Genomic DNA, 115343 nt, shown 5'->3' on the forward strand with positions numbered 1-115343 from the left:
GAAAAAGAGTTTCAAGCGTGCCATTACCGCATTGCTTGGATTGGCGATTGCACTGCCTTCTATGGCGAGTGACACGCCCAACATCGATAAAATCAATGAGCGCGGTACATTGCACGTTGGTATGTCAACATTTGTCCCTTGGGCTATGCGCAACACTCAAGGTGAATTGATTGGCTTTGAAATCGATGTTGCCAAGCGCCTTGCCGCAGACTCTGGCTGGAAAGTCGAGTTCGTACCTACTGCGTGGGATGGCATTATTCCCGCTCTATTGGCACAGAAGTTCGATGTCATTATCGGCGGAATGAGCGTCACGCCAGAGCGTTCAAAAAGCGTGTTGTTTTCGACGCCATACTCGCACTCAGGGGTTCAAGTAGCCGCGAACACAGAACTCGCAGCCGGATTTACAGAGTTCAGTGACTTCGACTCTCGCCGCGTAAAAATAGCCGCCAGACGCGGGGCATTTACCGTTCAAGTGGCTAGAGAAACGTTCCCGAAAGCAAAAATCCTTCAATTTGATGACGACGCACAAGCATTCCAAGAAGTCCTCAATGGCAACGCACACGCGGTGATCGCCTCGAGTCCGAAACCAGAGCATGAAGCGGTCAAACATGCCGATAAACTGTTTATTCCTTTCTCAGAGCGTTTGTCTAAAGGCAATGAAGCCTTTGCAGTTCGTTTAGGGGAAGAGGATAAAAAAGCCTTTTTCGATGAGTGGATCAACGCCAGAACTCAAGATGGTTGGTTAAACGAGCGCTATGAGTACTGGTTCTCCACACTAGATTGGCAAAACCAAGTCGCAAACGGTCAATAAACATAACGAAGTGGTAGTAAAGTGAGTAATGTACAATCCGCATCTGCACCCGTTGTTGCAGCAAGCAAATTCAAGTTCAATAAGCTAGACGTCACTCTATTGTTTGGCTTAGCGCTTCTTGTTGGCTGGCTCTACTACCGCTCTTCAATTGGCGTTAACTACCATTGGCGATGGCAACAAGCCTTTGACCTCATTTTTACCGCTCGGTCCGATGGCTCACTGCCCTACTTTTTTCAAGGTTTGGTCGCGACACTGCGCCTAAGTATTTGGGGAGGTGTACTCGCCTTCACCCTAGGGACATTACTTGGTATCGGTAGGCAATCGCGGTTTACCCTCATCCGTCAGCCTATCAATATTTTCATCCAGTTAGTTCGCAACATTCCGCCATTGGTGTTTGTGTTTATTTTCTATTTCTTTATCTCAAACCAATTAATCCCTTTATTAGGTCTAGGAGAAATACTCAGAAACCATTCCGGTGACATTACCTCACTGCAATCTCTGTTGTTTGGTCCCGCAGCGCTGTGGGAAAACTTGCTTTCTGGCGTGCTTTGCATTGGTATTCTGTCTTCGGCTTACGTAGCAGAGATCGTCCGCTCAGGTTTAGCCAGCGTTGAAAAAGGTCAATGGGAGGCCGCAGAATCACTGGGTTTATCCACTTGGGTGAAGTATCGCTATGTGATTGCGCCGCAAGTGCTTGTCACGATAACGCCAGCATTGGCAGGACAGGCGATTTCGCTGATTAAAGACACGTCGATTGTGTCCCTAATTTCGATTCAAGAAATGACGTTTGTCGGCACCGAGATGGCGAACTCGTCTGGGTTAATTTTTGAAATTTGGTTGATTGTCGGCCTAACGTATTTGACGATTTGCTTAGCCCTTTCCATGCTCTTTAAAAAGCTAGAAAGTCATATTCTGCGCCATCAGCGCAAGTAAGCAGGGTAACGAAAGCCCATGTAACAAAGATAAGTAAGGCTACCAATCGTGACACCACTGATATTGATCGCCAAGTCACTGTAAGAAAACTGTCGAAGCGGGAAATACATCTGCGAAAACTCATCGATCGTGACAGCTATAAGCAGCAACCCGACCCAAGGTGAGATTGGAACGCTTGAGTATTGATAGAAGCTTTTGGGGGTTGCCCAAGATGCAAAAAAACCCAGCGTTGTGGCTACGATAAGGTGCATTGCCCAATCGCCGCCCACCAGTGTTTCCATACCAGCAACAATGTGACCGTAAATATCAAACGATTTAGCCAAGGATGCAGAGCCACCGATAGCGACTAACGCTACCCACAATAGCAATCTTTTCCCAAACAAATCTGACAACGACAACATAGATTTCAACTCAACTCCTATAAGGGCTGCAAAGATTAACCTATGTTGTACCGTGTGAACAGTCAGTTAGGTTAAATAATGGTCAAATAACAGTAAGACAAACAGTGCCATTAAATGGTAGATCGAGAATTTGAAAGTTTCGATAGCTGAACCTTCATTCGGGTTAAATTTTAGTTTCCAAGCGTAACCAATAAACCCTAGGCTAAGAAATACCGATCCTATCCAGTAAATCGTGCCGCTCATTCCTACCAAGGCAGGCATCAAACAGACCAACGCCAGAAGAATGGTATACAGCAAGATAGACGTTTTCGTGTACTCCACACCATGTGTGACTGGCAGCATTGGAATGTCGGCTTTTGCATAGTCCTCTTTGCGGTGCACAGCGAGCGCCCAAAAGTGAGGAGGAGTCCAAATGAAAATAATCATCACAAGTAACCACGCGTGAGCATGTAACTCTCCGGTGACGGCAGTCCAGCCCAATAGTGGAGGCATCGCACCGGCAATACCTGCGATGACAATATTTTGTGGCGTCGCTCTTTTTAGGTACATGGTATAGATCACCGCATAGCCAACCAAACTGGCGAACGTTAGCCAAGCGGTCAGTGGATTGACCAACGCATAAAGAATCACGAAGCCAATCAAGCCAATACTGGTCGCAAACATCATCACATGACTGGCTTTGATGTCACCAGACGGCAGCGGGCGCTTATAGGTCCGTGCCATGATTGAGTCGATTCGTCGGTCGATGAGATGATTATAGGCGGCCGCTGACCCCGCCATCAACGCAATTCCGATCAGTCCAAATGAGGCTTGTTGAAAAGGCAACGCGTCCGGCACCGCGAGGCACATTCCAACCAATGCTGTCAGAAGCATGAGTGCAACCACTTTGGGCTTAGTTAGAGTAAGATACACATGCCAGTTGGCGCGAGACGGCGCTCGTGTGTAGTTAATCGTTTTACTCATCGTACACCTTCCTTATCTAACAATTCAGAGTGGGTTACTCGACTGGTCGAACGGTCAAACAACACATAGTTGGCTCTGAGTACTGCAACCAGCAGCAGTGCCGCCCCCAAGTTGTGCGCAACAGCCACGACCAACGGCAGGCTAAACACCACGTTGCTAATGCCAAGAAGCAGTTGCAGCGTAAGCAATGCCACCAGCCAAACTGCAGTTCTAACCAATACTTTGCTTTTTGCTGAGAGCAGTTGAAACGCCAAGGCAATCACCACAAGCGTCGTCAGTATTGCGCCAAATCTATGGGTCACATGAATTGTCATTCTGGCTCCGTAATCAAGAGTGCCAAACTCGTAGCTTTCGTGTTGGGGTTGAATCAGCTCAAACGCGGTAGAGAAATCGAGATAGCTTGTCCAATCCCCCTGACAAATCGGCAAGCTCGTACACATCAAGGCGGCATAATTTGACGACGTCCACCCTCCCAAGGCAATTTGCAAAACCACAACGACTAGGGCGAGTGCTGCCAGTCCCTTCGCGCCTTTCGGGATAGACAAAACCGCTGTCGACGGCGTCGATTTATCTTTGAGTCGCCAATAGAGTATCGCCAGCAAACAAAATAACGAGAACCCGCCAAGCAAGTGCCCCATCACAACAATGGGCATCAACTTCATCGTCACTGTCCACATACCGAGCAATGCCTGAAATACCACGACCAACGAGAGCGTCAGTGGCAAGCCAATCCCTAAACTCTTTTCTCGAATACACCGAAACGAAATAAGGAAAATGATCAACCCGAGCGTGCCTGCAAAATAGCGGTGAATCATCTCAAGCCAAGCCTTGTTTGCTTCAATGGTCAGTGAAGGGTACAAAGTTTTAGCCAATGCGATCTCATGGTGCTCATTCGGCACAGTCAGGTGACCATAGCAACCGGGCCAATCCGGACAGCCCAATCCAGCATCTGCGAGTCTTGTATAGGCGCCAAGCATAATCACGACAAAGGTTAACGCCAAACTAAGCCGCACTAAATTCATCAATTTCATCAACGTGCTCCCTGTCTTAAATCGTTTGAACGCTTACCCTACTCGCGATAGTTTGAGCAGCTTGCGTAAATCGGCCAACACATCCTTGCTTTGTTGGACCAAGTCACTTTCTGCTTTCACTTTTGGATAACGCATGACTAATTGCCCTAGAGGGTCAACAATCACATACTCAAATCCTGAGACCAAGTGGTCCAAATTACCGCTTACATTAACCACGCTAAATTGCTCGGCGACCTCTGGCATCACCTCATTGTCCGAGCGAACCAGCAATACCGGAGAAACCCGACCTTGGTACTTGCCAAGCGCGGTATGACTTTGCCCCAATAGATAGAGTTGCTGCTGGCAAAATGCCTCACAGCGACTCGGCATCACATAGGCCAACTGCCACTGACTTCCAGCATAGGGGTTATCGATGCCGAGAGTTTGGTAACTGACACTTGGCTCAATCAACACGCCTCGATTGGTCACCCCAGACTGATACCAATGATTGGTTAACACTGTCTTGGCCAAAATTGCAGGCAATGCGAACATCAGCACTAATGTGAGAAATATGATTCTTCCTCGCCACACTGGATTACTCATGCGCCACTCCTTTATTTATCGCTCTCACGAACACCCAACCACTTAACCCAAGCAGTGCCGCTGCCATCGCAAACCACTGCACTGCATAGCCAATGTGCTTTGATGATGTCATTGGTACGGGCTGCCATGGTTGAGGATACGTCCAATCTTCAACTTGGGGCTGAAATACATAAGGCTCTAACGGCTGCTGCCACTCTTCGGCCAATCGTTCCAAGTTGAGATTTTGAATCCTGACCACTGGTCCTGGCTCAGCAAGCAGCTGGTCACTCAAAGGGTTGTTCGAACGTTGATACAAGCGTCCTGTCACCTCGATGGGTTGATTTAACCACTCAACCCTAGGCAACACTGAGCGGCTCTCCGCTGCTGGTACAAATCCTCGTTCGAGTAACACTCCTTTCCCCTGCTCATTTATCATCAACTGCATCGCCAGATAGCCAACTTGTCCCTGATAGGTTTGGTTATCCAGTAGCAGATACTTCCCGCTCACTGGCGTAAGACGAGCCTTGACCTTAATGCCAGTCAAATACCCCTTCGTCTGGGATTCCAACTCACTCATCGATATCGGCTGAGAAAATTCTCGGCTGCTAAGGTATTGCTCCATCGCCAGTTTCTCGTCTGCGCGCCCTAACTGCCACAAACCCAAGTTGATCAATAGCGAAAAGACAACCAAAGTTAATATCAAAGCTAACCAAAAAGTTGGTCTCTTTACTAAAAAGCCTAAGGACAACCTCATGGTATTTCTTTTCAAATTGCTGCTTGTGGTGTTATTGCTGTTCATTATTTTCAACCTAGCTCGCGCAATGATCGAGATGGTCAAAGGACCACAACAAGACGACGAAGATACTCAGCAACCCGACAAACCAATGAGCTTCTACCTTGGTCGTCGTGTGTTTCTTTCTGCATTGGCCGTCGTCCTTATGGTTGCCGCATTGCTTAGCGGTTTTATCGACCCAAACGTGCGCCCCTACTAGCGGTCTAGAGCACGTAAACAAAGACAAACAGGCATAACCAAACCACATCAACAAAGTGCCAGTACCAGCTGCCCGCTTGGAACGCAAAGTGATCTTTCGGCGTAAAGTGGTCTTTCGCAATCCGAGCAAGTAAAACAATTAGGAAGGTGGTACCAAGCAGCACGTGCATGCCATGGAAACCCGTCAGCAAGAAAAAGGTATTACCGTAGATCCCCGATTGAAGCGTGAGACCTAGATCTTGATAGGCATGAGCATATTCGACGCCTTGGTAATACAAAAAGAAGCACGCCAACACTATGGTGATCTCAAGCCACACAATCAGCGCCATCCGTTTATTTTGCTCCAAGTTGGTATGCGCAAGGTGCAGGGTTATCGAAGAAGTCAGCAGAATTAGCGTATTAATAAGAGGGATCCCTTGCCAGCCCATGGCCTGCGTTTCAGTGCCCCCTGGCGTTGTCGTCAAAGGCCAAAGCGCTTCAAAGGTTGGCCAAAGCACTTCATGGGTCATCGCATTGTTACTGGCACCACCTAACCACGGGACGGCTATCACGCGGGCATACAACAAAGCACCAAAAAATGCGCCAAAGAACATGATCTCAGAGAAAATAAACCAGCTCATGCCTTGTCGAAATGAGCGCGAGATTTGCTCTGAGTATTGACCGCTCATCGATTCGGTAATCACATTACTAAACCAACCCGCAAACATGTACAGCAAGAAAAGAAATCCCGCCAACAAGATAAGTTTGCCAAACACGCTGCCATCGCCACCCTCGGCCATGTTTTGCACCGTTAGCCCTGCCCCGACCGCGATCAGAAACAGGGCAACCGCGCCGACAATGGGCCAACTACTCTGAGCGGGAACATAGTAAGGTTGATGTTTTGAGCTCATTGGGCTGCTCCTTGCTTTGGTCTTGAGGATATTGAGGACGTGGCAGTTAATGACGCCACTTCTAACGAAGCGTCTACAGACTGAGTAATGTCATACAAGGTATAAGAGAGAGTAAGCGTGTGGATCGAATCGGGAATATCAGGCTCGATATAAAAGATCAGTGGCATTTCGGCGCTGTCTTGACTCGCCAATGGTTGCTGATTAAAACAAAAACACTCGATCTTATTGAAATAGGTTGCGCCTAATCCTGGGGACACGGAAGGCACCGCTTGGCCAACAATCTCTTTCGCGGCGAGATTTTTTGCCACAAACGCTGTTTGTATGACTTCACCAGGGTGGACATCCATATAGGCTTGCTTTGGCCCAAACTGCCATGGGATCCCTTGATTTAAATGAGCCATAAACTCCACGCGAACCACGCGGGAGGTATCCGCGACCATCCCTTGAGGCTGAAGAACAGATTCTGTGTTGGTTTTGCCGTTGATGCCAAGCGCATCACACATCACATCATAAAGAGGCACCAGCGCAAAGCCGAAGCCAAACATCGCCATGGTTGCCACTAGCAGCTTCAGCGACAGTTTTTGATTCGACTTCGCTTGGCTCATAACGCCCCCTAATCCACTTTTGGTGGCGTATCAAAGGTATGATGAGGCGCAGGGCTCGGCACGGTCCACTCAAGTCCTTCCGCCCTTTCCCACACTTTGGCTGGCGCTTTTTCTCCGCCGCGAATGCATTTGATCACCAACCAGAGGAAAATCAGCTGTGATAGACCAAAAGCAAAACCGCCGATGGAGACAATCTGGTTTACGTCAGCAAACTGAATCGCATAGTCTGGAATTCGGCGTGGCATGCCCGCCAAACCCAAGAAGTGCATCGGGAAAAACAGCACATTGACCGAAATAACCGAGCACCAGAAATGCCACAAACTCAACTTATGGTCATACATGTGTCCCGTCCACTTTGGCAACCAGTAGTAAGCGGCCGCCATAATCGAGAATACGGCCCCAGAGACCAACACATAATGGAAATGGGCCACCACAAAATAGGTATCGTGGTATTGGAAGTCCGCAGGGACAATCGCCAACATAAGCCCAGAGAATCCACCGATGGTAAACAAGATAATGAACGCAATGGCAAATAGCATCGGGGTCTCAAACGTCATTGCACCTCGCCACATGGTGGCTACCCAGTTAAACACTTTCACGCCTGTCGGCACCGCAATCAACATGGTGCAATACATAAAGAACAGCTCTGCAAACACCGGCATACCCGTGGTAAACATATGGTGCGCCCAGACCAAGAATGAGAGCAGCGCGATGCTGCAAGTCGCATAGACCATCGAATGATAGCCAAACAGTTTTTTACCACTAAATGCAGGAATAATCGCGGAGATAATGCCAAACGATGGCAAGATCATGATGTACACCTCTGGATGGCCAAAGAACCAGAAAATGTGCTGGAACATCACAGGGTCGCCCCCACCAGCCGCATCAAAAAACGAAGTGCCGAAGTATTTGTCAGTCAACACCATGGTCACCGCCCCAGCGAGCACGGGCATCACAGCGATAAGCAAAAACGCGGTGATCAACCAAGTCCAAACGAACATTGGCATTTTGAACCAAGTCATCCCAGGGGCGCGCATGTTGACGATGGTAACAATCACATTGATCGCTCCCATGATCGAGCTAATCCCCATGATATGTACCGAGAATACAAACAGGGCTGTGCTGTCTGGACCATACGTGGTGGACAGTGGCGCATAGAAAGTCCAACCAAAATCAGGGCCTCCGCCTTCGGTAAACAGCGACGCAATAAGAATCAAAAACGCAAAGGGAAGAATCCAAAAACTGAGGTTGTTCATGCGAGGCAAAGCCATATCTGGCGCCCCTATCATCATTGGAATCATCCAGTTTGCCAAACCAGTAAAGGCCGGCATAACGGCACCAAATACCATGATCAAGCCGTGAACGGTCGTCATTTGGTTGAAGAACTGAGGATCCACCAATTGCAAGCCTGGCTGGAACAATTCGGCACGAATGATCATCGCCATCGCGCCTCCGGTCAAAAACATGATGAAGCTAAACCACAGGTAAAGCGTCCCGATGTCTTTGTGGTTTGTGGAATAGAGCCAACGCGTTATCCCTTTAGCAGGCCCATGATGATCGTGCTCTTCAACGACAATCGCACTGTTCGCTCGGCTGATCTCCGCGTCGGCTGCTGGAGCAGATTTGATCTGTTCTGATAACTCAGGTTTGGGCGTTTTCATTGTGCCTCCTCAGATGCGCCAGATTGCGCCGCTTTGAATGCGTTCACGTCAGCAGCTTGTACCACATCACCCGCGTTGTTACCCAAACCGTTTCTTTGGTAGGTGACAACCGCAGCGATTTCTTTATCTGTCAACTGATTGGCAAACGCCTGCATCGCCGTGCCTGCGCGGCCATTAACAATCACATCAATGTGTTCGCTGATGTCTCCAGTTGCGACTGCACTGCCGGTAATCGCAGGGAATGCACCCGGAATACCCGCACCATTTGCTTGGTGACACACAGCACAACGGTCAACATAGACTTGCATACCAATGTCGATCAGTTCTTGCTTTGAGAGCGTCGCAGTCAATGACGCCGCAGCCTCTTGCTTCGCTTGTTCGATTTCCGCTTTCTTATCCGCAAGCCATTGGTCGTACTGCGTTTCTTCCATAGCGTGCACCACGATAGGCATAAAGCCATGTGCTCGACCACAAAGCTCTGCGCACTGGCCTCGATAAATGCCGGGCTCATCAATTCGCGTCCATGCTTCATTAATAAAACCGGGAATGGTGTCTTTTTTGACTGCGAAATCGGGCACCCACCAAGAATGAATAACATCGTCCGACGTCATCAAAAAACGGACTTTACGATTGATGGGGAGGACTAAGGGGTTATCGACTTCCAGAAGGTAATGGGCTCCCTTCTCTTCGAGTCCGTCGATGGACTTTTGACTGGTTGCCAACAGGCTAAAAAATTCGACATCTTCATTGAAGTAACTGTAATGCCACTTCCATTGTGAGCCGGTAATCTTCACCGTAAGGTCCGATTGCGAGGTATCTTCCATTGCAACGAGAGTCTTCGTTGCGGGGATCGCCATCAGGACCAAAATGATGATCGGAATCACCGTCCAAATCACTTCCACCTTGGTGCTTTCATGGAAATTAGCCGCCACCGCCCCTTTCGATTTACGATGGTGATACATGGAATAGAACATAATGCCAAACACAACGACGGCAATCGCAACGCAGATGTAAAAAATCAGCATATGCAAATCGTAAACTTGGCCGCTAATGTCCGTCACACCTTGCGTCATGTTGAAGGTGTTTTCTTCAGCCAGGGTCGTTGCCACGAAGCTCATGTATGTAGCAAGGCCAATACAGACCGATTTGAACAATCGCCACACTGTAACCTGTATTCCTTTCAAAAGACCTCTCCTCTGCCTTAACCACCCGTTAGATGGCTGCTTTGAGGCTCCGTAGCAAAAAAGTCCAACTGAGCCTGCGGGCTTTGAAAATTCCGTTTAAACAGCAAAATTGACGTAATTTGTTATATTTATGTTAATAAAAGCTAGTTGGCGTTTTTCGATTGTGCAAGAAAGTGCTAATCCCTTTTAATAGGACTTCTGTGCAGTTTAGCGATTGCGCTATCACAAATGATAATCGTTATCACTCATAATCTCCCAAATGTCATACACTTGGGATAACGATTAAGAAAGGTAAAGAAACTATGATGGAACAAGTCACGCATTGGTTAGAAAAAGATCCTGATCCTCGTACCCGAGAAGAGCTTCAACACCTGATTGATGAAAAGCAGTTTGATGAGCTTGATGATCGCTTCAGCCAACGTTTAGAGTTCGGAACGGCAGGTCTACGCGGCAAAGTCGGGTGTGGGCCTAATCGGATGAACCGCTTAGTCATTCAAGAAACTGCAACCGGACTTGGTCATTACTTGATTGAACAAGTTGAGAATGCAAAAGAGCGCGGCGTTGTGATCGGTTACGACGGTCGCCCTGACTCAAAACAGTTTTCTCATGATACCGCTGCCGTTTTGACCTCGCTAGGTATCAAGGTTTACTTGACTCACGATGTTGCCGCCACCCCTATCGTTGCGTTCGGCGTTCGTCACTTTAACGCGGCAGCGGCCGTGGTGGTAACGGCCAGTCACAACCCACCTGAGTACAACGGTTTTAAGGTATACTGGGAAAATGGCGCGCAGATTATTCCGCCTCACGATTCTGGTATCGCAAAAGAGATTGATATTGCCGCAACAAAACCCGTGCCTCTAATGTGTCTTGACGATGCACAAGCGCATCAACGGCTCGTTTGGCTCAAAGAGGATTACTACCAAACCTATCGCCAGACCATGAACAGCAATGCACTGCTGTCTAACCACAATGCCCCTGAAGCGGTCGGCATCGCTTATACTGCGATGCATGGCGTCGGTGCTGAGATGGCAGAAACATTGCTCGCTGATGCAGGCTTCACCAAGGTTTACAGTGTAAAAGAGCAACGTGAACCAGACGGTTCTTTCCCAACGGTCAACTTCCCTAACCCAGAAGAAGCCGGTGCAATGGACATGGTTGTCGCGCTGGCAAAAGCCAACGATGCCGATATTGCCTGCGCCAACGACCCTGATGCGGACCGCTTTGCTGTCTCGGTGAAAAAGCCAAATGGCGAGTATCAAATGCTGACAGGCGATCAAGTCGGTTCACTGTTCGGCCACTACTTGCTGTCTAAAACAGAGGCAAGCGGGCAACTGGTGGGCAACACGATTGTTTCATCAACACTTTTGCAAAAGATCGCTCACTCTTTTGGCGCCGAATACTATCAAACGTTAACTGGCTTTAAATGGCTGACCAATATCGCGATGCAAAAGCAAACACAAGACAAGCAGTTCTTGTTCGCCTATGAGGAAGCATTGGGCTATACCGTGGGTAACAAGGTCTGGGATAAAGATGGTCTTTCTGCTTTAGTGGCGTTTGCTCAACTGACAGCGGAACTAAAAGCGCAAGGCAAAACGATTTGGGATCAGCTAGAGTCGATTTATCGTCAACACGGTATGGTCATCAATGCCCAGCACAGCACCGCTTTGGATCCGAAAGCGCCACCAGTGGGCGACAAACTGCGCGCCAATCAACCGACTCAAATTGCCGGTCGACAGGTCGAAGTATTAGAAGATCTTAAAACACTAACCCGCACTCACGTGAGCGGCACGGTTGAGAGCATCGATTTACCTGCCAGTGACGTGCTTATCTACCATCTTTCTGGCGGTGCTCGAGTGATTGTTCGACCTTCAGGAACCGAGCCAAAACTCAAGTGTTACTACGAAGTGGTGGAAGAGTTCTCGAGCCAAGAGTCTTTTGAGCAAGCCTACGAAAAAGCAGACCTTGCGATGGACATGCTTATCGCCGAGCACCAACACACGCTCTAAATAAACCAAGCCTCCCATCTCGGGAGGCTTTTTACTATTGGTGAAACATCACTCTCGCCAACAAACCGGGCGGCGTCGTAATGCCTGTGGTCATTGATACCACTTGCCCATTTTTGACGATTGCGATAGTGGGCGTTACCGATATTCCCCAACTGCGGAAAATGTCACTTTTTGGATCATTAAGATTATCAAATTGATATTCTCTGTGAGCCATGTAGCGTTGAACACGCCCATCAGCACCTGAGGCTCCAGACACAGCCACAACCGGATAGTACTCACTAAGCCAATCAATCGTCGGTGTGACAAATCGACAAGCGCCACACCATGTCGCCCAAAAATAGACCACAACAGGCTGCTGATGACTTTGGGCAACCACATCAAAGTATTCTCCACTGATCAGCTCTCCGGTAATGTTCGGGGCATTGTCTCTTGGCAAATCTTTGGTGCGATACCAATCAACAGAAACAGCAATCACAATAGCCAGCGCTCCATAGATAGCGAGGTCTTTACTCCAACCCATTAGGCGTTTTTTCATTACTGTACTCCTTTGCTTGCCATGTTCATCGCATCCATGACCACTTGCTCGGTCAAGATAACAGGCAGTGGAATACCATCGGGAGCGTAAGGGCCATAAACGATATTAAATGGCACTCCGTAGCGACCATTGGCGCGTAAATAGTCCGTCACTGCACTGTCTGGATGAGTCCAATCGCCTTGAATGGCGACCATATTGTCCGCCAGCAGCGTTGAGTAGACAGGATCTTGCAAGATGACACCAATTTTGTTGGCTTGACAGGTAATACACCAATCTGCAGTAACGTTGACGAACACGGTTTTACCCTGTGCAACCGACTGTTCAATCAGGCGATTAGAAAGCGGCTTCCAGTTTGGGTCTTGCGGTAATGGTGTAGCCCAATGCTCCGTCGTCACACTGGCAACCAGCAGCGAGCCCGCAAGTGAAAACAGCAAAATACCGCCGGAGAACGCCATGGCTTTGTCTCCATATACGCGTTTGATGCGTGCGAGCAACACCACGATGGCAGTCACTGCCAATAAGATAATCCAGAATATGGGTAAATGGTTGGCAAGTAAGTAGAGTAACCAACAACTCGTCGCCAGTAGCATAAGCCCAAACAGCGTTCTGACTTTATTCATCCAGCGGCCCGGCTTTGGCAGCGCTCGAGCGAGGTTTGGCCACATTGCGACCAAAAGCCAAGGCATCGCCATACCCGCCGCCAACGCGGTAAATATCACCAATAGTTCCACGTTGCTGGCTGCTAAGGCGAAAGCCACGGCTGTCCCCAAAAAAGGCGCAGAGCACGGGGTTGCCAGTAAGGTTGCAAACGCACCTTGGCTAAAGTGCCCCCAGTAACGACCGCCTCCTCTGGTCGCAAGCCAAGTGCTGGTATTGGCGGAAAGACGAATCTCAAATAAGCCCAACATATTGCTACCAAACAGCATAGTCACCAATGCCATCAAGCCGATAAACCATGGACTCTGAAATTGAATGCCCCACCCGACCACACTGCCTGTCAGTTTCAACCCCACTAACATCGCAGCCAATAGCCAAAATGAAACCAAGATCCCCGCAGAAGAAGCTAAGAATTGGCGCCTTACCTCGCGACGCTGCAAACCTTGAGTGGACAATACGCTACTCAACTTCATACCAAGCACTGGTAACACGCAAGGCATGATATTGAATATCAAGCCACCTAAAAACGCAAAGCCGAGCATCGCAACGACTGAGGCACTTTGTTCAACCCGCCCGCTCCTGGCGATGACCGACTGCTCGGCTAAAAAATGCTCGTCTTTAATGGAGATATGTAACTCGCGACCATCAAGATGTACCTCCCCCAACCAGCTTTTTACCGCAAAGGTTGCAACCGCCGTATTCTGCTCGACAACCAAACCAAGAGGTTTAAATCCGTACTCTTGAGATGACTCAGTCGCCCCATCTACGACCATCTCAGGCAGATGCCAACCTAACGACTTTGCAACTCGAACTTCCAATCGCTGCTGATCTCGGTCCCAAATGGCTTGAGTGCTTTGAATCAATGGAGAGGCTTTAGGTACCCTACTGATGGCTTGCGCGTACTGATACACCGCGTCTTCGGACAAAGTGAGCTGATCTGGGCGAAAGGAAAGCTCGAATGGATAGTCGGTCAATACACAAATAGTGGTGCAGGAAGAGAGCCGTAGAGTCGCCTTAAGGTTTACAGGTTGCGACCAATCCTGAACCGTCAAGGTCATCGGAATCTCAGCGTCCCCTTGGTAACCCAGGGTATGGATGCCAAGTAGATCAAATTGCTGAGGGTAAGGCCAATGCCAATCAACGTTACCTAAGTTCTCTGAATCATGCCAGTCAATACTGGGGGCAATGCCTCCTTCACCAGGGCTGCGCCAATAGGTTTTCCAACCATCACTCAGCGCGACGTCAAGGAATCCTTCAACCTGTTGTTTGGTTTCATCGACCTGTCCTGTGATCACAAACCGAGTACGCACGGGGGGATGTTCTGGGCTGCTCATCCAGCCAGTTTCGACGCTTGCCTGAACTGAGAAGCTCAGTAAAGCGCTTAACATCGTCAATGCAAACAGCATCAGGTAGGCGTAGGTTGATTGAATTCGGTCTCTCATTACTTTTCTCAAGTTATTGCACGTGCTCGGCACTATCCATAGCAAGGTCATTGGATAGCTTGATTCAGGGCACTGGTCATTTATTGGCCCCATTATCATAGAGTTACACCGATAAGCGCTAGTGATGTTCTCAAGATCCACCCGCTTCGTTTGTAAGATTCTATTAACATTTCTTAAACCAAAAAATGCATGCCATCCTGTATATAACGGTAAATCCCTTGCCAACCCGCGAAACCAAAGGCGCTTTTCTCCTTAAGCCGTCATGGTGCCTGTTTTTCATAAGCGATTAAGATTAAATAATAACAATTCTCATTTGCATCTTTTCTAATTCAACGATTAAATCCCCGTCGAAGTTAAGCGGTGAACAACGTGCTCATCGTAACATCACGTTTTTTGCCGTTCGTTAATCTATAAGGAGATAGGGTGTGGCCTTCATACGCAACCATGTAACTGCCATTTTGCAATCTAAGCCCCAAACCACAAAACTTGCCACTTGTATTGCTGCAGCCTTAGTCAGTCCTTGGCTAAGCGCGAACACCGGACAACATGACCAAGCTTCCGACTCAGTCACCACACTCGATACCATCGTGGTGATCGGTGAGAAAACGGAGCGCAGCATTTATGAGACCGCCTCCAGCGTAAAAGTATTCGACGAGTCGACCATCGAATCGACACCAGGGGCCACTGAAGTCGCTGACCTGATCAAGCTCGCGCCAAACGTTGTCGACTCTGGTGTCGGAAACAGCATGCCTTCTGTACGTGGTATTGATGGCTCCGGCCCTTCAGTGGGCGCATTGGCGAGCTTTGCTGGCACATCAACTCGATTGAATCTATCCATTGACGGTCGCTCACTCACTTACTCTGAAATCGCCTTTGGCCCGCGATCGCTTTGGGATGTAGACCAAGTCGAGGTTCACCTTGGCCCACAAAGCTATATTCAAGGCCAGAATGCTTCTGCGGGTGCGATTGTGATCAAAACCATGGATCCAAGCCACGATTTTGAGGTCAAAGCACGCGCGGGGTACGGTCAGCATGACTACACGCAAACCTCAGCAATGATCAATGCACCGATAATCAGCGACCAACTGGCATTTCGCCTCAGCGTTGATCATCAAAGTCGCAATAGCCACTTGGATCTAGAAAGCTACAATCCTGCCGGAGACAGTCGCGAGTTTCGTACCACTACCGCGCGAGCAAAACTGCTGTTAGAGCCAAGTGCCATCGCCGATTTTAAAACCATGCTGACTTTTGATTCTAGCGACACCCATGCCCCACAATCTGAAAATGAAATCGGCGCTTCTTTCCCGGCAAAACGTCCGGTGTATGAAACAGGATCACGCAATGTCATTTGGGATATCGACTGGCAGTTCGCCGATGCTTGGACGTTTGAAAACAGCGTCGTCTACAGTCAATCGAAAGCGGAGCGCATCACTGATCCTGAGGGGTGGCGTGCTGACTTCATCACCGAAGGCACAGAAATGCACATCGAGCCTTTGCTGCGTTACCACGCCGCAGACAATCGACTCACCGCGCTATTTGGTGCGCGTTACTATCGCTCAAAGCAAGATGATCTGTTCACCAATGTGCGCGGAGAAAGCCCAATGGACGGAAAATCCGAGACCAAATCTGCTTTTGCGGAAGCAACCTATGCGATTATTCCCGAAGTCGAAGTGACACTTGCAGGTCGATTTGAGCGCGAGAACAAGCAACGTGAAGTTGACATGCTCAAGCTGGACTATGATGAAACCGAAACCGTGTTCTTGCCAAAGTTTGATATCGCCTTTAGACCGGATTCCAGCCAAACCTATGGTTTCAACGTTGCCAAAGGTTATAACAATGGCGGTGCTGGCGTCAGTTTCCACTCTGAACGTCAAGGACCAATGAAACCTTACGCCTTTGAAACGGAAAGTGTCTGGAACTATGAGCTCTACACCCGCCACGGCTTAAATGAAGGTAAGGTCGAGCTGACGTCTAACGTATTCTACAACGACTACGAAGACATGCAGATTCAACAAAACCTTGCTGACGGCTATGTTGCAATTCAAAACCTAGATTCAGCCTCCACCTACGGTGCGGAGCTCGGCGCACGTTGGTTGCCAAGTTACCAATTGGAGCTGTTTACCAACCTAGGTTTACTAAAGACTCGCTATAAGCAAACCAAGGCCGCAGGTGGTGATAACAAAGAGCTGCCTCGCGCTCCTGCACTGACCGCAAACATGGGCGCCTTGTATGCGATTACCGACAATTTGGAAATCTCAGGCAACGCGCAGTACACAGGCAAATACTACTCCGATTTGAAGAACAGTGACGACCAAGAGATCAAACCGTATTGGACAGCTAATATGCAGCTCTCCTACTTGTTTGAAAATGGTCGAGCCAGCCTTTACGCCACGAACCTGTTTGACTCTGATAAACGAACGTTAGTTAGCCACCATACGGCAGTTGACCAGCCAATCAGACAAGCTCCTCGTACAATTGGCGCAAACCTTGAACTCTTCTTCTAACTTCAATGCGAAGCCCTAGTGGCTTCGCTTTTTGACATGGTAGTCGTAATGAAATTTCTCACCACACTTCTTACTCTTACACTAAGCTGGGCGATGCCAGCACACGCAACATCAGTGACGATCACACACGCACTTGGCGAAACCACCTTAGAGAAAAACCCGCAACGAGTGGTTGTTCTTGGTGTGGGCGCTCTCGATATGTTGACGGCCTTTGGCATTAACCCTATCGCCACTTCTCAAGACTATCTTCCTGAGTACCTCGAGAAGTACACTCAAGCGCCTTACGCCTCAGCAGGGACAATTTTCGAACCTGACTTTGAAGGCATTTATACACTCAAGCCTGACGTCATATTCATTGGACCTCGAGCTGCAAAAGGCTATAAAGATTTATCAAAGATCGCGCCGACCATCGTCATTTCTCCCTCAGATACGGGCAGTTACTGGAAAAGCACTCAGCAGCAATGGCGTAACCTAGCGGCTATTTTCGAAATTTCAGACCGTGTAGAAACGACGATTCAGCGTTTGGATAAGGAGTTCAAAGCCATTCATCAATTCACCCAAACTCACCCATCGAGCGCGCTCACAGTGATGAGTGCCGGCGGTGTGGTGACGGCATTTTCCGAGGATTCTCGCTTTGGCTCATCGATATACATGGATTTTGGTTTCACTCAAGCAGCACCGGGACTGAAAACAAAACGACATGGAGACGCCATTTCGTTCGAGTTCATCAATAAGGTCAACCCAGAACATCTCATCATCCTTGACGCGGATAAACTACGAAACCAATTTTCTAGCCGCACGAAAGAGGAGTTCAGCAATCCTCTGATTGAAGCCACCCTGTCATACAAAAACGACAACATCCTATACGTTGATATGAACGCTTGGTATCTGGCAATGGGCGGCGTGGTCGCAACAGAGCGTATGCTTAAAGAAATCAAACAACTGATTGACGCACCACACGAGGGATAAGCTATGTGTGACCGCAAACCTATTGTCATCGGCATGGCGCTCGCAATGAGTTGGTTGACTCGCTCAGCGTGGCGAAGAGAAGAGAGTGAGGTCGAGAACTTATTCGATTTAGAACACTATGTCACGCTCGCGCAGCAAGCGGAACAAGCCAAACTCGATTTCCTTTTCGCGCCCGACACCTTGTTTCTGGCTAAGGAAGCCCTCGCCCATGAAGCGGGATTTACGGGTTTCGATCCAACAACGCTGATCGCGGCCATGGCATCACATACCCATCGTATCGGTCTGGTTTCTACCGTATCCACCACCTTTACTCCACCCTACATTGCCGCGCGTCAGTTGCAATCATTGAACTGGTTAACCAAAGGGCGTGCAGGTTGGAATATTGTGACCGCGCTAGGCGGGAACGAAAACTTCGGCTTAGAGACCATGCCTTCTTCGCAGCAGCGCTACGCCAAAGCGCACGAGTTTGTTGAGGTGGTCAACCGACTGTGGCAAAGCTACCCGCACACAGCAATCAAAGCGGATAGAGCCAGTGGGCAGTTCGCTAACGTAGACGACATTGAAGAAATACACCACCATGGCGAGTTCTTTGATGTCCTTGGACCATTGAACATTCCCACCCACCCATCTGGGCGAATGCCATTCTTCCAAGCGGGCGCTTCCGATGCGGGAAGAAACTTTGCAGCGCACGTCGCCGACGTAATGTTTGCAGCCACGCCCGATATAGAATCAGGCATTGCGCTCAAACAAGATCTTGCTTCGCGTTGCCAGCAAATCGGGCGTTCGCCCTCTGCGCTCAAAGTACTTCCGGGAGTGGCTCTCTATTTGGCGAAGTCAGAGCAAGAAGCGCACGACTTGTTTACTGAGACGCACAAAGCGATTGACCCTGCCAAGCATTTTGCACATTTGCACAAAGCGTTGGGAATCGATTTTTCCAACCACAACCTTGATGACGTAGTAGAAGTTAACTCACTTGCAAAAGGATTTATCCCATATAGCCAAACCCATACAGACTTACTCCTTACCTATATCCAGCGCGAATCGCCTACGCTGCGCCAACTACTGGCAAGGCCCGAAGTGATCGGCTCTTCTCACTGGTTGATTATTGGTACAGTACAGCAAGCGTATGACGACATCGTCCAACGCTTGGAACAAGGCGCTGCTGACGGGTTTATCGCAGTTCCGGGTGGGTCAAAAGAGTCGATGCGACTCTTCTTTGAGTCACTGATTCCAATGCTGCAACAAAATGGCTGGTTTAAGTCTGAGTACATCGGTGACACACTCGCCACACATCTAACTGAGCAAGCGCTATAAACTAAAAACCCGATAAACTGAGTTTATCGGGTTTTGCTCTTACGTGACTTTGGTAATACCTCAGTCCGTACACTTCACCTTGAACTTGGCTGCAAATTTCTGATGGCTGAGATAGTTGAGTGTTTCAGTAAACGAAACTTCTGCGTTCTCATCAATGCTCGACTTCAACCTATCAAGCACCTTGGGCTGTGTTTGCAGATCGGCGATAAAGTCATGCGCTTGGCTACTCGGGTTAGCACAGAATACGACATCAATCGGATCGCTTGGTTTGATCTCAAGTTGACCAACAAAGCATTCCGTCTCATTGTCGGGTTTTAGACCTTTGATATTAAACGCCATACTCGAGGGAGCAGAGCATGACAACGCCACCGTTTGTTCACTAACCGTTGTCTGTGTACAAGCAGCCAAAGGCAGTATCATTAATAGTGCACGCTTCATTTTGCTTCTACACCGTACTTCACTAACTCATCACGGGTCATGTAATGCATATCTTGAGGCTTCGCTGCGTCCAACGTAAACCAATAGAAGTCGGTATCAATACCCAAGGTTTCGTAATACTTGAGGTAACGTTGATGTTCTTGATGATCACGTGGTAGCGTCGACCCATCCATGCCATCTGTTGACGCCCAGGAGTGAACACCAATTTTTGCGCCCGGTTCAACCGTACGTTTTAAGCCTGCTAAAAACAGGTCCGTTCCGCCAGAGGCGATGTGTCCGTTTTTGCCAATGACACTGTTCATACCCGCATCACGAACCATATAACCGAGTTCGGTGTTTGCCTCATCGTCTGCTGAACCATTAATGTTTTTAAAGACGAGTGTATTCACTTGAGGTGAGCCCTCAAGCATATCTTCAAAAGTATCAGGAGAACCACTACATACCACGCCCGAAAGAGTGGCAACGTTACCTTTCACGTAAAAAGTGAGCGCTTTATCGCCATCAAGCGACATGTCACATTTGGACGTGTAAATATTGTCGTAATTGTTTGCATTACAGCCCACTACAACCAAAGTCGCTAACAGTGCCAGTTTTTTCATCGCGATACCCTCTGTTGGCTCAACCGGTCTACACCCAGTCAATCGGAAACAAAATTACTGGAAGTGCCCATGACACCTCCCTTGATGGCACCGAAGATTAGCATAGCGACATTGGTTGCAGTGTAAGCGATTGTAATGGTATCGACTTGGCTCTATACGCTCTCAACTATGCAACAGCAATCTGCTTTTGAAGGAAAATCTTGTCGACCCCTGCGGTCGGAAAACCGGTGTAGCGCCCCACTTCTTTAAAACCTAACTTGGCATAAAAGCCTGGCGCCTGAAACGTATAGGTATCTAAATAAAGATGAGTCACGCCGTGTGCTTTCGCTTGCTCTTCTAGAGTTTCCATTAATTTACGTCCCATTCCTACAGAGCGGTGCTGGTCATCGAGCCATAAAAACTCGACAAACAGGGTATTGGTGAAAATCTCCCCCGTCAGGCCACCGAGAAAACGCCCTTTCTCATCTTCAGCAATGCACGCCAGCGATTGAATGTCCTCATCCGGAAAGTGCTTTAGGTTAAACGCTTTCAAACCTTCATAAATGCGTTCTTTGATATTTTTCGGCGGGTTGAACATGAAATGCACGTGCATAAGATTCCTTCCTTTAGATAGCAAAAAGGCCGGCAACTGCCGACCTTTTGTTAGGGATAACTGATCGTTAGCTCGCAAATGAGCTTAACATCCAAATAGCGAGAAGAACAAAGATTGCGCCCATAAATTTGTGTTGATAGGTACGAAACTTTGCGTTTTCTAATAGAGGTTTACCTAGGGTTCCCACTAACGCGACCAATAACAAATTAAACGCGAGTCCAAGCACGTTAAGCAGCAGTCCTAACGCAAGCATCTGCTCCCCAGATGTGGCTGAGATGTTGCTCGAAACAAACTGAGGCAGGAACATAACAAAGAACACCAAAGCCTTCGGGTTGAGCAAATTACTCACCAAGGCGCGTTGATAAAACGTGGTCGCCATCGTACGTTCGCCATTTAGCTCTGGTGCGTCTGCGGCGCTTGCACGCAAACAATCCCAGCCCATTTTAAGTAGGTAGGCACCACCTAAAAGGTGAAGCGCCTTAAGGGCAATAGGACTCATCGCAATTAATGCTGATACCCCCAAGGCCGCTAACAAGGTCAGAATAATGCCCGAGGTCGCATTACCCAAACTGGCAAACACGCCCACCTTGCGCCCATAGCTCATACTTGAGCTCGCAATCAACAGCATATCGGGACCAGGAAGCAGTAAAAGTGCAACAACAGCCGTGAGATACACCGGCAGCACAGAAATATCGATCATTTTTTAGTATTACATAGACAGCAAAGCGCGGAATTTTATACCAACATTAACTCCTCATCCATAGTAAACATATAACTTATTTACTCAATTTCAGCACAATGAAATTCACTTAGTTATATTAATCTTAGTGAGCAAAAAGCAATTTTGTACAAAAGTTCCAAATATCGATAGGCTAAACTGTCCGCATCACAATCAATAGGGATGATGAATGACAGCGCAAAAGGGAAAAGAGTCGGCTCATTTTCAGCTCGCCAGTGAACTGGGGGGCCTTGAATTGTTAGACGCCAAGTACACAAACCAGAACTTTTCTCGACACAGCCACGAAGGCTATACCATCGGTGTCATTGAAAAAGGGGCGCAGCGCTTCTATCGCACTGGCGGTAATCATATCGCGCCGCAAGACAGTATTATTTTGGTCAACGCTGATGAAGTGCACAACGGTCAAACCGCCACCGAGGGCGGCTGGGAATACAAAGCGATGTATCCTCTGCCAGAGCAGTTTGCTCAAATGACCGACGGGCTCAATCCAGCGTCGTCAGTCCCCTACTTTCCTGAGCCTGTCGTCTACGATCCTGAACTTGCTCAGCAGTTAAGGCTTGTGTTCGATACCTTGGCACAATCAGACAATCGCCTACTTCGCGAAACCTTGGTCTACGGCACCTTAGTGAAACTGGCCGCGAAACACAGTAAAACTCGCGCGATGTGGGAGCCCACGACGCGAAGCCAACGTCAATTACTGCTGGTCAAAGAGTTTCTCGATGACTTTCCGCAAGCCGATGTTAGCCTTGAAGATCTCTCTAAACTGGCTGGGCTCAGCCCTTACTATCTCGCGCGCAGCTTTCAAAAAGAGTTCGGCTTGCCACCGCACGCCTATCAGATTCAATCTCGACTGCGGGTAGCGAAGCGACTGCTGCGCCAAGGGGTACGTATTTCCGATGTCGCGCAAGAGTGTGGTTTCCATGATCAAAGCCATCTTCACCGACACTTTAAGCGCGCTCTAGGCGTTACCCCGAAGCAATACGTGAGCGGCAAATAAGCGCAATTTTGTACAATTTTATCCTCGCTGTTTGTGACGTAATGATGACTCACTCCAACAAGCAGAGGCGATAGCCAATAATGATGAGTAGTATAAGTTTGACTTCAATTGATAAAGCCAGCAATGGCAAGCTGTTTATGCAAGGCACACTTGCAATGGTTCCCTTGAGCATTGCCGTCATCCCTTGGGGCCTATTGGCGGGTTCGTTCGCCATTGAAGCGGGACTTACCGTGTGGGAAAGCCAAGCGCTTTCAGCCATTTTGTTCGCAGGCTCAGCGCAACTTGTTGCCACAGGTATGCTAAAGGCAGGGGCATCCCTCGCGACCATGCTATTGGCGACCTTCTTTATCACCTCTCGCCATCTACTTTACAGCGTATCCATGCGCTCAAAAGTGAGCCCGCTACCATTAAAATGGCGATTGGCATTAGGCTTTTTGCTTACCGATGAATTGTTTGCAATTTGTGGCCAACAGTCTGATAAGCAATTTAATCGATGGTATGCGCTAGGGGCAGGATTGAGTTTCTATTTATGTTGGAACCTTGCCACACTGGTCGGCATTGTGGCGGGCAGTTATATCCCCGCGATGAACGAGTTAGGATTAGAGTTTGCCGTCGCTGCGACCTTTATCGCCATCGTCATCCCCAACGTTAAAAACGCCCCTATTCTGATTGCCGTATTGGTTTCGTTGACGCTGTCCGTCTTATGTAGCTACTTAAACGTCGAGTCAGGACTCATGATCGCCAGCATTGGTGGCATGCTCGCAGGGTATGCCTCGGAAACACTTAAAGGAGGCAAGTAATGGTGATGCTCTCAATTTTGGCCATGACGCTACTGGTTTTTGTTAGCCGCTACCTGTTTTTGGAGCCGAAACTGCCTCTCAGACTAAACCCACAAGCGCAGCGTCTACTGAGTTACTCGAGCCCCGCCGTGCTGACCGCAATTTGGGCACCCATCGTATTTATGCCGGAAAACGAACTTTGGCTTTCACACAGTAACCCTTATTTAATCGGTGCTGTGATTGCTGCCATCATTGCTTGGAAAACCGGTAACGTTCTGTTGACGACCATTGTCAGCATGGTGATTTTCTTAGCGTTAAAACTGCTCTAGCCAAAAAGAGCAGCGATAAGCAGCAGAGCGATGGCAATGATTAACGTCACCTTAACCAGCAAGCCCAATTGAGACGTTCCACCGCGTGGCGATTGGTTACAGCAGCCCATAAAAAACCTCTGATTGTTAACTACAATCAGAGGTTAAACCTTAACCTTGGGTGAATGTAAAGCCCTACGTCCGATTGATTACTGCGCGACCCATTCAATCTCAATTAAAGTGGATTCGCGCGACTTCAAGCGGGCAAGAAAGACATCTCCGCTATGGACTTCTCCTACTCCTTTGGGCGTTCCTGTCATCACGACATCGCCATCACACAGCGTCGTGTAGGATTTAAGCTCATTGAGAATCACTCTCGGTGAATAGATCATTTGCGATACGTCGCCTTTTTGTACTCGAACGCAGTTGATAAACAGTTCTATCTCAAGCGAGTCCATCTCCAGCCCCGCAACAGGAATAAAGCGACTGAACACCGCAGAACCATCAAACGCCTTCGCGCGCTCCCACGGTAAGCCCTTATCCTTGAGCTGTCCTTGCAACGCACGTTTGGTGAGATCAAGACCAAGGCCAACCGCTTGATACTTGCCATCTTTGATCAAAAAGCAGATCTCCGCTTCGTAGTGCAAACGCTCGTGGTGAAAGGAGTTCAACACAGATGTTATGGAAGTGGAGGGTTTATTAAACACCACCATTTCGTCGGGAATGGCGTTGTCTAACTCATGGATATGCTCTAAATAGTTGCGCCCAATACAGAGTACTTTTGATGGACGAATCAATTCATCGCCAAGCTTTACCGAATACATAATGTCTTCCCTGAACGTTTACATAAGCGCATAATTTTAATTCAATCTCGGTGCAATGAAACGACTGATAGAGCAAAAACAGGATCTAATGCTCATTATTTACTCATTCGTCACTTAGCTCAAATCCTCGCCAAAACAGACATCAACGTGGCCTCGGCTCACGCATTTTTTACCGCTAGAATTATCCTCATGATTTTAGATCTACTCGGTCACACATTTTAGGCTGAGAGCCTCATCCTTTCGCGATCGAACTCCTCCTCTGCGCCTCATCCACCGCTTAGTTCAACGTGACCAAGCACACTGTGTCATACAAAAATTCCCCTACACAACGTGACTTTCATTTAAACCATCAATTATTTATCGAGCAAAATTAACTTTAATTATTCAACTCACAGCGTGCTGACTTTTGCTAACTCTATGATTTTCTGCGTCCAATAACCTACGTATGGAAACAAAAAACAATGAACACTCTTAAATTATCTCCGCTTGCCAAAGCGCTGATACCTATCTTGTCGGCCAGTGTGCTAATGGCCTGCAATGACAATAGCTCTGATACCAAACCTGTAACCGAAATTCGCGACAACAAAGTCGTCATCTCGCCAAGCGATATGCCAACAGAACCTACCGTCGCGGCTGATGAAATCATGGTCAGTTACATTGAAGAAACTACGAGCAACAGTGCGCGCTCTCTGTCACTTGGCGTAAACTGGCTGCTTACCTGCGGCGACGATGAGTACAGCGCAAAAGGCAGCGACAAATTTGGCCCATACTGGGTGCTGCCGAAATCCAGCACTCTTGGCGCGTGCACAATTGCCAAAGGGGAAGAAACACTGGCGAGCGTTACTTTGGATGCCACCAGCGGCAGCAGCTTAGGAGTAACAACGAAAGGTGAAGTGATCCAAGGCTCGCGTACCGACACTTACCTTACCTCTATTGGTTTCGATCAATCAGGCACAGATGTAAAACTGAAACAAGTCGAGGCGCCAACTGAGCTAGCCAATCCACCAAGTGGCCACTTTGCCATTCAGTTTTATGACCCACTTGGCGATTACAAAGAAGAAGGCGCAGATAAGTTAGGCTATGGTAAATTCAACCTTCACCTTTGGAACAACGCCGATTGTAATGCGGGCGATCCAGATGGATTTAACGATGGCTGGGACGATGTCACCATCACCCCAAATGATGCCGATGAGTTTGGCCCAGTCTGGTACATTCCTGTCACAGAGGATGCGACGCAATGTTTCAACGTCATCATCCGCAATAGCAACAAAGACAAGGTGATCAACGCTGATTTAAAAGTCGATATTTCAGGTAAGGCCGACAACCCTAGCGCAACCTATATGCCAGGAAAAACGCGCGCTTACGCCAGCCGACTTGAAGCCTACACCACTGATGGCCCATCTAGCGAGTTTACCATCGACACCATTGGCGCCATTTTGCTTGATGATGAAACCTTGGTTTGGAAAGCAGCAAACAATGCCGACTTGGTTCAGTTGATGTTCTCAGAAGATGGTCAATATCACGTAGGACAAGATGGCGTTGTAAGTGGCTCGTCACTGAAACTCAAAGCCACCAAACTGAATGACGCACAAAAGTCGAAATTCCCACATTTAGCTGACTATCCAGCATTTGAGCTGCCTAACGTGGCGTTGAACGAGCTGCTTAAATCAAGCCTTATTGCCATTGCTTCAAATGATGTTCAAGGTGAGAACTTTGGTGAGCTTCGCGCCTCAACCGCGGTGCAATACGCCGGCGCGTTGGATGCTATTTTCGCCGAAGAAGCGACAGAGCTTGAGTATGGTCCAATCTATGGCGACAACGGCGTTACGTTCCGTCTTTGGGCACCGACCGCTCAAGAAGTCAAACTCGTGGTGTATAACGCAGACAAATCAGTCGCGGGCACCCATGAACTGCAAGAAGATAGCGAATCGGGCAGTTGGAGCGTAGAACTCGATAAAGAGACGGTGGATGGAAAATTCTACCGTTATGCGATGAAAGTGTTCCAGCCAAGAGGACAAAAAGCCGCGGAATATGAAGTGACTGACCCATATTCAGTCAGCTTGTCGATGAACTCCATTTACAGCCAAGCGATCGACCTTGATGACGACACGCTAAAACCTGCGGGTTGGGACGCCCTATCGGCACCTCACTCTCAGCTTGAAAGTGACGGCAGCTTATCCGATATGGTGATTTACGAATCTCATGTTCGTGATTTTTCAGCTCTTGATAACAGTACCGAGCCGAATCACCGCGGTAAATATCTGGCCTTCACTGAAAATGGCACCGCGCCAGTGAACCACCTCAAAGAGCTCAGTGAAGCGGGCATGACACACCTTCATTTAATGCCAGTGTTTGACATTGCCACCATCAATGAAGACCCAGATAAAGTCGCCAACATTGATCAACCATTTAGTAAGCTGTGTGACCTCAATACCGCAGTGAAAAGTGACGCAGAGTTCAGCCAATACTGCTCGGGTAACCAAACCATCGCAGACGTATTCGAGACCATCTTACCCGACGACAGACTGCAAAACCCAGTGGTGCAAAGGCTGAACGACTATGTGCGCTCCGTCGACAGCTACAACTGGGGCTACGACCCGTTCCACTACACCGTTCCAGAAGGTTCATACGCGACTGATGCCGAAGGCAGCCAACGCATTCTCGAATTCCGCCAGATGGTGCAATCGGTTAAGCAAGACATTGGTATGAATGTCGTGGTCGACGTGGTGTACAACCATACAAACGCATCTGGACTAAACGATAAATCGGTTCTTGATAAAGTGGTTCCGCTCTACTACCACCGCCTAAGCCCAGATACAGGCAATGTTGAAACATCAACCTGTTGTGAAAACACAGCGCCAGAGCACGCGATGTTCGCCAAGTTGATCGATGACTCAGTCAAAACCTGGGTAGAGGCGTACAAAATTGATGCATTCCGCTGGGATCTGATGGGCCACCACCCACTGGCGCAAATTCAAGGCACCTTGAATGCCGCACGTGAAGCAAACCCAGAAGTGTACTTCTATGGTGAGGGCTGGAACTTTGGCGAAGTGCAAAACAACAAACGTTTTGTTCAAGCCACACAGCCAAACCTTGGCGGCACAGGCATTGGATCATTTTCCGATCGTCTGCGTGATGCAGTACGCGGCGGTAGCCCATTCGACAGCGGTGACGCACTGCGTAAAACGCAAGGTTTTGCCACAGGTGCAGGCGTTCAGCCTAACGAAATGAACAAGCAGTCTGATGGTTCAGTGAGTGAAGCGGAAATGACGCGCGCACTTGAGCAAATCGATCTGACTCGTCTTGGTATGGCTGGCAACCTCAAACAGTTCAAGATGATTGACCACACTGGCACGACTATCTTGGGCAAGGATGTCGATTACAACGGTCAAGCGGCTGGGTACGCAGAACAACCTTGGGAAATCCAAAACTACGTGTCAAAGCATGACAACCAGACGTTCTGGGACATCAACATGTACAAGGCTCCGCAAGAAGCCGCCTCAGAGGAGCGTACCAAAATGCAAACCGTGGGCATTGCTACGGTTCTGCTAGGTCAAGCGATGCCATTTAACCACATGGGCGGTGAACTGCTGCGTTCTAAATCGATGCAGCGCGACTCCTATGATTATGGTGACTGGTATAACGTCGTGGACTTCACGCGCCAAGCGCAAAACTGGGACAAAGGGCTACCAACGAAAGACAAAGATCTGAGTAACTACGAGCAGATCGAGCGTGCAACCTCGGATGTTCACTCTCAAGCAACACCGTCAAACATCGATACCATGTTTGAAAACTACAAGGCAATGCTCAAACTCAGAACATCAACGCCATTGATGACGCTTCCGAGCGCACAAGAGATCCTTAATCGCGTTGATTTCCGAAACACGGGTAAAGATCAAACACCGGGATTGATCGTCATGACCATCGACAATGGCTCAACGCAACCGACCGATCTTGATGAAAAACTCGATGCCGTGGTTGTGGTGATCAATGCCAGCCCTGACAATCAAACGATTGGGGACTTCTTCGATCATCAAAGCAAGAAGATTGACCTGGCTGGCTTCGAGCTTGCTCAAGATGCAAATGGGATTGCAAACGGCGCGACCTTTGCTGATGGCCAGTTCAAGGTCCCTTCTTGGTCAGTTGCGGTATTCATTCAACCTCGTGGTGACGCGCGTGGATTGGGTTTACCTGTCAGCGAAAAATCCGATGATTTGCCTCCGTTTAAAGCGGTGCATGTGGCGGGCGCATTTAACGGCTGGAGCCATATCACCAAAGCGACCTACGCCAATCAAGGGCTGTATAAAGCGCGAGTCGGTTTATCTGAATCGAGTGAATACAAGTTCACAGCAGGTAATTGGGATACGGCTTGGGGCTGTGGTGCATCGGGGGCAGACAACTGCGTTGCCACCTTCACTGAACTCGGCATGTATGAGCTCACGCTCGATGCGTCCGCCCCTGAGAAGCCAGTTGTCTTAGATGCTAAATTGGTCGAAAGTTACGAAGGTAGAACTTGGTACATTCCTGGCAGCATCTCTGGTGGCTGGGGCCATGATGGTGCTCAGATGATGGTGTCAGGTGACAATAATACCGTCACGTTTGAAACGGGTGAATTGCCAAGCGGTGAAACCGTCGAGTTTAAGTTTACCTGTGGAGGTTGGGGAGAATGTGAACATGGCGCAGCCGATGTTATCCCTGCAACAAACTCCTTGCCAATTGGCGGTGACGGCAATATTAGCTTCACGCCAACAGAGACGGGCTCCTATCGAGTGAGCTTTAACATCTTGAGCAAAGAAATTACGATAGCGAAGATGTCGTGATATAGAAAATCACGCTTGAGATAAACCACCATACAGGGAGGCGCTATGCCTCCCTGATTCCATAAGCCTCACAGATTAAGTTCACAAAAATAAAATCCTGTTCAACAACCAAATTAGTCAATTCAGCGCAAAGCGCACCGACAAGCTCTCTGATATAGCCTTTGCCTATACCACTAACACGCTAATCAATTTCAATCTCCGCCACTGCGCAACTAAAATTAGACCTATTCCATCAATCATTTTGTGACGTCATTAAGCGAGTGCCCAAAAGGGATGAAGTAACAAGTTGGAGCACAACACACGCTCTTATTCTATGGCGCATTACACAAGCGAATTTGAGAAAATAACATGAACAACCTACCCAATTTATATCTAAAAGGGACTTTCAACGGTTGGGGGTTAGACACACCTTTCACCCAACTGTCAGCTGAACAATATTCAGCGTGCGTGGTCTTCTCGGCAGACCAACATCGCTTCAAAATTACCGATATGGATGGCTCTGAGCAGTGGACTCTTTCTGGCCATGAGATAGACCCTACCACCGCCGAGTTAAACCAAACGACACCGCTTATCACGACTCACGGCATTGGTAATGACTTGCTGTTTACGCCAAACGCCACAGGTCGATTTACCCTTCTGCTGGATCTATCCGATGGCGCGCCAAGTCTGACCATCCAAACGGGTGGAGACAACCAGCAGACCCTATCTAAACGCGATCGCCTTTGTGCTCGACTAAACAGTGTGAGCGCACCTGCATCCGATATCCTCTGTGCAGAGGGCGCCCTTGAACCCTCCACTCTTTTCGATGCGCTTGCGATTGAAAACGATAACAGTTTTCCGTTCGTCTTCGGCGACAACGTCGATGGCTACTACGAAGGGCGAACTCACCAATTTGTCTCTGCGGGTCGCTATCGTCATCATCAAGGTTGGTACTTAGGCGGTTTCGCCTCTTGGGTCGATGGCGAGCTCAATATCAAACCTTCCGCGCTCAAAGCTCGCCTGCTTCCTTATGGAATAGAGCACCAGTTCCACAACGCTAAAGACTTACTCAGCCTTCACCAAGCGAAGCGAATGGCGTCGCTCACTGTCAGCACAAACGAAGCAAAAACGTTGAGCGTACTTCCAGAGCTCAATGTAGGCGTGAATGATGTCAGCGTGGAAATAGAGGGCGATGTGATCGTGTTAGCGATCAACGCCGAACTGTGCCCAGAAGGTAGCCCAAGATACATCGCCATCAGTGCCAATCAACCTGTAACCATCGAGGAAGTGTCATCAAAGCAGTTCCCAGACCTGGAACAGCACTTATTCCTGTCTGGTTCACACTGCCAGATCATGATCACCAGTGTTCAACCAAGCGTTGAACTCACGGCGTATCTCTGTTTTGAACACAGCAAAGCTAAAGCGATTGAACATTGCCGCCAAGCGGCCCAGCACAATGCGCTTCAACAGCATAAAACGAGAATCTACCAGTTTCTCACCCACAACTATCTTTGGACAGACGACCTTGAATACAACCGCGCCGTGATGTGGGCTCGTTTGTCGAGTCGTGTCTTCGTCAGCCATGAGTTTGGCACAGGCATATGGGCGGGTTTGCCTTGGTTTAAAGATTGTTGGGGAAGAGACACCTTCATCGCGCTCTCTGGCACAAGCTTAGTCAATGGCGAGTTTGAGGAAGCGAAATCCATCATCGAAAACTTTGCCTCAATGCAACAGTTGGACACTCAATCTGTCAACTATGGTCGCATCCCAAACCGAGTTACCAGCAAAACCAATATCATCTACAACACCACGGACGGCACACCTTGGATGATGCGAGAGATCCTTGAGTACATTAACTACAGTGGCGACAGAGCATTTGCCAAGCGGATTTACCCTGTCATTCAACGTTTCATTTCTGGCGTTGAGACGCATTATCTCGATGCTGATGGTTTGATGAAGCATCGTCATCCGGATACGTGGATGGACGCCAAGATCAACGGCCAAATTCCGTGGTCGCCACGAGGGCCAAAAGCCAACGACATCCAAGCCCTGTGGTTTGAAAGCCTCAACGTCGCAAAACAAGTCGCACTTCTCAACAACGACCAAACATTTTCCGAGCATGTCGATACGCTCGCCAAACATGCCAAACAAAGCTTTATCGATAAGTTTTGGGATGAGGAACACCTGCAATTAGCTGATCGTCTAGAAGAGAATGATCGTCCTGACTTCAGTGTCAGACCGAATCAGTTGATGGCGATGACTATCCCACAACAAGAGAGTCTTATCGCCCCTAGCATTGGCCAGCATATGGTGAAAAACTGCGTCGATAACCTGCTGTTCCCTTGGGGGATTTGTTCTCTCAATCAGCAACATGCCGATTTTCACCCTTACCATGACAATCGCAGCGAGTATCACAAAGACGCCGCCTACCACAATGGCACCATTTGGGGGTGGAATGCAGGGTTTACTGTCTCAGCGTTAAGCCGTTACCACCAACAAGACTTTGCATATCAATTGAGTAAAAACCTCGCGAGACAGATTTTGCAGCAGGGTCATCGTGGCACCATGAGTGAAAACTTAGATGCCTTTCAAAGTCATCCGGATCAACTGGTTGAAACGGGCACCTATGCCCAAGCGTGGTCAGTGTCCGAGTTCGCCCGCAACGCTCAGCAAAACTATCTGGGCTTTAAGCCACGCCTCATCGACAATAGCATCGAACTTGCGCCCAAAATCCCATCGCAATGGCAGAGCTTTAAAGCAAGGCTGCCATTTGGAGAAAACAACGCACTCCAATTTGAGTATCAGCGAGACGCACATGGATACCGCTTCCAATTAACCCCTGTGGTATTGAAAGCGGATATTCAACTTGATTTCAAATTCCTCGTTGGTAACAGCGTGATTGCGGTAACAAGCGACTTGTCTTCGCCGCTGACACTGCACATAGATCTCTCGGGCAACTGCACCTACATCTCTTCACCCGCTAACGTGAAGCAGATAGAAAATGAGTACCGCTGGGAGCTGGAAAAGCTAACGTTTGCGTCCCCGGACAACTCGGTACATTTTGCTTCGTTGAATGAGCGCGATTATCTCTTCAACAAACGAAAAACTGAGGGGCTACAGCAAGATAGAGACGCCATCTAAATACTAACGCTAGATAGCAAAAGAGCTCCAAACAAGGAGCTCTTTTTTATTATCAGTGTTTAGATGCCTACTTTGCGTTCACCGCTTTGACGAACACTTCCTGAGCGCCTTTGATATTGAGTGCTTTCGCTTCATCAAGCAGGCTTAATGCCTTGGGAATATCACCCGATGCTACCGCAGTCTCAATCGCATTGTAGTAGTAGGTTTGCGTGTCTGGCTGCGCTTGAATCACCGGTTTTGTGACCACCTTTTCCGTGGTCACGACAGCGGCACTCGCCGCGTCCGCACGAAATGGACGCAGCTTCAGGGTTTCCACCTCTAGCTCAATGTCCCCTCCCAATTGGTAGGTGTATACAGGGTCAGTCACCATCGGCATAACTTCGCCAAATTCTTGCGCACGAACTTTCGCTGGGTGGTCAATTTTGACGCTTTTACCCAAGGTGTCGGCTGGCGTATAAATAACAAAATAAGGCGTTTTCTCAGCGTTAGCTCGGAACTTAGCGACATAGCGAGTGCGGGTAAACGCATTTGACGCTAACACTTGGAAGTCATCTAAGGTCAACGTTTTTACGACCTTGAAATTGCTGTCTAGAAGTTGGACTTGAGGCGAGAATACCGAGTCATCAATCATTAAACTCGATACCGTTACCTGCACTTGTCCAGAGCGTTCACTAAAACGGAACGCTTCAAAATAGCTGTTGCCTTCAGCAAATTGTCCGACTGGGGAAGAAGGATTAATTTCGAATGAAAGCGATTCTTTGTCGCCCAGTTGAGCGAATGGGAACTTAGAGTAGTCACTGCAACAAACTTCAGCGTTGGTTGGCGCAGCCACTTGTTTATCAATCGGGGTATTCGATGCACAACCCGCTAGCAAAGCACCTAGCACAACGGCTAAAAAAGAGTGTTTATTGTTCATCATTATCTCTCACTAAAGGTTGTTTTATTAAAATGACAAAAGGCAGCCAATTGGCTGCCTTGCAGTTTATCTGGCTTAGAACCAGATTTCTGTGTGGATACCGACAATAACTTCTTTGCCGTCAGTGCCACCTAGACCGATACCACCTGCACTTTCTTCTTCAGTGTTGTAGTAAGTCACGTAAGGCTTGATTTGTGGACGACCGAAGTAGTCTGCGTTAACCGTTACTGGAAGCGCGGCTTCTAGCATGTAGTACATGTTGTCGTCTTGACGACCCCATGCTGCGCCATCAGCAATTGTTTCTTTAGATACACTACCTGTCATTTCAAAACGTAGGTTGTCGTTGATCTTGTAAGAAGGACGCGCTGCTACAAGGATACGAGTCAAATCTTCTTGACCGAACATTTCGTTAGTGATGAAGGCTGTAACTTCTGTACCTAGCTGCCAAGCGTCAGACAGGTTCGCAACACCGTAAGAAGTTAGGAAGATGCTGTTTGAATCATCGCTAAAGCCGTTGTCACCGCTCCACGCACCGAAGTTCACACCGCGGTTTGCTGCTGCGCCGTAACCGTAAGCAATACCTGTTTGGCTCCAACCATCAAAGCCGTAGTAGTCGCGGTTATAGGTAATCGCTGCGCCAACGCCGTTGTCTGCTGCTGGATCCGTTTTGTTCGCACGAGTGATGTATTTCACATCAAAGTTGAAGCTGCCGCCAAGCGCTTGAACGCCGTGGTAGTAAGCGTTGTACGCTACGTTTGTTTCGCGGTCGCTGTTAGTAGCGTTATTGATGTCATCATTAGTGTCTGCAGCAATCACTGCGAAACCTGCTGTGTTACCGCCAAGTTTGGTTTGGAAACCCGCACCTAGACCAGAAGATTGGTTCCAGAATTCGCCAGAAAGTAGACCCGCTGAACGGTTGAAGTATCTGTGACCACTCCAGATAGACGAATCATCACCCAAGAAAGAGATGCCACCTAGTTCAACGTACGCTTCTTTAATCTCAAATTGCGCTTTGTCGTTCGCTTTTTGGCTACCCTCTGAAGAGTAAGCGAATGAGTTTCCGTTACCGAACTCTGAACGAACAACGAAATCAGACCAAACACCGTTGTTGTGCTCTGTGTGTTTCTTGATCGTGAACTCAACTTGGTTTGTGCTTTGACCTGAAGTACCTGCACTGTGGTAATCTGGCTTACCGAACTCAGAATCGATCGTCTCGCCATCTTTCATGCGGAAGTTTGCTGACATGTAACCATGCACTTCCCAGCCATCAGAAATCACTTCTGTTGGGTTTGCTACTTCCACTTCCATCGCTGAATCGCCTGATGTTACGTCTAACGCAACGTCTGTTTCAGCCATGACAAATCCCGATGTTAAGGCAGTCGCCACTGCAGCCGCTAACACGCTTACTTTTTTCATTATATAACTCCGTTTAGGGTTTCTTATTCTTATGCCTCGTATTTCGATACATCCTGAAAGGCAGCAACAGGCCGCGAAAAATAGAGGTAAGACAGAACTCAGCTTCAAGTGAAACCTTGTCCTCATTTGTTTCAACTGTGGCCAGATTACAGGGGGAGTAGAGGGTCGACTTCATCCGAAATAAATTAATTTTGGGGGGATGAGAAAGGAGGAGAAAACTAACCGTATGATATATTAGTGCCCTAAATCACACTATCTAGGAGGAGGATACCTCGTAGGAGAAACTATTCTTAGAACAAAATGCCAACTTGCTCACTAATTGAATTAAATTCGCCACAAATTTGAAATAAAATTACATTTACAAATTTTATCCAAGGCGCTTGACCAATGTCTTACAACACTATTTACTTAAGTTTCGCTATATAGAACACAATATTTGTAAGTAATGATCATGCAGTGCTCTCATCCATATCCGTTAGGCGCAACACCCCATGAACACGGGTGTAATTTTTCTATTTACGCGCCCGATGCAGACTCGATTCAATTAGCTATCTTCGACCAAACCGGTGACTTTAAAACGTTTCAACTCGATAGCGAATACGCGGGAATAAAATTCACCTTTGTACCTGGCATTCTGCCTGGCGCTCAGTATGGCTATATTGTCGAGCACAATGGCGAGCCGCATTTAATATCAGACCCGTACGCAAAAGCGCTGGCAAAACCTTTGCATTACACGCTGCCTTTTAATTCAGAGAAGAGCTTTGAGTTAGCGCGCTGCGTGGTTGTCTCCGACGAGTTTGACTGGCAAGGGGTTCAGCGACCAAACCGTCCTCGTGATGAGATGGTGCTGTTTGAAACACACGTCAAAGGGCTGACTAAGCTCCACCCAGACTTGCCAATTGAGTCTCAAGGACGCTATTTAGGGCTGGTTAGTGACGCCATGCTTGAGTTCTATAAAGAGCAAAACATTAACACGCTCCAACTGCTGCCAGTGGCTGCCTGCATGCATGAGCCTCACCTGTTAAAGATGGAAAAGGTAAACTATTGGGGCTACAACCCCTACTTGTTTATGGTGCCTGATCCAAGATACGCCGACAAAGATGCCGTCAACGAGCTAAAAACCGCTATTCGCGAACTGCACCGCAACGGCATTGAGGTGATATTAGATGTTGTTTACAACCATACGGCGGAAGGCGGCAGTGATGGACCGGTATTCAACCTAAAGGCGCTCGACAAACGTTACTACCTGAAACACGGCGAGCACTACGCCAACTACACCGGATGTGGCAATACCGTCGATCTTTCTTATCAGCCAAGCTTGAATCTGGTGATGGATACGCTCCGTTACTGGGTTAATGAATATCAGATTGATGGGTTCCGTTTCGATCTCGCGGCCACACTGGGCCGTCATGGAGAGCACTTTAGCCCAGACGCAGGTTTCTTCAAGGCTGTGGCTCAAGACCCGGTATTACAGCAAATTAAACTGATTGCAGAACCTTGGGATATTGGCCCCAACGGTTATCAAGTCGGCAACTTCCCATTCGGCTGGAACGAGTGTAACGATCGACTGCGCGATATCACCCGTAGCTTCTGGCGCGGCGATCAAGGGTTTCTCAAAGAGTTTGCGACACGCCTTATGGGCTCCCGTGACTTGTACAGTGCCGCGAACTGGCCTTATAAACTGACGGTCAACTACATCACCTACCATGACGGTTTCTGCATGCAAGATCTTGTCTCTTACAAGCACAAACATAATGAAGCCAATGGGGAGCACAACCGTGATGGTCACGGCGACAACCGCTCTGACAACTATGGCGTAGAAGGCCCAACGGAAAACCTCACCATCGTAGAAAAACGTGAAAAACAAAAACGCAACTTCATGGCCAGTTTGCTATTTGCGTTTGGTATTCCACATATTCTTACCGCGGATGTGCTTTCTCATACGCAACGAGGGAACAACAACGCCTATTGCCAAGACAATGAACTGAGTTGGTTAGACTGGCAGATGGATGAGCGTAAAACGCGTTTCAAACAATGGCTCGCGGAGATGATCCAAGCTCGCCAGCATTATATGGTGCCTTTTATTCGTGCGTTCAGCGGCGAAAACCGCAACGACAACCGAATATTCTGGCGCAGACTCGATGGTTCGTTTATGGAGCATGAAGACTGGAACCGACTCAGCTCGATGGCTCTCCACTTGGGTATCGGCGAAGAAGGATCAGAGCTGTTTTACTGCATCAACCAAACCAACGCACCCGCCAGATTTACCTTGCCAGAAAGAAAAAGCGCTGAATGGACCATGATCTGTAATACCGACTCACACGATCTTCATCAATCAATAGATCACAAACAGGTATTGGTCGCCCCCGCGTCCATAGCGATCTTCCACTCAAAATAGAGACGCAAAATGAGCGATATGGTGATATATCGCTCAATTCTATAAAGCCATGCAGTTATAGACTGGATTAATATGCATTGATGTGCTTGCTAATACCGTTTAGTATACCGGGCATAATTACTATATATTCCGTATCAATCAGTTGGCACACATGGCGTTACCAAAAATACTTATTCGAACGCTGAGACCGTATATCATTCTTCTTGTTTTAGGGATGATTTATGCGGCTTATCATCAGCTCAATCAATCCGAAAAGAGTGCCTATCAGCAATCTTTTGGCAACTTAAAAACCGCATTTCATCTTATTTCCTCTCAAGTCGAAGCGGCCACAAGCAAACTCTATCTCCTCAATGATACCGACTCACTCAAGGACTTTGATTCAACCGCAAAACGCATCTTGGAGCATTCACCTGCTTACCTAGATATCATCACCGTCGATCATCAAACTGGACAATATCGTTCGGTGTTACTTAATCCAACTCTAGCCGAGCAAAACACCGCGATGGTGTGGAGTCCGCTAAATAAAGTTGACCCTAGATTTACCGTTTCTTCTGTTTATGAAAAGCAGCCAGATCAATGGGTGTTTGCCGTCAAATATCAACAAAGCAACCTCAATGAAATCTGGATTGAGTTTGACCTCAAGTACACCACACAAAGCCTTCGTGGCTTAAGAACCCTCTCCGATGGCTATGTCTTTGTCGTTGATAGTTCAACGGGCAGGCTTGTCTTTCACCCAGATCCGCAACGAATCGGCACCCCTTCTGTCAGCTACCATGCGGGCATCAGTGAAATGATCACTAACGGCTTGCGTTTTGGTCGGCACGAGTATTACTACAAAGGTCAATTTAAACTCTCTGTATTCGACAGTGATAACCCATACCAATGGGTATTTATCTCTGGGACAGATAGGTCTGATGTTTTGTCCTCTTCGTATCAGTTTTCGCTAACGGCGATAGTGATTGCGTCCCTGTTGTTGCTTGCCGTCGCATTTAACTATCTGACCTATCAACTTAACCAATCTCTGGCCGATCTGAACAACAAGCACGACCTGCCAGATTTTAAGCACCATCTGCGCGCTATCTTGGATCGCTTCTGCCATCATAAGGGGATCCAACTCTGTTTTTATGACTCTGATTACGGTTACTTCAGCACTATCGATTACCATGGAAACAGTCACATCGTTCTGAAAGACAAAGATCTCGCCAATCGATTTTCACCCAGCTCACTACGCTATACCGCCAAGCGCTACGCCGATCCTTTGGCCAAAAAACTAAAGATCGATGGCCGGCATTACACCATCCCCTTGTTCGATAAAGGCAGCTTAATTGCGGTGATTTACATGACGGCAACCTTCCCCACTTACCGAAGTATTTTGCGCATGATTCGTGACTACTCAGAAGTGGCGCTGTCCAATCTATTACTGCACAAAAAGCTGCGCAGTAAAGATGTGATGACTCACCTAGATAACAAGCTAACGATCCGTGAAAAAATTGATTCAAACTTGGATAAAGAAGGCATCTACCTAGCGATTCTCGATATCGATCACTTCAAGCGTATCAACGACGTGCACGGGCACCAATGCGGTGATCATGTCATCCTCCATACGGCTGAGTTGATGAAGAAATGTTTCCCTAAACCTGGGGCAATGAGTCTGGCTCGCTATGGCGGCGAAGAGTTTTGTGTGTTGTTTTACGCGAACGATGAAAACGATGCCTATGAACAGTGCGAGCTGTTTAGGCAAGTGGTAGAACAAACCGAGTTAGGCTATGAAGAGATTGAGGTAAGGTACACGGTAAGCATCGGTATTACCTCAGCGCAAGATAGCCAACACACGACGATTGGCCGCGCCGACAAAGCCCTCTATCAAGCGAAAGGACTTGGTCGGAATCAGGTGGTGCTCAATACGTTTCGTGCATAATAGAAAGGGGAAGTGGCTAAGCACTTCCCTTCTTCGTTTAGTTCACACTGTCAATATCAATCACCATAAAACGAATCTCAGTGCTGGATGTCGCTTCATAAATCACACCAATATCTTCGTTTCCTGAAGCCCCTTTGTCTTGAAGCTGAATGAGATCAGAGTAGGCACTATAGCCATCTCTAAACTGAGTTCTCTGAGTAAAGTTATAGTTGCCAGCACCATCATCTACCGCACTCCAAATCGCAAGGTCGTTTCGGTCAGAACTCACGGCTGAATTTCCTTGAGGGCCTGACATTAAGACGCGATTATCTCCATAGCGCAGTAACCCAATATCCACTTGATCTAATTTGAAAAACAAAGCGCCATTTGTCGAGTAACGTTCCTCTTCAATCATCGTCCAGTTAACGCCTCGGTCTGAACTCACAAAGTGATAGCGGTTGAAGTTGCCAGTACCCGTGACCCCATCATTGCGCGCGGACATCAAAAGCCTACCGTCATTTAGCTCAACCATATCTGCTTCACTTGGCTCAAGTGCATACGTTGGTGTTTGATTCCCAGCGTGCCAAGTCACGCCATGATCATCACTGTAAATAGACACGACCGACAACTGAGTAAACGCATCTAATATAATGGCAGGGAAGATCAGTCTACCATTAGTTAACTGAATACCCTGACCTGGCCCAGCATTAATACTCTTCCACCCCGGATCACCACGACCATTTCGTGCACTGGTTTTCGTCCAGCCTTGTTCAGCAGGGTGTTTAATAATGGTTCCGTTGACTCGCTCCATTAAGCTCGCATCAAAATAGAACTGCTGATTGTCTGCAATGGAAAAATCTATCGTGTGATAAGCAGAGGCACCTTTGGTCGATGAACATCCATTCCCCCACGTCACTGTTTTACTAGAATGGCTTTGACCAGACCAATTTGTCGCTACGAGAGTTCCATCGACATAGAAACTAGCCGTGCTACCTTGACCGACAATTTTATAATCGTGGTAGGCGGAGATATCGAAGTCCATTGGAAACTCAAGATTGGCACCGTCAGAGTACAACACGGCTTTTACTGATTTATCAGCATTGACCTGAAGGTCCGCTAAGAAACGTTTACTGCCATTACCGTAGTACTGCACGTTACAAGAACCATCTGCAACACGGGAATTCCAACTCAAACTCCAACCATCACTATTCGCTTGATCGATCTGGGCTTGTGACGGTGTCGCAGACCAAGTTGCACGTCCATCAATACTGTTGGTCCCATTCGCCATCCAGTTAACATCTTTCACTTGATCTAACACATCAATCGCTGCGGACCATGTCTGTCCGTTGTCATCACTGGTTCGATAAAACAATTTGTGTTTAGGATCATCAAACGGAACACAATTTCCGTTTTGGGCACAGTTGTTATCCCACTTAGTGTAGAAAACAAACATTCTCCCAGTCGTCTTATCAACAAATGGGCGAGGATCCGAATAGGCTTCATTAGCCACTTCATGGATAACGGCATAATCACTCCAAGTCACGCCATTGTCAGTGGAACGTCGACTTTTAATGCTAGTCGGATAGCCACTACCGGGATCTTTATTTGAAGCACGGCCCTCAGCAAAAGCAACTAAAGACCCATCTTGAGCAACAACGATTGATGGTATGCGATAGTGGCTACTTCCACCTTCACCACCTTTGAATACCACTACATCTCGCAAATTAGGTGCAACTGCATGGGCACTCATTGGGGCGATAGCCATCCCAAGCGTTAGTAGTCCTACCGCCAAAAGTCCCTTCTTTTGAAATTGTTCCATTACTGAATGTCCTCTTACTATTTGGTGTTCGACCTGCAAGCCAAAGACAAATAAAGGGTGTAAAAAGCCTCTACACCATTGGAATATGATGCAGAGGAGAATCGTTTGGTCTTTGACTATTCTTTGTGGCGAGAGCGTTATCTATAGGGGGAGGTAACTTATCGCCAAGTTAGTGCGTAACAACTTGATAGAGCTTGTCCTTTACTTCCTTCACCTCCTAATATGTACATTTTATTGTTGCTTGATATCGACACACCATAAGCAACACCTTCAGGTATCGAGGTCGCTTGGTGCCACTTGTTGCCATCGAATCGCCATACTTGATTGTTGTAGTGTTTGGTCAATCCTTGATGGCTGTACCACTGCCCTTTCAGGAAATTTCGTTGACTGCCGATGAAGAACGCTCCACCGGCTGCAATAATCTGGTTATTCACCGTGCCGCAGAAGTGACCGGCTAAGCCTTCATGATTGTTAGTGACTTGATCTATTGAGGGCAATTTCGTTGAGCTGAGGCTATGAGGTAATTGAAACTCAAATCGCTTGGTTTCTAAGCTTCTCAGCCCTGGTTTAATTTCACCTTCAATAAGCGTAATGCAGTTACCCTGACGCACGATCCCTGCACCACAGTTAGCTGGAAAAATATTGTCCGCGACGATCGACCACTTCTGCAGAGTCGTTTCAAACCGCCAGATGTCTTGATTCCACCCGTAAGCTTCAATCGGACGAGACATAAATTCCGTTAGCATAGCGCGATGTTTTTCTGGTTCAGCCTTCGGATCAATCTGTGAAATTGCCGCGAGAAACGTATCAAATGTCTCTTTACAGTAACCACCGAAAAACACCAACCGACCCGGCTCTAACTCGCATACTGAAGCGCCTAAGAAGCCCACTGGTGTTTGGGTGGTCAGTTTGTCCCATTTATCGATTATCGGGTCATAGACATAACCATCATCAAGCACCACAGGCGGCTGTTCTGCACTTAAACATCCAGCTCCAGAGAAAACATACAGTCTGTCATTACTCACTGTGTAAGCCGCATCATTTCGAGCCACTCCAGGAAACTCTGATGCGCTTTGCCAGCCATGTTCAGGGCAATCTAAATCATAAAAAAATAGGCGCTTCCCTGCGCTCCCTAAACCAGCATAGAGTGTGTTGCCGATAACACCTCCTACCCCGTTTTTCACCCCAAATGGCAAGGGTGGAAAGTCTTCAATGAGTAACGACATTTTATGAGCTCCTTAATCGTTAAGGTCTACTGATGAGCCATTCCACGACAGCATATAGACCTTGTTGCTTGCACTGCGATCGCTCTTTTCACCACCTGCAATCAATACCCCTTTCGACGCATTGAATGACGCGCCATAAGCAAGGCCCTCTGGCAGGTTATTCACTTGTTTCCACAAGCCTTCTTTTTGCACATAAATCTCTGGGTTGAATGCTTTGCTGAATCCGTCATGAGCAAACATTTTGCCGCTTTCAAAAGCAGATTTGGCGCCATGGAAGTTGGCTCCACCAGCAACAATCACCACGCCATTACTCTCACCTGCAAACGCTCCTGCTACCCCTTCTTGCACATCTAAAGACTTAGGAGCAGGCAGCGCATGTAAGCTTTGCCACGGTTGCTGTTGGCCAAATTGGTAGGTCTTAACCTCTGCAGTTCTTAGGCCGGGCTTTATTTCCCCGCTAATCAAAAGCGCCTGTTCACCCTTAGCGACTAGCGCACTACCACAATTTGGCAGGTAGGGTGACTGGCCAAGATCACTCCACTTGCCTGTAGCAGGTTGGTAGCTTAAAACTTTGCGATTCCATTTATAATCTGTCGGTTTCATTCCCATGTAGTCATCGACGATTTTCTGCCAAGCTTCTGGCTCTGCTTTTTTATCCGTCGTCAGTACGTCATGAAGGTATTGGTCAAAGTAAGCTTTGTTGTATCCACCGAAAAAGACCACTTGTTTGCCATCTGGCGAATAGGACGCGGCGCCTAGTAGACCCACGGGAGAAGTCGTATTCACTTGCGCCCAAGAGTCTGACCCAACATCATATCGATATACGCTATCAAACAAGATTGGCGCGACATCAGACGAGTTGATTTTGCCCGAGCCACCAAAGACATAAATTTCGTTGCCAATCACAGATGCCGTTGCCCCATTGCGGGCAGGGCCACTAAAGTCAGCTCGTTTTTGCCAACCTTGAGATAGGTTATTTAGATCAAGCATGTAAAAGTCTTGTCCCGCCGAACCGAGTCCAACAAAGACTTTATTGCCCGCTTGGGCGCTCACGCCACTTTTAATGCCTACAGGAAGATCAGGCCACTCATTGGCAGCCAGCGCGTTAACACTCAACACCAGAGAAGCAGCAAGCAAAGGTGTATGAAGTATTGAGTTTTTGATAGTCATTATTGTTATTTCCTTATTGGGTGACCCTACCACTCATTCGGTCATGGATTGGCGCAGTCATTTTTAATTACGCCTTTGTACAAAATTCATACTAATTATTGATCAATGAAAAAATATTTCTTTGATCAACTTAACAATAAAAAATATTTTCACCATTAAATGAAATAAAAGCCCATCATTTTGATGAGCTTTTAATAATGGCTTTTAAATCAATAAAATAGAGTTACTTCATTAATGGCAGAACCACTTCCGCCGTCTCCATTACTGATTCACTATATTCTGGATAGCTGTCTAACAAGGTGTTGATCAGAGCATCAACCAATAATAACGCACCAACTTTGGAAGCAAATGCACCGCCAGTCAATGGACCTTCTGGCCTTGCTGCGACCAAGAGTTCATCGGAAATGGCCGATAGCGGGCTGTGACTAATATTCGTCAATGAGACTACCGGAACACCGCGTCGATGGGCTTGTGTCGCCGCGTGGATAACCTCTTTAGTCGAACCTGAGCTCGACACAGAAAACCACATATCACCACTGTCACTGCGGCCTGCACTCATTGCAGCCAAGTGCGTGTCCTCGTACATAATGGCTTTTTTGCCAATACGCACTAAACGGTAAGCTAAGTAGCGCCCAACAATACTTGATGCACCAACACCGACGCAGCCGATGAAACGAGAGTTATGAACCAACTCGCAGATACGTGCCAATGATTTACGGTCAATCAGCTTAGCCGTATCTTGCAGGCTATCTACGGCGCTTTGCGCAGAGATATCGCAAATATCACCTTCAACTGGGGTTTGGTTCTGTGAGGCCGTCTGACTTAAATCAACCGCCAGTGCCATTCTGAAATCAGAATAACCTTTGTAGCCCATATCGCGACATAAACGCACCACCGTGGCTTCACTCGTTTGAGTATTACGAGCAAGATCGGTAATAGTTTGGAACTGAACGTCATGAGCGTTTTCTAGCACGTAGTCAGCAACTAGTCTTAGTTTTTTGCTCAACGGCTCAATATTAGAACGCAATCGAACTAATAGATTTTTAGGCGAATTCACTAGGGCCTCTTTACATTTATTTGGCTGAGCTAAAAGTATCAAACTCAGTCTGTTTTGAACACCAGCATAGGCTTGATAATCACATAAAGTTATTGAAACTAAAAGTTTCAATCATCTTGTTAATCTTGCTTTTACCTTCACTATCTAGCCCAAGGAATGGCGCTCTACATTCACCATAGTCGATACCAAGTTCTCCCATCGCATACTTAATGCCTTGGTAAACACCAACATCGAGCAAAACTTCCGTCACTCGATTGACCTGCTTTTGCTTTTCTAGTGCTCTGTCTAAATCACCTTCAAGAACCGCTTGGTAAAGTTCAACGTATTGCTTTGACATCAAGTTATAGGTACTGCCGATCCCGCCACTCGCGCCCATCTGTAGACCACTAATGAGCATGGTATCTTCACCGTGGAAGATAATACTTTCCGGTTTTGCCTGACGTAATCTCTCGATAAAAAACATATCTGTAGTGGTATGTTTGATACCAATTACGTTCTCTAACTCTGACAGTTCGAGGAGTTCTTTGTGATCAAAGTTAACACCTGTCGTACCCGGAATATTGTAGAGCAACAAAGGAATCGGCGAGTATTGAGCAAGACTCTTGTAGTAATGAATCACTTCAGCCTTGCTAAAACCATAGTAGAAAGGTGGCGTGGCCGAAATGGCATCATAGCCTGCTGCAACTGCACTTTCGACTAGCTGTAAAGACTCATGCAATGCAATAGCGCCAACATGCGCAATCAGTGGTACACGTCCATTATTGACTGATGAAACCGCATTGAGCACCTGTTGTCGCTCATCAATACTCATCAGAAAACATTCCGATGAGCTACCGCCGATATAAAATCCATGTACACCTTGCTTGATATGGTGCTCGACCATCGCGGGAATTTTATCAAGTTGCAGCAAACCATTAGATGAAAATGGTGTCATCAAGGGAAGGTAAATGCCCTGCATATAAACCTCTGAGAATTAGAAGCATCAAAGTGAGGGAGGCAAACCTCCCCCTTTAGCTTAATTAGAGAAAGTTTGCGTCGCGCAGTTTCGCCAACACATCGGCTTTTTGGTTTGCGCTTAGTGCACGGATTGGTTGGCGTGGGTCACCAGCATCAATGCCGTGTAATTGCATCGCCACTTTACCTGCGGCAACACCGCCATACTCAACCAACACACGGATAATCGCGATGACTTTGTCCATTAATGCAGCCACTTCATCATGCTTACCTTGATTAAACGCTTCAATGATCTGCAAATAAAGCGGCGCGGCATAGTTATAGGTACTACCAACCGCACCAACGGCGCCTACTGCAAGGCCTGCTGGCAGAAACTCATCGACACCGAAAGGAATATCAAACTTGCCGCCAGAGACGCGCACGCATCGTTGGTACTCATACAGATCAGCATTATTGAACTTAGCACCAGAAAGGTTTGGAATACGCTGTTCACCTTTGATCAAGAACTGCTCAAGATCGAGGTTTACCCCAGACATTCCAGAGTGGTAGTAGTAGAAACCTTTCGATGGTGCGGCAGCCGCAACCTGCGCGCAATATTCGACAAGATCATCGACGCTACCTGGCTTAAAGAAACATGGCCCGATGGCTGACGTCGCTAGAATATCGAGGGTTTCTGCGTGCTCAGTTAAGTTCAGCGTATCAACAATACTCAGAGCGCCAGTGTGTAGGATCAAATCAAGCTTGCCATCTGCCGCTTTCACCCAGCGCTCGGCTATCGCTTTACGTTCATCGACTGAACAATGAATCCCTTCTCCGGTTGTGCCACATACATACGCCCCCTTTACGCCTTGCTCAATCAGTAGCTCGGCAATTTGGTCGATTGCCGCAAAGTTGACTTTGTTGTTTGCGTCAAACGGGGTGTGGGGAGCGGCAATTAGGCCAGTTAACTTATTCATTTTTAATACCTTTAATAATTTCGTTTCTACTGTCCGTAGCCCAAGAAGATTTCAGGAAGCAACAGAGTGAATTGAGGGAAAACGGCAACGAGTGCAAGCACGATAAATAGCGGCACAAGCAATGGAATCACGCCGCGCGTTAACACATGGAATGGAATGTCACCCACACGTGATACGACGTATAACGCCATGCCCATCGGCGGAGTTAAGATACCGATCATCAGGTTCAAGATAGCCATTACACCAAAGTGAACTGGGTCGATGCCCACCGCACCCGCTACAGGTACTAGGAAAGGAACCAGCAGCAGCAATAGCGCCAATGATTCAATAAAGGTTCCCAAGAACAGTAGCAGTAAGTTGATAAGTAGTAGTAAAACGAGTGGGTTCTCACTGATGGATAGGAAGTAATCAGCAAGCATTTGTGGCAGCTGTTCACGCGCAACAATCCAACCAAATACCGTTACACCCATCACCATTAACGCCACCACAGCCGTGGTGTTAACCGTTTCTCTTAAAATTTCAACAAAGCCGCTTAGCGTAAGTTGCTTGTACACGACTGTACCTAAGAACAAAGCGTATAGAGAAGAAACGACCGCCGCTTCCGTTGGCGTGAACTTACCTGAGAAGATACCGCCAATAATGATCACTGGCGTCAGCAAAGATAGGAAAGCTTCTTTAAAAGATTTTAACTGCGCTTTACGTGATGCACGCGGCAATGTCATATAGCCACGCTTCTTACAGATAAAGTAGCTCATCGTCATCAGAGCGGCACAACACAATAGTCCAGGGATCGCACCTGCCAAGAACAAAGCACCGATGGAAGTATTAGAAACCACACCATAGATGACCAAAGGAATTGAAGGGGGGACTAATGGACCAATAATGCAAGAAGCTGCCGTCAAACCACCGGCGAAATCATCGTCATATTTAGCATCACGCATCGACTTAATTTCGAGTTGTCCTAAACCACCCGCATCAGCCAGTGCCGAACCTGACATACCAGAAAACAATAAGCTCGCCATGATGTTTACGTGGCCCAAACTGCCCGTAATATGACCAACCATAGATTTAGCAAAGTTAAAGATTCGCTCTGTGATGCCTGCACTATTCATCAAGTGACCAGTCAAAACAAAAAACGGAACCGCTAACAATGTGAAGTTGTCGATACCACCCAGCATTTGTTGAGCAGCAAAGTTAATACCTGTGCTATTGGTAACAAGCAAGAACACCAATGCAACGAAAATCAGCGAAAAGCCTACCGGCATACCTGCAAACAGTAGCCCTAGCCAGCCAAAAATTGAACCTGCCATAAGGATTCCCTACCTCTGTGCCATTTGCGAGTTAGATGCCTGAGCATCTTTAGTGCAACCAAACAGTTGCTTTGAAAGTCCAAACATTTTCTCAAGCTGTCTGAACACCATAAATAGTCCACCTAAAGGCAAGCTATAGTTCATCCAACTGCTTGATACCCCTAAAGTAATCAACTCGAAGAACGCAGTACGCTGAACGTGTTGGTAGCCTAAATAGATGATGGCGATGATAGAAAACAGCACCGCAACTTCTAATGACAGCACTAATGCCAAGCGGGCTTTTTCAGGCAATTTATCTGAGAAAAAAGTGATGTTGACGTGTGTATTGCGCTTAATCGCAATCGCACAGCCAATTAACGACATATACATAAACAGAACTCGGGCGAGTTCTTCACTCCAAAGAGAAGGATCATTGAGTAACCAACGGGTACCAATCTGCCAGGTCAGAACAACCAAAAGCACCACCATTAAAGGTACAGTTATGATCTCTTCAATATTTTCAATTATCTTCTTAAACATCTTGAGCTCCATGGCTGGCCAAGAGCGGCCAGCCTGAATAGTCGAAATAAACTGTCTCGTTTATTTCCTTACATAGCTGCGAGTTTCTTAACGACAGGCTCGCCGATCTTTTCTTCAAACTCAGCGTACAACGGCTGCATTGCTTTACGGAATGGCGCTAAGTCTGGGTAAGTGACATTCACGCCTTGTTTTTCAAAGAATGAAATCAGTTCTGCTTCTTGCTGTTTCACAGATGCAGTGTGCGCAGCACCCGCTTTAGCCACGGCTTTATTAACGATCTCTTTTTCTTCCGCTGAAAGCTTTTGCCACGTCGGCTCAGAAATGATCACCATCTGGTCATTAACGATGTGGTTAGTCATCGCCAAGTTGCCTTGAACTTCGTAGAACTTCATGGTTTTGATGGTAGGTAACGGGTTCTCTTGGCCATCAACAGCGTTAGTTTGCAGTGCTAGGTAAACTTCAGAGAAAGCCATCGGTGTTGGAGATGCACCTGACAGTTTTGCGTAGTTCAGATTTGGCTTAGCGTTTGGCACACGTAATTTAAGACCTTTAAAGTCTTCAATGTTATTTAGAGGGCGGTTAGAAGTGGTTTCACGCGTACCATTGTACCAAGTATCTAGCGCACGCCAGTTAAACTTAGTAAGCATTTCTTCACGAACACCTTGACCAAATTCCGAATCAAACATACGACGTAAGTGATCATAATCGCGGGCAACATAAGGCAGTGTTACCGCTTCGGCACGTGGGATCCAAAGACCCATTCGACCAAACTCAGCGTAAGTGATATCCAAATCACCCATACTTAGTTGTTGAAGCATTGCTCGATCATCACCTAGCTGGGCACTTGGGTACAGTGCTAGCTTCAACTCGCCATTACTCATCTCTTCGATTGTGTCCGCTAGAAGCTTCGCCGACGTGTATTCGACAGAACCAACAGAAGCTTGCATACCCATTTTTAGGGTCGTTTCAGCGTTAACGGAAACGGCACAACCAAGAGCCAGCATAGCGATAGTAAGTTTGTTGATGGCTTTCATATTATTCCCTTTTATTCGATTTTTACCTTGTTTCACCAATTTCAAAAAAAACTTTTATTTTATTTGAAAAAAATCTTCGTTATGGATTATTATTGCCGTGAAGATTATTTTCAAACCAACTTTTTGCAAAATGTGATCGCGGACAAAAATTCGCCAACGTTATCAATTGGCAGACTGATTAGACGAATTGTGATGGATCGTTTTCTTCTCATCACTCCGCAATACAACGCTTAATTTATGAGGCCCGTCGTGAGAACAAAAAATCTAAATATCAATGAGTTAAAATCATCTTTGCTAGGTCAAACTGTGGTTTCTATTCAACCAGTCGTTGGTAGTCCATTAGAAAAAACAGAATTTATCGTCGCGATGGCGCTAGCTGCAGAACAAGCTGGAGCGAAAGCTCTTCGTATTGAAGGTGTCGAAAATGTCGCCGCTGTGGCTGCAGTGGTCAGTGTACCAATTATTGGAATTGTGAAACGTGACTTGCAGGACAGTCCTGTTCGCATCACACCTTTTGCCCGTGATGTTGATAACCTTGCGAATGCAGGAGCCACCATCATTGCTTTTGATGCCACTGATCGTGAGCGTCCCGAAAGCCGCGAACACATTGCTCAAGCGATCAAAAACTCGGGGTGCTTTGCCATGGCAGACAGCTCTTGTTTTGAAGATGGCGAATGGGCCAACTCGCAGGGAGTTGAAATTATTGGCTCAACGCTATCGGGATACGTCGACGATGTAGAGCCCACAGAACCAGATCTGCAATTGGTGAAACAGTTTTCTCAAGCGGGATTCTTTACAATGGCAGAAGGTCGCTACAACACACCCGAACTAGCAGCTCAAGCGATACAAGCAGGCGCAGTGGCGGTTACTGTCGGTTCTGCGATAACTCGCCTAGAAGTGGTCACCAACTGGTTTAATGCAGCGACACAAGCGGTAGGGGAAAAACAATGCACACACTAGCCATCGACATTGGCGGCACCAAGATAGCCTTAGGCTTAGTCAGAAATGGTCAACTAATTGAACGCACCCAGCTCCCGACACCTAAAGCGCAAAATGCAGAGCAGTTTGCGCAAGTGATTCTCGCGCACGCCGATAAGTGGCTGCCAGAGATAAACAAAATCGGGGTTTCAACAACGGGCTTAGTCACCAAAGACGGTATTTCAGCCATCAACCCAGATACCTTAGCTTTTCCAAGCCCTTTCCCACTTGCCCAAGCGCTGGAATCACTGACCAATAAGCCAGTCGCGATGCTCAACGATGCCCAAGCAGCTGCATGGTATGAATTCAAAGCTCTCGGGAGCACAATAGACAACATGGCGTTTATTACCGTTTCAACGGGCGTGGGAGGCGGGGTTGTCATTAATCGCCAATTGCATCAAGGAAATGCAGGTCTAGCAGGCCACATTGGACATACCGTTGTTGAACTTGATGGTCCCAAATGCGGTTGTGGTCAAACAGGTTGTGTTGAAGCTATCGCGTCAGGAACCGCAATTAAAAGGGCCAGTGATGACTATTTCTTCCCGCATATTTCGAACATTGAACTGTTCTCCCTTGCAAGTAAAAATCAGCATGCAGAGGCCATTATTGCTCGAAGTGCCAACGCTATTGCAGCGCTTTGTTGTAATCTCAAAGCCACATTAGATCTCGACATTATTGTCTTAGGCGGAGGTATCGGCTTGGCAACAGGTTACCTTGACCGAGTCAATAAAGCGATAGCCTCTAGACCAGGAGCATTTCAGGTCTCAGTGGTGGCAGCCAAAGGTGACTACGACGCGTGTCTACTGGGCGCAGCCTATCAATTCAAGGAATAATCTTATGATACTCAACGCCATTTCCGCTCCGCGTATCTTTGATGGACGTCAGTACCACAGCAACTCTGCTCTATTATGGCGCGATAACCATATTGAAGCCATTGTTCCACTCGAAGAGCTTTCGAGTGAGATACCTGTTCAGCACTTTAGTGACTCAATAATCTGCCCCGGGTTTATCGATATTCAAGTTAATGGTGGCGGAGGGGTGATGTTCAACAACGACACTACGCCAGCGACCATGCAAACCATCACCGAAGCGCACAGGAAGCACGGCACAGCCTACTTGCTGCCAACACTGATAAGTGCGACACCAACCAAAATTTCAGAGGCTTTGTTGGCTTGCCAGCAGGCACTCAATGATCGATTACCAGGAGTGCTGGGCATACACTTGGAGGGGCCATGGCTAAATCCGGCCAAAAAAGGCGCGCATGACTCTGCCTTATTCTATTCACCTAGCCTAGAGTCTTTGCAGCAGTTACCCTGGCCAGACAAAGGACAGCTCTTAATCACTTGTGCCACTGAACGCGTCGATGTTGGTGCCCTGTCTTGGCTAGAAGCACAGGGCGCGACGATTTCATGCGGGCACTCAAACGCTACTTTTGAGCAACTGCCTGCGGAAAAACTTAAACACATTGATGGGTTTACTCATTTGTTTAACGCTATGTCACCACTCGAAGGGAGAGCTCCTGGGGCTGTCGGAACAGCGCTGCTCACCGATCATGCTTGGTGTTCCATCATCACTGATGGCATCCATGTGCACCCTCAAAGTGTCTTGCTAGCGCATAGAATAAAACCGAAAGGCAAATTGTTGATAGTCACCGATGCGATGGGCTCGGTGGGCAGTGCCAATGATCAGTTTGAGCTTGATGGTGAGGTTATCTCAGTGGTTAATGGCAAACTCGTCAATCAAGAAGGTGCACTCGCTGGAGCCCACATAGGGATGGATGAATCCGTGGCCAATGCGATTCAATGGGGAATAGATGAAGCAGAGGTTTTAAAAATGGCTTCAACCTACCCTGCTCAGGCGCTCAAATGTGAGCAGCTTGGTTATCTCAGACCGGGTTTTAAAGCTGCTGCAACTGTCCTATCTAATGAATATCAGTCTCGAGCGGTACTCGTCGATGGTAAACTCTATTAACTCAACCAAGGCGTTGCAATAAACGCCTTTTACTATCGAAAAATCAGCCACTTGACCCTAGTGCGTTTTCCTTCAACAATGATTGTAAGATCAAGGAGCGCACTATGTCAGACAAACTATCCACTACCGCCCTCGCCAAATTGCGTCAACAAGATGCGAAGGAACTCTTTACCGAGTTAAAAAATGCTGGCTATATCAACAGAGGTGACGAAGGTTGGGTGCTCACCGAGATTGGGGCTAAGTTTGGCGGTGAGTACATCACGCACGCCAAATTTGGAAAGTTTATTGTTTGGCCACAAAACCTCCTCATCGATCATGCTGCGACCAGTGGTAATACACTCTCTGCTACTCAAATAGGCCAGCGCTTTTCTCTGCCAGCGAAGAAAATCAATCAACTCCTGCAAGAGCTGGGCTGGCTTAGTCGCACAGAACAAGGTTGGCTGGTAACTCAATCCGGTCTTACTGTTGGTGGCCATCAACGGGAAGATAAAGAGACCGGTGCGCAATTTGTGGTTTGGCACGATACCATCATTCGTAATAAGCGCTTGAAGCAGTCGGTCGTCGAATTTTCCGGACAAGACGCCGAAACACACACGACAGACAAATCTTTGTCCAGCTTTAGGCAAAAGTTTGAAGCCAAACATCGCACCCTCGATGGCCACTATGTGCGCTCTAAAGGTGAGCTTATCATCGACAACTGGCTTTACATGAATGGCATCGTTCATGCCTATGATCGCCAATTACCTATCGAACAGGACGTATTGAGTGACTTTTACTTGCCGGCAGGAAAAGTGTATCTCCAATATTGGGGAAGTGATTCTGGTGAAATCGATGCAAAGCAACGAGATAAAATAATAGCGTTATACCAAGAGCATGGGTTTGCCCTTATCGAAGTGACTCCTGATGACATAGAGCACCTTGATGAGCGATTGCCAAGTAAATTGCGAGAGTTTGGGATTAAAGCCTACTAACGCCCCGTTGCTCATAAAATTAACCAAGCGATCAAGAGCATTCGTGATAGCGGCACTTACGACAAAATCGCTGCGAAGTACTTCTCATTTGATATTTATGGAGAAGAGCTAAGCAAATAGCCTTCGAGCCGCAAACAAAAAGCCCTCAATAATCTAGTATTGAGGGCTTTTTCTGTTCATGCCTTTACTTAGAGTAACGCGCCATTGCCGCTTGCTCTTTAGGCACTACGGTTTTACCAATCGGCGCCAGTGAAATGTAGGCGAGCTTCAAATGCTGAAGTGCGAATGGTATACCGATAATGGTAATAAAACACGCTACTGCCGACATGATATGACCAATCGCCAACCAAATACCTGCCAACAAGAACCAGATCACGTTACCTATTGTGCCTAACGGGCTGGTGCCTATGTCCATCTCTTTAGTGAGCTCATCTCGTCCTATCACTTCTTGTCCGAACGGGAAGAAAGAGAAGTTCCCCATCACGAAACACGCTCGTCCCCACGGAATACCAATAATGCTGATGAAACACAACAAGCCGACTAGCCACCAAGCAAGTCCCATGATGACGCCACCACACAAAAACCAAATAATATTACCCAGTACTCTTAACACTTGTTTCTCCTTTGTAGAAAACCTTAGCCGTAGACCTTTTCAAAGTGTTCTACGGTTGGGAAGGGATCATAAAAATGATGTAAAAGTGCCTTCCATTCCTGATATTGCGCGGATTGTCTAAATCCTTGCTCGTGGTCTTCTATTGTTTGCCAGTTCACCAACAAAATATAGCGGCTTGGGTTTTCAACACACCGTTGCAGTTGGTGTGAAATATAGCCCTTCATCGACGCTATGATCGTCTGCGCTTTGGCAAAGTTTTGCTCAAACTCAGACTCCAAATTCGGCTTCACATCTAATATTGCGACTTCCAGTATCATGTTTTTTCCTTAACCTAAGATGAACAGCGCCCGTTTTATTGAATTAATCCCTGCCATACCGCCGTTGCACCACTGACCGTACACAAAGCGAGTGCGCCCAAGCGTATCTTCTCTTTGGGTAACGAATGCGTGGTTAACTGCGCCAGTTTATAACCGACCCAAGAAGCAGGAATCAATGGAATTGAAATCCAAAGATGATGCCAAGTGAGAAACCCAGCGGGCATTTGAATGATCAGCGAGATGATGGAACTAAAGACAAAAAACGCCGACAGATTTCCCCGAAGCTGATTCGCCTCTTGGTGCTGTAAAAGCAGTGCCATTGGCGGGCCACCGATGGCTGAGCTGGTTCCAAAAAAGCCAGAGAAGAACCCTGCGATACCCATCCTCGCCGGTGTGGGCTCGATTCGAAATGGCAGTAAGCTGACTGCAACCGCAAACAGCACCAGTAAACCAAGCCATAGCGCCAGTAAGTCGGTGGAGACTAGAACAAGCAGCACCCCACCCGCAACAGAGCCGGGAACTCGCCCTATCAAGGCCATTTTTAAGCCACCGATTTCGACACTTGCGCGGTGTTTTAAGGCATTGAGAATCGAGATGAATAGCGCCACCAAGCAAATCGGCGCGGGAACGTAATCTGGGGACACCAAAATCAGCAAAGGCGCTGCGACAATCGCCAGCCCAAATCCGATCGCTGTTTGCACAAACGATCCTAAGAAGATCAAAAACGCGGCAATCAGAGCCTCTGGCGTTATCCATTCAGCGTACATATTCATCATTTACTACGAGTCAGTGAGAAACTTCATAATAATCTAACGCGATGAAAATGCGACCGTTTTAAATGATTAAAATCTCACTGTTTTTCCGCTGTGTTTTGCCATCGGCGAGTAAAAGATGAATCGGGGTCATAAAGCTCGGCTTGCTTGGCCAAATTAAATCGCCTTGAAGGATTGGGATCAGCGCCAACACCGGCTAGATACTGCCAATTTCCCCAGTTTGACGTCACATCATAGTCAATCAATTGAGTTTCAAAATAAGCCGCTCCACGTCGCCAATCCAAACCCAACTCATGAATCAAACAACTCGCCACCAATTGACGCCCACGGTTAGACATAAAACCTGTCTCTTTGAGCTGATTCATGCACGCATTGACGATAGCAAACTCTGTCTCACCTTTTACCCAGCGTTGAAACGCCTCATCATCAAAAGGCTTAGGTGCTTGTTTCGATGTCAGTCCAGAAAAATAGAATACCCTTTGCTGATGCTTGCGCCCGTACCAATAGAAGTACTCGCGCCATAACAGCTCAAATATAATCCAGTAGGTCGACTGATTGGCACCATTGCGTTGCTCATATTGGCGTAACAAAGCGACAATTTGTGCAGGAGAAATGCACCCGAGAGCGAGCCAAGGGGAAAAGTGCGTCGAGCTCGATTCTCCCTCTAAATGGTTGCGAGTCTCTTTGTAGCTACTGGCAAAAGGTTGGGAAAAGTACCAAGCCGCGTGTTGGATCGCCGCGCGCTCGCCACCAACAAACCCCGTGGGAATGGCAATCTCTCCGAGACGATACAAAGCGTCTTTAGAAGGATAAAGATGCTCAAAAATGGGCTCTACTTGTTTGCGAAACTGAGTAAAGGTTGCCGGAAGCTCATCAAGTGGAAACGGCAACTGATCTAAGTGAAAAAGCGTGGTGTTGTCAGACTGAATCACCTCTAGCGTCGGAAATTTCTGCTTGATGACATTGATCATGACGGTCTCATCAAATCCCGCAACCTCGCTGACGTAAAGGTGGCTAACGCCTCGTTGCTCGATTATCTCTGCCACGGCTTTTGTTGTGCCTTGCTCAGCGATATTGAGTTCGACGCCCAACGCCGCGAGGCTCTCTGAAAGGTCCTCAACGGACTGGTGTATAAACCGCTCTCTGTGAGTTCCGAGGTTGTGCTCGCCGGAGAAAGCCGCTAGGAACTCGGTCACATGAGGTAGGCAATAGACGGCGACTAACTCGTCAACCTCGTTGAACGCGCGGTCGAGTAATGAATTGTTTAAGCGTCTTAAATCGTTGGTAAACCAGTATAAGCCAACCATTGTTTGCACAGTAATGCCTCCTCTACGTTGCACGATTATTCGATACGTAGAACAGAGGCATTTAGTTTACCCAGTTATGCCGCTGCTAATCGCTGCACTGGTCTATCGTTAATTGGCAAGTGGATTAGAGCTGCGGCAAACGCCAGAACCACAGTTGACCACCAGATTGGGTCGTACGAGCCGTAGTAATCGTAAATACGTCCGCCTGCCCATGCACCTAAAAAGCTGCCAACTTGGTGAGTGAAAAACACCAAACCATACAGAGTTGACAGGTACTTGGCACCGAAAATCTGTCTGACTAAGCCTGATGTTAATGGCACCGTACCGAGCCAACAGAAACCAATCGCACCGCCAAAAATCGCCGCCGTGTGCTCCGTGACAGGTAAGGTAACAAAAGCACCAATCACAGCCGTACGCATCAAATACAACGCTGACATCACGTGGCGCTTGCTGTACTTATCGCCCATCACGCCCCAAAAATAAGAGCCAAAGATGTTGAAAATACCAACATACGCGAGTGCCATTGCCGCGGTTTGTGCCGACAAGTTCTTATCCGCTAAGTAGCTTGGTAAATGGGTGGCAATAAACATAACGTGGAAGCCACAAACAAAGAAGCCCGCATGGATTAACCAGTATCCTTTATGGCTAAATGCCTCTTTTAACGCCTGCTTAAGCGTTTGTTGTTGCTCTTTGGTTTGGTCAGCATTGGCAGATGGCTTAGGCGCACGCATAAATAGCGCAAAGGCGATCATAGTAGAGCAAAGAATCGCAAAGCCCTGCAATGCGCCTTGCCAGCCAAACTCAGATAGCATAGTTTGCGCGCCTGGGATCATCGCGAACATACCAAATGATCCAGCAGCAGTTGTCAAACCGAACGCTTTTGCCGCGTGCTCTGCCGGAACCACTTTCGCCACTGCACCTAACACAATTACATAGCTTGTGGCACTTAAACCAAGACCAACTAATACACCTAGCGACAGGTAAAGCATGCTTGGCTCTACCGCAATTGACGTTAGGTACAAACCTGAACCATACGCGATAGCGCCTAAAATGATGACGCGTTTCGCGCCAAACCGGTCTGCAGCCATACCAACAAAAGGCTGAAACACACCGAACAACAGGTTTTGCAGGGCAATCGCAAAGCTGAAAAACTCGCGCCCAATTTGAAAGTGTTCTGATATTGGCATCATAAAAATGCCAAAAGATTGTCTGATACCCAGACAGGTAATTAAGATGGCGATCCCTAGCCAAACAATGATTGGAAATCGAAAAATGCTCATCGCATAACCTTAGTGATGATGGTGGTGAGAATGGTCATGACCTTCACCTGTTGTCTGGTGACAGCCGCTATTAATCGCTTGCTGAGCCAATAACGCCAGTAGTTTGGGAGAGTTATGGACAGCAACAAGAGAAAGCACTAGCAGTAAAGTCATTCTCATTAGCTGAGCAAAAAGTGATTGAGAAAACATAGTTCTAAATCTCAGCATGGGTTTCAAAAGAGCGCGAAGTGTAGAGATCCCCGCGCAATGACTCAAATGACATTTAAACAAGGAGACTATGCATTTTGTGCATACAGTGACTTCGCCAGCTCAAATCCTTCATCGAGCCAACCTGTCACGCCACCAATCATTTTCTTTACGGGTCGACCTAATTTGGCCAAACGAATGGCGGCTTTCTCGGTGCCATTGCAATGTGGACCTGCGCAGTAGACGACAAACAAGGTCTCCTGCGGGAAATCAGCTAATCGCTTTTCATTGAGCCGCGGGTGAGGAATATTAATTGCTCCGTGAATGTACCCCTCTTCATACAGCGCTTCACCTCGTACATCAACCAGCACAAAGTCTTGCAACCCATTGGTTAGCGCGTGGTGCACATCCCAACAATCGGTTTCAAACTTTAGTAGTGCTTCAAAATGTGCCAATGCCTCTTCACTGCCTGCCGCTGCGACGCGCGATACTGCACTTGCCATGTTCTTTCTCCCTGTTTGTTTGAACGCTTACCATTATGCGAACAAAACTGAGCCACAAAAATTGGCTTATAAGACAAGGTTCGTTAATATTAAGCCAAACCATTTGTTCACCAAGGATTGGAAAATGAATCGTGTTGCCATACTTGCCCACTCGCATGTCACCTTATTTGAGATGTCCTGCGCCATTGAGTTATTTGCTTTACCACGACCTGAGTTCGACGCTTGGTACCAGACTGATGTAATTAATCTCGAAGGGACAAGCATCAATACCACAGGCGGCGTAGCCTTAACCGCTCAGCACTCAGAAGATTTAACCCGCTACGACACCCTGATTATTCCTGGTTGGCCGACTTGGGATTTCACCATTCCTACGATTATTGAGCAGCAAGTGAGCCTGTTTGCTCAGCAAGGGAAACGCATTTTGACCCTCTGCTCCGGCGCATTTCTATTGGCGAAACTTGGACTTCTCGACGGGAAAAAAGCAACCACGCATTGGATGTATGAGCAAAAGTTTCGTACTCAGTTTCCAAACGTCGACTATCAGCCAGACGTTTTGTATGTGTTTGACGGCAATCTCGGCTGCTCAGCGGGCAGTGCGGCTGCGTTAGATTTAGGGCTAGCTGTCATTCGCCACGACTTTGGCTACACAGTCGCGAACCAAGTGGCGAAAAGGTTGGTGGTTTCAGGGCATCGCTCTGGCGGCCAAGCTCAGTTTGTCGAAACGCCTTTGCTTGAAGTCCCCAACCAGTTTTCCCAGACCTTGGATTGGGCGAAAAGTAACTTAGATAAAGTGATTCAAATCGACACCCTAGCCAGTAAAGCCAATATGTCGCGCAGAACCTTTGATCGCAAATTTCGTAGCAGCTTCAATATGTCACCAAAAGAGTGGTTAACCCAGCAGCGAATTGAAAGGGCAAAAGCATTATTGGAACAAGAATCGACCTCGGTTGAGCAATTGGCTATTCTGGCAGGCTTCGACAATGCCACAACCATGCGGCACCACTTTCGCCGTTTGGTCGGCGTTTCACCGCAGCAATATCGCTCACAATTCAATGCTGGCTAATATTTCACTTGATGCAAATCAACCGTATAGCGTTTATACCCATTAGTGCGATGTGAAAATGACATCCGCTTGATAGCATGCTCGCACCCAAGACCAAACGGATCACACGCGAATGCATCAACACATGAGCCAAGTGCTGCTTGATATCGCCCTCAACCTTACTTCGAATCAAAATAGCGACGCACAATATCAGCATTTGATCGATGGCATCGATCAAGTTTTTCCTTGCGATGCGAGCGCATTGTTCATCTTTGATCAAGATGGTTTCTTAGTACCTGTCGCTGTAAAAGGACTCGCGAACAGTGTTCTTGGGCGTCGTTTCTTCCCTAAGGCGCACCCTCGTTTAGAAGCGATTATGCAAAGCAAACAGCCGGTGCGTTTTGATGCAAACTGCCCCCTACCCGATCCGTTTAGTGGCGTATTGCTGAGCGAAGAAGCTGAGCTTAATGTCCATGACTGTTTGGGTCGTAGTTTGCATGTTGATGGGCAACTCGTTGGCTTACTCACCTTAGATTCAATGACAGTCGGCGCCTTTGATGCCATTGAGTCAGTTACTATTGAAACGTTCGCCGCCCTTGCCGCGGCAACCCTGCGTAATATTGGCCAAATCAAAGCACTCAAAGCGCAAAACAAGAAACAAAAGCACGTCACCGAAACCTTAATCCAGCAGGCGCGATCCAAAGAGGGGGAACTGGTCGGATTAAGCCCTCAGATCAATCAATTACGCAGCAACATCGCGACGGTAGCCCAATCAGACTATGCCGTGCTGATCACCGGAGAAACTGGCGTGGGCAAAGAACTTGTTGCTCACAGTGTGCATGCCCAATCTCATCGCAGCACCAAGCCGATGATCTACGTCAACTGCGCCGCATTACCAGAAGGTTTGGCAGAGAGCGAGCTGTTTGGTCATGTGAAAGGCGCATTTACTGGAGCAAACCATTCGCGAGCAGGTAAATTTGAACTGGCTGATGGGGGCACCATTTTCTTAGATGAGCTAGGCGAGCTACCTTTGCTGCTACAAGCCAAGCTATTACGAGTGATTCAGCAAGGTGAACTGCAACGAGTTGGCAGCGATAAGCATTTGTTGGTCAACGTTCGAATCATCGCGGCAACCAACCGAAATCTAGAACAAGAAGTCGCGGCAGGTCAATTCCGAGCCGATTTATACCACCGCCTCAATGTCTTTCCGATTTCAGTGCCACCACTGCGTAAACGCGAGGGAGACATTCCTGTCCTGTCAGGCTATCTGTTAGAAAAGGTTCGCAACCAGTTCAACATTCCTAACCTGCACCTTCACCCAAAAGCCCTCGCCCAACTAGAGCGTCAGCCTTGGCCGGGTAATGTGCGTGAGTTAGAACATACTCTGACACGCTCAGCGTTACGGGCGATTCAACAGGACGAGACCATCATTCAGCCGCGGCATTTCGATAGTGATTTACGCCCTTCTGACGCCCAAAGCACATCAAAGTATTTCCCACAACAAAGCGCTGGTCTTCGTTCTTTGGTGGAAGAGTATCAACGAGATCTGATTGTTCATGCTTATGAAAAATCCGAGCAAACATGGTCAAAAACCGCAGAATTTTTGCAAATGGACCGCGGTAATTTGTACCGAATGGCGAAAAAACTCAAGGTGGTGGGCTAAGTTACTCTTTATCGAAACTGTCGACCACGATGGCGCCCATAGATGCTGGCATGGTGATAACGATCACCCGTCTCAACGAAAGTAATGGATCGCTAAACAGCGGAAGTTTGTCGATGCAAAGCAGTACCAAGGCAACCACCATCGCCGCCATCAAATAGGCAGACACAATCCGGAATACAAATACAGCTTTGCGCTGTTTAATATCGCGTTGAAAAACACTCTCGTAGGTGAACAAGGTCAGAAAAACCGTGGAGAGTACGACCAACATAAAGATGTTCAGAGCAGGAAGTGTTTCCCCCAACTTCCATGCCTCCTCGGAAAAAGAGATAGGCACCGCGAGTGCAAACGCCCCCACGAATATTTGCCCTGCATCTTCGATATTAAAATTGAGCTTCATTTATTCCGCCTTAATCTCCGCTTCTTGCGCTGAAGGTTCCGTCTTCTTTGCCACAATCTTGGTTACGCCCTTTTGCAAGATTAGACTATTTGGGTAAGTGATGATGTTCCCGCTAGCATGACGCAACATTACGTGGAACATAGTAATATCAATGATCACACCACTAATATCGTCATCTTTGTCAGAGACTTTTACTTCATCGCCAATTCGGTAAGGAAAGACAAAGAAGATCAAAACGCTGGCCGTCAAATTACTCAGCATCGACCATTGCGCTACCAATGCCACGCCAAGTACCGCAAAAATAGAAGAGAGGAACAAAGAGATATCACCAAAGCCGAGATCCAACAAAATAGTGAACACCGAAGCGAAAATGATAAAGGTACCGAAACCAAAGGCTTTGCCAATAAATTTTTCTCTCTCCAATGAGACCTGCTTACGCCGCGCGATCGAACTGATCGCTCGATTCCCTAGCTTTCTTAACAACAAGTACCCGGCCAGCAAAAGAACGCCCAGCAACACCTGTTGAACCAATGGCGAAATTAATATTGATTGATCCACGCTATAACATCTCAAACATAGGCGACTCCCCAGCATTAGCGGCACGATTCATCATGAGCCGTAAATTCACGCGTTGGGCGGGGACGCCCTTTAAAAACAGGCGTTCATTAAACCACAACACAGCCAAACATAGATACAAAGAGCGCCACTCATTTTGTTTCGCTGCGGCGCAATGGCTGTTCTTGTTGTCATTTTTACATCTCCTGAAGATCTGTCGATATAACATGCGGTTTTAACTCGATTTGTTGTTTTTTACGCCACACTTCAAGGGAAAATCTAAATCACCCACCGAAGTTTCGTTGTCATTAACACAACACCACTTATGTCTTAATGACAACAAACTCGTAAAAGTGGCAATATAAAACATTAATAATCAATAACTTAAACATTGGCACACTCCCTGCTCTAACAACGCATATCAAGGCGAACCGCCAACATCTAACAATTGCAATTGGAGACGCGCAATGTTTTGTATTCAATGTGAACAGACTATTCAAACCCCAACCGTGAAAGGCTGTTCTTTCGCTCAGGGTATGTGTGGAAAAACATCAGAAGTTTCTGACCTACAAGACGTATTGGTTTACACCCTTCAAGGTGTCTCATACTGGGCTGAGCAAGCAAAAAAATTCGCAATCATCGACAACGAAGTCAATCAATGGGCACCGCGCGCATTCTTTTCTACGCTTACCAACGTTAACTTCGATCCAGCACGCATTCTTGAGCTCGCTTCGCAAGCTGCAACATTCAAAGCCCGCTTGAAAGAGCAAACCCTAGCGGCAGCAAAACTCGCAGACACCGCACTAGAAAGCGCACCTGCTGTGGCTGATTTTGAGCTACCAGCAAGCGCAGAAGAGATCTTAGCATTCGCCCCCCAAGTGGCGGTGAACCGCGGCTACCAAACCATCAGTGAAGATGTGATTGGTCTTCGCCTGCTTTGCTTATATGGTCTAAAAGGCGCGGCAGCGTACATGGAACATGCGCGCGTATTAGAGCAAACCAGTGATGACATCTATGCGGAATACCACCAAATCATGGCATGGTTAGGGACTGACCCAGAAGATCTTAATGCGCTTCTTGAATGTTCAATGCAAATCGGCCTTATGAACTACAAAGTGATGGAGATGCTCGATCACGGTGAAACGAAAACCTTTGGTCATCCAGAGCCTACTGCCGTCAACGTTAAGCCAGTCAAAGGTAAAGCAATCCTAGTTTCGGGTCACGACCTACACGACCTAGAGAAAATCCTTCAACAAACTGAAGGCAAAGGCATCAACGTCTACACCAACGGTGAAATGCTTCCAGCGCACGGCTATCCAGAGCTGAAGAAATACTCTCACCTTGTGGGTAACTACGGCAGTGCGTGGCAAAACCAGCAGAAGGAGTTCGCTAACTTCCCTGGTGCTATTGTCATGACATCAAACTGCCTGCTTAACCCGAACGTCGGTCAATATGCCGATCGCCTCTTTACGCGTAGCATTGTCGGCTGGCCGGGTGTGGCTCACATCGAAGGAGATGATTTTAGCCAAGTGATTGAGTGCGCTCTGGCACAAGATGGCTTCCAGCATGATGAAATTGAGCACATGATTACGGTCGGTTTTGGTCGCAATGCCTTAATGCAAGCAGCGCCTGCGGTGGTTGAAGAAGTCAAAGCTGGCAACATCAAACACTTCTTCCTTGTTGGTGGTTGTGACGGTGACAAGTCCGAGCGTAGTTACTACACCGACTTTACGGCTGCGGCGCCTGAAGACAGCGTAATTCTGACCCTTGCCTGTGGTAAGTTCCGTTTTAACAAGAATCAGTTTGGTGACATTAACGGTATTCCTCGCCTACTCGATGTGGGTCAATGTAACGATGCCTACTCTGCTATTCAGCTAGCGCTGGCGCTTTCAAAAGAGTTCGATTGTGGCATCAATGAGTTACCTCTGACTCTTGTCCTCTCTTGGTTTGAGCAAAAAGCGATTGTCATCTTGCTTACGCTGTTTGCGCTTGGCGTGAAAGGGATCTACACCGGCCCAACTGCGCCGGCATTCTTAACCGATAACTTATTGGCCATCATCCAAGAGAAATTCGACATGCGCAGTATTGGCAATGTTGAAGACGATCTAAAAACCATCTTAGCGGCTTAATCATTTGCTAAACCCCAGCAGAAAGCGTTTCGCGAGCTGTTGGGGTTCACTTCTAAGAGAAACCAGATGTTTATTGAATGGCAAAATAATCAAGCTGCGACAATGCGTTGCAGTGACAAATGGCAAGAGACTGACGATGCTGTCAGCATAACGCTCGTTGCGGCCGACGCGAGCCATCTTCATTTCAGCAACTTCAAACCCGGTCAGTTTGTGTCACTTGGGTTTGAACTCAACGGAAAGATTGAATACAGAGCGTATTCGATTGCTTCTACGCCCGGCGATGCTCACCTAAAACTGACCGTAAAAAGAGTCGACGGCGGTTTAGTATCAAGCCACATTGTCGATCATTTTAACTGTGGGGATACAGTGGCGGTGCTTGCGCCAACGGGACCATTTAACAGTATTGATTGTCCTCCAAAACAAAAGGTCACGCTGATCAGCGCCGGATGCGGTATTACCCCAGTCATGTCGATGGCTTCCACTTGGCTGCGAGATAAAGCCGACATTGATATCGTCTTTATCCATATGGCAAAGAGTGTCGCCCAGACGATCTACTTTGACCAACTTGAATCGATGGCTGCGGCTCACTCTCACTTCCACCTAAAGCTACTCCTCAAAGACAATGCAGGAACGAGGCACCCACAGGGGCGATTAGACAAAGCGTGGTTGAACACATTGTGCCCTGATCTTGCCGAGCGCACTGTCTACTTATGCGGGCCAACGCAGTTTATGCAAGACATGGAATCGCACTGCCGCGCTCTAGGGGTCGAAGATGGGCATTTCCACCAAGAGAGTTTTACACCGATGGAATCCAAGCAAAACGAAACATCGTCTGCCGCAGTACAGGTAGAGGTTCCCGCATTTGGTGTCACGGCAGAGGTCGCTCAAGGCTCGACGTTAGCCGATGTATTGGAGGAAAACGGCGTACCTATCATCATCGCCTGTCGCAGTGGCATGTGTGGTTCTTGTAAATGCAAGGTAACCAAAGGGACGGTATCGCGCACCAGTACCGAAACCTTGTCAGAGGAAGATCTCGCCAACGGCTATACTCTTGCCTGCTCTAGCCAAATAGAAAGCGATGTCGAAGTTGAACTGGTATAACCTGCCGAAAGCGAGACAGGCTCTCGCTTTCATTGCTCTTTACTGCGGCTTAGCCACGAGTTAGGTGCTTACGTCAGCGAACTTGTAGACAAAATTCCCCAGTTTGATGATCGTAACGCGGTGAAATCAGTAACAATGTAAAGACTGATAAATAAGGATGACCGCAATGAAAACGACATGGATTTTGTTGGCTACACCTCTGGCTTTAACATGGAGTCTGGCCGCTCAGTCTGCCAGTTGCCCCGAGTTGCTTAATTCAAAGCAAAGGCTGCTCAACTCGAATCAAACCATCGACCTCTGTGAGGAGTTCAAAGGCAAAACCTTGCTGGTCGTCAACACCGCGAGCCAATGCGGGTTTACCTCTCAATATGCTCAACTCGAACAGCTTCATCAGACTTATAAAGACAGCAACTTTGCGGTGATAGGGTTTCCATCAAATGATTTCAAACAAGACCGTGGCAGTGAAGAGAATACCGCCAAAGTGTGTTACCTCGATTATGGCGTGACATTTCCAATGATGGCGAGAAGTTCAATAAAAGGGGCATCGGCTAACCACGTGTTTACCAAGATAAGCGAGCAAGCGGGCGTTGAGCCTCGTTGGAACTTCTACAAATACTTGATCGATGCAAAAGGTGATGTCGTGGCAACATTCCCGAGCTCAACACTGCCAATGAGCCCTGCTCTCACTCAAACCATAGAAAAGCATCTTTAATCGGGCTCAGTTTGCTAAGCCCTTCCCGATTAGTGAATAGCTTTGAACTGGAGCTCCACCAGCCTTTGGTAGAGCTCACAGCTTTGCATCAAATCATTATGACGACCAATATCGACAAGGCGACCTTGATCCAATACGGCAATTTGATCGGCGTGTTGGATGGTGGAGAGTCGGTGAGCAATAATAATGGTCGTGCGCCCTTTCATTAACTGCTCAAGCGCTTGTTGAACGTGGTGTTCACTTTCACTATCAAGAGCACTGGTTGCCTCATCGAGAAGCAAAATCGCCGGATCCTTTAAGATTGCACGAGCAATGGCAATCCGCTGTTTTTGCCCTCCCGAAAGACGAACGCCGCGCTCGCCGAGAAAACTGGCGTAACCTTCCGGTAGCTTGATAATAAAGTCATGAGCGTGAGCTTTTTTCGCCGCTTCGATCACCTGCTCATCTGTCGCATCTGGGTTGCCGTAACGTATATTGTGCATCACATCGTGGCTAAACAAGGCAGGTTGTTGAGGCACCAACGCCATCTGTTGGCGAAGTGCACTCGGGTCAAAACAGCGCACATCCACACCGCCTAGCGTCACTTTCCCCTCGCTAGGGTCATAAAACCGCTGCAACAACTCAAATAGGGTGGTTTTCCCTGCTCCTGACGGTCCAACCAAGGCCAACACTTTGCCCTCATTGGCAACAAGGTTGAGTTGCTCAATCGCTGGGTGTTGCGGTCTTGATGGATAGTGAAACGTCACATTCTCAAAAGTCACTTGGCTCGATAAGCCTTCGATGTCGTGTACCTGACCGTTTGGCGGCGCGATATGGCTTTCAACGTGCAAGATTTCGATCAAGCGTTCTGTCGCTCCTGCGGCGCGTTGCAACTCGCCAAGAACCTCAGAAATCGTCGCCACCGACGAGGCAACCATAATGGCATAGAACACAAACGCCCCCAGATCCCCTGCCGACATCGTTCCTTCAATCACGTCGTTGCCCCCAACCCAGAGCATTCCAGCAATCGCACTAAACACGATGACAATAACGCCCGATATCAATATCGCACGTTGTTTTACTCGACGTCGGCCAATATCGTAAGCACGCTCTACTTCTTTGGAAAACGCCCGCTGTTCGTGGTTTTCGTAACTGTAACTTTGCACCGTCTTAATGTGCTCTATGGCTTCACCAGCGTAACTGCCAACATCAGACATGGAATCTTGGCTCTGACGCGACAACGCCCGCACACGACGACCATAAAAAAGAATCGGGACCAATACGAAAGGAACGGATGCCAAAACAATCAAGGTCAACTTGACGTTGGTGGCAAACAACATGATCACCGCGCCAATACACATCAAAGCGCTGCGCATCGCCATTGAAAACGACGACCCAATGATGCTCTGCAACAAGGTGGTATCCGTGGTTAAGCGCGACATAATGTCGCCGCTGCCGTTGGTTTCAAAATAACTCGGATGAAGACCAATCACATGATTGAACACTGCCAAGCGAATGTCTGCGCTCACTCGCTCCCCAACCGATGAGACCAAGTAGAAGCGAAAAAAGGTGCCAATCGAGATGAGTATTGTGATGGTCAAGATAAACTGAATCGCCCCTGTTAGCTCCTGCGTTGACTGCTGGGCAAATCCTTGGTCAATCAAGATACGAACGCCATAGCCGACCGACAAGGTGAGTGACGCGGTAAAAATCAACGCCAAAAGCGCCACCGCCACTTTGAGTTTGTAGGGTTTGATGAAGGTGACCAATTCGAGGAGAATCGCCAGGTTTTTGGACTTTCCATCAACAGCAGCGGACTCTGCTGGCAAGGAAGAGGATGGGGTTTGGCTCTGCACAGGATTCAACCTCTTAGTTGTTCGGAGCTTGTTCTTTACTCAGCTTATCACTTGGCATCACATATCAACAAACCTTGCGAGTGACACCACACGATATCCGCTACAAGCGTATAGTTTACTTCACCTCAGCTTGCCGTATCATAGCCAACTTAATTGAGAAATTTGAGAATAAGAATGCCTACTACATTCACTCCAGTTATCCCTGTCGGGGTTCGCTTCATGCTGTTGTCTGCACTGGGTTTTGCCCTGATGTCAGCCTGCGTGAAATACGTTAGCGTGCATGGCATTCCTCTGTTTGAAATTGTCGCTGCAAGGGCATTGGTTTCTCTCGTCATTAGCTACATCGATATTAAACGTAAGCGACTATCCGTTTGGGGCAACAATAAGCCTTTGCTGTTCTTGCGTGGCGCCGTGGGCACGCTGGCGTTGATGTGCGTTTATTACTCTGTGACCACGTTACCCTTAGCAGAAGCGACCATATTGCAGTATGTTCACCCTGTATTTACGGCGCTACTTGGGCTCTTATTCCTCAAAGAACGGATTCAAATCGCGACACTTATCTGCATTGCGCTCTGCTTGGCAGGATTAGGTTTAATGGTACAACCCAGTATGGCCAATAACGCAACGCAAGAGTTACCGTTGTTCAGCGTGATGATGGCGTTGCTAGGTGCGCTGGGAAGCTCGATCGCCTATGTGGTGGTTCGAAAACTGAGCCAAACAGAAGACAGCTCTGTCATCATTTTCTACTTCCCTATGGTGGCGTTGCCCACCTCCATCGCACTGATGTGGAATGACTTTGTCATGCCAAGCCTGTTCATCACAATGATGCTGGTACTGGTTGGGGTCTTTACCCAAATTGGTCAATACGGTTTAACCAAAGCGATGCAGACTCAAGCCGCAGGACAAGCGTCTGCCTACTCCTATGTGCAAATCGTCTTTTCAACCTTGATCGGCGTAACGCTGTTTAACGAAATTCCATCGATTTGGACCTATATGGGAGGTGGATTGATTGTAACGGGCGCGCTGATCAATGTCTTTGGTAAACAGCTTCTCCCTGTGCGCCCGCGTTAATCAGAGCGAAACTAGAGTCTAGTCATCTTAGTCTGAGTTATGGCAGACTAACCTTGTATCAGCCACAACGATAAGTCGAAACTCATGGAAGAGCACGAAACGACCATCGCAAAGCTCAGAGACCGTATTGCTGAGCTTGAAGAAAACAACCGCCGCCTAGAAGAGAAGCTCAATGCCGCCTTAGATGGCACCGGATTGTGCCTTTGGGAACAGCATGTTCCGACGGGGCAACTGCGCATCTTTAATATGGAATGGGGCAAGATGCTCGGTTACCAGCCACATGAGCTAGAAGCGACCGTTGAAGTATGGAAAAGCAAACTGCACCCAGATGACTACGATCTTGCCGTTGGCGCTTTCGAAGCCCATTTAAGGGGAGAGGCGGACGCTTATCAAGTCGTGCACCGCATGCTTCACAAAGACGGTACCCACAGTTGGGTATCGGATCGGGGCCGAATCGTTGAATACGATGACAACGGCTCCCCACTTCGGATCATGGGCACACACATCGACATCACTAATGAAAAGCGTTACGAAGAAGAACTGGCTCGATTGGCTTCTGAAGATCCACTCACTGGGCTATTCAATCGCCAAGCGTTGACATCGCATTTTGCCGACTACGCAAAGCGATACCCACACCGCCCTTCTGCGCTGATTTTTATTGATTTGGATGATTTCAAAACCGTTAATGACAATTTAGGTCACAAAGCGGGCGATTTGGTTCTTATGCAAATCAGCGCTTGGTTAAAAGATTTTGCACCGAAAGACGCCTTCATTGCTCGTCTTGGTGGTGATGAGTTTGTCTTACTTTGCCATGAAGATTCTCCCCAGAGCATCGACCGCTTTACTGACGACTTGCTAAGCCAATCTCAACAACCAATTCAACTGGATAATGGCTCAGCAAAAGTAGGGTTCAGCATTGGTATTTGTCATTTCACCCCACAATCTTACGACTTTGAAGCGCTCTATGTCGCCTCTGACCAAGCGATGTACAGCATCAAACAAAATGGCAAGAATGGCGTTGCACGAATACACCTGTGAACGCCATACAGGCAATCTAACGAAGGTTGTGGTTCATTCTAAGTCGCTCAATCGCCTTTACCCATTTGGGAATGAAGGCGCACAATACATTCGCAAACACAATCAAGCCTAGACCAAGCAACTGAATCGACTCATAGCTTTCATCAAAAAACAGCCACTGCCAAAGCGCAGTAAACAATAAATTGGTGTAGATGAGCGGCGCGAGCTGAGAGTTCGACTCCGCCAATTTGTATGCTTTGGAACGAAACACTTGGGTATTGATGATAAGTGCAGCTAAGGCAAACAATACCGCAACCAACAACATCAGACTGCTCGAGTCACTCACTATCCACTCTGGCTGTTGCAGCGCACTCACTCCAACAAACGGCAAAAGCACGACCGAGGCAAAAAGGAAGGTCCAGAAGTTGATTTCAAATGGATTGAGATCGGTTTTGCTCGACCGATACAAAGCCAACTGCGATCCAGCATTAAAAAACCCAGCGGCTAATCCGACCAACAATTCTATTCGCAGCGATAAGTTGGATACATCACCCGCCAGCAACAGCACACCGATAAACGTTATCACTAACCCCAAAATGCTAAGGGGGCGCACTCGAGTCGAAAAGATTAATTTTTCTAACAGTGGAATGAACATGGGGCCGGTGCTAAACAAGACCACACTTTCTACCAAAGAAAGGTGCTTTAGTGAGTAGATAAAACAGATCTGACAAAGACCAATACAGACCGCGCGTAGCCAAAATGGCTTCATCAAGCGACGCTCCGGAATGCGAATTTTGGGCAACGCGACAAACACTAAAAGTAAACTCATTGGCAGAAAAAATCGCAAGAAACCAAGCAGACTTGGCTCTAACTGCTGACTAAGAAATTTGGAAAACAGCCCAGTTAATGACAAACTGAACGTTGATAACAACATAAATACTATTGGGTACAACTGATTAGACATAACTCCTCCCGATTGGCGCTCAGTGTATGTCTGATCAGAGGTAATAAAAATCGCGTAATAATTACATTATCGGTAAGAAAAACTAACAGATGAAAAAATACGCCCCACTCAAATCTCTTTACTCGTTTGTCGCTGTTGCTGAGTCAGGCAGCATGACCGAAGCCGCCCAAGCTCTTAGCGTAAGCCACTCTGCCGTGAGCCAAGCGATCAAATCCCTCGAGAGCCAACTTGGTCAGTCGCTGTTTCAACGGGTGGGCAGAAATGTGGTGCTAAACGCCAGTGGACGCAAATATTATAAGCAGATAGCGCCAGCTCTTGAGCAAATCGTCAACGCGACTCAAGAGATGATCGCAGACAAACAAAGCCATCGCTTAACACTCAATATGGTCAACTCGCTCGCTATGCATTGGTGGATACCGCGAGTAGGTCGTCTCAATGAGTTTGCGCCCCAACTCGACATTCGTATTTCTACCTTAACGGGCAGCTTTGCCATGGAATATGAAGGGGTCGATGTAGCGATCATCCACGGTAAAACCGATGAATGGCAAGACTATTACTGTGAGAAGCTAGCAGAAGATGAGCTCGTTATGGTCGCGAGCCCTGAACTACTCGAAAAAGCCTCGACGCCGCAAGCGCTGCTCGCTCACTACCCTGCGATCATCGCCGCAAATGAACGACGCAAACATGACTGGCAAGTCTGGTGTGAGCATCACCAACTGCCTATTCCAGATAGCACTTACAATCTTAGCTTCACTGCCTCGGTACAAGCCGTGCAAGCGACGATTCGACGTCTCGGAGTGTTCGTCACCCATAGGCAGTTCATTCGCGATGATGTCGAGCATGGATCGCTTGTCGAGGTAGGAGAACCCGTACTCAACCCGCATCAAGATTTCTACTTTGCTTGCTCGCCAGACAAACTGAAAAATGAACACGTGCTCCTACTCAGACGTTGGTTGCGAGACGAGTTTTCCTTGTAGCGGGACATCTGGTCAGGGTTAACGCTCGCTTAACCCGAACAAATCCAGCGGAGCAGCCTGATAGCTCGCTAACGAACGGCCCTGACGCCAGTAAACATGAGCGTCATCGCCACCAATAACTGAACAACAAAGCAGACCACAAACAACCACTCAACGCCCACAGCGGATGCAATGTACCCCGAACTGGCTAATCCAATAGGCATCAACAGCTTAAACAGCGAGCCAGTTAACCCCGTTACGCGGCCAAGGTATTGCTCATCAAAAGCTTCTTGGCGGTAACTCCATATACAGATACTGCTGTACAAACCAATTGCTGAAATCCAAAAGAAAGAGATTGCCAAGCTCACCACATTCGGCAAAAAGAGCGGGATGACAAAACCTATTGCTTCTAGCGCTATCGACGCAATTAACAACCAGCCCAAGCCCAATCGCTGCCTAACTTTATCGGCGCTAAATGAACCGACTAGCCCACCGATTCCGGATGCAGCAATCAAGTAACTCACTTCCACCGCATTCAGTGCAAGATCTGCTTTGGCATAGTAAATCGCTTGAATCCAAAATACAGCACCCGTGGTATTGATCACCATCACGGCCAACGTAATGGTCCACATATTTTTCTCTGCTCTTAGGATTTTCCAGCCCTCTTTTAGCGCTGAAAACACCGGTTGGTGATGGACTGAAGATGACGCAGAGTAGTCCAATCTTTCTAATTGCCAATAGGCGATCAGCAGCATCACCCCGACACCAATAAAGACATTATGGATCGCTGACATCAACATTAAAGCGCCAGATAGGACAGGTCCTACCGTCTCCATAAAGCTATTGAGTGAGCTCATTCTCGCTATGGCCGTATTTTGTGTTTCTGGAGCCAACGCTCTTTTCATCATCGACATGCGTGCGTTGTGGTAACCGTAGTTAAACGCCATCATAAAAAACGCCGACGGGAACAGGATCCAAAGAGGATTGGCCATCCATTCCACCGCCAAGTAAGACGTCAACACCATCGCGGCTTGACCAAACAGCATCACTTGAGACCACTTCTTCTTGTTGACCCTATCCACCCAAACGCCAATAAATAGAGCCAACACCAGATTTGGCATAAACTCGACCGCGCGCATCCAACCCATCACTTCAGATGATTGAGTAAGCTCATACACTAAAAGCGGCATCGCGAGATTGTAGACCTGCGCACTAAACGCGACAAACAGCGTGCTGGCAAAGAGAATTTGAAATGAGCGATTGCGCCAAATAGACCCGCGTTGTGCTGCAGTTAACGTATCCATGTTTCGTTCCTTTTTTCTTCAACTGACTGCGCTATTATTTGCCGAGAAAAGATGAAGAAAAATAGAAATATCTAAACAGGATTTCACCTTTATGCGCTATTGGAAGGCTCTCGCTTTTTGTCAGGAACACCTGTCTCAAACAGATTGGAACCCCGTCTCGCTCGATCATTTTAGTCAAGCAATGGGATGCACTCGCCGCAACGCCCAGCTCCTAATTAAACGACTGATTAAAGAGGAGATCATTGAATGGAAACCTGGCATCGGCAGAGGTAACTTACCTGTTTCACGCCGACTAAAAATGCTTGAGGAGCGGCTAACTCGTCACGCATTACATTTGATTGAGCAAGGTAAAGTGGAAGACGCGTTGACGCTGGTGAGCCTAGCGAAACGAAATCAGTTTCTGAGTGAGTACCTAGAACGCTATCAAACCGTCCAATCAGACCATCATGTGCTCAAGATTCCGTTTTATCGCGGAACACACGATTTGGATCCCATTGGAATAAACCGCCGCACCGAGCAGCACATCGCCGATCACCTTTATGCCACGTTACTTAAAGCCAGCGACACTGAAGGCAGCTATCAAGGCGATCTTGCTCATTCGTGGACATTGGACGGCAACTCCCTACGTATTACCCTGCGTAAAGGGCTCTGTTTTCATGATGGCAGTCCCTTGTTAGCACAAGACATCAAAGCCCACTATGATCGTTTGATGGCGTCAGACTCCATCTCGAAACAGATGTACCGCTTCATCGATCGTGTTTCGGTGACTGGTCCATATTCACTGACATTTGTTAGCCTTTCTCTTCCTTCATTGTTACCTAAGCTGCTTGCCAAAGGTGCCATGGGTATCTGTAAACAAGAGCAAGGACGCCTGATCGGAAGTGGACCGTTTATCCTCACGCAGCAAACAAAATGGCTGACAAGCCTCAAAGCCAACCCTCGCTACCATGGATATCGCCCTTGGATTGATGGGATCGAAATTTGGAACGTCGGTGACAAGGCCACAGATTTTGAGCTAAACAGCGACGTCGTTCATGGCAGCCACCTGAAAAAGAGCCGCCACGGTTTTACTCAGCACCACCAATGGGAGCGAGGCTGTGTACACGCCATGCTCAACCCTTACCGACACCCTTGGATGTTGCGCCGCCAACACCGTCAATGGTTGCAGTCCATTCTTGTGACGATGAGCCCACCAAACGACGAACAGTGCGAAGAAATTGCCCAAGCACGGGGCATGCTTTCACAACCAAGCGAACAAACGACACACCGCGAAGACAAGGTTCAGCATTGGAATGCCCCACTACCAAGCAAGCCACTGATTATCATGACTTACCAACTCGCGACACACATCGCTGTGAGTAAACAAGTGGTAAAAACGTTCGAATCTTTTGGTCTCAGATGTGAATTAAAGATATTGGAATATCCAGAGTTTAACTGTGAAAAAACGCTCGCTGATGCGGATATTCTTATTACTGGTGAAGTATTCGGCGAAGACTTCGAGATGTCTTGGTTGGGTTGGATACTCTCAACGAACTCTAACGAGGCGTGTCTCAACCAGAAAGACAAGGCATGGCGCGATAAGCAGGTGGTGCAGATCATGTCTCGCCCTACGCTCCGCGGGCGACTGAGTGGCTTTGCCGCCTTAGAGAAAAAACTCATCACACGGGGCATTTATCAACCTCTCTATCATGTGAAGCAAGAGCTCAACATCTCTGACACCGTTAGCGCGCCGGAGCTGTTAGCCAACGGCTGGATAGACTTTAACCAAGTCACTATGTGATTACAGAGTGGATAGAATGGGCTATTGGGAGCGCTGTTGGTAACGAGCCATTACTTCACTGTCGGGTTGGTATTGTGCAATCAACTTTTCTCTTACCCCAGCGCTTCTTAGCTTTTGGTAACTGTTTTTCAGCGCACTGACGACGGCTGGTGATGTTTTATTGCCCGTCACCAACCAAAGCTCTTTGCATAACTGGCGCACTTTCATGACCTCAACAAAGTCGTCTGGGTTGAGTCCATACTGCGCCATTCGGTATGGGTAACTCACGGTGACTAGGGGCGCAAAGTCGACTCTATTCGCCCTAAGTAAACGAAGCACATCTTTGCCCTGTCCAACTTGGATGGTGTTGGTTATGTTGAACTTATCCAAAAGCTCTTCAAAAGAGCTCTCAGCTTGAACACCAAAGCGAAAATTACGCAGCTCTTCAAGCGTATTAGGTGCCACGTTGGGGCCATCTTTGTAGCGATACAACGCCACTTCATAGGGCGACACCTCACCAATCCATTGATACTCATGCTCACGCTCCGAAGTGCGAGATATTGAGAAAAAGAGATTGTTTTCATACATTTGTGTCATACGAATCGCCCGCTTCCAAGGCATAAAATGGACTTGTGCAATCTGCATTGGGATTGATTGAGAAGCGTCACGGACGAGGGCTTGTACAAAATTGGTCACGTACCCCTCAGGGCGGCCTTGTACCTTAACTTGTAGAGGAGGGAATTCTTGTGTGTAGAGGTTCAAATGAACAGGATCTGCAAACGCAGAAGCACTGAGTAAAGTCGCACTTAACAGCATGCTTATTTGAAAAAATAGAGAGCGAACCAAACCAAACATAAGCCAACATAATTTATAAGATTATTATCATTATGTTTACACTATAAAGGAGCAAATTAAGTATGCCAATTATCAATAGGTCTAACCACTTCAACGATTTGAAGTCGAGCTGTTGGTGATTTTTAGCTAGGTCGCTTTGACTAAAACGGCAATTCAATTTGCATCATTACATCGCCATCATATTTGTCATGCCAGCGGTAATCGAGCCGCATTCTTGGCTCTCCTGCACTCTTTTTGCCAAACCCGACACTAAGAAGCAGACCGTGGCTCAATATCCACTCTTCGGTATCCATGGCGTGCAAGCGATTTTCGAGCTCAGTCGGTACCCAAACACCGACACCCACGTAGTTTGAGGAAAGGGCGCGCGTGAGAATCGGATTGGTTTCGCTTTTTAACACCCAATCGTCCCAATAGGTGTCATAGCCTTTATCATCATCGAAATCGACAATATCTAAAAAATCGTCAAATTTATTGGCTGTATACTCAATCCCTTCAAGGAGTGAAAAACACACGCCAGAGGGAGAATGAAACATGACCGACTCCTCGAACTGTTTCGTCTCATACATCTCGCATGCCTGTGCAGAGGCAGTCAGCAAACTTACCAGACCAATCGCTCTTACCGCATTCATTCACACCTCAAATATATCGTATAACAGCCCTAATAATACCCAGATTCGGCCAACTTTTGCCACACTCTCTTAGTGGTCAATGACGAAATATCCTCTCCCGCCTTAATGCCGTCACGAATGTCCGTGCTTCGCACTTTTACCTTTTCGGGGCATGCCATTACTGTCCAGCGACTGAGTATTTTGTCAGCATTGTAGAACTTAGCAAAATTCAAAAGATTGTCAGGCCCCATGACAAAAGTTAGCTCGCAATTTTCGTACCTTTTTTCAAGTGCCTCTAAAACTGCAAAGGTAGTCACGCTTTTTCCCGGTAGGAATAACTGCTCTTCGATGTCGGAACGTTCAACATTCTCTAGCGCTAAATCCTCAATAAACGCATCCACCAACTCACAGCGTATGGCGTAATCCAACATCTCTTTTCCCCAAGCATGGGCAATACTCGGCAGTAACAGCACTTTGTCGAAGTGGGCTAATGACTCGATAACACTTTTGTGACCTAAACTTGGTGGATTAAACGCACTGCCAAAAACTGCGATTTTGCTCATTTTTTCCCTTATTTTATGCTGAAAACTGTGATCACAGTTTTCTATTAGTTGTATTTAGGTATCATGTCAGTCTGTCATCTTACGAGATTACTTTATCAAAAAGTTCATCTCTTAAGATGACTCAGTATGATGACAAATTTTAACTTTATTGCTTGCAGGAAGGAAACAGAATGGAACAGTTGATTCGCGACGAGATGCGCGTACTGCCATCGATTGACCCTCAATTTGAAATTACGCGTCGTGTCGACTTTATCAAACGCAAATTGCAGGAAGCAGGATGCAAATCCCTTGTCCTTGGTATCAGCGGTGGCGTTGACTCTACTACATGTGGTCGTCTGGCGCAGCTTGCGGTCAACCAACTCAATGAAGAAACCGACGGTGGCTACCAGTTCATCGCTGTTCGTCTCCCATACGGTGAACAAAAAGATGAAGACGAAGCGCAGTTGGCGTTAGGCTTCATTCAGCCAACACATTCCGTGTCGGTAAACATCAAACAAGGCGTTGATGGCATTCACGCAGCAACCAATACTGCGCTTGAAGGCACAGGCCTAGTTCCTGAAGATGCTGCCAAAATAGACTTTGTAAAAGGGAACGTAAAAGCGCGCGCTCGCATGGTCGCGCAATACGAAATCGCTGGGTACGTCGGCGGATTGGTACTGGGCACGGACCACTCAGCGGAAAACATTACGGGTTTTTACACTAAGTTTGGTGACGGCGCGTGCGATTTGGCCCCGCTTTTTGGCTTAAGTAAGCGTCAAGTACGTGAAGTGGCAGCAACATTGGGGGCGCCTGAGTTACTGGTTAAGAAAGTACCAACCGCTGACCTTGAAGAGCTAGCCCCTCAAAAAGCGGATGAGGATGCGTTAAATCTTACTTACGATCAAATCGATGACTTCCTTGAAGGAAAGCCGGTTTCTGAAGAAGTGACGCAGCGCTTGGTTCATATCTACAAAGTGACTCAACACAAACGTCAGCCTATCCCGACAATTTACGACTAAACAACACGGGCAAACTTGCATGGTGAGTTTGCCCTGTCTCCTCCCCCACACCAACGTCACGTTAAGCCGCCCACAAACTAACCATATGCTGACGTTTATCTCTAGCTACTTTTATTCGTTTTATCTAAAATACGCCGTATGAGCCTAGCTCAGTGTCAATTCGTCCCTGAAACTAAAATAACCTTGCTGCCATAACGCTTGGCTGCGTCATCTTGTTTTTGACAGTAATAAGTGTGTTGATTTATGGATCAAGATAAGTTCACGAATATCTATCGATTGCCAACGGCGATTCAAATTCGAATCGGCAAATGGCAACAAACGTTCAACGGCACCTCAGACTTGGTCATGCACCAAGCTATCGACGTGCGCAACAAACAGTTTCGTAAACCCGACTACTTCCCCAGTGGCTGGTGCGTCAAATTGTTCGACAAAGATGATATTTCCATTACTCACCACGGTAAGTACATCCAAACTGCCATGCGCACAATGATCGATCGTAAGATCTCTTATAAACGCATCTATTTATCTAGATTGCCGCTAGAGGTTGCTGAACCTGGCTTAGTTGCTTTTAAGCAAGAGTGGATTGCCAAACACAATCGCGTGGCAAAGAAATACAATCAAATTAAGAAAAAGCAGTTCATTCGCTTAGCACTGGAAGAGCAAGAAACCCTCTACCCTTCTTTGGAAAAGGGCGAGTTTGACCGAGCGCTATGGAACAAACTGGTGACGTCTGAATTGGGCAATCCAAAGAAATTCGATAATCCTTACTTCGTCAAGAAGGCAAAAGTATAGTTAACCAGAGCAGCCAAGTGCTGCTCTTTTAGTATTTTGCCAATATCTCTTCATAAAGGGTCATCCCTGATTCGCCTTGCGTTGACTTCAACAAATCTAGCCCTCGTTGCAGTTTCTCAACCACATCGGTAGATGTCGATTTGTTAAACGCGAAGTAAACCTCTCCCTCTCGAACGATATAAACTGGCTGAAACATTTCAGGATCGACATTTACCTGTCGTGACCACCAGAATGCTGCTCTTTGCGAGTAAACCAAGAGATCGATGCGCTTTTTCATTAATTGCTCAGCTAAAACCGTCACGTAAGAAGCCTCTTGCATCGAGTCACGAGGAATTCCCATTGCCAACAGACTTTGCTCACCAATATCGTCACGGATCACGCCAATTCGGTAACTGGCCATGTCCATTGGTTTTTCTATCTCTATGCCAGAATCTTTGCGCGCTAAAACAACTACCTTGATGTCAGCGATTGGGCCAGCCCACTGGAACAGGTTTTCTCTGTGTTCGGATCGCGTGGTCGAAAACAGTACCGAGTTTTCCTGAGTAAGCACTCGCCGATAGGAACGTGCCCAAGGCTGCAAAGTCAATTGATTCATCTCGATCGGTTCGCCAACAAGGCGGCTCGCCTCAAGTAAAATGTCGACCGCATAACCGGTTATGCTGTCATTAACGAGAAAGTTAGCAGGCGGATAGGATTCCGTAAAAAACGATAAGTTTCTAAGATCGTCTTTGTCTTGGCTCCAAGCCGAAATCGGTATCCATAATAGCACCGCGAATAAGAGTTGACGGTAAGCTCGCAGATTGACCATAACCCATTCTCCTTTGACACGCCTGTTATAAACGTAGCTCAGAAGAAGCGAGTACAAAAGAAAGTGTGATGAATATCTCTCAATTGAGTTATTGAATTGAAGAACTACTCAGCACGAAACCACCAGAGGGCAAAGTAGATTAAGTCGCTAACAGTCCATTTTTTGATAGCGCTCGTTTGACGCTGCTGCACATTTTTCCAAACCGTCGTATTTCATCGAAATGAGGTGTGATGCCACGGGCCATAGCCGATTCCCAATACGTCAGCTCAGAGTCGACCATTTCCAGGAGTTTTTTCGGACACCCCTGACAGCTTCCCTTCAATCCACAAATAAAGGTTTCCGGCTCGTAGAGTGGAAGCGTTGACTTTACTTGTTCAATAATGGAACGCATCGCAGTAATTCGGTCAGGCTTTGGGGTGGTCGCGCTCAAACTTCACGTTGTTTGGTGAGAATCAAAAACGCGCATTATAGGTATTGGCCAGCCAAAGCCAATACCTATTGTGAGTAGATTGTGCAGATTAGTAGTATTCGATTCCTTCGCCTTGCGTGACTAACGTACCCGCCTGCTTGTTGATCACCTTATCTAGCTCAAACAACGAACCAATCGCCGCTTCACCGCGACCTGATTCGACAAATTTACATACAGCATCGACTTTTGGTCCCATTGACCCTGCCGGGAACGTAAACTCAGACAAGCCTTTCGGCGTTGCGACCTTCATCTCTGCTTGGTCTTCTTTGCCGTAGTTGCGGTAAATAGAACCGTCGGTGAGGATGACAAACAGGTCCGCATTGATTTTTTCAGCAAGAAGTTCAGCGGTGAGATCTTTATCGATGACGCACTCTACACCAACGCTATGCCCCTCTTCGATGGAGACAGGCACGCCACCACCACCACAGGCGATCACAACGTTGCCTGAATTGAGCAAGGTTTCAATCTGTTCGACTTCCACAATATCTTGTGGCATTGGCGAAGGCACGACGCGTCGGTAGTATTCGCCGTCTGCTTTAAACTGTTTGTCGCTTGCTGCCATGATCTCTTGTGCTTTGGCTTCGCTGTAGACAGGGCCAACAAACTTAGTCGGGTTGGCAAACGCTGGGTCTTGCTTGCTCACTTGAGTTTGTGTCAGCAAGGTCGCAATACGTAAACTCGTATCACAGTTGCGCAGTTCTTGCTGAAGCATATACCCCACCATGCCACAAGTCTGAGAGCCAAGAACATCCATTGGGTAAGGGGTTGTCTGTGGAGAATACTCTTGGTAAGCCGCGTTTTGCTCCATCAATAACCCCACTTGAGGGCCGTTACCATGCACAATAACAACTTGGTGTTCGCCAGCAATATCCGAGATATTTTTCGCTGCTTTTTGAATATTCTCACGCTGGTTTTCTGCTGTTAATGCTTGACCACGAGCAAGCAGAGCATTGCCCCCTAACGCTAATACGATACGCATAAACCTACCCTCCAGAGTCGGCAAAAATGATTGGAAAATTAATAATTTTGTTCGGAGGAGAGATTAAATAAATACGACCAAATAAATCGTGATAATTATCGACAATATTTAGAATGAATAAACTAGGATATTAATCCAAACAATTAACCAATGAATATATTTTCTTTTTTAAATCTATTTACGACGATTTCCTTGTTAAATAGCCCTATCTAATGAATAGTTAGTTGACTGAAACTGCGTCGAGGGCGCAGTTTTTTATTCGGGTTCTTAAACTAAGTCACATTATGGTTTATCGTTAAGTTTGCTCAGCAATAATTATCCGACAGTTATTCAGTATGGGAGACAATATGGACACAGCAACAAGCCCAGAGATCGTGCTCAAGTTCTGGTTTGAAGAACTCGAACCGAAAGATTGGTTTATGAGTAACGACGAGGTTGACCAGATGATTACTGATCGATTCGAACCATTGCTCAAAAGCGCTGCTCAATCAGAGCTTTACCCGTGGAGAGCGACAGCAGCAGGAAGGCTGGCCGAGATCATCGTCCTCGATCAGTTTTCACGCAACGTGTACCGCAACACGCCTCAAGCGTTCTCTCAAGATCCACTTGCCTTAGCACTTGCACAAGAAGCGATTGGATTAAAACTTGATGACGAGCTATCGATAACTGAAAAGTCATTTTTGTACATGCCTTTTATGCACAGTGAATCAAAGATTATTCACCAAAAAGCCGTCGAACTGTTCAGCCAAGATGGATTAGAGAATAATTATGACTTTGAAATAAAACACAAAGTGATCATCGACAAGTTTGGTCGTTACCCGCATAGGAATGCTATTTTAGGCAGAGAAAGTACGGCTGAAGAAATAGAATTTTTAAAACAACCAAACTCCAGTTTTTAATATAATACGTCAGTTGAAAATAAGGACAGCCCATTGAAAATCGCAATTTTAGACGATTACCAAGACCAAGTACGGCACCTCAGTAACTTCACAATGCTTAAGGAGCATGATGTTACGGTGTTTACTGATACGCTAAATGATATCGACGCACTCGTAGACAGGCTCGAAGCGTTTGATGCCATCATCTTGATTCGTGAACGCACCGTCATCACGGATGAACTTCTATCGCGTCTGCCCAATCTAAAGCTCATCAGTCAAACCGGGAAAATCAGTAACCACCTCAATCTAGACGATTGCACTCGCCATCGCGTTGCGGTCGCAGAGGGCGTAGGCTCCCCTATTGCGCCTTCTGAACTCGCATGGGCACTGATCATGGCAACCGCTCGGCGCTTACCCAACTACATAGGTAACTTTAAGCGCGGACAGTGGCAGCAATCCGGCGAACTTGGGCTAGGTACGACCTTAAACGGCAAAACGATGGGCATTTGGGGATTTGGCAAGATTGGCCAACGACTCGCTAAGTACGCCCACGCGTTTGAGATGGACGTTGTAGTTTGGGGTAGCGAAGCATCAAGGGAAAAGGCGGTTAAATCCGGTTATCGCGCCGCAGAAAGCAAGCAGGCGTTTTTTAGCCAATGCGATGTCATTTCACTGAACCTAAGACTGAATGAGGCGACTCGGCATATTGTCACTCAGCTTGATCTTGACGCTATGAGGGCGGACTCTATGCTCGTCAACATCAGTCGAGCGGAGCTTATCGCCCCCAATGCGCTCTATCAAACCTTGGTGAAGCACCCGACAAAGCTGGCGGCAATCGATGTGTTTGAACAAGAACCCGCCAATGAGCACAGTGAGCCGCTGCTAACCCTACCTAATGTGGTGGCAACGCCCCATCTCGGATATGTAGAGAGAAATAGCTACGAGCTTTATTTTCAATGGGCATTTGAAAACGTCGTGAAATTCTCGGCAGGCACCCCGGAAAATATCGCCAATCCGAAAGCTCTAAACTAAGAGCAAGCCACTGGGGAGTCTGAAAAGGGGCTAAGCGCCCCTTTGTGGTCAGTTAGCCGGTATGGATAGACACTTAAGCGTTGGAGACTTTTTTGTGCCCATCTTGTAGATGAACAAAATCCACGAGATCATCGCCTGAAACTTGGTACGCTTGACCAAATCCTTTTACAAACAAGCCTTGCTCTGGCTTCATGTTAAACAGTACAAAATCTTGCAGTTGGCTTAAGCCATCAATGATTTCACCGAACCGTTGTTGCATCTGTTTGATCACTTGTTGCCACTGCTGTGAATCTCGTTCAACAACGCTAGCAACGGCATCAAATGTGAGACGTTTACGAGCAAAGAGTTGCTTTGAGCTCTCTTCATCCTCAATCATCATAATGGAAACGCTTGGGTTAACTTGTAAGTTGCGCGCATGACGGGCAATTTCCGAAATCAGCACAAAATATCCATCCTGATTTTGAACAAAAGGGGCATAGCTGACATTTGGTCGACCCTGTTCATCAACGGTCGCTAGTTGTAGGGTACGACGCTCTTGGCGAAACTCCTGAATTTCTGGCCCCAGTCGACCTTGCAGACGCTCTTGTTTTACTTGTTGATCCATTATTGACTCCTGACTTCTTTCTACTGAGAGAGATGGCTCTCGCCTCAGCTGTTTTTAATAATAATATGACTATTTTCTTAGCGCTTGTTGCCACTGCTTAAACTGCTCAACTTGCTCAGTGATCAGTTCGCGTTTTTCATTGCGCCCTAGGTAAATTTTGAAAATATTGTTTCCTTGAGAGCAAAAGAACCCAAAGTAGTGACTTTCTCGCCCCATGAATGGCTTGCTGACTAGCGCGATATTTTTCACGTTGTCCAGTTTGAGATGGCCATGCAACTCACCTTCACGTCCCATCAAGTTGTAATAGCCGCGTGCAACCTTTCCTTTTGGAAATGGCGCTTTGACTTCAAAAATAGACCCGAAAGAGTGAACGATCGTTGTCACTGGTCCAAAACCGACCAGTTGCTCAAGTATGGTTTGAGCTTGCTCCCCTGGCGCCAACGCCACCATTTCGTCAGGTAGCGCCTCAACGGCTTGGTATTCAGAGATGACTAAACGCTCAGCAATCGCAGCTGGGAGCAGTGTTGGCTCTTGCTCAATCAGTTGAGCCACTTGTTGTTTGATTGTTTCCATAATATCCACTTATAACGATACTGCGGGTTGTAAAGCAGTCTGTTCTTGGTAAGTTTTCTGTAATACTTGAATACTTGCTTGAGCGAGAGAGACCGCCCAAAAGCGGCCTGCAAGAGTCAATACCAAGTATTGTTCATCGACCGTAACAAGGCCGCGCTGCTGCCAAACCTCAAAAAGTGGTAACAGCAGATCAAAACTTGATTGACCAATAAATGCTGGCAGAGCATCTCGGCGCACTACGCCATGATCAAATCCGGACTTCAGTGCTGAAAACAGCGGCTCTAATGCGTGCTGCTTGGTCATCATGGCAACGGTTGAATCACCGGACTTCATGGCACTCATATACGTTTCGAGTGTGCGGTGGTTCATCATCCCGTACCCGCCAATATTGCCTCCAGCACCACAGCCAATTGGCAGCACTTCTGCATACGTTTTCGCGAGACTGTTGTATTGGCTTCGCTCTCTGTTATCCCGAGCCCAATGATTCACACTGAGTCGACGAAGGTGGTGTTGATCCATAAATTGGCTGCCCAACTCATACATACTCGCTTTTTCGATCGTGGTCGCTGGAGCCGGAATCTTGCCTTTATCGACCAAGTTGATCATCGGCGCGCCTCCACCTACAACCAACTGATACAAATCAAGCCCATGAGCGCCAGTCGCCATAAAGTCGATAAGATCTTGCTCGAAAACTTCCGCCGTTTGATAGGGCAAGCCATACAGCAGATCGACAATGATCGGCGCTTGCTGCGTCGCACTTAAAGACGCGACGCGCTCCATAACATCTTCTCGGTCGTCTAAACGTTTGGCACTTCGACGGACTTGCGTATTGAAGCTTTGAATACCAAAAGAGAAGCGGTTAAAACCACCTTCAAGGGCGCGTTCAAACATTTCATCGCTAAATCGATTGATACGCCCTTCTAGCGTGATTTCACAGTCGGTCGATAACGGAAAAGAACGCTGAATCGCTTTCCCTAAACGCTCAACCTGCTGAGGAGAAAGGTCAGTTGGCGTCCCGCCTCCAATATAGACAGCATGAAACACGCCGGTCTGAGTCCATGGTTGAGCGGCTTTTTGGTCAATCTCGACCATCAGAGCCTCAAAATAGTCATCGACCAGTTTTCGACTGGCCGCATTTTGAAAAAAGTTGCAGAACGTACAACGCACTCGACAAAAAGGAATGTGGATGTACAAGCAGCGCTTTTGATGCTTGGAACCGGGTTGTTGCAACAGGCGATTTAGAGTGTGCGCTTTTTGCTCAGGAGGAATTGGCGCCGCCATACCACCGGCATGTGCCGATGTTTTTTGAGGGAACGCATAACGGAGAGGATCAGGAGAGTTCACCCCCGTGATTGATTCGTCAAATTTATCAATATCTAACATCTAATAACTCTCTCAACGCTTGTCGTCCCTAGCTTCGCGTCGATGTTGTAAAAAACTGCGTGCAATCTTAAATTGGCGATAATGATAATGCAATTGATAATTGATCTTATTTGCGTTGTAAGTAATAATCCTGTTCCATTTTATGAGAACAACATGATGTGAGGGCAAGGTGAATCTGAAGCGATACTCGATAGCAGGAGGCGTATCATTAGCAATACATGCGGCGTTCCTGTTTGTCGCCCATGAATCAAAATCATTTGCGATGCCAACGGGATCAGATACACCCACTGTGTCTTTAAAATTTGCGCCGACACCTAGCCCTAAAGTCGAACAAGCTGCACCGTCTGAGCCTCAAGAAATGCCTCCTGTCGAAAAGGCTGTTGAGCCTCCGCCGCCTGTCGAACCTCCGCCAGTAAAGAAAGCGGTAGAGAAGGCACCAATCGAAAAGCCTAAAAAGGCGGTTAAAAAAGAAAAACCTAAACCGGTCAAAAAGAAGCCTGAAGTTAAAAAAGCGCCGCCTAAAAAGCCGACGCCGGTGAAAAAAGACACACCGAAAAAAGAACAGCCGAAACCGGTTGTTGAAGAAAAGGTGGCGAAGAAGGTTGAAGAGAACAAGCCAGCAAGCAAAGAAGTCAAGAGTGACGCGGCTTCTCGACCTGGTGCAACAGAAAACCCCGTTTTGATAGAGCGCCCTTCATTTTTGACGAAACCACGCGCACCCAAATACCCGCGCATTGCTCAAAAGCGCGGCATTGAGGGGGTCGCTAAGTACGAGATTTGGCTCGATGAAAATGGCAACCAAGTAAAACAAGTTCTTATTTCTTCATCGGGCGCAACCATACTCGATAAAGCAGCACTCGATGCAATCAAGAAGTGGAAATTTTCTCCTCATACTGTGGGCGGAAAAACGGTGGCACATCGAGTAGAAATCCCAGTACGTTTTAAGTTGGATTAACCATGGAACAATTACACACAATACAACAACTTGGCTTGATGGCATGGCCACTGATTATTTGTTCAGCACTTACTGTGATGATCATTACCGAGCGCCTCTTTCAAGTCATCATCAGTTTGGGCGTAGGCAAACGAGCGATACGCTCCGAACTTAAAACGATTTCACCGACCAACGGACAGGAGATCGAAAAGCTCGCAGAAAAACTCTCGCCAAGACGACCTCTGCTCTACAAAGGCGTGGCGATGCTTCTTGCTCACCACTCGTTTTCTAAATCTCTTCGTGAAGATGCGGCAGGTATGTGGTTGCAAGAGAAACGCCACCAGCTCAACTCTGGATTACGTCTGCTGACCTTGATCGGTGTGATCAGTCCACTCATCGGTCTGTTGGGCACGGTATTGGGCTTGATTGAGATGTTTAAAGGCGTAGCCGCATCCACTGGGAACATCACGCCTAATGATTTAGCCGATGGTTTAGGCTTGGCGATGCGTACTACTGCCGCAGGTTTGTTGATTGCTCTACCTGCCATCGCTGGCGCTCAGTTACTTGGCCTTTGGGCAGACAAAGTCATGGCGAAACTCGAACATACGCTCAATTACGTCAACCTTTGGCTTGAAGGCATTAGCTTGCAACATGTCTCCCCTGAGCGCGCCATTCATAATATTGAGAGTGCGCCTAAACAGATCCAGCCATCTGAGGCGAAAGCATGATTAAGGTCAAACAGGATGAAAACCGCTTCGGTCTCACCCCAGATCTGACCCCGTTGCTCGACATCATTTTCATTGTGATGGTGTTTTTGATGCTGACGGCCGCAGTGAAGTTGGATTCATTGGAAGTTGACTTACCCACGACCGACTCACAAGCCGTGTCTGAGGTGGATAGCAAATCTATTACAGTCAATTTGCTGGCTGAAGAACCGTACTGGGCAATCGACAGCAAAGAGTACATCGATTGGGAGAACTTCAAACTCGCGCTGCTCGAGCAATACAAATCAGATAAAAAACCAATCGTAATCGGTGCAGAGAAAACCGCCGATGTTCAGCATTTGGTCAAGTTGCTCGCCTTCCTGCAAGAGAATGGCATTCAAGCCACACAGTTATTGACAGAACAACCTGAAAACTGAGTTCATTATGAAAAAAAATATTCTTAAAACCGTCGCGGCTCTGAGCCTTACCTTTTGTGCGACCTATACGAACGCCAGTGAACGAATTATCAGCGCAGGCAGTGCGGTGACTGAAATCATTTTTGCTCTAGAGCAGCAAGACAAGTTGGTCGCAGTAGATGTTACCAGCGCACTACCTAAGGACCTTGAGCTGCCGAAAATTGGCTACCATCGCCGCTTATCGGCTGAGGGTCTGCTCGCTCTTGGCGCTAATCGATTGATTGGTTCTGATGAAATGGGGCCAGACACAACTCTAGCACAACTAAAATCGGCGGGCGTAAAAGTCGATGTGGTCAACACGAAAGCGACACCAACGGGTTTATTGGAACGCATTGATGAAATCGCACTCATTACTGGTGCCGAGCAACAAGCAGAAAAATTGAAGCGTCAAGTTAACCAGCAGATTGAAACGCTCGAGGCGAATCAACCTGAAGTGGGCGAAAAAGTTCTCTTCTTGCTGATCCACGAAGGTCGTCCGGCAAATGTGGCAGGCAAGGATACGACGCCCAATGCGATTATTGAGCTCGCAGGTGGCATCAATCCAGCCGCAGAGCAGCTCACCTCATACAAACCAATGTCGACGGAAGCCATGGTCGAGATGCAGCCTGATGTCATTTTAGTTAGCGGTCGTAGCTACGACAAAATGGGTGGCGCAGAGCAAATTCTTAGCAAGATGCCCCTCTTAGCAGCGACACCCGCAGGTAAAAACAAACGCATTATCAAAGTAGATGGACACGCGCTTGTCGGTGGACTAGGGCTCAAAAGTCTCTCTGAGGCAGAACGCTTAAGCAAGCTACTCAACTAGAGTCAATCGGATATGTTGTTACGTCGTCTTCCTCTTTCCGCTAGTCTGCTTATTTTTGCGCTTGCGCTCGGTATCACTGCTGTTAGTTCCGTTTCCGTCGGCCCGATGTCGATCAGCTTTATGGACAGTATGCGTGGTTTACTCAACCAAACCAACGAGTTAGCCCCGCACATCAACTTAGTTATTCACGAAATTCGTTTCCCAAGAACGCTACTCTGTATGTTAGTCGGGGCTATTCTCGCGGTCTGCGGCACCGTGATGCAAGGGCTGTTTCGCAACCCACTGGCTGAGCCGGGAATCATTGGGGTTTCAGCGGGGGCGTCGCTTGGCGCGGCCTTCGCTATCGTGATGTTTGCCGAACTTGCCTCTCAATACCCTCAGTTTATGACGTTGGCTGCGGTTCCGTTATTTGCATTTCTTGGCGGATCTATCACGACCTTGTTGGTGTACAAACTTGGAACGAGCAAAATGGGCACCTCGGTCACGATTATGTTACTGGCTGGGGTTGCGATCAGTGCGCTCTCTGGGGCGGGTATTGGCTACATGAACTTTATCGCCAGCGACCAGATGCTGCGCGATCTGAGCCTTTGGTCAATGGGCTCATTAGCGGGTGCAAACTGGAACAGTATCATCTTGTGTGCGGTGACACTCATCGCCCTGATGATCATATTTATGCGTAAATCGATGGCGCTCAATGCGTTGTTGCTCGGCGAAGCAGAAGCCAATCATTTGGGCATCCCTGTTCAGTCACTAAAGCGCCAACTGATTCTCTTGACGGCTATTGGCGTCGGTGTAACGGTGAGTGTCTCAGGTATGATCGGCTTCATTGGCCTTGTCATTCCTCACCTTGGCCGCATGCTATCAGGTCCAGACCATCGCTCTTTACTGCCGATTTCGGCGTTAATGGGCGCTCTGCTGTTAACTCTCGCCGATATGTATTCGCGTGTGGCGGTTGCGCCTGCAGAACTCCCTGTCGGCATTGTCACTGCGATCATTGGTGCTCCCTTCTTTATGTTCCTGCTATTTAAACAAAAAGGAAGAATCCTTTGATGAAAAACGTCGTTTTGTCTGGCCGTCATATCTCGATGAAGTTTGGCCAGCATTCCGTGCTTGACGATATTAATATTGATATTCATGCAGGAGAGGTGACTGCGCTCCTTGGCCCCAACGGCGCGGGGAAAAGTACGCTGCTGAAGCTGTTATGCGGCGAAATTCCTTCTACAAACCATATTGAGTACTTTGGTGAGCACAAGCAAGGTTGGGAACCAAAACAGCTTGCACGTCATTTAGGGATGCTGCCTCAGCATAGTACCTTGAGCTTCCCGTTCTTAGCTCACGAGGTTGTCGAGCTGGGTGCAATTCCACTGGATGTACCCAATCAGGAATGTAAGACCCTTGCTCAAAGATACATGCAAATGACGGAAGTGGCACACCTCGCTGACCGACTCTACCCTTCGTTGTCGGGTGGAGAAAAGCAGCGTTTGCACCTTGCGCGTGTCTTGGTTCAATTGGACAAGTCAGAAGGACAGAAGATTCTCATGCTGGATGAGCCGACGTCTGCTCTGGATCTCGCTCATCAACACAACACCTTGAAGATCGCCCGTGACTTGGCCGATAAAGAGCAGACTGCGGTAGTCGTGGTATTGCATGATCTTAATCTTGCCGCTCAATACTCCGACCGTATCGTTCTGCTTCACAAGGGAAAATTAGTCACTGATGCGGCGCCATGGCAAGCGCTGACTCCAGAAAATATAGAAAAAGTCTACGGATACCGTTCGATAGTTGCTAAACACCCATCGCTGAACTTCCCAGTGGTCTATCCCGCTCATTAACTCGCGGTCATCTAAAGTTGGTGGACGCCGTACCGCCCTTGTCTATACTCAAACAGGAGACAGAGCAAGGGAGTTGTTCAGAATGAAAAATGGTTGGCTGCAAAGCTGGGTTGTGATGTTACTTGGGTTTGCTTTCCAGGCACACGCTAACTTAGATGGCGAGCATCCGACACTTCAAGTGTGTGGTGACGCCATTGACTGGCCACCTTACACCTACATTGATGGTGACGTCGTAAAAGGAAGGGATATCGACATACTCGACGAACTGCTTTCGGAACTAGGGTATGGTTTCGATATCACCATGACGTCTTGGAGTCGCTGCCTCAAAGGAACAAAAGATGGCGACTATCAAATTGCTGTCAGCGCTTCCTACAGTGAGGAACGGGCACAAGACTATCTCTACACAACTTGGTATTACGATATTACACCTTACTATCTGTACTCGACCAAACGCTTCCCGAATGGCTTGGATATCACATCTGTGTACGACTTAGAGCCATACATCGTGTGCGGCATTCACGGTTACAACTACTCTGATTTTAAACTCGACAATGTGAATCAATTCTCGGTCAGTATTTTTGAGGCCGTTACCGAACTCCACAATCTCAACTGCGATGTGTTTATCTCATGGCACGAAATTCTTGATGGCATGAATAACGTGTGGGGCATCAACTATGTTCAGGAGGACATTGTTGCAATGCCGATCCCAGATATGGAAAAACATAAGTTCTACATGCTGATATCCAAACATTTTCCCGATGCGGTGGCACTTCAAGAAGCCCTCAGCCGAGCCATGGTCAGATATCAGTAAGTTTCAATCACAGCAGTCGGCGACGTAGTCCTGCTTTTTCTAAGATTCGCGTCGAGATCTCCTCCACCGAAAGTGAACTGGTGTTGATGTAGGGGATCGCTTCTCTGCGAAACAGCGCTTCGACACTCGCCAGCTCAGTTAAGCATTGCTCCGTACTCGCATAATCACTGCCCGCCAAACGGTTCTCTCGGATCTCAGTGAGGCGCTCTGGATTGATGGTTAAACCAAAAAGCTTATGGCGATGAATTTCGAACTCAGGAAGCAAGCGTAAGCGCTTTATGTCTTCCTCGATAAATGGGTAGTTCACGACACGCAAGCCAAACTGCATCGCCATGTACAAACTGGTGGGTGTTTTGCCACTGCGCGACACCCCAAGCAGAATGATATCGGCTTGCTCCAAGCCTTTGAGCGTGATTCCATCATCGTGCGCCAAGGTGTATTCAATGGCGGCAATTCGGTCAAAGTAGGTGTCCGAGTCTTTGCCTACACTTCGCGAACGCTGCAATTTGGGCTTAGGTTTGAGCTGAATGTCGTCTTGCACTTTTTGAACGATGCTTTCGAGTACGTCATAACAGTATGCAGGCGCATCCAACAGTGATTGACGAATCTCAGGAATCACAATAGAGAAAAACACCAACGGCTTCACGCCGTTTTGACGGTAGGAAATGTCGATCTCTTTAAGTAAGTCCGACAATTTGTCTTCACTTTCTACGAATGGAAAGGTTTTTTCATTCGCTCTAAACGGAAATTGTCCCAGAACAACATGCCCTAAGGTTTCACATGTTATGGCCGTTCCATCAGAAACATAGAACACATCACGACTTTGACTATCAATTTGCATGTTTTATTTAAACTTTAAAATTCTTTTGAGTAGGATGGTAACCATAATATCGATAATAAAACCCGGCTGACTATTATGTTCCCCACAGCTTTGAAAATTTGTTAAGAATTTTTTTAAGCCAATACGTAATCGTTTGCCTCTTCCCTACAAGCTGCAATGTTTCTGGAGAAAGACATGCAAAAGAACACCCTCTGGTTCAATAGCCTATCCATGGATGATGTTGATAAGGTCGGCGGTAAGAACGCTTCACTTGGTGAGATGGTCTCTAATCTTTCCAATGCTGGTGTATCAGTACCCAACGGCTTTGCAACCACATCGTTCGCTTTCAATCAATTCCTTGATTATGAAGGCTTGGATGAGCGTATCCATCAATTACTTGATGAATTGGACGTTGATGATGTTGAAGCCCTGCGCAAGACAGGTGCCACCATTCGTCAATGGGTTTTAGAAGCCCCCTTCCCTGCGGATCTCGAACAAGACATCCGTGATAACTATCAAGAGCTGACCGACAACCACCCTGAGGTGTCTGTTGCCGTCCGCTCATCAGCGACCGCCGAAGACCTTCCAGACGCATCGTTTGCTGGTCAACAGGAAACCTTCCTCAACGTAAAAGGCATCGATGCTGTTTTGGAAGCAACCAAACACGTCTATGCGTCGTTGTTCAACGACCGTGCAATCTCATATCGAGTACACCAAGGGTTTGACCACCGTGGCATCGCACTGTCTGCGGGCATTCAGCGTATGGTTCGTTCAGATAAAGCGTCATCGGGCGTCATGTTCACACTCGATACAGAGTCTGGCTTCGACCAAGTGGTGTTCATCACCTCTTCTTGGGGCTTAGGTGAAATGGTGGTTCAAGGTGCAGTTAACCCTGATGAATTCTACGTTCACAAGCCAATGCTAGAAGCAGGTCAACACCCAATTGTTAAAAAGACTTTCGGCTCTAAGCAGATCAAAATGATCTACTCAAACAGCCAAGAGATCGGCAAACAAGTGGAAATCATCGACACCTCGGTTGAAGAGCGCAACGCCTTCTCTCTAAACGATGACGAGATCAAAGAGCTAGCAAAACAAGCGATGATCATCGAGAAGCATTACCAGCGTCCGATGGATATTGAGTGGGCGAAAGATGGCATTGACGGTAACCTCTACATCGTACAGGCACGCCCAGAGACAGTCTGCTCTCAAAGCGAGCAAAACGTGATTGAGCGTTACGAGCTCAGCAACAAAGCGGATGTACTGGTCGAAGGCCGTGCAATCGGTCAACGCATTGGTAAAGGTCCAGTGCGTTTGGTGGATTCTCTGGACCAAATGTCACTGGTTCAAGATGGTGACGTGCTAGTCACAGATATGACTGACCCAGACTGGGAGCCGGTCATGAAAAAAGCGTCTGCGATTGTTACTAACCGTGGCGGGCGTACTTGTCACGCAGCAATCATCGCACGTGAGCTTGGCATTCCTGCAATCGTAGGTTGTGGTGACGCCACCAGCAAGCTAACCGACGGTGAAACCGTGACCGTTTCATGTTCTGAAGGTGAAACAGGCTACGTTTACCAAGGCGAGCTGGATTTCGAAATCAAACGCTCTGCGGTCGATGAGCTTCCCCTGCTACCAACCAAAGTGATGATGAACGTGGGTAACCCAGACCGCGCATTCGACTTCGCTCAGATTCCAAATGAAGGTGTCGGTCTTGCGCGTCTTGAATTCATTATCAACAAGATGATTGGTATTCATCCGAAAGCTTTGCTTAACTTCGATGCGCAAAGTGATGAGCTAAAAGCTGAAATCACCGAGCGTATTCGTGGTTACAAAGATCCAATCGATTTCTACGTGAGCAAGCTAACCGAAGGCATTGCGACCATCGCGTCTGCTTTCTGGCCAAAACGCGTTATCGTGCGTATGTCTGATTTTAAATCCAACGAGTACAGCAACTTGGTCGGCGGTCAAGATTACGAACCACATGAAGAGAACCCTATGCTGGGCTTCCGTGGTGCCTCTCGCTACATTTCACCTGTGTTTGAAGACTGTTTCGAACTAGAAACTCAGGCAATCAAACGCGTACGAAATGAAATGGGGCTGAAGAACGTTGAAGTGATGATCCCATTCGTGCGTACACCAAGCGAAGCAGCATCGGTTATCGACCTTCTGGCAAAATTCGATCTGCGCCGTGGCGATCAAGGTCTTAAAGTCATCATGATGTGTGAACTGCCTTCAAACGCGGTGCTTGCTGATGAGTTCTTGAAGTACTTTGATGGTTTCTCAATCGGTTCGAATGACATGACGCAGCTGACGCTGGGTCTTGATCGCGACTCTGGTGACGTTGCCCATCTCTTTGATGAGCGCAACCCAGCCGTAAAAGCGATGCTTAAAATGGCGATTGATGCTGCGACAAAAGCAGGAAAGTACGTGGGTATCTGTGGTCAAGGGCCATCGGACCATGAAGACCTTGCCGAGTGGTTAATGGCGCAAGGAATCAGCTCGGTATCTCTCAATCCAGATACAGTGATCGACACTTGGCTCAAACTGGGTAAAGTCAGCCAGTAGTGACCACTAAAAAGTAGAAAGGCGGCTAACATAGCCGCCTTTTTTCTGTCTCTCAATTAACCCGCTTGGTTAGAATCGCTTACGTTGGCAAGCGATCTTTCTTGCTCTTTGAGCATGGCATTTAGCTCATCACGACGCTGTTTAAAGGCTGCCATTTCTTTCTTGGGTACAGAGCTCGCCATCGGAATGTTTGCCTTCATCGCGTTAACTGCTCGCCCGCGATCAAGCAATTCATAGTGTATATGCGGTCCCGTCACTCGCCCTGTCGCACCTGACAGCCCAATGCGTTGACCTCGAGACACTTTCTGCCCTTTACGAACAAGAATCTTACTCAAATGCAAATAACGTGTTTTGTATCGGCTGCCATGTTGAATCACAACATAATTACCCGCGTAGGGGTGCTTGCGAGTCATGATGACCACACCATCCCCTGTCGACACAATTGGTGTTCCGGTTGGCGTTGCCCAGTCGGTACCATTGTGCGGCGAGACGCGCCCAGTAACCGGATGTTTACGATGCGGATTGAAATGCGAGCTCAAACGGTATCGGCCATTGACAGGCTTACGTTGAAACGCGCGCTGCAAACTTTCTCCGTTTTTGTCGTAATACTGTCCATCAGTGTGGAGATAAGCCGTCAGCTCTCTGCCGCGATTCACAATCTTCACCGCTTGAAGCTCACGATTACCGGTAAAGACGCCATCGACAAACTGTTTTGATTGAACCACTTCGAACTTGTCACCCGCACGCAGATCTCTTGAGAAGTTAATTTTCTCTTTTAGCAGGCTTACCACCTGATTGATCTCATTGCTACTCAACCCCAGCGAATAGGCAGACTGGGAAAAACTGCCTTTAATGTCACCAACTAGGGCGAATGAGCCCCACTGTCCTGGAATTTTGACATCTTCAAAACTGTAACTGCCGTCGTCAAGGCGTGTATAAACGGCGCTCTCAACCAGGCTAAACTCTAGTTCCATTTTCTCGAGGATGGAATCATGCTCCCCTTTCCAAAAACGCAACACGTTGCCAGGCTTTAAAGTGTCTAACGCGAGATAGTTCAAGTCGGTCGCCATCACATTCATCAACTGGCTATAGCCAAAACCGAGTTGGTCAAAAATCGTGCTTAAGTTGTCGCCTGGCTGAACGGTGTATTCATAGTCAGGAAGGTCGACAATCTCTTGCTCGGTTTGAAGAATATCGGAAACAATTTGCGACTCTGGAATGGAAAGATCAATTGTACGAGTGAGTGAGTTGCTGTCATTGAATGAAGATGCAACGACAATAGCCAAAATTGGCAGACTGAGAAGTGACCACTTCTTTCTTTTCGAAAGCTCACTTAGGCGAGTATTAATTATTTTCGCACTCACAACTGTACCCTTTGCTACTCTATGAAAGCGCTAAGAGTACGAATTTATGCGTGCCTTGTCACCCATCGAATGTCAAAGTTAGATCAATAAGAGGTGCTCGAAAGCACCTCTTTACGTTGTTTCACTGTTTAGGCTACTGATAAGTGGTAATTAAGCCGTTATCCTCACCAAATCCATTGGGCTTATATTGATCAGCATGGGGGTCATTCACCCATTTCTCGTTATCAACGAGATAGCGAAATTCAAACTCGCTGCCCTTTGGTAGCCGAGTCTTAAATTTGTATGACTTCGACTTGACGACTTTTTTCATTTCAGCAGGTTGCCAGCCGAGAAAATCGGCAACAATCGATGCCGTCTTGCCTACCTCTGAAGCGGGCAACTCAAAGGTCACTTCCACTTCATCCTTGGTTTTAAAATAGCGCTTATTGATCATCTTTCACTCCCTTAACAACAAACAATAAAATAAAGGCTATTTCAAACAATAAGCAACCTTGGTCATATTTACAACTTGATTTAATCCGCTGGCTGAAATTTACCTTTATTTGATAAGGCAAAAACTCGATGGTTTGACGCTGTTGGCACTTGAGCCATCGACTGATCGACGCCGTGAGATAAGTACTCAAAACGTATGTTTTCTTGCTCAAGTGTGATGGATTGAAGCACCACTCGATCCCCCAACAGTTCACTATCTCTAAGGACCATACGCTTTAGCGTTCTGTCGTAGTAGAAGTACGCGGCATACGTGAACACCCCGCTCCCTTGATTCGAAACCGTCAAAGCAGATACATAATCGGTTGCAGAAAGTTGAGTTAACCATTGAATGTTTATTGAAACCGAGCCACGCTCCGCCCCTGCATCGTAATTTCCCGAAGCAACTTGATTGGCCTCATCGTACTGGTTGATAAAACTAAACGCATGGGTATTTGGCACCTCAACCGTCCATGGATTTGGCGTAGACAAGTCAAAAATGGCTTTTAGGATCGGATCCGCCGCTTGCTGCTGGCTTGGAAACTTAGCCAAAATCTCTTCATCGCTCAAACTGAAGCGATAGATGCCCGCAACAGCCACAATGATAAGCATAACGATAGGTATCAATAAGATAAGTGGAATGGGGAGACGTCGCTTTTTCATTTTGCTCTCTTTCAGCTCTTAAAGGTGAGTCATGTTACATTACGCGCCCTTCACATTTGACTGATTCTCACTAACTAACCTAAAAATAGTGACATGAGTAGTAGAAACTGGCGGGGATTGGAGAATTCATGAAGAGCGACAAAGTGATTCGAACCGCAGAATGCAGCTGTGGACAAGTTTTTCTCACCTGTAATGGCGACCCAGAAAGAACATCCATTTGTCACTGCTTCGAATGCCAAAAGCGAACAGGTAGCGTATTCGGTGTTCAAGCTCGCTTTAAGAAGGGGCAATTGAAATACAGTGGAGAAATGGCGAGCTATGTGCGTATCGCCGATTCGGGCAATCAGGTTCACTACTACTTCTGTCCGAAGTGCAGTACCACCATGTTGCTCACATTGTCGTCATGTCCGGATGATTGGGTAGTGCCTGTTGGTGTTTTTCATCAGCAGGATTTACCTTTACCCAGTTTTTCAGTTTATGAGGAACGACAACATCAGTGGGTAAAATTTGACTGCCAGATGGAACACTGCCAATAGCGTTTGGTTTTAAGCCGATATGTTGTGCAAGATCAATGGATACTGCTGTTGCTGACTGCCACGTAGATCTATAATCAGCGCCTAGTTTCAAGAGGCAGAACTGTGATATCTAAGTTACCAAAATGGGTAGAATATGGAGCATTTCTACTTGCACTACTCGCTGGTGTTGTCAATGCAATAGGATTGCTCGGATTCCAACACCAAGCCGTCTCCCATATTTCTGGAACGGTAACACTACTCGGTACCAGTATCGAGGCGTTTGACAGCCAAACGTTTCACCTGTTTATGGTCCTGTTTAGCTTTCTACTTGGCGCGACGCTTAGCGGACTTTTCATAGAGTCGACCGCACTCAAACTCGGACGTCGCTATGGCGTCGCACTCTGCATAGAAAGCGCGCTACTACTCATCGCCTACTGGATGCTAAAAGAAGGTCACATTAGCGGCCAATACTTTGCCTCTGCCGCATGTGGATTACAAAATGCAATGATTACCACCTTCAGTGGTGCTGTGGTCCGTACCACACACATGACTGGAATCATTACCGACCTCGGCATTATGATCGGCGCACGTTTACGCGGCGAGTATTTTGACTATCGCAAAGCTAAGCTGTTCTTGTTTATCTTTTCGGGCTTCCTGTCCGGGGGCATAGTAGGGGCCAAACTCTTTTCCGTATATGCGATATCGGCGCTACTGGCCCCGATCGCTTTCGCGCTACTTCTCGCGTTTAGCTACTGGGGTTACTTGTGGTTAAAACGCACACAAGAAGATCGAAATCACAAATAACATCAAAAACCAAATTTATTAACAATAACATTACAAAAATCCATTATCATGCTCCATAGCAAAACTATAAGTTGAATATTTAACGATGATTAATGAATAGTATTGCAAGGAAAATAAAAAGGCGCTAACCTTGCGCCTAATTGACCGAATATGGATGTTTAGTGAATATATATGCCAGATTGACTGGCTATACTATTGACTAGTAGTAACTCGAGAAATGTAATGTCAGATAATACTCAAACCATTAATCAGCCTAAACCTAAAGGCAACTTTTGGATGTTTTTCATCCCTTCAATCATTGGCTTATTCCTGTTCATGGCGCCTATTAGCTACCAAGGGGATATCACTATCCCGGTCGCAGTATTGGCAAAGAGCATTCAAGCCCTATTTGGAGACTACCTTGTTGGGATGATCACAAGCATCATCGTCTTCATGGCAACGGCATCCTTGCTATGCCGCATCAAAAATCCATCATTCATCGCTAACAACACATTTTTAAACGGCTTGTTTAACCCATCTCCACTTTGGCTAGCGGTTCGAGTGATTGGTGGCCTAGCAGTTGCGATGACTTACTTCCAGTTTGGTCCTAAAGCCATTTGGGAGGAAAACACTGGCGGCTTGGTGTTAGAGGGGCTCCTTCCAACGTTATTTTCAGTCTTTATTTTCGCAGGCCTATTGCTTCCTCTATTGCTCAACTTCGGTCTGTTGGAGCTGTTTGGTACGCTCCTCAGCAAGGTAATGCGACCACTTTTCAACTTGCCAGGACGTAGCGCTATTGACTGTATGGCTTCTTGGCTGGGCGATGGCTCTGTGGGTATTCTACTTACCAGTAAGCAGTATGAAGGCAAGTTTTACACGCAGCGTGAAGCCGCTGTTGTGGGTACAACTTTCTCTGCCGTATCAATTACGTTTAGCTTGGTTGTGATCGCGCAGGTAGAACTGGAACACCTATTCTTACCGTTTTACGGCGCTATTTGTTTAGCGGGTTTTGTTGCAGCTGTAATTATCCCAAGGCTGCCGCCACTGAGCCGCAAGAAAGATACATTTATTGATGGCACGAGACCCAACGCTGAAGCAGATGCGATTCCTGAAGGTCACTCGACATTTTCTTGGGGTATGGAACTCGCGCTGAAAAAATCTAGCCAAGTAACATCCGTGAAAAGTGTTTTCGGCGAAGGTGTGCGTAATGCCGTTGATATGGTGTTTGGCGTGCTTCCAGTCGTGATGGGCTTGGGTACTATTGCACTTGTCATTGCCGAATACACATCCGTATTCGCTTTCTTAGGCCAACCATTCGTTCCGTTTTTAGAGCTGTTACAAATCCCGGAAGCCGCAGCTGCATCTGAAACGATTGTAGTCGGTTTTGCGGATATGTTTATCCCTGCCATTTTGGCAGCCTCTATCGACAACGAGATGACACGCTTCGTGATTGCGGCAATGTCTGTTACCCAGTTAATTTACATGTCTGAAGTGGGTGCACTGCTTCTGGGCAGTAAGATCCCAGTGAACATTTTCGAACTGTTTGCGATCTTTATTCTCCGCACGCTGATTACTCTCCCAGTTATCGCGGGCGTCGCCCACCTCATTTTCTAACATGAGCGAATCACCTTCGATTAGCCCCTCCTTGTGAGGGGCTCTTTGTAGCAAAATCAAAACAGATTTCATTCTGTCTAGGTAACATTGGATTTGTACTACAAACTAGAAAAAGCGAAGCGACCACTATTAACTCGACTTATACTTAATGATATAACGGTTAATTAAGGACAATCTCACCCGGAGGGACTATGGCGAAGCTGTTTGGCTTATTTTTTCTCATTGCTAGCTTTCAAGTTATGGGCTCTCAACTTGTTATTCGCGTTCCAGAGAAAAGCCCCGTCACTCTTACTCATCAGCAAATTGAATCTAATTTTGAGCCGGTTACGTTCCAGACTAAACTCCCGTGGTTCGAAGGTAGTAGGTCGTTTACGGGCTTCAAGATCACTTCGCTGTTGGACTACCTACGCATCACCGATGCGTTTTCTTTGTCGTTTATCGCCCTGAATGACTATGCTGCCTCATCTCGAGTTGAAGACATTCTGCAATATGATCCCATCATTGCCTATGAGATGAACGGCAAGAAAATGAAAGTAAGGAATAAAGGCCCTTACTGGCTGATCTTCAACCTATCTCGCCATCCAGAAATCGATAACGCCTCTTTCCATTCGCAGATGGTGTGGCAAATCGATGAAATCATGATACATAGACGAACTCATGATCAATAACCCGAGCAGCACGCACATATCTCCCCTACTTTCTCGAGCCAAGTTTTTGTTGCTCGTACTATCCGTTGTTTTGATTGTTGCCAATCTCTATCTACTCACCGCAACTCGGCATTTGGCAGATTCGTACTCTGCAAGGCAAAATCAAGCAACCTGGTTTTTGTTTCAGCTCACCAAAGAGTTTTCTGAACTGAGTGCAATCACGCCATTTTCACCACAAAGCCCAGAGTATCAAAACCAGACCTTATTGAAATATGAGCTGACTTGGAGTCGCTTCGATTTGCTCCTCAACAGCAAAGAAGCCGATAGCTTTATTCGCCTACCAGGAGCGAAAAGTTTCTTTGAAACGCTATTTACTAACTTTAAACAGCTTGAGCCAGAGCTGGATCTGATTGATCACCCATACTACGCAGACAAGGTTGGCCAACGTATTTCAAATTTGTACATGTCGATGATCCAATACATCAACACAAACTTCCGGATTCAGAGCCCACTTTATCAAGAACAAATGAAGCAAGCGGAAATGCTGCACCATGCTCAAGTCGCACTCCTGATATTGCTGATTATCTCTGCCACTCTCGCAGGTTACATTATCCATTTAGAGGCTAAGCATCATCGCGCGCTTTCTCTTACAGATTCGTTAACAAAAATAAGAAATAGGCTCGCACTGTTTAATGACCTCAACAAACATTTATTAGAACAAAAACGCTTTACCATTTATCTGTTGGACCTCAATGGATTCAAACAAGTCAACGATAAACACGGTCATCAAGCGGGAGATAAAGTATTAAGAGAAGTAGCGGGACGTTTACAACAGCTCAGATTACCTTGCTATCGAATTGGAGGAGACGAGTTCGCTTTACTCGACTTCAGTGGTACGAAGAGTGATATTTTGCTTGCTCGGATACACAGCTGTTTTGGGCAGAAAATATCCATTGATCGCGATAAAGAAGCGTTGTTAACAACAAGTATAGGTATCGCAACCTATCCACAAGACGCGATACAAATCAACCAATTGATCTCTATCGCAGACAGCGAGATGTATCGGATGAAATTTGAGGAAAAGCAAGCATTGTAAGATCGATATGATTAGTCAAACCAACGCTTATTTACTCAACCGTTTAGACCAACTTAGACATGCCTTTTCCAACAGCTCGTAACTTTGTCTGAATGCGTCTATGTCCTTACCGATGGGATCTTCTATCTCGCCGGCACCAATCCATTGGCCTAACAGCAAAGCCTTAGCTCGAGCGCCACGACCTAATTGAGCCACTTGTTCCAAATGCTCATGTGTCATCACCAATATCAGGTCGCAGTCGTCAATAAGCTCACTTGTCAGCTGTTTTGCCTTATGATTTGAGAGGTCCAGCCCGTTCTCTTTCGCGACTACTCGAGAATTGTTAACGGCAGGGTGAGCGGACAAATCATGGTGATCCACAAGAACGCCAGCTGAATCAATAGAAATATTGGGTAACAGACGACTGAGCAATACCTGAGCTAAAGGAGAACGGCAGATATTCCCCGAACAGACAACAAGCACTCGTTTAAACATCAGGTGACACCTTCACTTTGTTGGTGTATTTGGAAGAGTCTGTCACTTTAACTGGCAGACTTCCAACCGCGGGCAACACTGCCGTAGCATTGGCGAGGAAAAGAACGAGAATAAAAGTCGCTGCATTTGCCATTGGCTGCAAGTTGAAATCAACACTTATATGAATCAACATACCGATAATTGCCATCATACAACCGAGAGCCACTCCCTTCATCGTTTTACTATGCCTACTCCGGATGGTATTGAAAGTTCGCCACAACGAATACAGCACAATTGAACCCAAAAGCAAAGTGGCGGGAATCCCCGCTTCTACCATAAATTGAACATAATCATTATGGGCATGATCGTAAAAGCCGATATCTGCTCTAGAGTACATTGGAAATATCGTATAAAAGCTAGCCATACCTGTTCCGGTAAACGGAAAGTCTCGGATAATATCCAATGACCATATGACGACCTGATCACGCGACTCAGAATCGAGTGAAGTTTCAACTAATCGTTGCTTCACTTTATCTAAACCAAACAAAGCACCAACGACGATTGTATCGATAGCAATCACGCTCCCTACCAGAGCAACAAGAGCTTTGGGTTTATGCTTATAGAACAGCAAAGCAATCATTCCGCCAATTGTTGTGGCAGCAAAAAAGGCAGTATTTCCCATTCGAGAGCGTGTCATCACCAAAGCGATAACCATTATAACAAGGCACAAACGAAGCAGCATTTTATCGCTAAGTAAGCCTTCAATAAGACGCTTAACAAAGACAAACTTTGAACCGGATTCAGTAGTATGAAGCTGTGAGATGATCAGCCCTAATCCTAGGCAGAGAGACATCATCAAATAGTTTGCTAGATGATTCTTATAGACAAACGAGCCTGTGGCGATTCCATTTTGGCGATAACCAAAGACTGGGCTTTCAACCACGTTAAGTAAAACCATCATTGCAGCATAAAACGCTTGTATGGTGCCACTAATCACTATAGCAACAACAACTGTTTTTAACCTTCGACTCGAGTTAACCAAAAAAATGGCATTGAACACCAACAATGTGTAGGTAAGGCCTTTAAACAAAGAGACGAGTGACATTCTCGAATCTAACGAAATGAAGCCTGTTGGAGCCTCAACCAATTGGTATATCTCGGAACTTTTGGGCGAAACTAAACTAAGAATTGACCAATCTAAAGGAACAGTTTGAAGGAAGACCCAGAATTGAAAAGCGACTAAGCCACACACTAGAAGCCCGTAGTGTTTTATATGCTCAAATGGCAAATTTCCTTTGTAGGAGGCAATTAATAGTAGGGATTGTAGTGCGACCCACATTTCGGCAATAGCCCATGCCCAATCGCGATTACTGCCTAAGGGGATAGGTAGCCAAACAATCAATGCGATAAGAGAATAAAAAGTAAACTTCTCAAGTTTATTCATTTAATGGGGATCCGGAAACGTACTAATGGTGGAAAAGCAGTAGAAGAATAGTGAGACAAAAATTAAAGCCCAGCGGGCGCTGGGCTTTATGGAATACTAGTTAGGAGAGACTACACCCTCACCACCGCCTCCATTACTACCAACAGCAGGTGCTGAAGGAGGAGCAATAGTTGTGATAGTCTCAGCTGCATTCGTAGCAGCGGTCTCAATACCTGCTGCTGTTGCCTCTGCGATCTGAGTCGGGTCAATACCAGATAGAAGTGCCGCAGTAGTAATGATCTCGTTACTAATACCAGCGTCACGAGCAAACTGAGCTATTTCTTCTGCACGATCTGGAGCGACAGCAAAAGCGGCTTCAATCGCAACTTGAGGATCCACATTTTCGCTATTTAGCAACAAAGCTAAAATATTGAGCACAAAATCTGGGTTTTCTTGATAAACAGACTGCATAACTTCGCTGCTTGGCGTCTCGCCTAGTTGAGCTTCAATTGTCTTCAATGGTTGAGCTGTTTCAGCTAATACACCTGATGACCATAGCAAGGCAGTTAAGCTGAAAATAGTAATAGGAGTTTTCATGAGTCTTCCTTGGGTCCTCTAACCCTGTGATCTTTAGATGGATTAAACCGATTATATACACACATGGTAACAAAAACGTTCTCATTTATGAGAAATATCGTCGTTTTTTGCAAGCGAAAAGTAAAGAAACAATTCCTAAACAGCAGGGGGGATTACAGAGAAGGGGGACACTCGCTGATATTAACATCATTGAACACTAATATATTACAAATGCGCTGTTTTCCACGAGAGTTGTGAATCATTTTATCTAACTGAGAACGATAGCCCCAATTATTAGTCAACTCCAATAGCTGTCTTGCAGCATCAATCTGCTCCTTTCTCGAACGCTCATCCCAACTGGAAAAAACATAGTTTACATTTAGCATTTTGGTTGGAGGATAACTTGGTCCAAACTTGTTTGCTAATAATCTGTATTTTTCGAAATATACATTGTCTTTATTAAACATGTATATTTTTGATAACTCTACATAAGAGTTTGGCCACGTAGGGCGAATTGATATACTAAGCTTAAAATACCTCTCGCTAGTTTCATATAACTCTCCTTTAGGGTTAATATACTGCTGCCAAAGCGAAGCTAAACCAGCTAATTCTAATTCGTATCCACTATTTCTTTTCTTGGCTAATACACTATCGAGCATTAATAAAGCATTGTTCAGGTCAGTAGTAGATGGCTGATCATAATTAGCCAATCGTTCTATTATGGTTCTAGAACTATTCAACTTTAAGCTAGTAGATATTTCAATTGAAGAATTTACAATCAATAATAATGAACAAGCTAGAAAAAAAAAAGTAATAGAAACTTTGTATTTTACTTTCATTCAATTATTACCAAGTGGAAAAATCTCATTTTGTTCACTCAATAAGCCTCCGATTATACGAATAGTCATTTTCGTTCTTTATGATACACATCAATAAAAATGGAATGATTGAATATCCTGCCACACCACCTAGGAAAGAAGATTCAGGAATAGAAGTGACCAATATGTAAACTGTAAAACTAATGGCTAATTTATTCGGTTTTTTAACTAAAAAATTAAATATTAGAAGTAAAACACACATCCCCCCACCTATAAGCCCCAAACTGAAAGTTGCTTGTAAAACTAGGTTATGAGCATGAGCAGGTGTATAACCAATAGCATAACTAAGCTCTGGTAGCGCTATAGAAGTGACACCCAAACCATAACCGAATAATGGCTGATCCAATATTTTTTCTATAACTGCTGGCCATATAAAAGTTCGGCCAGTAAATGTCAAAATCTCGTTAGGATCACCATGTCGAGAGACCGCAGTCAGAAACATATCGGTTTCAAACAATGCAAATACGGCCACCAAAAGGAATAACGTAATTGAGATAACTGTGGATATTGTCTTAAGTTTGGATGAAGGTAATAAAAAATACCCAGCAATAACCAATGAAGCCATGGCAGTCTTACTATCGCTTTTAACTAGACAGAAAATAGCAAGAACAGCTGTTACTGATAATAATTTCCTATTATCTAAATCATTTATCCATAAATAGCCAATAAGAAGCAAAAATACAGTGCTAAATCCTCCCATGGCATTCGAGGTAGAGAAAACACCGCTCATTCTTGGACTGACATACAATATATCATTGAGCCAATAAATATGTCTGCCCAGAGATGGAATTGAGTAATAGATCAGTATTGAAGAAATTATACAAAAACTGAAACTAAATCTGATTATTTTTAGAGTCTCAACATGACCGTTTCGGATATATATGGACTTTAGAATTATATAAAATGCAATATAAGATACAATATTAACTAAGCTTCTTAAAGGAATCATAGAAAAAGGTATTAATACTGTACCTAGGAGAAAGAAACTAATAAGCAACTTTTCGTGGCGGTTAAAATAACATCCTTCATTTTTAATCGTGTAAAACCCAAAGAAAAACGCCATTAACCAACTGGTAGCTCTGAATACAATTTGAAAATCTAATACATCTGAACCATAATCCCTAATTCTAAAAACAAAAATAGATAAAATTATGAATATGAGAAAAGTGTATTTATCAAATTTCGTTGAATCTTTCATCTTTATATTTAATATTCGATATAATCAGAAAAAGTAACACTGTCATCCATGATAACAATATCATTACAGATGGTTGTATTGGTAACTCCCCATCTAAAATAAGCAATAATATAAGAAACATTACCTGAATCCCGCCTCCTAAGAAATAAGACTTATTCACGCTAGTTAGTCGGTCCAACTTGACAAGTCGAATTTCTTGCGTTCGACAGACAGATAAACAAATAAAAATCACAAGCCATACATACAATGTATCGTTAGGAGGAAGAACCTCAGGACTATAATAAAGAGTCAAAAGAGCACCACCTAAAAGCAAACATATCAAACCGAGAAACAATGAAACGAAGCTGTACTTAGCTGACATTTTTGCGAGCCATACTTTCGATTTGACCATATGATTGTTCATTGACCGCTGATCAATTTGCTCAATTGACTTGATCACAATTTGTACTGGTTGATATATAGATCTAGCTATAAATAGAGAACTAACTAAAGCAGTTGAAAAGAATAAAGGAGCAGCTAAAAATGGGGCATGGACTACAAACATCTGAGATATCGATTGAGAAAGACGATAGAAAATTTTCTGATTGTCAGAGAAAAAAGCGCAAGAAATTTTTGAAATAGAAACCTTATTACAAAATCGGAAAAATATCGCGAGGTCTATGAGTAAACAAGTGAACAATAATACACTCAACGCATTAAATGAGAATCTATCGAAATATGATAGTAATAAAATTGCGATAACAGCCACAAAGCTAGATAAGTTTGCAGACCAATTTACTTCAAGAGAAGGAGAAAGATACTTCAAGCTCTCATGGGACAAGTAATAAGGTGCTAGCAAAAGGAAAATTGAAAAGTTCCACGCATCAAAAACAACGATAAAGAGCAATGAAGATGGGACTAATGCCAATATTGTCCAATTTACAATACTCCTTAACGAGTTGATATTTACGCCTTCAACTATATTGTTGTTAAGAGGAATAAGAAAAATACACCTATAGAAAGATAGTAGTACGAGAGTGATTGTCATCGACAACCCATATACCACAACTCCTTCTTGTCCAACTTGCTTTAAAGTAATAAAAGTTACAAGGAAGTTAAACACCGACAACGATATTGAGTCAATTATTTGAAACAGTTTATTTTTCAAGAATTTATTCTTCTGTTAAAGAATTCAACCAAAGAGCTTTCGTCAAATTTTGGGATTTCATAATTATTAGGGTTAGCCAGCAACTCTTCAACCTTATCATGAATAGAACCCATTTCTAAACATACCCTTAAAAGACGACCATTTGAACTATTCTCGTTAAACAACTTTACTGTATCCAGTTGGTGATCATTCCTGTGTTCATTAAACTCTACACGCCTAGGAACAACAATTAGTGGTTTGTTTAATTCCATACACTGTATAATAGTTCCCATACCAGCATGTGATATGACGACGTCACTTTCTTTTAACAATGAGTTGTATTCTTTGTCATTCATAAAGGGTTTATAAATCATGTTCTTAGGTTGATAACTGCTATTCCCTATTTGGGCGGTAATAACATCGCCATTAAAAAAGTCACTTTGATCAATAAAAGAAATTAAGCGATCAAATGGTAGCTGAGCGCCAACAGTCAGAAATATTTTCTTCACAGCACATTCCCATAGTATTTGACATTATTATTCGATAAATTAGGCCATTGAGTAAGTATTTCATGGGCAAAGTATTGAGCAATACGACCTGATAATGATAGTTTTTGAGTATTCGCAATACTGTCTAACCAAATTGTTCTAACAAAGAACACCCTTCCTAAGATGATACCAATTAAACCCGGCAAAGCTCCCGTGGTAATGATAAGCTTAGGTTTATGCTCCAAGATCAGCTTTATTAGCTGGAATGATATCTTTATGCACTTACTCGGATTATCACGAGACATATCATCAATAAGAAACTCATTAAACTTAGCTGCTTTATCTGAAGAGTTTAGTCTAGTTCTAATGTGTATCAATTCTCCTTCGCTTATAGTTAGCTTACTTGTCAATCTCGTTAATTGTACGTTATGACCACCACTTGAAGCGATCGCCATTATGTTTTTTCTGGTCATTCTAATATTCCTAACCTACCTGTTTGGATATTACTTTTAATTATTTTTGCTGGATTACCTGCGACGAGTGAATTTGATGGAATCGACTTCGTAACTACCGCTCCTGCAGCTACAATGCACTGATCTCCTATTTCAACACCTGGCATAATAATAGAATTACATCCAATAAAGCAGTTTTTGCCAATTGAAGTCGTCGCATGTAGCTTACGACACATATCATGAGTCAAAATAGTAGAGTTAAAAGCGACGTATGTTCCTTCGTCAATTCTAACTCCTTTAGGATTTGTTTTATCCAGTTTTGCTTTTAGTGAAATTCGAACCGTAGGATGAATATTCATCTTAAACCGTTTAATGTAGTATTGAGTTAGTATACCCAAAACAAATTGTCTAAAATAGACGTGGTAAAATCTCTTAATCATCTCGTACTATTATCCCTTTCCCACTTAAGCGATGAGTTATTATTTAGATACCATCTAGCACGCCCTAAGGAAATAGCCGTAATCGACGCATAGATTAAAAAACTAATAAAAGCCCTTTCCTTCACACCTAATATAAAAAGCGTTAAGAGGCCATTTTTGTCTCCGTTTATTTTCTTACCTATATTACTCAACTCAATGTTACCTAGCTTACTTCGTGTCTTAATTTTTATAAGAGAAATCACGTCTCTAGGAGCTTGTACATGTATATTACTTTCTGGGATAACTGATAAATTACTTTTGTCTAGTATTGATTTCACATATCCATCGTCAGCAATAACTTGAGGAAACGGGAAACATTTTGATGCAGCTTTACGACTCAGTAAATAACAGCCACTGCCCACCATTCCAATAGAGTGCTCCGGTGTTTTACTTAAAAATGAGTAATAACTACGGACAATCCATCCAGATTTCGATGTATTAGTTTCCGGAAACAATGACGCAAATAAGTAGCTTTCTTTATTAATAAAACTTAATACATTTTGTATCGATTTCTGCTCGATTAATGTGTCAGCATCTTGCACCAAAATATGATCGAATTTTGCAAACTTATACGCATAATTAATGGCATTTACTTTCGAACCTTCCGTTAACGTTAGCACTTCAATTCTATCATCTACAGCTTTAGAAATTTCTTCAGTTCTATCTATGCAGCCATTCGGAATTACAATTACCTGGATTCTATCCATAAAATTCTTATAAGCAGACAGTGTATTTCCAATCTGTTTTTCTTCATTATAAGCTGGAATTAATACCGTTAGCATTTATTACTCCAATCACTAGATATTACGATTTAAGAACCATAAGTCGCTGAATATTCGCTATATGTATGCGAGCCGCTTTTTCTATTAGATACTTGATTTAGTATGACGCCATCAATCTTAATTTGATGCTTTGAGAACAATGTCATTGAGTGCTTATAAACAGATTTCGTCGTACTATTTGCTTTTAAAACAAGTAGAATCCCTTGGGTCAGTTTTCCTACAATAAACGCATCCCTAACAGGTAATATAGGAGGTGTATCTATTATAATTCTGTCATACTTAGTTTCGAAATATTTCAGCAATTTTTCAAAGCTCTTGCTACTTAATAATTCTTGCGGATTTGGGGCTAACATACCAGCACTCATAACGTCTAGATTAGAATCGCCAATTGTCGCGATGCATTCTTCAAAAGGAGCATTCATTAAAATAACATTCGTTAATCCCGGTTGACTAGCTGATAACCCAAAACGTGTGGCTATAGATGGCTTACGTAGATCACAATCGATAAGCAGCACTTTTTCTAACTTAGCAAATGACATTGCTAGGTTAACGGAAGTAGTTGTCTTGCCTTCACCTGGAACTGAGGATGATATCGCCAATATTTTTCTGTCAGAATTATGTAAATTTAAATACAACGAAGTGCGTGTTGAATCTACAGACTCTTGAAAGGCTACAAACTTTTTGTTTTCAAAGACTCTGGAGTCAATAGGTGCTTTTTTGTAAAGCTTATCTTTTACTATTGGCAATGTTCCTGTAGGTAGTAACCCAAGCTTATTCTCAAAGTCGCGTGCCGATTCGATCGTATTATTAAATGCGTCCAAACATATTACTAGTGTCACCGCAAATCCTAAACTAGCAACAAATGCGAGTACTACAACCATTTTTTTATTTGGCTTACTCGGATATTCTGGCGAGAGTGCATAGTCACTGAAACGCGCATTAGCAGCACTGAAGTCACTAGTAGCGGTTGTTTCTTTTTGACGAGTCAAGAATAAGTCATACAACTTTGCATTCGTGTCAACTTCACGTTTCAAAGTATCATACTCCCTCTTAACAACACTCAATGATTGAAACTCATCTTTTTTACTCATTAGCTCTCGTTTAAGTAAGGCTTCTTGGTTTACTGCACTAGCAAGTTCTTTTTCAATTCCGTTTATCAGCTTTTTAACTACTCTTTCAGCACGCTCTTGGATTGATTTAAGCTGCGCATTTGCTTGAATCATTTTGTCATGCTTAGGCCCGTAACGTTTCGCCAATTCGCTAACTTCCTTCTCAGCATTGGATTCAGCAAAACGAATATCACGAATTTGCGGATGGTTTGATATTTGGGAAATTGAAGCTAGGGTCGTAACATCTTTCGCTGAATTGTTCTTGAGTGCATTATAGAGTGCTTGAGTTTCGATCCTTTTATCGGTCGCTTTAGAAATCCGATCTGTTAGATTTGAAAGCTCTGAACTCGTTAATGCAATAATACCACTATCATCAATTAGCTCTTGTTCCTTCAAAAAATTTAATAATGCCTGTTCAGACTGATCCAGTTGAAATTTTAGTTCAGCTAAGCGTTGATTTATCCAACCTGTAGCTTGCTCGGTCGCCACTAACTTTGATTCTAAGTTATTTTCTATAAATGCGACTCCAACTTCATTAGCTATTTGTGCTGCTAGGTCAGGATCATTAGACTCAAATGAAATGTTAACTAGTTGCGTTTTTCTAATAGGAGAAATCGTTAACTTAGATTTAAAGGTCGATAATATTTTTCGATTCACACTGTGTTGCTCTGTTAAATCATCAATTTCTTTTGGCTCAGATTCAGGGAAATACGTAGCAACTATAGGGCTAGATAGTATGTATTGTTTTAGATCATCGAATACACTTGATTCATGCTCAACGATATCCGGATTAAACTCCTCTACTTGGGACAACTGAAGTTTATCAATGACACGTTGTGCAACTTGATTTGACTTCAATATTTCATATTGAGTGAGGTAATATTCCTGAGCTTTTGTGTCGATTCCTATTACTTCTTCAATAGATACAGCTTTCGCCGTGCTAGACTCAATAAGTAGGGTCGCAGTCGCCTTGTATGTCGGTGTAATCGAGAGTACAACCATCACCGCAATTAGAGTGCACAAAATGGCGAAAAATGAGATAGAAAACCAACGACCTTTAATCAGATGAATGTAGTAACCTATATCAATCAATTGTTCGTGCTGAGGAGAAGTTGGTTGCGTGTGAGTAGGCATGCTAATGTCCGGTGTTAAATATTTGAGTTAGATGGTCGCGACTAGAAAAAGCTTTGCTCAATGATGATAATATCTCCTGGCATTACTTTGTTGGATAGCCTGACTTTGCTTTTTGAGTCCTCAGAGCCAGATTTAGCTATATAAACCTTGCTCCTTGCAGCGCGATCTGTGAAACCGCCAGCCAATGCAATAGCTTTGTCTACAGTCAAACCTGGTTGATATTCATAACCACCAGGTTTTTTTACTTCGCCATTAACGTAGATGCTGCGAAAGCCGATAACGCTCACACGCACCTTTGGATCGATCAGGTAATCGCCTTTCAAACCTTTCACTATTTCGTTGCGCAATTGCTCCGGTGTTTTATTAAGAGCATTGAGTTGCCCTAAATATGGATACTCAAATCTTCCTCCATTACTTATATAAAGCTCTGAAATTGACAAGTCTTCTTCACCATAAACTGAGATTTGAAGCTTATCACCAGCCCCTATCTTATAGGTATCATCAAACACTTCAGCATTAGCTTTTAATGCCAAAGAAAACACAACTAAAAATATTGATATGTATTTAATCATTGAAGACATTATCCGTTAGAAAATAAGATTTGCTGACACGTAGTAAACATTTTGTTTATATTTATTTTGTTCTATAGATGAGTCATTATTCTCTAAACGCCATCCCGCTCCAATCTCGATATCATCGCGTAGTCCATATCCTAGTCCGAGGCCGAGTCTATATAAATCTTCGGTACGTGTTGACTCTGAATAGTCATCTTTTACATATAAAAAAGACAGGTTCGTAAATAAGTTTGAACGCCAGTAGTGCTTCCAGTTTGAATCAAAACTCTTTTCATCCACGTAATTAGAACCTTGCTCAGGATCTTTTGCACGCTGGGCGGCAGAGACAAGCACCGTAGAATAAGATAGCGGTTTCCATTCGAGGTCTAAATCCCAACTAAAGCCATTAAAGTCCACTTTTTCTGCTTCAGAATAAGACTTGTTTTGGAAACCTAATCGCAGTTTACCTTTGGTTTTTCCGGTAATATCCCAAGTTGCACCTGTTAGTAGAAATCTATCTACGCTATCTTGAGACGTAGTTGTATCTGTTCCATCGTATTTATAGTCTCGATTATTAACATCTACTTCCACTAATAACTGAGTTGCGGGTAACGCTCGATAGTAAAACGCCATTCCGATACCAAACTCAAAGTAGTCTTTGTATTTGGTACTTAATGGGGTAAATTGAGGTTCTTTGATGTTTCTATAATTTTGATAGTTTTTGTCTTCCAAGCGAAGAGATGACTCAATTCGCCCCTTTGCTTCGTCAGAACCATAAGCATGAGTGATACTCGCTTTATGAACGGAAAACTCTACCGGACTTTCAGCAATAGTCGACAAATTGTCCCCAGCAAGAATACCAGTACCACGCTCTTCATGTTGGTATAAAAATGCATAGTCGATAGACAACGAGTTGCGGCGATTGATCGAAATGAAGTTTTCGCTTACAAAGCGATGATCAATGTAGTTATCGTCACGACTGTCGAAGTAAGTACCAGAAGACACTTGATAGAGTAGTTGATACAGGCTCTCCCCTCTCTCAGCCTGCAAAGCAACACCTGGCTCAAGTACGATTAAAGATGAAGACTCGGGGTTCTCTTGCTTAGAGTATCGACCTATGTTGTCATTGTATTCATAAGCACTGTTAAAAATCGGAATTACTTTTATTCCAGATTCCGTTACATATCCATTTCCTTCCAGAGCTGCATGGGCATGACTCCCGACAATAGATAAGGCAAGAGCAGGCAGTATCTTGTTCGATATCTTCATGGATAATCCTTTAGTAAGCTGTTTTACCAGTGAAACCTTTGAAAATCGTTAGATAGACTATTTTGATATCTAACCACAGTGTCCAGTTTTGAATGTAGGTTAAGTCGTACTCGACTCTTTTCTGCATTTTATCGAGCGTGTCAGTTTCGCCCCGGTAGCCGTTTACCTGTGCCCAACCTGTTATTCCGGGTTTGACATGATGACGAAGCATATACTTATCTATCAGTCCTCTATACTCTTCGTTGTGCGCAATGGCATGAGGTCTTGGACCAACAATCGACATTTGTCCGGTCAACACGTTGAAAAATTGCGGCAGTTCATCTAAAGAGGTCCGCCTTATAAAAGCGCCAAATTTCGTGACTCTCGGGTCTCCCTTAGTCGCTTGCTTAACAACAGGGCCATTATCTGTTGCTCGCATTGAACGGAATTTCCAAACTTTTATCGAACGACCATCTAACCCATAGCGATCTTGTTTGAAAATAATTGGACCCGGGGAAGAAAGCTTTACACCGACGGCGACAAATAGAAGGATTGGTGCTATTGCTAGAATGATAAGAATGGATAAAACTACATCTTCAATCCGTTTAATCACCGATGAAAAACCTCGAAAAGGAGTATCATGTACACTGAGCGTCACGACGTTACCTATGCTATTCCACCTAGAGTGCAGTAAATCAAAAGTGAAAAAGTCAGGGACAATATGCACATGTGCGTTAGAGTCAGCAAAGGCATTCAGAATTTGTTTGATACGCTTTGCAGCTTCCATTGGAAGAGCGACATAAACGTTCTTTACACTTCCGTGTTTGGCTAGCAATAAGGCGTCATCAATGTTGCCCAACATTTTTAGATTGGTTTGGACAGCGCCTAAACTATCTTCAATCCTTTCTAACGTTCTGTCATCGTAAAAACCAACTAACGTCTCGCCATTGTGTTTATTTTTCTCTAATTCTTTTCCTAGTAGCAACCCTGCTCGAGTCGCACCAATAATGATAGATTTATTACGGTAACAATCATCTGGCCTTAAACGCTCGGGTAATGCAAATACTGCCCATCGCCATAACATCAAAGATACGGGAGTCACTAGGAACCACACACCAAGTACGACACGAGAATACGAATCTGAAACCTTAAGGAAGAAACCTATTGCTAATGAGATTGCAATACAGATAAGCCAGGAAATAAGAACTGTTACTAGAAGTTGATTTAACGAAACACGCTTGTGTGTGCGGTATACCCCAGAGACTTCAGCAGCTAAGTAATAAGACACTAAAACGAAAGATAAAATTACCTTATAAAGAGATGAAAACTCTTCTACATAGATAAGTGTTGTGACAATAAGAACAAAACTGATGATAAATATATCGAAAAATCGATACATCAGTACCGATTCTTCTCCATGCTGCTTAATAGGATATCCAGTTTCCATATGAGTTATTAGGCCTATCTCTGTCGTTCAACGCTACCGCCCTTAGGTTTAGCCCCCAAAGTACTTAAGCAAAAATAATTGTTGTCTGTCGAAATCCAATTTCTGAATCTCATTTTTATAGCGTATATAGTCTGAATATTTTTCACCGAAAAACAAACACCCTTTAATACCTTATTACTAGAGTTCTTTTAATTGAGAGTGTAAATTTTCTCAATATTGAGAAAGTGAAATTTAACGCGATTTAACTCGAATAAATGTGAAAAACAGCTTTCGCAGACAGTAATTATCCATTAGTTGATTCGACCAACAACTAGCACCTTTATCTTACAAATGCTCCAATTAATAAACTTTTGTTCTAGTACTTTGTTTTATGCATTTTTTATTTTCAACCTTGTTACATTGGAAAGCTAAAAAACAAAAAAGCCCCTCATAAAGAGGGGCAAAAGTACCATCGCTTATAGTTATAGTGATATTGCCAGTAAATAGCGTTTAGAGTTAACCGAAATCACCGTTGACATAACCTTTGGTGCGATCATCTTTTGGTGAACTAAAGATGTTTTGCGTTTCATCGTGTTCCACTAACTCCCCCATTAGAAAGAATGCGGTC

111 protein-coding genes and 1 pseudogene (2 of these 112 cut by a window edge) are annotated in these 115343 nt (G+C 46.2%); 45 read left to right on the top strand and 67 right to left on the bottom strand.

Annotated features, from left to right (window positions below; all coding sequences use genetic code 11):
* Together RJ47_RS02735 and RJ47_RS02740 are read left to right on the top strand one after the other, a co-directional pair.
* Window positions 1-811 carry the 3' portion of a transporter substrate-binding domain-containing protein gene (locus RJ47_RS02735; RefSeq protein WP_039481157.1) on the top strand. The gene continues 26 nt to the left of window position 1, outside the view, so 811 of the gene's 837 nt are visible here — the last part of the coding sequence; its start codon lies off the left edge, out of view; the stop codon is at window positions 809-811.
* Window positions 812-832: 21 nt separating this feature from the next.
* A complete protein-coding gene (locus tag RJ47_RS02740; RefSeq protein ID WP_039481160.1) occupies window positions 833-1744 on the top strand; it encodes an amino acid ABC transporter permease in 912 nt (303 codons plus the stop codon).
* Here the strand turns inward: RJ47_RS02740 and RJ47_RS02745 are convergent.
* The 5 genes from RJ47_RS02745 to RJ47_RS02765 all read right to left on the bottom strand — a co-directional run bounded on the left by RJ47_RS02745 (window position 1732) and on the right by RJ47_RS02765 (window position 5403).
* Entirely contained in the window at window positions 1732-2112 is a 381-nt protein-coding gene (locus RJ47_RS02745) for a VanZ family protein (RefSeq protein WP_231565927.1), read from the bottom strand. The two genes, RJ47_RS02740 and RJ47_RS02745, sit on opposite strands and share 13 nt — an antisense overlap.
* A gap of 99 nt (window positions 2113-2211) precedes the next feature.
* Complete coding sequence (gene cyoE / locus RJ47_RS02750; RefSeq protein WP_039481163.1) at window positions 2212-3108, bottom strand: heme o synthase; 897 nt, start codon at window positions 3106-3108, stop codon at window positions 2212-2214.
* Window positions 3105-4139 carry a COX15/CtaA family protein gene (locus tag RJ47_RS02755; RefSeq protein ID WP_039481166.1) on the bottom strand — a complete coding sequence of 345 codons (1035 nt, stop codon included), beginning with the start codon at window positions 4137-4139 and terminating at the stop codon, window positions 3105-3107. Before RJ47_RS02755 ends, cyoE begins: the two co-directional genes overlap by 4 nt.
* Window positions 4140-4172: 33 nt before the next feature.
* A complete protein-coding gene (locus RJ47_RS02760; RefSeq protein WP_039481169.1) occupies window positions 4173-4721 on the bottom strand; it encodes a hypothetical protein in 549 nt (182 codons plus the stop codon).
* Window positions 4714-5403 carry an SURF1 family protein gene (locus RJ47_RS02765; RefSeq protein WP_331415678.1) on the bottom strand — a complete coding sequence of 230 codons (690 nt, stop codon included), beginning with the start codon at window positions 5401-5403 and terminating at the stop codon, window positions 4714-4716. The genes RJ47_RS02760 and RJ47_RS02765 overlap by 8 nt, the downstream gene beginning before the upstream one ends.
* A 49-nt stretch (window positions 5404-5452) precedes the next feature.
* On the opposite strand from RJ47_RS02765, the gene RJ47_RS02770 reads away from it, so the two are divergent.
* A complete protein-coding gene (locus RJ47_RS02770) occupies window positions 5453-5692 on the top strand; it encodes a DUF2909 domain-containing protein (protein ID WP_038135052.1) in 240 nt (79 codons plus the stop codon).
* Between the two features lie 4 nt (window positions 5693-5696).
* Here RJ47_RS02770 and RJ47_RS02775 read toward each other — a convergent pair whose 3' ends face one another.
* Genes RJ47_RS02775 through coxB form a run of 4 tightly spaced genes read right to left on the bottom strand, consistent with a single transcriptional unit; the run spans window position 5697 to window position 9965 of the window.
* Entirely contained in the window at window positions 5697-6581 is an 885-nt protein-coding gene (locus RJ47_RS02775; protein ID WP_039481173.1) for a cytochrome c oxidase subunit 3, read from the bottom strand.
* A complete protein-coding gene (locus RJ47_RS02780; RefSeq protein ID WP_039481175.1) occupies window positions 6578-7186 on the bottom strand; it encodes a cytochrome c oxidase assembly protein in 609 nt (202 codons plus the stop codon). Before RJ47_RS02780 ends, RJ47_RS02775 begins: the two co-directional genes overlap by 4 nt.
* Window positions 7187-7194: 8 nt before the next feature.
* A complete protein-coding gene (ctaD, locus tag RJ47_RS02785; protein WP_005469993.1) occupies window positions 7195-8847 on the bottom strand; it encodes a cytochrome c oxidase subunit I in 1653 nt (550 codons plus the stop codon).
* Entirely contained in the window at window positions 8844-9965 is a 1122-nt protein-coding gene (coxB, locus tag RJ47_RS02790; protein WP_419831519.1) for a cytochrome c oxidase subunit II, read from the bottom strand. The genes ctaD and coxB overlap by 4 nt, the downstream gene beginning before the upstream one ends.
* Before the next feature lie 368 nt (window positions 9966-10333).
* Between coxB and RJ47_RS02795 the strand changes: the two genes are divergently transcribed.
* Window positions 10334-12037: a phospho-sugar mutase gene (locus RJ47_RS02795; protein ID WP_039481179.1), complete on the top strand. Its 1704-nt coding sequence runs from the start codon at window positions 10334-10336 to the stop codon at window positions 12035-12037.
* 34 nt (window positions 12038-12071) lie between these two features.
* On the opposite strand, the gene RJ47_RS02800 is transcribed toward RJ47_RS02795, so the two are convergent.
* Window positions 12072-12572 carry a protein disulfide oxidoreductase gene (locus tag RJ47_RS02800; protein ID WP_039481181.1) on the bottom strand — a complete coding sequence of 167 codons (501 nt, stop codon included), beginning with the start codon at window positions 12570-12572 and terminating at the stop codon, window positions 12072-12074.
* Entirely contained in the window at window positions 12572-14671 is a 2100-nt protein-coding gene (locus tag RJ47_RS02805; RefSeq protein ID WP_039481185.1) for a protein-disulfide reductase DsbD family protein, read from the bottom strand. Before RJ47_RS02805 ends, RJ47_RS02800 begins: the two co-directional genes overlap by 1 nt.
* Window positions 14672-15096: 425 nt before the next feature.
* Here RJ47_RS02805 and RJ47_RS02810 point away from each other — a divergent pair, with 425 nt between their 5' ends.
* From RJ47_RS02810 to RJ47_RS02820, 3 genes are read left to right on the top strand one after another with little or no spacing between them, the layout of a single operon-like run.
* Window positions 15097-17175 carry a TonB-dependent receptor gene (locus tag RJ47_RS02810; protein ID WP_231565928.1) on the top strand — a complete coding sequence of 693 codons (2079 nt, stop codon included), beginning with the start codon at window positions 15097-15099 and terminating at the stop codon, window positions 17173-17175.
* Window positions 17176-17223: 48 nt separating this feature from the next.
* On the top strand, window positions 17224-18144 hold the full coding sequence (locus tag RJ47_RS02815; protein WP_039481188.1) for a siderophore ABC transporter substrate-binding protein: 921 nt from the start codon (window positions 17224-17226) through the stop codon (window positions 18142-18144).
* A gap of 3 nt (window positions 18145-18147) precedes the next feature.
* On the top strand, window positions 18148-19458 hold the full coding sequence (locus RJ47_RS02820) for an NtaA/DmoA family FMN-dependent monooxygenase (RefSeq protein ID WP_039481191.1): 1311 nt from the start codon (window positions 18148-18150) through the stop codon (window positions 19456-19458).
* 60 nt (window positions 19459-19518) lie between these two features.
* On the opposite strand, the gene RJ47_RS02825 is transcribed toward RJ47_RS02820, so the two are convergent.
* The 4 genes from RJ47_RS02825 to RJ47_RS02840 all read right to left on the bottom strand — a co-directional run bounded on the left by RJ47_RS02825 (window position 19519) and on the right by RJ47_RS02840 (window position 21787).
* On the bottom strand, window positions 19519-19896 hold the full coding sequence (locus RJ47_RS02825; protein WP_038188398.1) for a hypothetical protein: 378 nt from the start codon (window positions 19894-19896) through the stop codon (window positions 19519-19521).
* Complete coding sequence (locus RJ47_RS02830) at window positions 19893-20495, bottom strand: alpha/beta hydrolase (RefSeq protein ID WP_039481194.1); 603 nt, start codon at window positions 20493-20495, stop codon at window positions 19893-19895. Before RJ47_RS02830 ends, RJ47_RS02825 begins: the two co-directional genes overlap by 4 nt.
* A gap of 166 nt (window positions 20496-20661) precedes the next feature.
* Window positions 20662-21087 (bottom strand): GNAT family N-acetyltransferase, encoded by a 426-nt coding sequence (locus RJ47_RS02835; protein ID WP_039481196.1) that lies wholly within the window; start codon window positions 21085-21087, stop codon window positions 20662-20664.
* A gap of 67 nt (window positions 21088-21154) precedes the next feature.
* Window positions 21155-21787, bottom strand: a complete 633-nt coding sequence (locus tag RJ47_RS02840; protein WP_005470191.1) for a LysE family translocator — start codon at window positions 21785-21787, stop codon at window positions 21155-21157.
* A gap of 208 nt (window positions 21788-21995) precedes the next feature.
* Between RJ47_RS02840 and RJ47_RS02845 the strand changes: the two genes are divergently transcribed.
* The 3 genes from RJ47_RS02845 (at window position 21996) to RJ47_RS02855 (ending at window position 23931) form a co-directional block, all read left to right on the top strand.
* The gene (locus tag RJ47_RS02845) at window positions 21996-22823 is read left to right on the top strand and encodes an AraC family transcriptional regulator (RefSeq protein WP_005470079.1); all 828 of its coding nucleotides are present in this window, start codon (window positions 21996-21998) and stop codon (window positions 22821-22823) included.
* Between the two features lie 83 nt (window positions 22824-22906).
* Complete coding sequence (locus RJ47_RS02850; protein WP_039481669.1) at window positions 22907-23623, top strand: AzlC family ABC transporter permease; 717 nt, start codon at window positions 22907-22909, stop codon at window positions 23621-23623.
* Entirely contained in the window at window positions 23623-23931 is a 309-nt protein-coding gene (locus RJ47_RS02855; RefSeq protein WP_005469949.1) for an AzlD domain-containing protein, read from the top strand. The genes RJ47_RS02850 and RJ47_RS02855 overlap by 1 nt, the downstream gene beginning before the upstream one ends.
* A 188-nt stretch (window positions 23932-24119) precedes the next feature.
* On the opposite strand, the gene RJ47_RS02860 is transcribed toward RJ47_RS02855, so the two are convergent.
* The gene (locus tag RJ47_RS02860; RefSeq protein ID WP_039481201.1) at window positions 24120-24734 is read right to left on the bottom strand and encodes a fumarylacetoacetate hydrolase family protein; all 615 of its coding nucleotides are present in this window, start codon (window positions 24732-24734) and stop codon (window positions 24120-24122) included.
* 461 nt (window positions 24735-25195) lie between these two features.
* On the opposite strand from RJ47_RS02860, the gene pulA reads away from it, so the two are divergent.
* On the top strand, window positions 25196-29554 hold the full coding sequence (gene pulA / locus RJ47_RS02865) for a pullulanase-type alpha-1,6-glucosidase (protein WP_039481203.1): 4359 nt from the start codon (window positions 25196-25198) through the stop codon (window positions 29552-29554).
* Between the two features lie 348 nt (window positions 29555-29902).
* Window positions 29903-32674 (top strand): amylo-alpha-1,6-glucosidase, encoded by a 2772-nt coding sequence (locus RJ47_RS02870; protein WP_039481205.1) that lies wholly within the window; start codon window positions 29903-29905, stop codon window positions 32672-32674.
* Between the two features lie 67 nt (window positions 32675-32741).
* Here RJ47_RS02870 and RJ47_RS02875 read toward each other — a convergent pair whose 3' ends face one another.
* Window positions 32742-33590 (bottom strand): MalM family protein, encoded by an 849-nt coding sequence (locus tag RJ47_RS02875; protein WP_039481670.1) that lies wholly within the window; start codon window positions 33588-33590, stop codon window positions 32742-32744.
* Between the two features lie 75 nt (window positions 33591-33665).
* A complete protein-coding gene (locus tag RJ47_RS02880) occupies window positions 33666-35006 on the bottom strand; it encodes a carbohydrate porin (protein WP_039481208.1) in 1341 nt (446 codons plus the stop codon).
* A 451-nt stretch (window positions 35007-35457) separates the two neighbouring features.
* On the opposite strand from RJ47_RS02880, the gene glgX reads away from it, so the two are divergent.
* A complete protein-coding gene (glgX, locus tag RJ47_RS02885) occupies window positions 35458-37404 on the top strand; it encodes a glycogen debranching protein GlgX (protein WP_039481672.1) in 1947 nt (648 codons plus the stop codon).
* A gap of 151 nt (window positions 37405-37555) precedes the next feature.
* Complete coding sequence (locus RJ47_RS02890; RefSeq protein ID WP_082016318.1) at window positions 37556-39322, top strand: diguanylate cyclase; 1767 nt, start codon at window positions 37556-37558, stop codon at window positions 39320-39322.
* 37 nt (window positions 39323-39359) lie between these two features.
* On the opposite strand, the gene RJ47_RS02895 is transcribed toward RJ47_RS02890, so the two are convergent.
* The 9 genes from RJ47_RS02895 to RJ47_RS02935 all read right to left on the bottom strand — a co-directional run bounded on the left by RJ47_RS02895 (window position 39360) and on the right by RJ47_RS02935 (window position 49346).
* Entirely contained in the window at window positions 39360-41120 is a 1761-nt protein-coding gene (locus RJ47_RS02895) for an exo-alpha-sialidase (protein ID WP_231565929.1), read from the bottom strand.
* A gap of 158 nt (window positions 41121-41278) precedes the next feature.
* Window positions 41279-42346 carry a YjhT family mutarotase gene (locus RJ47_RS02900; RefSeq protein WP_039481210.1) on the bottom strand — a complete coding sequence of 356 codons (1068 nt, stop codon included), beginning with the start codon at window positions 42344-42346 and terminating at the stop codon, window positions 41279-41281.
* Between the two features lie 12 nt (window positions 42347-42358).
* Window positions 42359-43516, bottom strand: coding sequence for an N-acetylneuraminate epimerase (locus RJ47_RS02905; RefSeq protein WP_039481213.1), 1158 nt, complete (start codon window positions 43514-43516; stop codon window positions 42359-42361).
* A 223-nt stretch (window positions 43517-43739) separates the two neighbouring features.
* The gene (locus RJ47_RS02910; protein WP_039481216.1) at window positions 43740-44573 is read right to left on the bottom strand and encodes a MurR/RpiR family transcriptional regulator; all 834 of its coding nucleotides are present in this window, start codon (window positions 44571-44573) and stop codon (window positions 43740-43742) included.
* A 79-nt stretch (window positions 44574-44652) separates the two neighbouring features.
* Window positions 44653-45531, bottom strand: a complete 879-nt coding sequence (locus RJ47_RS02915; RefSeq protein WP_039481219.1) for an N-acetylneuraminate lyase — start codon at window positions 45529-45531, stop codon at window positions 44653-44655.
* Between the two features lie 61 nt (window positions 45532-45592).
* Window positions 45593-46483: a dihydrodipicolinate synthase family protein gene (locus RJ47_RS02920; protein WP_039481222.1), complete on the bottom strand. Its 891-nt coding sequence runs from the start codon at window positions 46481-46483 to the stop codon at window positions 45593-45595.
* A 26-nt stretch (window positions 46484-46509) separates the two neighbouring features.
* Entirely contained in the window at window positions 46510-47793 is a 1284-nt protein-coding gene (locus RJ47_RS02925; protein ID WP_039481225.1) for a TRAP transporter large permease, read from the bottom strand.
* A 9-nt stretch (window positions 47794-47802) separates the two neighbouring features.
* Window positions 47803-48312, bottom strand: a complete 510-nt coding sequence (locus RJ47_RS02930; RefSeq protein WP_038135089.1) for a TRAP transporter small permease — start codon at window positions 48310-48312, stop codon at window positions 47803-47805.
* A 68-nt stretch (window positions 48313-48380) separates the two neighbouring features.
* Window positions 48381-49346 carry a sialic acid TRAP transporter substrate-binding protein SiaP gene (locus tag RJ47_RS02935; RefSeq protein ID WP_038135090.1) on the bottom strand — a complete coding sequence of 322 codons (966 nt, stop codon included), beginning with the start codon at window positions 49344-49346 and terminating at the stop codon, window positions 48381-48383.
* Window positions 49347-49583: 237 nt separating this feature from the next.
* Between RJ47_RS02935 and RJ47_RS02940 the strand changes: the two genes are divergently transcribed.
* The 5 genes and pseudogenes from RJ47_RS02940 to RJ47_RS21530 form a co-directional block, all read left to right on the top strand.
* Window positions 49584-50306: a putative N-acetylmannosamine-6-phosphate 2-epimerase gene (locus RJ47_RS02940; RefSeq protein ID WP_156143294.1), complete on the top strand. Its 723-nt coding sequence runs from the start codon at window positions 49584-49586 to the stop codon at window positions 50304-50306.
* On the top strand, window positions 50294-51157 hold the full coding sequence (locus tag RJ47_RS02945; RefSeq protein WP_039481231.1) for an N-acetylmannosamine kinase: 864 nt from the start codon (window positions 50294-50296) through the stop codon (window positions 51155-51157). Before RJ47_RS02940 ends, RJ47_RS02945 begins: the two co-directional genes overlap by 13 nt.
* Window positions 51158-51161: 4 nt before the next feature.
* Window positions 51162-52295 carry an N-acetylglucosamine-6-phosphate deacetylase gene (gene nagA / locus RJ47_RS02950; RefSeq protein WP_039481234.1) on the top strand — a complete coding sequence of 378 codons (1134 nt, stop codon included), beginning with the start codon at window positions 51162-51164 and terminating at the stop codon, window positions 52293-52295.
* A 104-nt stretch (window positions 52296-52399) separates the two neighbouring features.
* The gene (locus RJ47_RS02955) at window positions 52400-53266 is read left to right on the top strand and encodes a hypothetical protein (protein WP_039481237.1); all 867 of its coding nucleotides are present in this window, start codon (window positions 52400-52402) and stop codon (window positions 53264-53266) included.
* A gap of 9 nt (window positions 53267-53275) precedes the next feature.
* A pseudogene (locus RJ47_RS21530) lies at window positions 53276-53386 on the top strand (ABC transporter substrate-binding protein); the annotation flags it as partial.
* A 64-nt stretch (window positions 53387-53450) separates the two neighbouring features.
* On the opposite strand, the gene RJ47_RS02960 reads toward RJ47_RS21530, so the two are convergent.
* The 7 genes from RJ47_RS02960 to RJ47_RS02990 all read right to left on the bottom strand — a co-directional run bounded on the left by RJ47_RS02960 (window position 53451) and on the right by RJ47_RS02990 (window position 58245).
* On the bottom strand, window positions 53451-53879 hold the full coding sequence (locus RJ47_RS02960; RefSeq protein ID WP_038135099.1) for a YccF domain-containing protein: 429 nt from the start codon (window positions 53877-53879) through the stop codon (window positions 53451-53453).
* Between the two features lie 23 nt (window positions 53880-53902).
* Window positions 53903-54196, bottom strand: coding sequence for an antibiotic biosynthesis monooxygenase family protein (locus tag RJ47_RS02965; protein WP_005470239.1), 294 nt, complete (start codon window positions 54194-54196; stop codon window positions 53903-53905).
* 35 nt (window positions 54197-54231) lie between these two features.
* The gene (locus RJ47_RS02970; RefSeq protein WP_038188379.1) at window positions 54232-54963 is read right to left on the bottom strand and encodes a sulfite exporter TauE/SafE family protein; all 732 of its coding nucleotides are present in this window, start codon (window positions 54961-54963) and stop codon (window positions 54232-54234) included.
* An 83-nt stretch (window positions 54964-55046) separates the two neighbouring features.
* The gene (locus RJ47_RS02975; RefSeq protein ID WP_039481678.1) at window positions 55047-56276 is read right to left on the bottom strand and encodes a DASH family cryptochrome; all 1230 of its coding nucleotides are present in this window, start codon (window positions 56274-56276) and stop codon (window positions 55047-55049) included.
* 74 nt (window positions 56277-56350) lie between these two features.
* Complete coding sequence (locus RJ47_RS02980) at window positions 56351-57556, bottom strand: MFS transporter (RefSeq protein WP_039481241.1); 1206 nt, start codon at window positions 57554-57556, stop codon at window positions 56351-56353.
* Window positions 57557-57565: 9 nt separating this feature from the next.
* Window positions 57566-57745 (bottom strand): hypothetical protein, encoded by a 180-nt coding sequence (locus RJ47_RS02985; RefSeq protein ID WP_005470166.1) that lies wholly within the window; start codon window positions 57743-57745, stop codon window positions 57566-57568.
* Between the two features lie 86 nt (window positions 57746-57831).
* Complete coding sequence (locus tag RJ47_RS02990; RefSeq protein WP_039481244.1) at window positions 57832-58245, bottom strand: rhodanese-like domain-containing protein; 414 nt, start codon at window positions 58243-58245, stop codon at window positions 57832-57834.
* Between the two features lie 124 nt (window positions 58246-58369).
* On the opposite strand from RJ47_RS02990, the gene RJ47_RS02995 reads away from it, so the two are divergent.
* Window positions 58370-59308 (top strand): helix-turn-helix domain-containing protein, encoded by a 939-nt coding sequence (locus tag RJ47_RS02995; RefSeq protein WP_039481246.1) that lies wholly within the window; start codon window positions 58370-58372, stop codon window positions 59306-59308.
* Between the two features lie 112 nt (window positions 59309-59420).
* Window positions 59421-60950: a nitric oxide reductase transcriptional regulator NorR gene (norR, locus tag RJ47_RS03000; RefSeq protein WP_039481249.1), complete on the top strand. Its 1530-nt coding sequence runs from the start codon at window positions 59421-59423 to the stop codon at window positions 60948-60950.
* A 1-nt stretch (window position 60951) separates the two neighbouring features.
* Here the strand turns inward: norR and RJ47_RS03005 are convergent, their stop codons facing one another.
* Complete coding sequence (locus RJ47_RS03005) at window positions 60952-61347, bottom strand: DUF2391 family protein (RefSeq protein WP_039477498.1); 396 nt, start codon at window positions 61345-61347, stop codon at window positions 60952-60954.
* Complete coding sequence (locus tag RJ47_RS03010) at window positions 61348-61905, bottom strand: mechanosensitive ion channel domain-containing protein (protein ID WP_038188356.1); 558 nt, start codon at window positions 61903-61905, stop codon at window positions 61348-61350.
* Window positions 61906-62369: 464 nt separating this feature from the next.
* On the opposite strand from RJ47_RS03010, the gene hcp reads away from it, so the two are divergent.
* The 3 genes from hcp (at window position 62370) to RJ47_RS03030 (ending at window position 65844) form a co-directional block, all read left to right on the top strand.
* Window positions 62370-64031, top strand: coding sequence for a hydroxylamine reductase (gene hcp, locus RJ47_RS03020; RefSeq protein WP_039481255.1), 1662 nt, complete (start codon window positions 62370-62372; stop codon window positions 64029-64031).
* A 66-nt stretch (window positions 64032-64097) separates the two neighbouring features.
* Complete coding sequence (locus RJ47_RS03025) at window positions 64098-65132, top strand: hybrid-cluster NAD(P)-dependent oxidoreductase (RefSeq protein WP_039481258.1); 1035 nt, start codon at window positions 64098-64100, stop codon at window positions 65130-65132.
* 166 nt (window positions 65133-65298) lie between these two features.
* A complete protein-coding gene (locus tag RJ47_RS03030; protein WP_039477509.1) occupies window positions 65299-65844 on the top strand; it encodes a glutathione peroxidase in 546 nt (181 codons plus the stop codon).
* 29 nt (window positions 65845-65873) lie between these two features.
* Here the strand turns inward: RJ47_RS03030 and RJ47_RS03035 are convergent, their stop codons facing one another.
* On the bottom strand, window positions 65874-67652 hold the full coding sequence (locus tag RJ47_RS03035; RefSeq protein ID WP_039481680.1) for an ABC transporter ATP-binding protein/permease: 1779 nt from the start codon (window positions 67650-67652) through the stop codon (window positions 65874-65876).
* 201 nt (window positions 67653-67853) lie between these two features.
* Here RJ47_RS03035 and RJ47_RS03040 point away from each other — a divergent pair, with 201 nt between their 5' ends.
* Both RJ47_RS03040 and RJ47_RS03045 read left to right on the top strand, forming a co-directional pair.
* Window positions 67854-68750: a DMT family transporter gene (locus tag RJ47_RS03040; RefSeq protein WP_038135125.1), complete on the top strand. Its 897-nt coding sequence runs from the start codon at window positions 67854-67856 to the stop codon at window positions 68748-68750.
* An 84-nt stretch (window positions 68751-68834) separates the two neighbouring features.
* Window positions 68835-69788 carry a GGDEF domain-containing protein gene (locus RJ47_RS03045; RefSeq protein WP_039481261.1) on the top strand — a complete coding sequence of 318 codons (954 nt, stop codon included), beginning with the start codon at window positions 68835-68837 and terminating at the stop codon, window positions 69786-69788.
* A 16-nt stretch (window positions 69789-69804) separates the two neighbouring features.
* On the opposite strand, the gene RJ47_RS03050 is transcribed toward RJ47_RS03045, so the two are convergent.
* The gene (locus tag RJ47_RS03050) at window positions 69805-70731 is read right to left on the bottom strand and encodes a DMT family transporter (RefSeq protein ID WP_039481264.1); all 927 of its coding nucleotides are present in this window, start codon (window positions 70729-70731) and stop codon (window positions 69805-69807) included.
* An 89-nt stretch (window positions 70732-70820) separates the two neighbouring features.
* Between RJ47_RS03050 and RJ47_RS03055 the strand changes: the two genes are divergently transcribed.
* Window positions 70821-71708, top strand: coding sequence for a LysR substrate-binding domain-containing protein (locus tag RJ47_RS03055; protein WP_039481266.1), 888 nt, complete (start codon window positions 70821-70823; stop codon window positions 71706-71708).
* 68 nt (window positions 71709-71776) lie between these two features.
* Here RJ47_RS03055 and RJ47_RS03060 read toward each other — a convergent pair whose 3' ends face one another.
* The gene (locus RJ47_RS03060) at window positions 71777-72991 is read right to left on the bottom strand and encodes an MFS transporter (protein WP_039481268.1); all 1215 of its coding nucleotides are present in this window, start codon (window positions 72989-72991) and stop codon (window positions 71777-71779) included.
* A 91-nt stretch (window positions 72992-73082) separates the two neighbouring features.
* On the opposite strand from RJ47_RS03060, the gene RJ47_RS03065 reads away from it, so the two are divergent.
* Window positions 73083-74771 carry an ABC transporter substrate-binding protein gene (locus RJ47_RS03065; RefSeq protein ID WP_039481270.1) on the top strand — a complete coding sequence of 563 codons (1689 nt, stop codon included), beginning with the start codon at window positions 73083-73085 and terminating at the stop codon, window positions 74769-74771.
* 21 nt (window positions 74772-74792) lie between these two features.
* On the opposite strand, the gene RJ47_RS03070 is transcribed toward RJ47_RS03065, so the two are convergent.
* From RJ47_RS03070 to RJ47_RS03080, 3 genes are all read right to left on the bottom strand, one after another.
* A complete protein-coding gene (locus RJ47_RS03070; protein ID WP_039481273.1) occupies window positions 74793-75605 on the bottom strand; it encodes a substrate-binding periplasmic protein in 813 nt (270 codons plus the stop codon).
* 140 nt (window positions 75606-75745) lie between these two features.
* Window positions 75746-76234 (bottom strand): hypothetical protein, encoded by a 489-nt coding sequence (locus RJ47_RS03075; RefSeq protein ID WP_039481276.1) that lies wholly within the window; start codon window positions 76232-76234, stop codon window positions 75746-75748.
* 29 nt (window positions 76235-76263) lie between these two features.
* Window positions 76264-76776, bottom strand: a complete 513-nt coding sequence (locus RJ47_RS03080) for a nicotinate-nicotinamide nucleotide adenylyltransferase (protein WP_039477521.1) — start codon at window positions 76774-76776, stop codon at window positions 76264-76266.
* A gap of 170 nt (window positions 76777-76946) precedes the next feature.
* Between RJ47_RS03080 and nadE the strand changes: the two genes are divergently transcribed.
* A complete protein-coding gene (gene nadE / locus RJ47_RS03085) occupies window positions 76947-77774 on the top strand; it encodes an ammonia-dependent NAD(+) synthetase (protein WP_005470232.1) in 828 nt (275 codons plus the stop codon).
* A 243-nt stretch (window positions 77775-78017) separates the two neighbouring features.
* Window positions 78018-78566 (top strand): hypothetical protein, encoded by a 549-nt coding sequence (locus RJ47_RS03090; protein ID WP_039481279.1) that lies wholly within the window; start codon window positions 78018-78020, stop codon window positions 78564-78566.
* A 28-nt stretch (window positions 78567-78594) separates the two neighbouring features.
* Here RJ47_RS03090 and RJ47_RS03095 read toward each other — a convergent pair whose 3' ends face one another.
* The 3 genes from RJ47_RS03095 to RJ47_RS03100 all read right to left on the bottom strand — a co-directional run bounded on the left by RJ47_RS03095 (window position 78595) and on the right by RJ47_RS03100 (window position 80822).
* Entirely contained in the window at window positions 78595-79374 is a 780-nt protein-coding gene (locus RJ47_RS03095) for a substrate-binding periplasmic protein (RefSeq protein WP_039481282.1), read from the bottom strand.
* 139 nt (window positions 79375-79513) lie between these two features.
* Window positions 79514-79765 (bottom strand): hypothetical protein, encoded by a 252-nt coding sequence (locus RJ47_RS21535; protein WP_072036311.1) that lies wholly within the window; start codon window positions 79763-79765, stop codon window positions 79514-79516.
* 127 nt (window positions 79766-79892) lie between these two features.
* Window positions 79893-80822: a carbamate kinase gene (locus RJ47_RS03100; protein ID WP_039481285.1), complete on the bottom strand. Its 930-nt coding sequence runs from the start codon at window positions 80820-80822 to the stop codon at window positions 79893-79895.
* A 347-nt stretch (window positions 80823-81169) separates the two neighbouring features.
* Here RJ47_RS03100 and RJ47_RS03105 point away from each other — a divergent pair, with 347 nt between their 5' ends.
* Window positions 81170-81721, top strand: a complete 552-nt coding sequence (locus RJ47_RS03105; RefSeq protein WP_039481289.1) for a DUF924 family protein — start codon at window positions 81170-81172, stop codon at window positions 81719-81721.
* Window positions 81722-81754: 33 nt separating this feature from the next.
* Window positions 81755-82732, top strand: coding sequence for a D-2-hydroxyacid dehydrogenase family protein (locus RJ47_RS03110; protein ID WP_039481292.1), 978 nt, complete (start codon window positions 81755-81757; stop codon window positions 82730-82732).
* Window positions 82733-82805: 73 nt separating this feature from the next.
* Here the strand turns inward: RJ47_RS03110 and hutZ are convergent, their stop codons facing one another.
* The 3 genes from hutZ to hutW all read right to left on the bottom strand — a co-directional run bounded on the left by hutZ (window position 82806) and on the right by hutW (window position 85292).
* Entirely contained in the window at window positions 82806-83336 is a 531-nt protein-coding gene (gene hutZ, locus RJ47_RS03115; protein WP_039481295.1) for a heme utilization protein HutZ, read from the bottom strand.
* A gap of 69 nt (window positions 83337-83405) precedes the next feature.
* Window positions 83406-83909: a heme utilization cystosolic carrier protein HutX gene (gene hutX / locus RJ47_RS03120; protein WP_039481299.1), complete on the bottom strand. Its 504-nt coding sequence runs from the start codon at window positions 83907-83909 to the stop codon at window positions 83406-83408.
* A gap of 9 nt (window positions 83910-83918) precedes the next feature.
* Window positions 83919-85292, bottom strand: a complete 1374-nt coding sequence (gene hutW, locus RJ47_RS03125; protein ID WP_038188317.1) for a heme anaerobic degradation radical SAM methyltransferase ChuW/HutW — start codon at window positions 85290-85292, stop codon at window positions 83919-83921.
* 169 nt (window positions 85293-85461) lie between these two features.
* Here hutW and RJ47_RS03130 point away from each other — a divergent pair, with 169 nt between their 5' ends.
* The 7 genes from RJ47_RS03130 to RJ47_RS03160 all read left to right on the top strand — a co-directional run bounded on the left by RJ47_RS03130 (window position 85462) and on the right by RJ47_RS03160 (window position 90854).
* On the top strand, window positions 85462-86247 hold the full coding sequence (locus RJ47_RS03130) for an energy transducer TonB (protein ID WP_039481301.1): 786 nt from the start codon (window positions 85462-85464) through the stop codon (window positions 86245-86247).
* Between the two features lie 2 nt (window positions 86248-86249).
* A complete protein-coding gene (locus RJ47_RS03135) occupies window positions 86250-86954 on the top strand; it encodes a MotA/TolQ/ExbB proton channel family protein (RefSeq protein WP_039481303.1) in 705 nt (234 codons plus the stop codon).
* Window positions 86951-87367, top strand: a complete 417-nt coding sequence (locus tag RJ47_RS03140; RefSeq protein ID WP_039481306.1) for an ExbD/TolR family protein — start codon at window positions 86951-86953, stop codon at window positions 87365-87367. Before RJ47_RS03135 ends, RJ47_RS03140 begins: the two co-directional genes overlap by 4 nt.
* 7 nt (window positions 87368-87374) lie before the next feature.
* On the top strand, window positions 87375-88211 hold the full coding sequence (locus RJ47_RS03145; RefSeq protein WP_039481308.1) for a heme/hemin ABC transporter substrate-binding protein: 837 nt from the start codon (window positions 87375-87377) through the stop codon (window positions 88209-88211).
* A 12-nt stretch (window positions 88212-88223) separates the two neighbouring features.
* A complete protein-coding gene (locus RJ47_RS03150) occupies window positions 88224-89261 on the top strand; it encodes a FecCD family ABC transporter permease (protein WP_039481311.1) in 1038 nt (345 codons plus the stop codon).
* On the top strand, window positions 89261-90043 hold the full coding sequence (locus RJ47_RS03155; protein WP_039481313.1) for a heme ABC transporter ATP-binding protein: 783 nt from the start codon (window positions 89261-89263) through the stop codon (window positions 90041-90043). Before RJ47_RS03150 ends, RJ47_RS03155 begins: the two co-directional genes overlap by 1 nt.
* 82 nt (window positions 90044-90125) lie before the next feature.
* Entirely contained in the window at window positions 90126-90854 is a 729-nt protein-coding gene (locus RJ47_RS03160; RefSeq protein ID WP_039481317.1) for a substrate-binding periplasmic protein, read from the top strand.
* Between the two features lie 7 nt (window positions 90855-90861).
* On the opposite strand, the gene RJ47_RS03165 is transcribed toward RJ47_RS03160, so the two are convergent.
* Entirely contained in the window at window positions 90862-91695 is an 834-nt protein-coding gene (locus RJ47_RS03165) for a pyruvate, water dikinase regulatory protein (RefSeq protein ID WP_038135183.1), read from the bottom strand.
* A gap of 174 nt (window positions 91696-91869) precedes the next feature.
* Here RJ47_RS03165 and ppsA point away from each other — a divergent pair, with 174 nt between their 5' ends.
* Entirely contained in the window at window positions 91870-94239 is a 2370-nt protein-coding gene (ppsA, locus tag RJ47_RS03170) for a phosphoenolpyruvate synthase (RefSeq protein ID WP_039481320.1), read from the top strand.
* Between the two features lie 56 nt (window positions 94240-94295).
* Here the strand turns inward: ppsA and RJ47_RS03175 are convergent, their stop codons facing one another.
* The 3 genes from RJ47_RS03175 to RJ47_RS03185 all read right to left on the bottom strand — a co-directional run bounded on the left by RJ47_RS03175 (window position 94296) and on the right by RJ47_RS03185 (window position 96734).
* Window positions 94296-95603 carry a peptidoglycan DD-metalloendopeptidase family protein gene (locus tag RJ47_RS03175; RefSeq protein WP_081981466.1) on the bottom strand — a complete coding sequence of 436 codons (1308 nt, stop codon included), beginning with the start codon at window positions 95601-95603 and terminating at the stop codon, window positions 94296-94298.
* A gap of 133 nt (window positions 95604-95736) precedes the next feature.
* Window positions 95737-96036, bottom strand: a complete 300-nt coding sequence (locus RJ47_RS03180; protein ID WP_005470189.1) for an isoamylase early set domain-containing protein — start codon at window positions 96034-96036, stop codon at window positions 95737-95739.
* 80 nt (window positions 96037-96116) lie between these two features.
* On the bottom strand, window positions 96117-96734 hold the full coding sequence (locus RJ47_RS03185; protein WP_039481323.1) for a hypothetical protein: 618 nt from the start codon (window positions 96732-96734) through the stop codon (window positions 96117-96119).
* Window positions 96735-96862: 128 nt separating this feature from the next.
* On the opposite strand from RJ47_RS03185, the gene RJ47_RS03190 reads away from it, so the two are divergent.
* The 5 genes from RJ47_RS03190 to RJ47_RS03210 all read left to right on the top strand — a co-directional run bounded on the left by RJ47_RS03190 (window position 96863) and on the right by RJ47_RS03210 (window position 101389).
* On the top strand, window positions 96863-97270 hold the full coding sequence (locus tag RJ47_RS03190) for a GFA family protein (RefSeq protein WP_039481325.1): 408 nt from the start codon (window positions 96863-96865) through the stop codon (window positions 97268-97270).
* A gap of 102 nt (window positions 97271-97372) precedes the next feature.
* Window positions 97373-98053: a YoaK family protein gene (locus RJ47_RS03195; RefSeq protein ID WP_038188295.1), complete on the top strand. Its 681-nt coding sequence runs from the start codon at window positions 97373-97375 to the stop codon at window positions 98051-98053.
* Window positions 98054-98275: 222 nt separating this feature from the next.
* Entirely contained in the window at window positions 98276-99646 is a 1371-nt protein-coding gene (locus tag RJ47_RS03200; protein ID WP_039481328.1) for a YjiH family protein, read from the top strand.
* Window positions 99647-99837: 191 nt separating this feature from the next.
* On the top strand, window positions 99838-100314 hold the full coding sequence (locus RJ47_RS03205) for a molybdopterin-dependent oxidoreductase (protein ID WP_039481331.1): 477 nt from the start codon (window positions 99838-99840) through the stop codon (window positions 100312-100314).
* Window positions 100304-101389: a GGDEF domain-containing protein gene (locus tag RJ47_RS03210; protein ID WP_039481334.1), complete on the top strand. Its 1086-nt coding sequence runs from the start codon at window positions 100304-100306 to the stop codon at window positions 101387-101389. Before RJ47_RS03205 ends, RJ47_RS03210 begins: the two co-directional genes overlap by 11 nt.
* A gap of 27 nt (window positions 101390-101416) precedes the next feature.
* Here RJ47_RS03210 and RJ47_RS03215 read toward each other — a convergent pair whose 3' ends face one another.
* The 15 genes from RJ47_RS03215 to pstB form a co-directional block, all read right to left on the bottom strand.
* Complete coding sequence (locus RJ47_RS03215; RefSeq protein WP_039481336.1) at window positions 101417-101863, bottom strand: low molecular weight protein-tyrosine-phosphatase; 447 nt, start codon at window positions 101861-101863, stop codon at window positions 101417-101419.
* The gene (locus tag RJ47_RS03220) at window positions 101856-103286 is read right to left on the bottom strand and encodes an O-antigen ligase family protein (protein ID WP_039481339.1); all 1431 of its coding nucleotides are present in this window, start codon (window positions 103284-103286) and stop codon (window positions 101856-101858) included. Before RJ47_RS03220 ends, RJ47_RS03215 begins: the two co-directional genes overlap by 8 nt.
* A gap of 96 nt (window positions 103287-103382) precedes the next feature.
* Entirely contained in the window at window positions 103383-103862 is a 480-nt protein-coding gene (locus RJ47_RS03225; protein ID WP_039481341.1) for a hypothetical protein, read from the bottom strand.
* A gap of 152 nt (window positions 103863-104014) precedes the next feature.
* Entirely contained in the window at window positions 104015-104680 is a 666-nt protein-coding gene (locus RJ47_RS03230; RefSeq protein ID WP_039481344.1) for a hypothetical protein, read from the bottom strand.
* Between the two features lie 34 nt (window positions 104681-104714).
* Window positions 104715-105917: an O-antigen ligase family protein gene (locus tag RJ47_RS03235; RefSeq protein ID WP_039481346.1), complete on the bottom strand. Its 1203-nt coding sequence runs from the start codon at window positions 105915-105917 to the stop codon at window positions 104715-104717.
* Complete coding sequence (locus tag RJ47_RS03240; protein WP_039481348.1) at window positions 105895-107064, bottom strand: hypothetical protein; 1170 nt, start codon at window positions 107062-107064, stop codon at window positions 105895-105897. The genes RJ47_RS03235 and RJ47_RS03240 overlap by 23 nt, the downstream gene beginning before the upstream one ends.
* A complete protein-coding gene (locus RJ47_RS20675; protein ID WP_052237904.1) occupies window positions 107061-107552 on the bottom strand; it encodes a glycosyltransferase in 492 nt (163 codons plus the stop codon). The genes RJ47_RS03240 and RJ47_RS20675 overlap by 4 nt, the downstream gene beginning before the upstream one ends.
* Window positions 107549-108004 (bottom strand): hypothetical protein, encoded by a 456-nt coding sequence (locus RJ47_RS03250; protein WP_039481349.1) that lies wholly within the window; start codon window positions 108002-108004, stop codon window positions 107549-107551. The genes RJ47_RS20675 and RJ47_RS03250 overlap by 4 nt, the downstream gene beginning before the upstream one ends.
* A complete protein-coding gene (locus RJ47_RS03255; RefSeq protein ID WP_197058121.1) occupies window positions 108001-108342 on the bottom strand; it encodes an acyltransferase in 342 nt (113 codons plus the stop codon). Before RJ47_RS03255 ends, RJ47_RS03250 begins: the two co-directional genes overlap by 4 nt.
* 77 nt (window positions 108343-108419) lie before the next feature.
* Window positions 108420-109244, bottom strand: a complete 825-nt coding sequence (locus RJ47_RS03260; RefSeq protein WP_039481354.1) for a glycosyltransferase family 2 protein — start codon at window positions 109242-109244, stop codon at window positions 108420-108422.
* A gap of 29 nt (window positions 109245-109273) precedes the next feature.
* Window positions 109274-111487 carry a GumC family protein gene (locus tag RJ47_RS03265; RefSeq protein ID WP_039481357.1) on the bottom strand — a complete coding sequence of 738 codons (2214 nt, stop codon included), beginning with the start codon at window positions 111485-111487 and terminating at the stop codon, window positions 109274-109276.
* A 41-nt stretch (window positions 111488-111528) separates the two neighbouring features.
* Window positions 111529-112068 carry a polysaccharide biosynthesis/export family protein gene (locus RJ47_RS03270; protein ID WP_156143296.1) on the bottom strand — a complete coding sequence of 180 codons (540 nt, stop codon included), beginning with the start codon at window positions 112066-112068 and terminating at the stop codon, window positions 111529-111531.
* A gap of 6 nt (window positions 112069-112074) precedes the next feature.
* On the bottom strand, window positions 112075-113310 hold the full coding sequence (locus RJ47_RS03275; protein WP_039481363.1) for an outer membrane beta-barrel protein: 1236 nt from the start codon (window positions 113308-113310) through the stop codon (window positions 112075-112077).
* Between the two features lie 10 nt (window positions 113311-113320).
* Window positions 113321-114736: an undecaprenyl-phosphate glucose phosphotransferase gene (locus tag RJ47_RS03280; protein ID WP_039481366.1), complete on the bottom strand. Its 1416-nt coding sequence runs from the start codon at window positions 114734-114736 to the stop codon at window positions 113321-113323.
* 495 nt (window positions 114737-115231) lie between these two features.
* Window positions 115232-115343, bottom strand: the 3' portion of a protein-coding gene (pstB, locus tag RJ47_RS03285) for a phosphate ABC transporter ATP-binding protein PstB (RefSeq protein ID WP_038188252.1). It continues 638 nt past the right edge of the window; the window shows 112 of its 750 coding nt (coding positions 639-750); its start codon lies off the right edge, out of view; its stop codon occupies window positions 115232-115234.

This window comes from Vibrio sinaloensis (assembly GCF_000808535.1).
Lineage (GTDB): Bacteria > Pseudomonadota > Gammaproteobacteria > Enterobacterales > Vibrionaceae > Vibrio > Vibrio sinaloensis_D.

Coding starts and splice junctions, on each gene's coding strand:
- ppsA (WP_039481320.1), top strand. CDS start 91,870: ATGCAAAAGAACACCCTCTGGTTCAATAGCCTATCCATGGATGATGTT.
- nadE (WP_005470232.1), top strand. CDS start 76,947: ATGGAACAGTTGATTCGCGACGAGATGCGCGTACTGCCATCGATTGAC.
- RJ47_RS03095 (WP_039481282.1), bottom strand. CDS start 79,374: ATGGTCAATCTGCGAGCTTACCGTCAACTCTTATTCGCGGTGCTATTA.
- RJ47_RS03060 (WP_039481268.1), bottom strand. CDS start 72,991: ATGGATACGTTAACTGCAGCACAACGCGGGTCTATTTGGCGCAATCGC.
- RJ47_RS03080 (WP_039477521.1), bottom strand. CDS start 76,776: ATGAGCAAAATCGCAGTTTTTGGCAGTGCGTTTAATCCACCAAGTTTA.
- coxB (WP_419831519.1), bottom strand. CDS start 9,965: ATGAGCTTCGTGGCAACGACCCTGGCTGAAGAAAACACCTTCAACATG.
- RJ47_RS02880 (WP_039481208.1), bottom strand. CDS start 35,006: ATGAAAAAAGTAAGCGTGTTAGCGGCTGCAGTGGCGACTGCCTTAACA.
- RJ47_RS02875 (WP_039481670.1), bottom strand. CDS start 33,590: ATGAACAATAAACACTCTTTTTTAGCCGTTGTGCTAGGTGCTTTGCTA.
- RJ47_RS02795 (WP_039481179.1), top strand. CDS start 10,334: ATGATGGAACAAGTCACGCATTGGTTAGAAAAAGATCCTGATCCTCGT.
- RJ47_RS03100 (WP_039481285.1), bottom strand. CDS start 80,822: ATGCGTATCGTATTAGCGTTAGGGGGCAATGCTCTGCTTGCTCGTGGT.
- RJ47_RS03030 (WP_039477509.1), top strand. CDS start 65,299: ATGAAAACGACATGGATTTTGTTGGCTACACCTCTGGCTTTAACATGG.
- RJ47_RS02780 (WP_039481175.1), bottom strand. CDS start 7,186: ATGAGCCAAGCGAAGTCGAATCAAAAACTGTCGCTGAAGCTGCTAGTG.
- hcp (WP_039481255.1), top strand. CDS start 62,370: ATGTTTTGTATTCAATGTGAACAGACTATTCAAACCCCAACCGTGAAA.
- RJ47_RS02850 (WP_039481669.1), top strand. CDS start 22,907: ATGAGTAGTATAAGTTTGACTTCAATTGATAAAGCCAGCAATGGCAAG.
- RJ47_RS02805 (WP_039481185.1), bottom strand. CDS start 14,671: ATGAGAGACCGAATTCAATCAACCTACGCCTACCTGATGCTGTTTGCA.
- RJ47_RS03200 (WP_039481328.1), top strand. CDS start 98,276: ATGTCAGATAATACTCAAACCATTAATCAGCCTAAACCTAAAGGCAAC.
- RJ47_RS02905 (WP_039481213.1), bottom strand. CDS start 43,516: ATGACTATCAAAAACTCAATACTTCATACACCTTTGCTTGCTGCTTCT.
- RJ47_RS03075 (WP_039481276.1), bottom strand. CDS start 76,234: ATGAATGCGGTAAGAGCGATTGGTCTGGTAAGTTTGCTGACTGCCTCT.
- RJ47_RS02930 (WP_038135089.1), bottom strand. CDS start 48,312: ATGTTTAAGAAGATAATTGAAAATATTGAAGAGATCATAACTGTACCT.
- RJ47_RS03225 (WP_039481341.1), bottom strand. CDS start 103,862: ATGAAAACTCCTATTACTATTTTCAGCTTAACTGCCTTGCTATGGTCA.
- RJ47_RS03255 (WP_197058121.1), bottom strand. CDS start 108,342: ATGAATATTCATCCTACGGTTCGAATTTCACTAAAAGCAAAACTGGAT.
- RJ47_RS02860 (WP_039481201.1), bottom strand. CDS start 24,734: ATGTATTCGGTAAAGCTTGGCGATGAATTGATTCGTCCATCAAAAGTA.
- RJ47_RS03090 (WP_039481279.1), top strand. CDS start 78,018: ATGGATCAAGATAAGTTCACGAATATCTATCGATTGCCAACGGCGATT.
- RJ47_RS02835 (WP_039481196.1), bottom strand. CDS start 21,087: ATGCACGTGCATTTCATGTTCAACCCGCCGAAAAATATCAAAGAACGC.
- RJ47_RS03050 (WP_039481264.1), bottom strand. CDS start 70,731: ATGTCTAATCAGTTGTACCCAATAGTATTTATGTTGTTATCAACGTTC.
- RJ47_RS02770 (WP_038135052.1), top strand. CDS start 5,453: ATGGTATTTCTTTTCAAATTGCTGCTTGTGGTGTTATTGCTGTTCATT.
- RJ47_RS02895 (WP_231565929.1), bottom strand. CDS start 41,120: ATGGAACAATTTCAAAAGAAGGGACTTTTGGCGGTAGGACTACTAACG.
- RJ47_RS02855 (WP_005469949.1), top strand. CDS start 23,623: ATGGTGATGCTCTCAATTTTGGCCATGACGCTACTGGTTTTTGTTAGC.
- RJ47_RS03140 (WP_039481306.1), top strand. CDS start 86,951: ATGATTAAGGTCAAACAGGATGAAAACCGCTTCGGTCTCACCCCAGAT.
- ctaD (WP_005469993.1), bottom strand. CDS start 8,847: ATGAAAACGCCCAAACCTGAGTTATCAGAACAGATCAAATCTGCTCCA.
- RJ47_RS03275 (WP_039481363.1), bottom strand. CDS start 113,310: ATGAAGATATCGAACAAGATACTGCCTGCTCTTGCCTTATCTATTGTC.
- RJ47_RS03270 (WP_156143296.1), bottom strand. CDS start 112,068: ATGTCTTCAATGATTAAATACATATCAATATTTTTAGTTGTGTTTTCT.
- RJ47_RS02800 (WP_039481181.1), bottom strand. CDS start 12,572: ATGAAAAAACGCCTAATGGGTTGGAGTAAAGACCTCGCTATCTATGGA.
- RJ47_RS03235 (WP_039481346.1), bottom strand. CDS start 105,917: ATGAAAGATTCAACGAAATTTGATAAATACACTTTTCTCATATTCATA.
- RJ47_RS02925 (WP_039481225.1), bottom strand. CDS start 47,793: ATGGCAGGTTCAATTTTTGGCTGGCTAGGGCTACTGTTTGCAGGTATG.
- RJ47_RS02945 (WP_039481231.1), top strand. CDS start 50,294: ATGCACACACTAGCCATCGACATTGGCGGCACCAAGATAGCCTTAGGC.
- hutW (WP_038188317.1), bottom strand. CDS start 85,292: ATGTTAGATATTGATAAATTTGACGAATCAATCACGGGGGTGAACTCT.
- RJ47_RS02990 (WP_039481244.1), bottom strand. CDS start 58,245: ATGGCAAGTGCAGTATCGCGCGTCGCAGCGGCAGGCAGTGAAGAGGCA.
- RJ47_RS02820 (WP_039481191.1), top strand. CDS start 18,148: ATGTGTGACCGCAAACCTATTGTCATCGGCATGGCGCTCGCAATGAGT.
- RJ47_RS03230 (WP_039481344.1), bottom strand. CDS start 104,680: ATGAAAGTAAAATACAAAGTTTCTATTACTTTTTTTTTTCTAGCTTGT.
- RJ47_RS02955 (WP_039481237.1), top strand. CDS start 52,400: ATGTCAGACAAACTATCCACTACCGCCCTCGCCAAATTGCGTCAACAA.
- RJ47_RS03280 (WP_039481366.1), bottom strand. CDS start 114,736: ATGGAAACTGGATATCCTATTAAGCAGCATGGAGAAGAATCGGTACTG.
- RJ47_RS02890 (WP_082016318.1), top strand. CDS start 37,556: ATGGCGTTACCAAAAATACTTATTCGAACGCTGAGACCGTATATCATT.
- RJ47_RS03165 (WP_038135183.1), bottom strand. CDS start 91,695: ATGCAAATTGATAGTCAAAGTCGTGATGTGTTCTATGTTTCTGATGGA.
- RJ47_RS03045 (WP_039481261.1), top strand. CDS start 68,835: ATGGAAGAGCACGAAACGACCATCGCAAAGCTCAGAGACCGTATTGCT.
- norR (WP_039481249.1), top strand. CDS start 59,421: ATGCATCAACACATGAGCCAAGTGCTGCTTGATATCGCCCTCAACCTT.
- RJ47_RS03145 (WP_039481308.1), top strand. CDS start 87,375: ATGAAAAAAAATATTCTTAAAACCGTCGCGGCTCTGAGCCTTACCTTT.
- RJ47_RS03135 (WP_039481303.1), top strand. CDS start 86,250: ATGGAACAATTACACACAATACAACAACTTGGCTTGATGGCATGGCCA.
- RJ47_RS03185 (WP_039481323.1), bottom strand. CDS start 96,734: ATGAAAAAGCGACGTCTCCCCATTCCACTTATCTTATTGATACCTATC.
- RJ47_RS03070 (WP_039481273.1), bottom strand. CDS start 75,605: ATGTTTGGTTTGGTTCGCTCTCTATTTTTTCAAATAAGCATGCTGTTA.
- RJ47_RS03215 (WP_039481336.1), bottom strand. CDS start 101,863: ATGTTTAAACGAGTGCTTGTTGTCTGTTCGGGGAATATCTGCCGTTCT.
- RJ47_RS03065 (WP_039481270.1), top strand. CDS start 73,083: ATGCGCTATTGGAAGGCTCTCGCTTTTTGTCAGGAACACCTGTCTCAA.
- hutX (WP_039481299.1), bottom strand. CDS start 83,909: ATGGAAACAATCAAACAACAAGTGGCTCAACTGATTGAGCAAGAGCCA.
- RJ47_RS02755 (WP_039481166.1), bottom strand. CDS start 4,139: ATGAAATTGATGAATTTAGTGCGGCTTAGTTTGGCGTTAACCTTTGTC.
- RJ47_RS02915 (WP_039481219.1), bottom strand. CDS start 45,531: ATGCAGGGCATTTACCTTCCCTTGATGACACCATTTTCATCTAATGGT.
- RJ47_RS03150 (WP_039481311.1), top strand. CDS start 88,224: ATGTTGTTACGTCGTCTTCCTCTTTCCGCTAGTCTGCTTATTTTTGCG.
- RJ47_RS02965 (WP_005470239.1), bottom strand. CDS start 54,196: ATGATACTGGAAGTCGCAATATTAGATGTGAAGCCGAATTTGGAGTCT.
- RJ47_RS02760 (WP_039481169.1), bottom strand. CDS start 4,721: ATGAGTAATCCAGTGTGGCGAGGAAGAATCATATTTCTCACATTAGTG.
- RJ47_RS03260 (WP_039481354.1), bottom strand. CDS start 109,244: ATGCTAACGGTATTAATTCCAGCTTATAATGAAGAAAAACAGATTGGA.
- RJ47_RS03265 (WP_039481357.1), bottom strand. CDS start 111,487: ATGCCTACTCACACGCAACCAACTTCTCCTCAGCACGAACAATTGATT.
- RJ47_RS03055 (WP_039481266.1), top strand. CDS start 70,821: ATGAAAAAATACGCCCCACTCAAATCTCTTTACTCGTTTGTCGCTGTT.
- cyoE (WP_039481163.1), bottom strand. CDS start 3,108: ATGAGTAAAACGATTAACTACACACGAGCGCCGTCTCGCGCCAACTGG.
- RJ47_RS02815 (WP_039481188.1), top strand. CDS start 17,224: ATGAAATTTCTCACCACACTTCTTACTCTTACACTAAGCTGGGCGATG.
- RJ47_RS02870 (WP_039481205.1), top strand. CDS start 29,903: ATGAACAACCTACCCAATTTATATCTAAAAGGGACTTTCAACGGTTGG.
- RJ47_RS03220 (WP_039481339.1), bottom strand. CDS start 103,286: ATGAATAAACTTGAGAAGTTTACTTTTTATTCTCTTATCGCATTGATT.
- RJ47_RS21535 (WP_072036311.1), bottom strand. CDS start 79,765: ATGCGTTCCATTATTGAACAAGTAAAGTCAACGCTTCCACTCTACGAG.
- RJ47_RS03205 (WP_039481331.1), top strand. CDS start 99,838: ATGGCGAAGCTGTTTGGCTTATTTTTTCTCATTGCTAGCTTTCAAGTT.
- RJ47_RS03005 (WP_039477498.1), bottom strand. CDS start 61,347: ATGAAGCTCAATTTTAATATCGAAGATGCAGGGCAAATATTCGTGGGG.
- RJ47_RS02845 (WP_005470079.1), top strand. CDS start 21,996: ATGACAGCGCAAAAGGGAAAAGAGTCGGCTCATTTTCAGCTCGCCAGT.
- hutZ (WP_039481295.1), bottom strand. CDS start 83,336: ATGGATCAACAAGTAAAACAAGAGCGTCTGCAAGGTCGACTGGGGCCA.
- RJ47_RS02995 (WP_039481246.1), top strand. CDS start 58,370: ATGAATCGTGTTGCCATACTTGCCCACTCGCATGTCACCTTATTTGAG.
- RJ47_RS03155 (WP_039481313.1), top strand. CDS start 89,261: ATGAAAAACGTCGTTTTGTCTGGCCGTCATATCTCGATGAAGTTTGGC.
- RJ47_RS02970 (WP_038188379.1), bottom strand. CDS start 54,963: ATGTACGCTGAATGGATAACGCCAGAGGCTCTGATTGCCGCGTTTTTG.
- RJ47_RS03210 (WP_039481334.1), top strand. CDS start 100,304: ATGATCAATAACCCGAGCAGCACGCACATATCTCCCCTACTTTCTCGA.
- RJ47_RS03025 (WP_039481258.1), top strand. CDS start 64,098: ATGTTTATTGAATGGCAAAATAATCAAGCTGCGACAATGCGTTGCAGT.
- RJ47_RS02825 (WP_038188398.1), bottom strand. CDS start 19,896: ATGAAGCGTGCACTATTAATGATACTGCCTTTGGCTGCTTGTACACAG.
- RJ47_RS02935 (WP_038135090.1), bottom strand. CDS start 49,346: ATGAAAGCCATCAACAAACTTACTATCGCTATGCTGGCTCTTGGTTGT.
- RJ47_RS03250 (WP_039481349.1), bottom strand. CDS start 108,004: ATGACCAGAAAAAACATAATGGCGATCGCTTCAAGTGGTGGTCATAAC.
- RJ47_RS02975 (WP_039481678.1), bottom strand. CDS start 56,276: ATGGTTGGCTTATACTGGTTTACCAACGATTTAAGACGCTTAAACAAT.
- RJ47_RS03190 (WP_039481325.1), top strand. CDS start 96,863: ATGAAGAGCGACAAAGTGATTCGAACCGCAGAATGCAGCTGTGGACAA.
- RJ47_RS02920 (WP_039481222.1), bottom strand. CDS start 46,483: ATGAATAAGTTAACTGGCCTAATTGCCGCTCCCCACACCCCGTTTGAC.
- pulA (WP_039481203.1), top strand. CDS start 25,196: ATGAACACTCTTAAATTATCTCCGCTTGCCAAAGCGCTGATACCTATC.
- RJ47_RS03105 (WP_039481289.1), top strand. CDS start 81,170: ATGGACACAGCAACAAGCCCAGAGATCGTGCTCAAGTTCTGGTTTGAA.
- RJ47_RS03040 (WP_038135125.1), top strand. CDS start 67,854: ATGCCTACTACATTCACTCCAGTTATCCCTGTCGGGGTTCGCTTCATG.
- RJ47_RS02985 (WP_005470166.1), bottom strand. CDS start 57,745: ATGTTTTCTCAATCACTTTTTGCTCAGCTAATGAGAATGACTTTACTG.
- nagA (WP_039481234.1), top strand. CDS start 51,162: ATGATACTCAACGCCATTTCCGCTCCGCGTATCTTTGATGGACGTCAG.
- RJ47_RS02775 (WP_039481173.1), bottom strand. CDS start 6,581: ATGAGCTCAAAACATCAACCTTACTATGTTCCCGCTCAGAGTAGTTGG.
- RJ47_RS02830 (WP_039481194.1), bottom strand. CDS start 20,495: ATGAAAAAACTGGCACTGTTAGCGACTTTGGTTGTAGTGGGCTGTAAT.
- glgX (WP_039481672.1), top strand. CDS start 35,458: ATGCAGTGCTCTCATCCATATCCGTTAGGCGCAACACCCCATGAACAC.
- RJ47_RS02940 (WP_156143294.1), top strand. CDS start 49,584: ATGAGGCCCGTCGTGAGAACAAAAAATCTAAATATCAATGAGTTAAAA.
- RJ47_RS02840 (WP_005470191.1), bottom strand. CDS start 21,787: ATGATCGATATTTCTGTGCTGCCGGTGTATCTCACGGCTGTTGTTGCA.
- RJ47_RS03180 (WP_005470189.1), bottom strand. CDS start 96,036: ATGATCAATAAGCGCTATTTTAAAACCAAGGATGAAGTGGAAGTGACC.
- RJ47_RS02900 (WP_039481210.1), bottom strand. CDS start 42,346: ATGTCGTTACTCATTGAAGACTTTCCACCCTTGCCATTTGGGGTGAAA.
- RJ47_RS02980 (WP_039481241.1), bottom strand. CDS start 57,556: ATGAGCATTTTTCGATTTCCAATCATTGTTTGGCTAGGGATCGCCATC.
- RJ47_RS03160 (WP_039481317.1), top strand. CDS start 90,126: ATGAAAAATGGTTGGCTGCAAAGCTGGGTTGTGATGTTACTTGGGTTT.